The organism is Corallincola spongiicola, assembly GCF_004284785.1.
GTDB classification, from domain to species: domain Bacteria; phylum Pseudomonadota; class Gammaproteobacteria; order Enterobacterales; family Neiellaceae; genus Corallincola; species Corallincola holothuriorum.
The window spans coordinates 137,209-220,071 of sequence record NZ_SHLY01000006.1; the positions used below are offsets into that span (position 1 = coordinate 137,209).

The 82,863-nt window shown below is 49.1% G+C and carries 74 protein-coding genes, 2 tRNA genes and 1 pseudogene (1 of these 77 only partly in view); 61 read left to right on the plus strand and 16 right to left on the minus strand.

The features are described 5' to 3' along the window. The 4 genes in view from tgt to secF are tightly spaced (at most 58 nt apart) and all read left to right on the plus strand, a layout consistent with a single transcriptional unit that may run on beyond the window. On the plus strand, nucleotides 1-898 hold the 3' portion of the coding sequence (gene tgt, locus EXY25_RS15405; protein ID WP_114339047.1) for a tRNA guanosine(34) transglycosylase Tgt. 227 nt of this gene lie to the left of the window's left edge; only the last 898 of its 1,125 coding nucleotides appear in the window; its start codon lies beyond the left edge, outside the window; the stop codon is at nucleotides 896-898. Between the two features lie 58 nt (nucleotides 899-956). Next, nucleotides 957-1,286, plus strand: a complete 330-nt coding sequence (gene yajC / locus EXY25_RS15410; RefSeq protein ID WP_114338900.1) for a preprotein translocase subunit YajC — start codon at nucleotides 957-959, stop codon at nucleotides 1,284-1,286. Between the two features lie 23 nt (nucleotides 1,287-1,309). Then, nucleotides 1,310-3,157 (plus strand): protein translocase subunit SecD, encoded by a 1,848-nt coding sequence (secD, locus tag EXY25_RS15415; RefSeq protein WP_130567527.1) that lies wholly within the window; start codon nucleotides 1,310-1,312, stop codon nucleotides 3,155-3,157. Between the two features lie 11 nt (nucleotides 3,158-3,168). Next, on the plus strand, nucleotides 3,169-4,119 hold the full coding sequence (secF, locus tag EXY25_RS15420; protein WP_130567529.1) for a protein translocase subunit SecF: 951 nt from the start codon (nucleotides 3,169-3,171) through the stop codon (nucleotides 4,117-4,119). Between the two features lie 82 nt (nucleotides 4,120-4,201). On the opposite strand, the gene EXY25_RS15425 is transcribed toward secF, so the two are convergent. Both EXY25_RS15425 and suhB read right to left on the minus strand, forming a co-directional pair. Next, entirely contained in the window at nucleotides 4,202-4,612 is a 411-nt protein-coding gene (locus tag EXY25_RS15425) for a hypothetical protein (RefSeq protein ID WP_130567531.1), read from the minus strand. 462 nt (nucleotides 4,613-5,074) lie between these two features. Further along, the gene (gene suhB, locus EXY25_RS15430) at nucleotides 5,075-5,878 is read right to left on the minus strand and encodes an inositol-1-monophosphatase (RefSeq protein WP_114338904.1); all 804 of its coding nucleotides are present in this window, start codon (nucleotides 5,876-5,878) and stop codon (nucleotides 5,075-5,077) included. A gap of 142 nt (nucleotides 5,879-6,020) precedes the next feature. On the opposite strand from suhB, the gene trmJ reads away from it, so the two are divergent. The 31 genes and pseudogenes from trmJ to EXY25_RS15590 all read left to right on the plus strand — a co-directional run bounded on the left by trmJ (nucleotide 6,021) and on the right by EXY25_RS15590 (nucleotide 35,355). After that, a complete protein-coding gene (gene trmJ / locus EXY25_RS15435) occupies nucleotides 6,021-6,746 on the plus strand; it encodes a tRNA (cytosine(32)/uridine(32)-2'-O)-methyltransferase TrmJ (RefSeq protein WP_130567533.1) in 726 nt (241 codons plus the stop codon). Between the two features lie 56 nt (nucleotides 6,747-6,802). Next, nucleotides 6,803-7,627: pseudogene (gene cysE, locus EXY25_RS15440) on the plus strand (serine O-acetyltransferase); the annotation flags it as partial. 91 nt (nucleotides 7,628-7,718) lie between these two features. After that, nucleotides 7,719-8,204, plus strand: coding sequence for a Fe-S cluster assembly transcriptional regulator IscR (gene iscR, locus EXY25_RS15445; RefSeq protein WP_114338907.1), 486 nt, complete (start codon nucleotides 7,719-7,721; stop codon nucleotides 8,202-8,204). A gap of 43 nt (nucleotides 8,205-8,247) precedes the next feature. Continuing rightward, nucleotides 8,248-9,462, plus strand: coding sequence for an IscS subfamily cysteine desulfurase (locus EXY25_RS15450; protein ID WP_114338908.1), 1,215 nt, complete (start codon nucleotides 8,248-8,250; stop codon nucleotides 9,460-9,462). A gap of 34 nt (nucleotides 9,463-9,496) precedes the next feature. Next, nucleotides 9,497-9,880 (plus strand): Fe-S cluster assembly scaffold IscU, encoded by a 384-nt coding sequence (gene iscU / locus EXY25_RS15455; protein WP_114338909.1) that lies wholly within the window; start codon nucleotides 9,497-9,499, stop codon nucleotides 9,878-9,880. A gap of 22 nt (nucleotides 9,881-9,902) precedes the next feature. Next, nucleotides 9,903-10,226, plus strand: coding sequence for an iron-sulfur cluster assembly protein IscA (gene iscA, locus EXY25_RS15460; protein ID WP_114338910.1), 324 nt, complete (start codon nucleotides 9,903-9,905; stop codon nucleotides 10,224-10,226). A 5-nt stretch (nucleotides 10,227-10,231) separates the two neighbouring features. Continuing rightward, nucleotides 10,232-10,756: a co-chaperone HscB gene (hscB, locus tag EXY25_RS15465; protein WP_114338911.1), complete on the plus strand. Its 525-nt coding sequence runs from the start codon at nucleotides 10,232-10,234 to the stop codon at nucleotides 10,754-10,756. A gap of 23 nt (nucleotides 10,757-10,779) precedes the next feature. Beyond that, a complete protein-coding gene (gene hscA / locus EXY25_RS15470; RefSeq protein WP_130567535.1) occupies nucleotides 10,780-12,660 on the plus strand; it encodes a Fe-S protein assembly chaperone HscA in 1,881 nt (626 codons plus the stop codon). Between the two features lie 4 nt (nucleotides 12,661-12,664). Continuing rightward, complete coding sequence (fdx, locus tag EXY25_RS15475; protein WP_114338913.1) at nucleotides 12,665-13,003, plus strand: ISC system 2Fe-2S type ferredoxin; 339 nt, start codon at nucleotides 12,665-12,667, stop codon at nucleotides 13,001-13,003. Nucleotides 13,004-13,045: 42 nt separating this feature from the next. Beyond that, a complete protein-coding gene (gene iscX / locus EXY25_RS15480) occupies nucleotides 13,046-13,246 on the plus strand; it encodes a Fe-S cluster assembly protein IscX (RefSeq protein WP_114338914.1) in 201 nt (66 codons plus the stop codon). A 138-nt stretch (nucleotides 13,247-13,384) separates the two neighbouring features. Next, nucleotides 13,385-13,816 carry a nucleoside-diphosphate kinase gene (gene ndk / locus EXY25_RS15485; RefSeq protein WP_114338915.1) on the plus strand — a complete coding sequence of 144 codons (432 nt, stop codon included), beginning with the start codon at nucleotides 13,385-13,387 and terminating at the stop codon, nucleotides 13,814-13,816. Between the two features lie 189 nt (nucleotides 13,817-14,005). Continuing rightward, the gene (rlmN, locus tag EXY25_RS15490) at nucleotides 14,006-15,133 is read left to right on the plus strand and encodes a dual-specificity RNA methyltransferase RlmN (protein ID WP_130567537.1); all 1,128 of its coding nucleotides are present in this window, start codon (nucleotides 14,006-14,008) and stop codon (nucleotides 15,131-15,133) included. 31 nt (nucleotides 15,134-15,164) lie between these two features. Then, the gene (gene pilW / locus EXY25_RS15495; protein WP_114338917.1) at nucleotides 15,165-15,944 is read left to right on the plus strand and encodes a type IV pilus biogenesis/stability protein PilW; all 780 of its coding nucleotides are present in this window, start codon (nucleotides 15,165-15,167) and stop codon (nucleotides 15,942-15,944) included. Then, nucleotides 15,941-16,816, plus strand: a complete 876-nt coding sequence (locus tag EXY25_RS15500; protein ID WP_130567538.1) for a RodZ domain-containing protein — start codon at nucleotides 15,941-15,943, stop codon at nucleotides 16,814-16,816. Before pilW ends, EXY25_RS15500 begins: the two co-directional genes overlap by 4 nt. Before the next feature lie 5 nt (nucleotides 16,817-16,821). After that, nucleotides 16,822-17,940, plus strand: coding sequence for a flavodoxin-dependent (E)-4-hydroxy-3-methylbut-2-enyl-diphosphate synthase (gene ispG, locus EXY25_RS15505; RefSeq protein ID WP_114338919.1), 1,119 nt, complete (start codon nucleotides 16,822-16,824; stop codon nucleotides 17,938-17,940). A 116-nt stretch (nucleotides 17,941-18,056) separates the two neighbouring features. Beyond that, the gene (gene hisS, locus EXY25_RS15510; protein ID WP_130567540.1) at nucleotides 18,057-19,331 is read left to right on the plus strand and encodes a histidine--tRNA ligase; all 1,275 of its coding nucleotides are present in this window, start codon (nucleotides 18,057-18,059) and stop codon (nucleotides 19,329-19,331) included. A 20-nt stretch (nucleotides 19,332-19,351) separates the two neighbouring features. Next, complete coding sequence (locus EXY25_RS15515) at nucleotides 19,352-19,987, plus strand: YfgM family protein (RefSeq protein WP_246019579.1); 636 nt, start codon at nucleotides 19,352-19,354, stop codon at nucleotides 19,985-19,987. Nucleotides 19,988-19,995: 8 nt separating this feature from the next. Further along, a complete protein-coding gene (gene bamB, locus EXY25_RS15520; protein WP_114338922.1) occupies nucleotides 19,996-21,183 on the plus strand; it encodes an outer membrane protein assembly factor BamB in 1,188 nt (395 codons plus the stop codon). A 69-nt stretch (nucleotides 21,184-21,252) separates the two neighbouring features. After that, entirely contained in the window at nucleotides 21,253-22,713 is a 1,461-nt protein-coding gene (gene der / locus EXY25_RS15525; protein WP_130567543.1) for a ribosome biogenesis GTPase Der, read from the plus strand. 22 nt (nucleotides 22,714-22,735) lie between these two features. Further along, the gene (locus tag EXY25_RS15530) at nucleotides 22,736-23,029 is read left to right on the plus strand and encodes a zinc ribbon domain-containing protein (protein ID WP_325048498.1); all 294 of its coding nucleotides are present in this window, start codon (nucleotides 22,736-22,738) and stop codon (nucleotides 23,027-23,029) included. A 196-nt stretch (nucleotides 23,030-23,225) separates the two neighbouring features. Further along, complete coding sequence (locus tag EXY25_RS15535) at nucleotides 23,226-24,413, plus strand: acetylornithine transaminase (protein ID WP_130567545.1); 1,188 nt, start codon at nucleotides 23,226-23,228, stop codon at nucleotides 24,411-24,413. Between the two features lie 130 nt (nucleotides 24,414-24,543). Next, complete coding sequence (locus EXY25_RS15540) at nucleotides 24,544-24,690, plus strand: DUF3149 domain-containing protein (RefSeq protein ID WP_114338925.1); 147 nt, start codon at nucleotides 24,544-24,546, stop codon at nucleotides 24,688-24,690. Between the two features lie 212 nt (nucleotides 24,691-24,902). Beyond that, entirely contained in the window at nucleotides 24,903-25,328 is a 426-nt protein-coding gene (locus tag EXY25_RS15545) for a DUF1353 domain-containing protein (RefSeq protein WP_114338926.1), read from the plus strand. A 70-nt stretch (nucleotides 25,329-25,398) separates the two neighbouring features. After that, nucleotides 25,399-28,452: a tetratricopeptide repeat protein gene (locus tag EXY25_RS15550; protein WP_130567547.1), complete on the plus strand. Its 3,054-nt coding sequence runs from the start codon at nucleotides 25,399-25,401 to the stop codon at nucleotides 28,450-28,452. A gap of 397 nt (nucleotides 28,453-28,849) precedes the next feature. Beyond that, nucleotides 28,850-29,686 (plus strand): calcium-binding protein, encoded by an 837-nt coding sequence (locus tag EXY25_RS15555; protein WP_130567549.1) that lies wholly within the window; start codon nucleotides 28,850-28,852, stop codon nucleotides 29,684-29,686. Between the two features lie 302 nt (nucleotides 29,687-29,988). Then, the gene (locus EXY25_RS15560; RefSeq protein ID WP_114338929.1) at nucleotides 29,989-30,225 is read left to right on the plus strand and encodes a TIGR02647 family protein; all 237 of its coding nucleotides are present in this window, start codon (nucleotides 29,989-29,991) and stop codon (nucleotides 30,223-30,225) included. A 203-nt stretch (nucleotides 30,226-30,428) separates the two neighbouring features. Further along, a complete protein-coding gene (locus EXY25_RS15565) occupies nucleotides 30,429-32,024 on the plus strand; it encodes an ABC-F family ATPase (RefSeq protein ID WP_114338930.1) in 1,596 nt (531 codons plus the stop codon). A gap of 723 nt (nucleotides 32,025-32,747) precedes the next feature. Next, entirely contained in the window at nucleotides 32,748-33,053 is a 306-nt protein-coding gene (locus EXY25_RS15570) for a hypothetical protein (protein WP_130567551.1), read from the plus strand. Nucleotides 33,054-33,155: 102 nt separating this feature from the next. Then, the gene (locus tag EXY25_RS15575) at nucleotides 33,156-33,590 is read left to right on the plus strand and encodes a hypothetical protein (protein WP_130567552.1); all 435 of its coding nucleotides are present in this window, start codon (nucleotides 33,156-33,158) and stop codon (nucleotides 33,588-33,590) included. A 145-nt stretch (nucleotides 33,591-33,735) separates the two neighbouring features. Beyond that, nucleotides 33,736-34,041 carry a DUF6506 family protein gene (locus EXY25_RS15580; RefSeq protein WP_130567554.1) on the plus strand — a complete coding sequence of 102 codons (306 nt, stop codon included), beginning with the start codon at nucleotides 33,736-33,738 and terminating at the stop codon, nucleotides 34,039-34,041. Between the two features lie 801 nt (nucleotides 34,042-34,842). Next, nucleotides 34,843-35,355, plus strand: a complete 513-nt coding sequence (locus EXY25_RS15590) for a GNAT family N-acetyltransferase (protein ID WP_130567557.1) — start codon at nucleotides 34,843-34,845, stop codon at nucleotides 35,353-35,355. Nucleotides 35,356-35,434: 79 nt separating this feature from the next. On the opposite strand, the gene EXY25_RS15595 is transcribed toward EXY25_RS15590, so the two are convergent. From EXY25_RS15595 to mnmC, 4 genes are all read right to left on the minus strand, one after another. Further along, nucleotides 35,435-36,505, minus strand: coding sequence for a M14 family metallopeptidase (locus EXY25_RS15595; protein WP_165419385.1), 1,071 nt, complete (start codon nucleotides 36,503-36,505; stop codon nucleotides 35,435-35,437). Beyond that, entirely contained in the window at nucleotides 36,502-37,989 is a 1,488-nt protein-coding gene (locus EXY25_RS15600) for a glutamate-cysteine ligase family protein (RefSeq protein WP_130567561.1), read from the minus strand. Before EXY25_RS15600 ends, EXY25_RS15595 begins: the two co-directional genes overlap by 4 nt. A gap of 126 nt (nucleotides 37,990-38,115) precedes the next feature. Next, the gene (locus EXY25_RS15605) at nucleotides 38,116-40,533 is read right to left on the minus strand and encodes a diguanylate cyclase (RefSeq protein ID WP_130567563.1); all 2,418 of its coding nucleotides are present in this window, start codon (nucleotides 40,531-40,533) and stop codon (nucleotides 38,116-38,118) included. A gap of 147 nt (nucleotides 40,534-40,680) precedes the next feature. After that, nucleotides 40,681-42,744 (minus strand): bifunctional tRNA (5-methylaminomethyl-2-thiouridine)(34)-methyltransferase MnmC2/FAD-dependent 5-carboxymethylaminomethyl-2-thiouridine(34) oxidoreductase MnmC1, encoded by a 2,064-nt coding sequence (gene mnmC / locus EXY25_RS15610; RefSeq protein ID WP_130567565.1) that lies wholly within the window; start codon nucleotides 42,742-42,744, stop codon nucleotides 40,681-40,683. Nucleotides 42,745-42,891: 147 nt separating this feature from the next. On the opposite strand from mnmC, the gene fabB reads away from it, so the two are divergent. From fabB to purF, 9 genes are all read left to right on the plus strand, one after another. Continuing rightward, nucleotides 42,892-44,106 (plus strand): beta-ketoacyl-ACP synthase I, encoded by a 1,215-nt coding sequence (gene fabB, locus EXY25_RS15615; protein ID WP_114339951.1) that lies wholly within the window; start codon nucleotides 42,892-42,894, stop codon nucleotides 44,104-44,106. A gap of 196 nt (nucleotides 44,107-44,302) precedes the next feature. Continuing rightward, the gene (locus tag EXY25_RS15620; protein WP_130567567.1) at nucleotides 44,303-45,436 is read left to right on the plus strand and encodes a 4-phosphoerythronate dehydrogenase; all 1,134 of its coding nucleotides are present in this window, start codon (nucleotides 44,303-44,305) and stop codon (nucleotides 45,434-45,436) included. A 303-nt stretch (nucleotides 45,437-45,739) separates the two neighbouring features. After that, nucleotides 45,740-49,243 carry a FimV/HubP family polar landmark protein gene (locus EXY25_RS15625; RefSeq protein WP_130567569.1) on the plus strand — a complete coding sequence of 1,168 codons (3,504 nt, stop codon included), beginning with the start codon at nucleotides 45,740-45,742 and terminating at the stop codon, nucleotides 49,241-49,243. Between the two features lie 65 nt (nucleotides 49,244-49,308). Beyond that, a complete protein-coding gene (gene truA / locus EXY25_RS15630) occupies nucleotides 49,309-50,091 on the plus strand; it encodes a tRNA pseudouridine(38-40) synthase TruA (protein WP_114339922.1) in 783 nt (260 codons plus the stop codon). A gap of 173 nt (nucleotides 50,092-50,264) precedes the next feature. Beyond that, nucleotides 50,265-51,140, plus strand: coding sequence for an acetyl-CoA carboxylase, carboxyltransferase subunit beta (gene accD / locus EXY25_RS15635; protein ID WP_114339923.1), 876 nt, complete (start codon nucleotides 50,265-50,267; stop codon nucleotides 51,138-51,140). A gap of 13 nt (nucleotides 51,141-51,153) precedes the next feature. After that, complete coding sequence (gene folC / locus EXY25_RS15640; RefSeq protein WP_130567571.1) at nucleotides 51,154-52,398, plus strand: bifunctional tetrahydrofolate synthase/dihydrofolate synthase; 1,245 nt, start codon at nucleotides 51,154-51,156, stop codon at nucleotides 52,396-52,398. A gap of 14 nt (nucleotides 52,399-52,412) precedes the next feature. After that, entirely contained in the window at nucleotides 52,413-53,015 is a 603-nt protein-coding gene (locus EXY25_RS15645; RefSeq protein ID WP_158538150.1) for an SPOR domain-containing protein, read from the plus strand. Nucleotides 53,016-53,080: 65 nt separating this feature from the next. Beyond that, nucleotides 53,081-53,584 (plus strand): CvpA family protein, encoded by a 504-nt coding sequence (locus tag EXY25_RS15650; protein WP_114339926.1) that lies wholly within the window; start codon nucleotides 53,081-53,083, stop codon nucleotides 53,582-53,584. 18 nt (nucleotides 53,585-53,602) lie between these two features. After that, the gene (purF, locus tag EXY25_RS15655; RefSeq protein ID WP_114339927.1) at nucleotides 53,603-55,129 is read left to right on the plus strand and encodes an amidophosphoribosyltransferase; all 1,527 of its coding nucleotides are present in this window, start codon (nucleotides 53,603-53,605) and stop codon (nucleotides 55,127-55,129) included. Between the two features lie 88 nt (nucleotides 55,130-55,217). On the opposite strand, the gene EXY25_RS15660 is transcribed toward purF, so the two are convergent. Next, complete coding sequence (locus tag EXY25_RS15660) at nucleotides 55,218-55,814, minus strand: Yip1 family protein (protein WP_114339928.1); 597 nt, start codon at nucleotides 55,812-55,814, stop codon at nucleotides 55,218-55,220. A 329-nt stretch (nucleotides 55,815-56,143) separates the two neighbouring features. Between EXY25_RS15660 and miaE the strand changes: the two genes are divergently transcribed. Further along, a complete protein-coding gene (gene miaE / locus EXY25_RS15665) occupies nucleotides 56,144-56,920 on the plus strand; it encodes a tRNA isopentenyl-2-thiomethyl-A-37 hydroxylase MiaE (protein ID WP_130567573.1) in 777 nt (258 codons plus the stop codon). Here miaE and lpxH read toward each other — a convergent pair. Together lpxH and EXY25_RS15675 are read right to left on the minus strand one after the other, a co-directional pair. Continuing rightward, a complete protein-coding gene (gene lpxH / locus EXY25_RS15670; RefSeq protein WP_130567575.1) occupies nucleotides 56,917-57,666 on the minus strand; it encodes a UDP-2,3-diacylglucosamine diphosphatase in 750 nt (249 codons plus the stop codon). The two genes, miaE and lpxH, sit on opposite strands and share 4 nt — an antisense overlap. A gap of 6 nt (nucleotides 57,667-57,672) precedes the next feature. Beyond that, complete coding sequence (locus EXY25_RS15675; RefSeq protein ID WP_130567577.1) at nucleotides 57,673-58,164, minus strand: peptidylprolyl isomerase; 492 nt, start codon at nucleotides 58,162-58,164, stop codon at nucleotides 57,673-57,675. A 176-nt stretch (nucleotides 58,165-58,340) separates the two neighbouring features. On the opposite strand from EXY25_RS15675, the gene cysS reads away from it, so the two are divergent. Next, nucleotides 58,341-59,720, plus strand: a complete 1,380-nt coding sequence (cysS, locus tag EXY25_RS15680) for a cysteine--tRNA ligase (protein WP_114339932.1) — start codon at nucleotides 58,341-58,343, stop codon at nucleotides 59,718-59,720. Nucleotides 59,721-59,806: 86 nt separating this feature from the next. Here cysS and folD read toward each other — a convergent pair whose 3' ends face one another. Then, nucleotides 59,807-60,667 (minus strand): bifunctional methylenetetrahydrofolate dehydrogenase/methenyltetrahydrofolate cyclohydrolase FolD, encoded by an 861-nt coding sequence (gene folD / locus EXY25_RS15685; protein ID WP_130567579.1) that lies wholly within the window; start codon nucleotides 60,665-60,667, stop codon nucleotides 59,807-59,809. A 180-nt stretch (nucleotides 60,668-60,847) separates the two neighbouring features. Here folD and EXY25_RS15690 point away from each other — a divergent pair. The 8 genes from EXY25_RS15690 to EXY25_RS15725 all read left to right on the plus strand — a co-directional run bounded on the left by EXY25_RS15690 (nucleotide 60,848) and on the right by EXY25_RS15725 (nucleotide 69,587). Beyond that, nucleotides 60,848-60,924, plus strand: a tRNA-Arg gene (locus EXY25_RS15690). Nucleotides 60,925-61,134: 210 nt separating this feature from the next. Next, nucleotides 61,135-62,445: a trigger factor gene (gene tig / locus EXY25_RS15695; protein ID WP_114339934.1), complete on the plus strand. Its 1,311-nt coding sequence runs from the start codon at nucleotides 61,135-61,137 to the stop codon at nucleotides 62,443-62,445. Nucleotides 62,446-62,530: 85 nt separating this feature from the next. Continuing rightward, nucleotides 62,531-63,160, plus strand: a complete 630-nt coding sequence (clpP, locus tag EXY25_RS15700; RefSeq protein WP_114339935.1) for an ATP-dependent Clp endopeptidase proteolytic subunit ClpP — start codon at nucleotides 62,531-62,533, stop codon at nucleotides 63,158-63,160. Between the two features lie 89 nt (nucleotides 63,161-63,249). Beyond that, nucleotides 63,250-64,530: an ATP-dependent protease ATP-binding subunit ClpX gene (gene clpX, locus EXY25_RS15705; protein ID WP_114339936.1), complete on the plus strand. Its 1,281-nt coding sequence runs from the start codon at nucleotides 63,250-63,252 to the stop codon at nucleotides 64,528-64,530. 124 nt (nucleotides 64,531-64,654) lie between these two features. After that, on the plus strand, nucleotides 64,655-67,009 hold the full coding sequence (gene lon, locus EXY25_RS15710; protein ID WP_114339937.1) for an endopeptidase La: 2,355 nt from the start codon (nucleotides 64,655-64,657) through the stop codon (nucleotides 67,007-67,009). Nucleotides 67,010-67,192: 183 nt separating this feature from the next. Beyond that, entirely contained in the window at nucleotides 67,193-67,465 is a 273-nt protein-coding gene (locus EXY25_RS15715) for an HU family DNA-binding protein (RefSeq protein ID WP_114339938.1), read from the plus strand. Nucleotides 67,466-67,534: 69 nt separating this feature from the next. Continuing rightward, nucleotides 67,535-67,611: transfer RNA gene (locus EXY25_RS15720), tRNA-Asp, on the plus strand. 77 nt (nucleotides 67,612-67,688) lie between these two features. Further along, nucleotides 67,689-69,587 carry a SurA N-terminal domain-containing protein gene (locus tag EXY25_RS15725; RefSeq protein WP_130567581.1) on the plus strand — a complete coding sequence of 633 codons (1,899 nt, stop codon included), beginning with the start codon at nucleotides 67,689-67,691 and terminating at the stop codon, nucleotides 69,585-69,587. Nucleotides 69,588-69,649: 62 nt separating this feature from the next. On the opposite strand, the gene EXY25_RS15730 is transcribed toward EXY25_RS15725, so the two are convergent. The 6 genes from EXY25_RS15730 to pspF are packed head-to-tail and all read right to left on the minus strand — an operon-like array spanning nucleotide 69,650 to nucleotide 76,085. Further along, nucleotides 69,650-70,405, minus strand: a complete 756-nt coding sequence (locus EXY25_RS15730; protein ID WP_114339940.1) for an ATP-binding cassette domain-containing protein — start codon at nucleotides 70,403-70,405, stop codon at nucleotides 69,650-69,652. Next, nucleotides 70,402-71,418 (minus strand): oligopeptide/dipeptide ABC transporter ATP-binding protein, encoded by a 1,017-nt coding sequence (locus EXY25_RS15735; RefSeq protein WP_114339941.1) that lies wholly within the window; start codon nucleotides 71,416-71,418, stop codon nucleotides 70,402-70,404. Before EXY25_RS15735 ends, EXY25_RS15730 begins: the two co-directional genes overlap by 4 nt. After that, a complete protein-coding gene (locus EXY25_RS15740; RefSeq protein WP_114339942.1) occupies nucleotides 71,415-72,305 on the minus strand; it encodes an ABC transporter permease subunit in 891 nt (296 codons plus the stop codon). The genes EXY25_RS15735 and EXY25_RS15740 overlap by 4 nt, the downstream gene beginning before the upstream one ends. After that, complete coding sequence (locus EXY25_RS15745) at nucleotides 72,298-73,323, minus strand: ABC transporter permease (protein ID WP_114339943.1); 1,026 nt, start codon at nucleotides 73,321-73,323, stop codon at nucleotides 72,298-72,300. Before EXY25_RS15745 ends, EXY25_RS15740 begins: the two co-directional genes overlap by 8 nt. 2 nt (nucleotides 73,324-73,325) lie before the next feature. After that, a complete protein-coding gene (gene sapA / locus EXY25_RS15750; protein WP_207232183.1) occupies nucleotides 73,326-74,987 on the minus strand; it encodes an ABC transporter substrate-binding protein SapA in 1,662 nt (553 codons plus the stop codon). 6 nt (nucleotides 74,988-74,993) lie between these two features. Next, entirely contained in the window at nucleotides 74,994-76,085 is a 1,092-nt protein-coding gene (gene pspF / locus EXY25_RS15755; RefSeq protein ID WP_130567583.1) for a phage shock protein operon transcriptional activator, read from the minus strand. Nucleotides 76,086-76,261: 176 nt separating this feature from the next. Here pspF and pspA point away from each other — a divergent pair, with 176 nt between their 5' ends. The 7 genes from pspA to gmhB all read left to right on the plus strand — a co-directional run bounded on the left by pspA (nucleotide 76,262) and on the right by gmhB (nucleotide 82,459). After that, nucleotides 76,262-76,951, plus strand: a complete 690-nt coding sequence (gene pspA, locus EXY25_RS15760) for a phage shock protein PspA (RefSeq protein WP_130567585.1) — start codon at nucleotides 76,262-76,264, stop codon at nucleotides 76,949-76,951. 30 nt (nucleotides 76,952-76,981) lie between these two features. Further along, nucleotides 76,982-77,221: an envelope stress response membrane protein PspB gene (gene pspB, locus EXY25_RS15765; protein ID WP_114339946.1), complete on the plus strand. Its 240-nt coding sequence runs from the start codon at nucleotides 76,982-76,984 to the stop codon at nucleotides 77,219-77,221. Then, nucleotides 77,221-77,616, plus strand: a complete 396-nt coding sequence (gene pspC, locus EXY25_RS15770) for an envelope stress response membrane protein PspC (protein ID WP_114339947.1) — start codon at nucleotides 77,221-77,223, stop codon at nucleotides 77,614-77,616. The genes pspB and pspC overlap by 1 nt, the downstream gene beginning before the upstream one ends. Then, nucleotides 77,617-79,035 carry a YcjX family GTP-binding protein gene (locus tag EXY25_RS15775; RefSeq protein WP_130567587.1) on the plus strand — a complete coding sequence of 473 codons (1,419 nt, stop codon included), beginning with the start codon at nucleotides 77,617-77,619 and terminating at the stop codon, nucleotides 79,033-79,035. Further along, entirely contained in the window at nucleotides 79,032-80,063 is a 1,032-nt protein-coding gene (locus EXY25_RS15780) for a TIGR01620 family protein (RefSeq protein ID WP_130567588.1), read from the plus strand. The genes EXY25_RS15775 and EXY25_RS15780 overlap by 4 nt, the downstream gene beginning before the upstream one ends. A 203-nt stretch (nucleotides 80,064-80,266) precedes the next feature. Continuing rightward, entirely contained in the window at nucleotides 80,267-81,829 is a 1,563-nt protein-coding gene (gene tyrR, locus EXY25_RS15785; RefSeq protein ID WP_114339953.1) for a transcriptional regulator TyrR, read from the plus strand. A gap of 63 nt (nucleotides 81,830-81,892) precedes the next feature. Then, entirely contained in the window at nucleotides 81,893-82,459 is a 567-nt protein-coding gene (gene gmhB / locus EXY25_RS15790) for a D-glycero-beta-D-manno-heptose 1,7-bisphosphate 7-phosphatase (RefSeq protein WP_130567590.1), read from the plus strand. The last annotated feature ends 404 nt before the right edge of the window (nucleotides 82,460-82,863 follow it).

An 82,863-nucleotide genomic window follows, 5' to 3' on the forward strand; every position in this document is an offset into this window, starting at 1 on the left:
GCATGACTTTATGCAGTGGCAGGGCCCCATATTGACCGACTCTGGCGGTTTTCAGGTATTCAGTTTGGGTGATATTCGGAAGATCACTGAGGAAGGTGTGCATTTCCGTCATCCAATTAATGGTGACAAAATCTTTCTCGATCCTGAAACATCGATGGATGTGCAGTACTCCCTCGGTTCCGATATCGTCATGATCTTTGACGAATGTACACCATACCCTGCGACCCACGAGCAAGCTAAAACATCGATGGAGCTTTCTTTGCGTTGGGCGGCGCGCAGCCGTAATCGTTTCGATGAGGCGAATAATCCCAATGCCCTGTTTGGCATCATTCAGGGGGGGATTTACGAAGATCTTCGTGACCAGTCGTTGGAAGGCTTGATGGCAGTAGGGTTTGACGGTTATGCGGTCGGTGGCCTGGCCGTGGGTGAGCCGAAAGAAGAGATGCACAAAGTGCTGGAATATATCGTGCCTAAGATCCCAGAGGATAAACCCCGCTACCTGATGGGTGTCGGTAAGCCAGAAGATCTGGTGGAAGGGGTGCGTCGTGGTATCGATATGTTTGATTGTGTGATGCCGACCAGAAATGCGCGTAATGGACATCTGTTTGTTGACGATGGTGTGATAAAAATTCGCAACGCTGTGCATAAGACAGATACGGGCCCACTGGATCCGACTTGTGACTGTTACACCTGTAAGAATTATAGCCGTGCTTATCTGCATCACCTTGATCGCTGTAACGAGATCCTCGGTGCTCGTTTGAACACTATTCATAACTTGCGCTTTTATCAGCGGGTGATGGAAGGTTTACGCGGCGCAATTGAGCAGGGTAAATTAGACGACTTCGTCACAGAATTTTATGCCAAACGCTCAATGCCGGTTCCAGAGTTGAAAGACTGATAATTGGCCCCATATAAAAGAAAATTTTGCATTAGAAATAACCTAAGGAAAATCCACAATGTTTATCGCAAATGCTTACGCTGCTCCAGGCGCACAACCGCAAGCTGGTGGTTGGGATATGATCATCATGTTGGTGATCTTCGCTGCAATCTTCTATTTCATGATCTATCGTCCACAAGCCAAGCGCGTGAAAGAGCATAAGAACCTGATGTCTGCGTTGGGCAAAGGCGACGAAGTGCTGACCCAGGGTGGTATTGTTGGCAAAGTAGCCAAAGTCTCTGATGAGAAAGAGTTCATTGTCATCTCATTGGCTGACAATATGGATGTGACTGTTCAGAAGTCTGCTGTTTCCGCGATCTTGCCTAAAGGCACGCTGAAGTCCCTGTAATTTTCAACGCAAGGAATCGTTGCGTGTTAAATCGTTACCCATTGTGGAAATACCTGATGCTGATGTTTGTCCTCGGCATCGGGGCGCTCTACGCCGTGGCAAACCTGTATGGTGAAGATTTCGCTATTCAGGTATCTGCTCAGCGTGGTGCTGAAATAGATGAACAGGTACTGCTTGATGTTAAGCAAACCTTAGAGCAGAACGATATCGCTTACCGTGGCCTCTCGAATGAAGAGGGGCGTTTGTTGGTACGTTTGACCAAAGAAGAAGACCAACGAACGGCTCAGGACGCGGTTACTCAGGCGCTTGGCGCCAAATACGTAGTCGCGCTTAACCTGGCTTCAGCTCAACCTGAATGGTTGAAAGGCATTGGTGGGAACCCAATGAAGCTGGGTCTCGACCTGCGTGGCGGTGTTCACTTCCTGATGGAAGTGGATATGAAGTCGGTGGTGGCGAAAGCTGAAGAGAGTATGGTGGCAGACTTCCGTAGTTTGCTGCGAGAAGAGAAGGTGTATGGCGCTTCTGTTCGGCAAGTGGCTGGACAGGGTGTTGTTGTCCGTTTCCGTAAAGCCGAAGATGTGGAGCGTGGTGAAGATTTACTGTCTGCCAAGTTTCGCGATCTGACCTTCTTTGAAGGTGCGGATGGCATGTCGCTACGCACTACCATGAGCGAACAGATGCTGAAAGAGCAGCGCGAATATGCTGTGCAGCAAAACATCGTTATTTTGCGTAACCGGGTTAATGCCTTGGGTGTAGCTGAGCCACTGGTACAGCGCCAAGGCGCCGACCGTATCGTGGTTGAACTGCCGGGTGTGCAAGATACCGCGCAAGCGAAAGAGATCTTGGGTAAAACAGCCACCCTTGAATTCCGCAAAGTAGATGAAAAGCATGATGTCCGTGATGCGTTGGAAGGTCGTGTACCAGCCGGTACACAATTGCTGCAAGACCGCAGTGGTCGTCCCTACTTGTTAGAGAAGCGAATTATTCTTGATGGTGCCCATATCACTGATGCCGGTTCTGGCTCGGATGAATATGGTCGGCCTCAGGTAAATATCAGCCTTGACTCTAGCGGCGGCGGCAAGATGTCGAAGTTCAGTAAAGATAATGTCGGCAAGTTGATGGCGACCGTGTTTATTGAGTACCAGCCATCCGGCCGCGTCGATAAAGATGGTAAGCAGATCTTGGTGAAAACTGAAGAGGTAATCAATGCGGCGAACATCCAAACTCGTTTGGGCCGTAACTTCCGTATCACTGGTATCGATTCGCCCCAGGAAGCACATAACCTTGCACTGCTATTGCGCGCTGGCGCATTGATAGCACCGATCAGTATCGTTGAAGAGCGAACTATTGGCCCAAGCTTAGGTAAGCAGAACATTGATGCAGGTACACAGGCGATCCTGTGGGGTTTTGTTGCCGTTGTACTGTTTATGTTGGCCTATTATCGCAAGTTTGGCATTGTTGCCAACATGGCGCTTATCGCCAACTTGGTTTTGATTGTCGCTGTGATGTCTCTGTTAGGAGCCACCCTAACACTGCCGGGTATGGCGGGTATCGTCTTGACAGTAGGTATGGCGGTGGACGCTAATGTACTTATTTTCGAACGTATACGCGAAGAGCTTAAAGAGGGGCGCTCTCCGCAACAGGCTATCCATTACGGTTATGACAACGCGTTTTCTACTATTGCAGATGCGAACATCACCACGTTTATCACGGCGTTGATTCTGATGGCGATTGGTAGCGGCCCGATCCAAGGGTTTGCTGTCACGCTGGCGGTTGGTATCGCTACATCCATGTTTACTGCCATTGTTGGCACCCGCGCCATTGTTAATTTGGCCTGGGGCGGCAAGAAACTGGCTAAGCTGCCAATCTAGGAGTTGATGAGATGTTTCAGCTATTAAATTTTAAAGACACAGTCCAGTTTATGGCATTCCGCGGATTATTCCGTTGGGTGTCATTGGTACTGGTGGTCGGCTCTATCGCCATATTGTCTGTGAACCGTTTGAATTGGGGCCTGGATTTCACCGGTGGTACCTTGGTGGAGTTGGGTTTTGAGCAACCGGCAGATATCCCTGCGATCCGTACCGTATTGGAAGCCAATAATTTTGCTGATGCTGTGGTGCAACATTTTGGCTCTAGCCGTGATGTTGTTATTCGTATGACACCACGTGATGGCATCGATGCGGCTAAAGTCGCTGATGACTTAGTGGCGGGTTTGAGAGCCAGTGATGTCGGTACGTTTGAGTTGCATCGTATTGACTTTATCGGTCCGACGATCGGGGCTGAACTGCGTGAAACGGGTGGCTTGGCGACCTTGGTGGCACTGCTCTGTATTCTTGCTTATGTCACGATGCGCTTTGAATGGCGTTTAGCACTGGGGGCCGTTGCGGCATTGGCCCATGACGTGATAATTACGTTAGGCGTGTTCTCACTGTTTAAGCTGGAGTTTGATACCACGGTATTAGCGGCGATCTTGGCGGTGATTGGTTACTCACTTAACGATACTATCGTGGTGATGGACCGGATCCGTGAAAACTTCCGCAAGGTGCGTAAAGGCGAAGTGGAGGAGATTATCAATATCTCACTCACACAAACCATGTCACGTACCGTGATCACCTCGTTGACTACGCTATTAGTGTTGATCGCTTTGTTCTACCTCGGTGGTGCATCGATTCACGGCTTTGCGACAGCATTGTTGTGTGGTGTATTGGTGGGTACATACAGCTCCATTTACGTGGCCAGCACTATCGCTATGGGCCTAGGTATTAGTCGTGAAGATCTGATGCCAACTGAAGTCGAGAAAGAGGGTGCTGATCAGGATCCTATGATGATGTAGCTGTCAGCTACTTATCTGATGTTATCTCGATAAAAAAGGGGGCCGTTAGGCCCCCTTTTAATTTGCTTACTCACTTACTGGCTTACTCTACAGTTGGTGCTGGCCTGTGCAATGCAGTAAAGCGCTCAGGGTGCTGCTCCATGGCTTCTGCGATGGCATACGGCTGTAGACCAGGGTCATCTGACATATCACTCAGTGCATCACTGGATTGTACAAAAACATCTTGTGCCAATTGATCGTCCAGCTCTACTAAAGCAAGCTCGGTCTGCTGTTCAATAACCTCTGCAATTGCTCGCTTAGATTGTACGATCACATCTTTATCCAGTTGATAATCCATCTCCAAAAGAGTTTGCTCAGTCTGCACTCTGACCACATCTCTAACTTGCTCTTGGTGAAGGACAACTTCATATCTCTGCACTGCCGGCTCTGCGTTTGCCACCGATGCTGCAAAAACTGTGGCGAGAAGTACCAGCGGGATCCTTGTGTTTTTCATTATTTCATCTCCTAACGCCTGCTTAGTGATCAGGCGTATGTGAATACTGGCTCTAAAACGGTATTAAAGCTCCACACGGAATGTAAAAATCTATGAATCTATATTCGTTATTTCTTCTAACTTATGGTTATTCATTAGAAAAATTAATTGTTAATAAACATTTCACTTAGAAAAACTTATTAATCCATTGAGTTAAAAGGTTTTTTTACAATATGAAGCAAAACTAAGTGATTAGGCACTAAACCACAATATATCTATGGTTAATGTGCTGGTCTGATCTGTCAATTGGTTGCTACAGCCGTGGCAAATGAAATTGACGCGCAGTTTACCCTTCAGTTGACGGTTACTATAGTGGTGTGCTTTATGCAGGAGTGCAGAAACCCCATTGGTAATGGGGTGTGGGCGGATGAAACAAAAAAAGCCCGCTTGGTAGCGGGCTTTTGTCTAAATAAGGCTGAAAAATTACCGGCTAAGTGCGGGTGTCAAATGGGGGCGCATTCCCTGCAGCATATCTTTGACAACTTTTGGACTACCCGCAACCACGTTGCCACTTTCGACATGATTATGGCCACCAGTAAAGTCTAAGACCAGTCCGCCCGCTTCTTTCACTAGCAGTTCGCCTGCAGCGGTATCCCATGGCTTGAGGCCAATTTCCCAAAAACCGTCGTAGCGACCTGCGGCAACATAGGCGAGATCCAATGCGGCCGAGCCTGCGCGACGAATATCTGCAGCTTGGTTGAAGAAGGTGGTGAAAATATTCAGGTAATTTTCCAGATAATGCTTCTGTTTAAATGGAAAGCCTGTTGCTAATAGTGTGCCAGTTAACTCTTTGGCATTGCTGCAGCGCAGACGGTAACCATTCAGCTGGGCACCCGCACCACGGCTGGCGGTGAATAGTTCATTGCGCATAGGATCAAAGACCAGCGCTTGATCTAGGCTGCCTTTGACCTTGAGGGCGATAGAGACAGAAAAGTGTGGCACGCCGCGCAAAAAGTTGGTGGTGCCATCGAGAGGATCGATGATCCATTGGTAATCGGAGTCCGCACTTCCATGAATGCCGCTCTCTTCACCGATGATCTGATGATCTGGGTAGGCTTTGAGAATGGCATGGACGATCGCTGCTTCCGCTTCACGATCGACGTTTGTTACGAAGTCATTGCTGGATTTCTGCTCAGCTTCGACCAAGTCGAGCTGTTCATAAGCACGACAAATAATATTACCTGCACTGCGCGCAGCGCGCACAGCGATGTTCAGCATGGGATGCATAGCCGGTTACCACTTCTGTCAAAGAACAAGGAAAAGCGGGCGGATTATAGCAGAGCGGCCAGAACAGGCAATGATTCCTGCCATTTTACTCTCTCTATGGTACACTTTCGCTCCTTTTTTTCGCTAGTTTGAGAACACTAAGATGCTGGACAATATCCGCATCGTGCTGATAAGCACTTCGCATACAGGAAACATGGGATCCGCGGCGCGGGCAATGAAAACCATGGGCTTAAGCGAGCTCTATTTGGTGAATCCTGAATCTGAGCCTGATGGCAAAGCAACCGCGCTGGCTGCCGGCGCGAGCGACATCGTTCATTCTGCCAAAATCGTAAGCTCTTTAGATGAAGCGATTAACGATTGTGGTTTGGTGATTGGTGCCAGTGCCCGTTCACGCACCCACAGCTGGCCGATGCTTGAGCCGCGTGAATGTGGCGAGAAAGTTTTTGTCGAATCACAGAAACACCCTGTTGCTTTGGTATTTGGTCGTGAAAGCAGTGGTTTGACCAATGAAGAGCTGCAGCAGTGCAACTTTCACGTCCATATTCCTGCCAATCCTGACTACAGCGCACTGAACTTAGCGATGGCAGTGCAGGTGTTATGTTATGAAGTAAGGATGGCGATGCTGGCTTCGGCCCAGGCGCCGCAAAAGCAGGCGAGTGAGCTGGAGTATCCGTTAGCGAACGAGATGGAAGGCTTTTATCAACACCTTGAACAAGCACTGAAAGATACGGGATTTATTGTGCCCCAACATCCGGGTACCGTATTAACTAAGCTGCGTCGCTTGTTTAATCGTGCGCGACCAGAAGCGCAGGAGTTAAATATGCTTCGGGGCGTGTTGTCTTCCGTGCAGAAAGCGGCACGTAAGTAATTTGCGCCAGTGCCGGTCCTGAGATAAATCAAGAGTAACTTTGCGAGGACGCTAAGCAGATGTTTCAAAGGATTAAAGAAGACATCAATTGTGTGTTTGAACGGGATCCCGCGGCACGCAATGCCTTTGAAGTACTGACCAACTATCCTGGGCTGCATGCCATCTGGTTGCACCGTCTAGGGCATTGGTTTTGGAGCCGCCGTTTGTTTTGGCTAGGACGCACTGTCTCATCATTTAGCCGTTTCATTACTGGAATTGAGATCCACCCAGGGGCGACCATTGGTCGACGCTTTTTTATCGATCATGGCATGGGGATTGTGATCGGTGAAACCGCTGAGATTGGCAATGACTGTACCCTCTATCATGGTGTGACTCTTGGGGGAACCAGCTGGAATGCGGGTAAACGTCACCCAACCTTAGAAGATAATGTGGTGGTTGGTGCCGGCGCCAAAGTACTTGGTCCAATAACCGTGTGTACGGGCGCGCGAGTCGGCTCTAACGCCGTGGTTGTGAAAACGGTTAATCCGGAAGCGACCGTGGTCGGCATTCCTGGTCGCGAAGTGGTTCCAGCCAAGTGCAAAGAAGCGATGAAGGAGAAGCACGCTAAGCGTAGTGAGCTGGCGCAGCAGTATGGCTTTGACGCTTACGCTGTCTCTCCAGATAACCCCGATCCTGTCGCCAATGCGATCGGCCAAATGCTTGACCACATGCACTTGATGGATAAGCGTATGGGCGAATTGAGTAAGGCGCTGGTGGCAATGAATTGTGAGGTAAAGGTGAAAGATCTGCCTGAATTGGAGATCGAAGCGTTTGCCGAAGATGAGCAGAAAGCAGCGCTTGAGCGTAAGCAAGAAAGAGATGCATTCGACCCGAGTATTTAATACTTGAGTAAAATGGTCGGTTAAATACTTGACCTTAATAGTCGGGTATGTGATGATCTATATCAAATAGTAACACAATTGGTATGTGATCATGAGACTAACTTCGAAAGGACGCTATGCCGTAACCGCCATGTTGGATGTGGCGCTGCATACTCAGCAGGGGCCAGTGCCGCTGGCTGATATCTCCGAACGTCAGGGGATCTCTTTATCCTACCTCGAACAGCTGTTCTCGAAGTTACGTAAACATGGCTTAGTTAACAGTGTACGCGGTCCTGGAGGCGGTTATCTGCTTGGACAAGAAGCGGATGCGATTGCTGTTGGCATGGTTATCAGTGCTGTGGATGAATCAGTGGATGCCACTCGCTGCCAGGGTAAGGGCGATTGTCAGGAAGGAAATCAGTGCCTGACACACTCCCTTTGGTGTGAATTGAGTGACCGTATCAGTGGCTTCCTCAATGGCATCACATTGGGAGAGCTGGTTGCTCAAAATGAAATTAAAGATGTGGCACGTCGGCAGGAGAATGGCCTTTCTCCGACGCTGAAGGGTCGCAAGATTAGTGTTAATTGCCAAGTTTGAATTTTAGCTGCCTAGCATAGGGCGGTTGTCACTGGAGACAATAATGAAGCTTCCTATTTATCTGGATTATTCAGCCACTACGCCGGTGGATCCTCGTGTTGCAACAAAAATGGCTGAGTGTCTGACCTTGGATGGGTGTTTCGGGAACCCTGCCTCACGCTCACACCGTTTTGGTTGGCAGGCAGAAGAGTTGGTTGATATTGCTCGCAACCAGATAGCAGAGCTAGTGAATGCCGATCCCCGAGAAATTGTTTTTACCTCGGGTGCGACAGAGTCAAATAATCTTGGGATTAAAGGCGCTGCTCACTTCTATAGTAAGAAGGGTAAGCACATCATTACCCTGAAGACCGAGCATAAAGCTGTGCTTGATACTTGTCGCCAGTTAGAGCGAGAAGGTTTCGAAGTGACTTACCTTGATGTCGAAAGCAACGGTTTGGTTGACTTGAATAAGTTGGCATCCGCGATGCGCGATGACACGGTGCTGGTATCTGTGATGCACGTTAATAACGAAATTGGCGTGATCCAGGATATTGCGACTATCGGTGAGATGTGTCGCGAACGTAAGATTATTTTCCACGTTGATGCCGCCCAAAGCACAGGTAAAGTCAAGATTGATTTGCAAAACCTGAAAGTGGACTTGATGTCATTTTCTGCCCATAAAACATACGGTCCTAAAGGGATTGGCGCATTGTATGTGCGTCGTAAACCACGTATCCGTATCGAATCCCAGATCCATGGTGGCGGCCATGAGCGCGGTATGCGTTCAGGTACATTACCTGTGCATCAGATTGTTGGTATGGGCGAAGCGTTCCGTATTGCTAAAGAAGAGATGGTGGCGGAAAACGAACGCTTGATGGGTTTGCGTGAACGCTTATGGAATGGTGTTCAAGATATTGATGAGGTCTATCTTAACGGTGACTTGGAGCATCGCGTTGCCGGTAATTTGAATATTAGTTTTAATTTCGTCGAAGGCGAGTCACTGATCATGGCACTGAAAGATCTTGCCGTGTCTTCTGGATCAGCCTGTACCTCTGCCAGCCTCGAACCATCGTACGTACTCCGTGCGTTGGGGCTCAATGACGAATTAGCACATAGCTCAATCCGTTTCAGTCTTGGCCGCTTCTCTACCGAGGAAGAGGTTGACTACGCACTGAAGGTGATCCACGACGCCATCGGTCGTCTCCGTGAGATGTCTCCGCTTTGGGAGATGTTTAAAGACGGTGTCGATCTGGAAAAAGTTGAGTGGGCACACCACTAAAGGTTTATGTCCTTAGGGCAAAGGAGTTATTACAATGGCTTACAGTGATAAAGTAATCGATCATTATGAAAACCCGCGTAACGTCGGTTCATTCGATAAGAATGATCCAAATGTTGCTACCGGTATGGTTGGCGCCCCCGCTTGTGGCGACGTAATGAAGTTGCAACTTAAGATCTCTGAACAGGGCGTTATCGAAGATGCCAAGTTCAAGACTTATGGTTGTGGCAGCGCAATTGCGTCAAGTTCTCTGGTAACAGAGTGGGTGAAAGGTAAAACCCTTGATGAAGCCGGTGAGATTAAAAATACCACCATCGCTGAAGAGTTGGCCTTACCACCAGTGAAGATCCACTGTTCAATTTTGGCTGAAGATGCGATTAAAGCCGCGATTGATGATTACAAACAGAAGCACAGCGCCTAAGTAGCAAGAGGTATTTACCGCTATGGCAATAACCATGACCGATGCGGCCGCAGAGCGCGTCACCACGTTTTTAAAAAATCGTGGTAAAGGCCTGGGCTTGCGCTTGGGTGTGAAAACCACCGGATGCTCCGGTCTCGCTTATGTTCTGGAGTTCGTTGATGAACTTCAGGAAGGTGACGAGACCTTTGAGGAGCAGGGGGTGACCATCATCGTTGATAAAAAGAGTTTGCTGTATCTTGATGGTACCCAGCTAGATTTTGTCAAAGAGGGGCTGAACGAAGGGTTTGAATTTACCAACCCTAACGTGAAGGATGAGTGCGGTTGTGGTGAGAGCTTTACCGTTTAATCATCATGGATTATTTCGAGCTATTTGATCTGCCGCACCGCTTTGACGTCAAATCCGCGCAACTGTCGGAGACGTTTCGTAAGCTTCAGAGTGCCGTACATCCTGATCGTTTTGGCGCGGCCAGTGAGCAGGATAAGCGGATCGCTCTGCAGCGCTCAGCCCATATCAATGACGCCTATCAAACCCTGAAGCACCCGTTGTCTCGGGCTGTTTATATGCTCTCAACGGCTGGTCATGACCTAAAGTCAGAGCAAAAGAGCTTTTCTGATACTGCATTTTTAATGCAGCAGATGGAGTTTAGAGAGCAGCTTGACGATATCAAAGCGAACCAGGATATGGACAGTTTGCTGGCAATGCAGTCAGACGTCGATGCAGAGATAACGCGTTACCTTGCGCGTATCGGTGAGGCGCTTGATGCCCCAGCTAAAGGGGACTATGCCGATGTCGCTGATGAAGTCAGACGGCTAAAATTCTTCTACAAATTGAACGATGAACTCGCTGAGCTGGAAGACGCTCTGATTGATTTTTAACTCATCATAAGTAAATTGGATCCATGGCACTACTGCAGATAGCTGAACCAGGCTTAAGCCCTGAACCTCATCAGAAAAAGTTGGCCGTTGGTATCGATCTTGGTACCACAAACTCTTTGGTTGCGACAGTGCGCAGTGGTCTGGCAGAGCCTCTGCTAGATGAACTAGGCCAAGCCATGTTGCCTTCGGTTGTTCATTACATGGCCGATAGTATTAATGTCGGTGCAGATGCGTATAGGAACGCCAGTGCTGATCCGGAAAACACCATCGTTTCTGTAAAACGCTTTCTTGGGCGTACATTGGACGAAGTGCTTGCCCATTATCCGCATTCTCCCTACCAGTTCGGCAAGACCGAAAATGGCTTAGTCAGCATTGAAACGACACAAGGCATGGTGAACCCTGTTGAAGTGTCGGCTGAAATTCTCAAGCGTCTTAAGTTACGTGCAGTTGATGCGCTAGGCGGCGAGCTCGAAGGCGCAGTGATCACCGTGCCAGCCTATTTTGATGATGCGCAACGTCAGGGCACCAAAGATGCGGCCGAGTTGGCCGGGCTAAAAGTGCTTCGTTTACTCAATGAGCCAACCGCTGCCAGTATTGCTTATGGATTAGATGTGGGCCAAGAGGGCATTATTGCCGTATATGATCTTGGTGGCGGCACTTTCGATATTTCCATCCTTCGTCTAAGCCGAGGCGTTTTCGAGGTGCTCGCCACCGCCGGCGACTCGCAATTGGGAGGCGACGATCTCGATCATCTGTTAGCTGAGCATATTAGTCGGCTGGCTGGGATAACCGATGATCAAACTTCGGCGCGCTTAAAGCGCGAACTGATGCATGTGTGTCGCGACTGTAAAGAGCAGTTAAGTCATGCAGAGAACGCTTCTGTTACGCTGTCACTTGATGGCGATAAGCAGTGGCAAGGTGAGATCACCCGTACCGAGTTTGAGGCGCTAATCGCACCACTGGTAAAACGAACCATTCAGGTCAGCCGCCGGGCAATGCGCGATGCGCAAGTGACCACTGATGAGGTTATTGAAGTGGTGATGGTGGGCGGTTCCACCCGCGTGCCTCTGGTTCGTCAGCAGGTGGGTGATTTCTTTGGTCGCCAACCGCTCACTTCCATTGATCCAGATAAAGTAGTGGCGGTAGGTGCAGCGATACAAGCTGACATCCTTGCAGGCAACAAACCTGATTCTGATATGTTACTGCTGGACGTTACACCACTGTCTCTTGGACTCGAGACTATGGGCGGACTGGTGGAGAAAGTTATCCCCAGAAATACCACCATCCCTGTTGCTCGCGCGCAAGAGTTTACTACGTTTAAAGATGGCCAAACCGCCATGGCTATTCACGTGGTGCAGGGCGAACGTGAACTGGTGAGTGATTGCCGTTCATTAGCGCGCTTTGAATTACGTGACCTACCGCCGATGGCCGCTGGCGCCGCACATATTCGCATTACTTTCCAAGTGGATGCCGATGGCTTGTTATCCGTGACAGCGATGGAAAAGTCTACGGGCAAGAAAGCTTCCATTCAGATAAAACCCTCCTATGGGCTGAGTGATAATGAGATCGCCACGATGATTAAATCGTCTATGGAGCATGCAGAGGAAGATATGCAGGCGCGCATGCTGGCGGAGCAACGTGTAGAAGCCAAGCGTGTGGCTGAGTCTTTGCACGCTGCACTATTAGCTGACGGCGATGCGCTACTTGCTGATGGCGAAAAACAGTTGATCATTGAAGGGCTAAATGCACTGTCCCTTAGCGCTGAAGGGAGTTGTCCTGAAGCAATAAAACGGGCTATTGAGAAAATGGATAGTCTGAGTCAAGATTTTGCTTCCCGCAGAATGGACCAATCGATCCGTAAGGCGCTGACTGGTAAAGCAATTGATTCAGTAGATAAGGTTTAAAGAGATGCCGAAGATTATTTTTCTCCCCCATGAAGAGTTATGTCCGGAGGGGATGGAAGTGGAAGCAGAAGAGGGCGTAACCGTACTGGATGCTGCGTTACAGAATGGTATCGACATTGAGCACGCCTGCGAAAAATCTTGTGCCTGCACGACTTGCCACGTCATTGTGCGCGAGGGGTTTGACTCTCTCGAGCCAAGCGACGAGCTGGAAGATGACTTGTTAGACAAAGCGTGGGGGTTGGAGCCTGAGTCTCGTTTAAGCTGTCAGGTAGTGATGGAAGATGAAGACTTGGTGGTTGAAATACCCAAGTACACGGTAAATATGGTGTCTGAACGCCATTAATTTAGTCGTTTATATTTGCGCTAGTTAGCCAAGGTTGCGAAGATGGGATTAAAGTGGACTGACAGTCTGGATATCGCCATTGAGTTGGTTGAATTGCATCCAGATGTGGATCCAACGCAAGTCAGATTTACCGAGCTGAGAGAGTGGGTCATTGCGTTGGATGAATTTGATGATGAGCCTGGGCATTGCGGCGAGCGAGTGCTTGAAGCGATCCAGATGGCATGGATTGAAGAAGCGGACTAGTTAACTTGATTTCATGATGTGAAATAGCGCACCATGATCCGCTTTCGTTCCATTGTCGAGCAGTGCTCTCTCACATATAATCCGCGCGTCAAAAAAAGAGCCCACTGACTGGACCACTATAACTTTGGGAAAGCTAACATGGCATTACAGCGCACTTTTTCTATCGTCAAACCGAACGCAGTCGCAGATAACAATATCGGTGCTATCTATCATCGTTTTGAGACCGCGGGTTTAAAAATTATTGCATCAAAGATGCTTCACCTGAGCAAAGAGCAGGCCGAAGGCTTTTACGCTGAACATAAAGGGCGTCCTTTTTTCGCTCCATTGGTTGAGTTTATGACCTCTGGTCCGTTGATGGTGCAGGTACTTGAAGGTGAAGACGCGGTATCTCGTAACCGTGAGATCATGGGCGCAACTAATCCTGCGGATGCATTGGCCGGCACTCTGCGCGCGGACTATGCGACTGAGATGAGAGAGAATGCAGTTCACGGCTCGGATGCTCCAGAATCAGCGGCGAGAGAAATTGCCTATTTCTTCAGTGATGACGAAATCTGCCCACGCACTCGTTAATGGATAACGAGGGCTGGCAAAAGGGGGCTTAGGCCCCCTTTTCATTTGTTAGTAGTAAAAAGCGGCTAAAAAACGTACAATGCGCGGCCGCGTTAGATGTCATCAGTGCTGAGCACCGACGGCGATAAGTTTTTTGAGTTAATGCGTAGGGCGTGAGCTGTTCAACCTACGTATCTATTGAGGCAAAGCATGAGCAACCAAGCTAACAAGATAAACCTACTGGATCTGGACCGAGATGCACTGCGTGAGTTTTTCGCCGAATTGGGTGAGAAGCCGTTTCGTGCTGATCAGGTGATGAAGTGGATTTATCACTATGGCATGGAAGATTTTTCGCAAATGACCAACCTCAATAAGGTATTGCGCCAAAAACTGACTGAGTGCGCAGAAGTGCGGGCACCTGTCATCAGCCAAGAGCAACGCAGTAGTGATGGCACCATCAAATGGGCGATGACGGTCAGCGGTGGGCAGGAAGTGGAAGCGGTTTATATTCCTGAAGAAGATCGCGCAACCTTATGTGTCTCTTCACAAGTTGGTTGTGCCCTTGAATGTACGTTTTGTTCAACGGCTCAACAAGGTTTTAACCGTAACCTAAAAGTGTCGGAAATCATTGGCCAGGTGTGGCGCGCAACCCAGGTGATTGGTTTTATGGGCTCTGGTGGTAACCGTGCCATTACCAATGTCGTGATGATGGGCATGGGTGAGCCACTACTCAACGTTAACAACGTGGTACCCGCCATGAAGCTAATGATGGAAGATTTTGGTTTTGGTATCTCCAAGCGCCGTGTGACGTTAAGTACCTCGGGTGTGGTACCTGCATTGGATCAATTGGCTGAGAAGATTGACGTAGCACTGGCTATTTCACTGCATGCGCCAACGGATGAGTTGCGTAATGAGCTGGTACCGATTAACAAAAAATATAATATCGAGACCTTTTTGCAATCGGTACGTAACTACGTCAACAGTTGTAATGCTAACCGCGGCAAGGTGACGGTTGAGTATGTGATGCTGGACCATGTCAATGACAGTACCGATCAGGCGCATGAGTTGGCGGAGTGTCTTAAAGACACACCAAGTAAAATTAATCTGATCCCATGGAATCCGTTCCCAGGGGCTCCTTACGGACGTTCCAGCAACTCTAGGATTGATCGCTTTTCTAAGGTGTTGATGGAAAAGGGTTTTACCGTGATTGTGCGGAAAACTCGTGGTGATGATATTGATGCAGCTTGCGGGCAATTAGCGGGAGATGTGATCGACCGCACGAAGCGAACCCTTAAAAAGCGGATGCAAGGTGAATCAATTTCAGTAACAATGGCTTAGCCTCCTTCAGTCACCCTATATCGATACAATTATGCTATTTCGTGTTATCGCTTTGCTTATCAGTCTCGCAGCCCTAACGGGTTGCGTGACCGAAACTGTCTACCCAGATCGGGATAATCCTACCGAACCTTCTGATGTTAATAATGTATCCGCTTCTCAAGCACGCGTAGCGTTGGGTTTGCGATATATGAAAGATGGTGACTATTCCCAAGCTAAGTTTAATCTGGTCAAGGCATTGGAACACTCTCCTAATAATGTCGAGGCCAATTACGCAATGGCTTACTACTACCAGGTAGTTAAAGAGACTGACCGTGCTGAGGAGTATTACCAACGCTCTATTCGTATCGCGCCAGGTGACGGTGATGTAAGAAACACCTACGGTGTGTTTTTGTGTGATTTGAAGCGTTTCGATGAAGCTAACGAACAGTTCATGGAGGCGGTTGCCTCACCAAGCTATTTTAAAGTGGCTGACAGCTATGAAAATGCTGCTCTGTGCGCGCGTCAGAATAAGAATGATGCGCTAGCTGCGGAATATTTCGAGAAAGCCCTTACTCACAACCCTAACCGACCTAAATCGTTGCTCGGTCTGGCAGAGCTTCGTTATGCCGAGAATGATCTCAAATCGAGTGAGCTGCTGTTGGATAAGTATATTAACCGCTATAGCTACAGTGCCCGAAGTGCCTATTTGGGGGTGCTGTTGTCCCATGCTAAGGGTGATGTGGTTGCGGAGAAAAAATATGGCGGTATCCTAACCGCTAAATTTCCTGCTACTGAGCAAGCGAAAAAGTACGTGTTGAGAGAGTACCGATGACAGACGAGCTGGTCGATGACATTGAAGTAGTCAGCCCGGGACAATTGCTGCGCGAAGCCCGTGAAAAAATGGGGTGGACTACTCAGGAAGTCGCTAATCGCCTAAACCTGCGTGCCGCAGTGGTGACCGCATTAGAGGCCGATAGTTACGACGATAGCATTGGCACCACCTTTATTCGTGGTTACCTGCGTACCTATGCCAAGTTACTTGGCGTTTCAGATGAACTCATTATGGCTAGCTATGAGCATCTAGGTGCTGCACAGATCCAGTATGCGGAGATGCAAAGCTTTAGCCGTCGCACCAAGCGTGAAGCCAGTGATAACCGTTTGATGATGCTGACCTACGGTATTGGCGTTGCCTTATTGGTGTTAAGTGTGATCTGGTATGTGCAGGAGAATGAGACACAGACGGATCCCATTGCAACGGCACTGGAACAAACTGCGGATGACAGCGGCGAAATAGTTGCTGACGAGCCAGTAGTATCAGTGGAAGTTAGCGAACCCGTGCGTGAGCTCGCGCCGCCAGCAATTGATACTGCGCCAGTGGAAGCCTCTCCGGCGGTGGTTGACGAGCCAATGCCGGCTGATGAGCCTGTGGTTGAACCCGATTTAGAAGTGAGTGTCGTTGGCACCGCACTGACGTTGATCTTCAGAGATGATTGCTGGGTCAGTATCGAAGATGCTACTGGAGAGCGTTTAGCGTTTGGCATCAAACGTAAAGATTATGAAATGACCTTGGATGGCCGACCTCCTTATCAAGTTGTGTTGGGTGCGCCTGAGGTTGTAGATATCGACTTTGGTGGCCAACCATTCACCAAGCCAAAATTTAAGCCGGGGCAAAGAGCCCGCTTTACCATCCCTTCTCAAGAGTAAATTCTATGTTTAGCGAATCGCCTATTAGCCGCCGCCCGTCGAAGCGGATCATGGTAGGTAATGTGCCTATCGGTGATGGCGCGCCTATCGCTGTGCAGTCGATGACAAATACTGACACCTTGGATGTTGAGGCCACGGTGGCGCAGATCGAACGTTTGCAGAACGCAGGTGCCGATATTGTGCGCGTTTCTGTGCCGACGATGGATACTGCTGAAGCTTTTAAACTGATTCGCCAGCGGGTCAGTTTGCCTCTGGTTGCGGATATCCATTTTGATTATCGTATTGCCCTGAAAGTGGCCGAATATGGCGTCGATTGCCTACGGATTAACCCTGGGAATATCGGTAAGGAAGATCGTATTCGTGCTGTGGTTGATGCCGCAAGCTACAACAATATTCCCATTCGTATCGGCGTAAATGGTGGCTCTTTGGAGCGCGATATTCAGGAGAAGTACGGCGAGCCAACGCCTGAAGCCTTGCTTGAGTCAGCCATGCGCCACGTTGATATTCTCGATCGCTTAAATTTTGATCAGTTCAAAGTGAGCGTAAAGGCGTCCGATGTGTTTTTGGCTGTGGGCGCATACCGTCTGTTGGCAAAGCAGATTGAGCAGCCACTTCATCTTGGTATTACCGAAGCGGGTGGGGCACGTGCTGGTAGCGTTAAATCTGCGGTTGGCTTAGGCATGCTGTTAGCTGAGGGAATTGGCGATACGCTGCGGGTGTCGTTAGCGGCAGATCCGGTGGAAGAGATTAAAGTTGGTTTTGATATTCTCAAGTCGCTGCGTTTACGCTCTCGTGGTATTAATTTTATTGCCTGTCCTACCTGTTCACGGCAAGAGTTTGATGTGATTGGTACCGTCAATGCGCTGGAAGAGCGGTTGGAAGATATTGTGACACCGCTTGATGTGTCGATTATTGGTTGCGTGGTGAATGGTCCCGGAGAGGCCTTGGTGTCTGATATGGGAGTAACCGGCGCCAATCGTATGAGTGGTTTCTATGAGGATGGGGTGCGTCAGAAAGAGCGCTTTGACAACACCAATCTGATTGATCAATTGGAAGCCAAAATCAGGGCGAAAGTGGCAAAAGCTGACCCTGAAAATCAAATTGAAATCCGTTCTATCGACTGATTCCGCTGAATCGAGAGTAAACAACGGCCTGATCACCTCTCAGGCCGTTTTACGTTTCCTTGCAAACTCCCTATAATGCGCCCTCTTAATTGTATTCTGGAGTAGGGAACCCCTTCGTGGCTAAGCAGATCCAAGCGATTCGGGGCATGAACGACTGCCTCCCTGCAGATACCCCCGCCTGGCAACAGGTTGAAGCGAAAATCCGTCAGGTTGTCGCTAGTTTTGGGTACAGCGAAATTCGTTTTCCTATCGTTGAAAGCACCGACCTGTTTAAACGAGGTATAGGTGAAGTTACTGATATCGTTGAAAAAGAGATGTATACCTTTGACGATAGAAATGGCGATAGTTTAACCCTCCGCCCGGAAGGGACGGCCGTCTGTGTGCGTGCGGGTAATCAAGCCGGCCTGTTATATAACCAGGAGCAACGCCTCTGGTATATGGGGCCAATGTATCGTCATGAGCGGCCGCAAAAGGGTCGTTATCGTCAGTTTCATCAGTTTGGTATTGAAGCGTTCGGCATTTCAGACGCCGATATTGATGCCGAGGTGATCGCTTTATCGGCTGAACTTTGGCGTGTCTTTGGTATCGAAGACCAGGTTGAATTACAACTCAACTCTTTAGGTTCGAATGAAGCCCGGGCAGATTACCGTTCCGCGTTGACCGAGTTTCTCGTGGCCCATGAAACTGCGTTAGATGAAGATAGCCGTCGCCGGATGCACAGTAATCCGCTACGCGTACTCGATTCCAAAAATCCTGAGGTGCAAGCTGTTTTAGCCGATGCTCCACGATTACATGACTATCTCGATGCAGAATCGAAGCAGCATTTGAGTAAACTGTGTGAGCTACTCGACGCTATCGGGATCCGCTATCAACTCAATGATCGACTCGTACGTGGCTTAGATTACTATAACCGCACTGTTTTTGAGTGGGTCACCGATAGTCTGGGAGCGCAAGGTACTGTGCTTGCCGGTGGTCGGTACGATGGCCTCGTTGAACAACTGGGTGGTAAAGCAACACCGGCAGTTGGCTTCGCCATGGGTATCGAGCGTTTGGTGCTCATGTTGCAGTCGCTAGGCAAGCTCGAAGGTCTTCGTCCGGCGGTTGATGCCTACATGGTATTAGCCAACGATGACGCAGCAAAAGCGGGCGTCCAGGTTGCTCAACGTCTACGCCAGCAGTTACCGGATCTGCGTCTGATGATGCATTGCGGTGGCGGTAAGTTTCAAAAGCAGTTAAAGCGTGCTGATAAGGTTGGGGCTCAGGTGGCACTGATCTTGGGGCAAGATGAATTAGAAAACCAAACCATCACGGTAAAGTGGCTGCGTCAGGATGTGCCGCAGCAAACCGTGGCTCTGTCACAGGTGGTTAACCTGTTGAACGATTTGAATTAAGGAAGGGTATAGCAGTGGAAATGTACGACACCGAAGAGCAGCAGGTCGAGGCGATTAAAAGATGGTGGCAGGAAAATGGCAATTTTGTCATCGTGGGCATCGCTGTTGGCTTAGCAGTCGTGCTGGGTTGGCGCTTATATCAAGACAACGAGCTTTCTAACAAAGAAGCTGCGTCCAGCAGTTATCAAGCGCTCCAGACCAGTATTGATGCCAAAGGCTATGGCGCCGCTGCTGAGCTACAGGCTTATATCGACAGTAATAAGGGCAGCAACTACAGCTTCATGGCCGCATTGCAGCTTGCCAAGCTGGCAGTTGATGGCGATAAGTTTGCTGAGGCTGAGGCGCAACTGAGTTATGTGATCTCTGCTGCGGCTGCGAACAATCCATTACTCCCCGTTGCCGTTTTGCGTCTGGCTCGCCTACAAGTTACCCAAGCTAAGTACGACGAAGCTTTGGCTACTTTGACTGCGACCACTTTGGATGTTGCGTTCACTGCCACTGTTGAAGAGCTGAAAGGTGATATCTACGTTGCACAGAACGTTACAGAAAAGGCGCGCATTGCTTATCAGGCCGCCATCGATAATGGTGGTTTGGAAAATAACGCTGTTTTACAAACTAAGATTAACCAGCTGTCAGTGATTGAAGCTGCACAGTAGGGGGCTGGATGCGTCACTTGAGCAAAGCGCTGTTGTTTGCTGTCAGTTTGGTAGCCGTCTCTGGTTGCTCACTTTTTGGCGATGATGATGAAATTAAGATCGCAGAACTGCCAGATATTGAGATGCAGTTTGAAGCGGATGTCATCTGGGATTACCAAGTGGGCGATGGGGTCGGTGAATACTATTCACGACTGCGTCCTGCGGTTGCCTACGGTAAGCTATTTGCCGCTAGTCGCTTTGGTGACGTGGTAGCGATTGACTTAGAATCTGGTTATGAGGTTTGGCAGCAGGATGTTACCAAACGCAAGCCAGGGTGGCTGTTCGATGAACGCATCAATGCGATGATTTCAGGTGGCCTGACAGTTCGTTATAAACAGCTGTTTTTCGGTACTGAGAAAGGTCGAGTGATCTCCCTTGATGCGGAGACCGGTGAGGTGCTTTGGGACGTAGAGGTTGATGCTGAAGTATTGGCTCCGCCGACAGTCGATCAGAGTGTTGTGGTGGTTAATACCGGTAGTGGTAAGTTGTTTGGTCTGGATTCTGTCAGCGGCAAGCAGCTTTGGAGCTATCAGCAGGAGCTACCTTCACTTACCTTACGCGGTGTTAGCTCTGTTGCGGCTGCTCAGGGCGGTATTATTCTCGGTAAGGCCAACGGGAAAGTGGCTGCGTTATCGATCACCAACGGTATTGAGTATTGGGAGCAAGAGGCTGCGCCGCCGAAAAGTGGTAGCGATCTCGATCGTATTGTCGACGTTGATGCTGACCCTGTGATTTTAGCAGGGACGATTTATGCCGTTGCCTATAACGGCTACCTGCAAGCGTTGGATATACGCAGTGGCCGCGCCTTATGGCAACGAGAGTATTCTTCTTATCGTGGCTTTAGTATTGATGGCTTTAATCTTTATCTAAGTGACTTCCAAGGCCATATTTATGCGATTGATCGCCGTACGGGATTGGAGTTGTGGAGTAATCGCGATTTAGAGAACCGTGGAGTGACTGAGCCGGTTCCTTTTGGTGATTATGTGGTTGTCGGTGATTTTGAAAGTTATCTGCACTGGCTTGACCCAAAAAGCGGCGCGTTAGTGTCGCGCATTGAAGTTGGAGACGATGGGCTCTACTCCTCTGCGGTGGTCGATGGTGATACGCTTTATGTGCAGTCGCGAGACGGTACGGTGAGTGCGGTAAAAATGCCCTAAACTGGGTGTGTACTCGCGCTCCAGACCCCGGCGATGCCGGGGTTTTTTGCTATTTAAATGAGGTTTTAAATGACTCCTGTGTTGGCTTTGGTTGGCCGCCCAAATGTGGGTAAATCGACACTGTTTAATCGACTCACGCGCACCCGTGATGCCTTAGTTGCTGATTTCCCTGGTTTGACTCGCGATCGTAAATACGGTCAGGCGAGCTACCGCGAAATGGAGTATTTGGTGATTGATACCGGCGGTATTCATGGCGGAGAAGAGGGGATCGATGCTGAAATGGCTGGTCAGTCTTTGCAAGCGATTGAAGAAGCCGATGCCGTCCTGTTCTTGGTTGATGCTCGTGCTGGCGTGACTAGCGCCGACGAAGCCATTGCCGGTCACCTGCGCCGATTAGAAAAGCCAGTTTTTCTGGTGGCAAATAAGATCGACGGTGTTGATGCTGACGTCGTGACAGCCGATTTCTATAGCCTTGCCTTGGGTGATGTGCATGGTATCGCTGCAGCCCATGGCCGCGGTGTCAATCAACTGCTGGAAACCTCAATGGCTCCGTTCCTTGCTGAATTGATTGAAGAAGAGGAACCGGAAGAGGAGCCTTGGCCGGATGAGGATGACGAAGCGGAGGAAGAGCCGGATGCGGATCGTCAGCCGTTTGAAGATATGCCTATCAAACTGGCTATCATCGGCCGTCCTAATGTGGGTAAATCAACACTCACTAACCGTATTCTTGGTGAGGAGCGGGTGGTTGTTTACGATATGCCCGGTACCACTCGTGATTCTATCTATATCCCGATGCAACGCGAAGAGCAGGATTATGTCCTGATTGATACGGCTGGTGTTCGCCGCCGTGGCAAGGTATCTGAAACGGTTGAGAAGTTTTCAGTGATTAAAACCTTGCAGGCGATTGAAGATGCCAATGTGGTGCTATTGGTGTTGGATGCCCGCTCTGGCATATCAGATCAGGATCTGAGTTTACTTGGTTTTGCTTTGAATGCCGGACGCTCATTGGTTATTGCAGTCAATAAGTGGGATGGTTTGGATCAAGTGGTTAAGGATGATCTCAAGCGTGAGCTGGATCGTCGCTTAGGCTTTATCGATTTTGCCCGTTTACACTTTATCTCTGCGTTACACGGCACGGGTGTTGGCCACCTGTTTGAGTCAGTAGAAGAAGCCTATAGCTCAGCGACGAAGCGGATCAATACCTCGATGTTGACGCGCATTCTTAAAGGCGCGGTTGAGGATCACAACCCACCGATGATCCAGGGGCGTCGTATTAAGTTGCGCTACGCCCATGCCGGTGGTTATAACCCGCCGATTATCGTGATCCATGGTAATCAGTTGAGTGGTCTACCTGAGTCCTACCGCCGTTATTTGATGAATTACTATCGTCGTTCATTGAAGATCATGGGCACGCCGATCCGTATTGAGTATCGAGAAGGTGACAACCCATTTGCCGGCCGCCGTCAGGAGCTGAGTAAGTCTCAGCAACATAAGCGCCGCCGGATGATGAAGTTTCACAAGAAAAAATAGCGTTAAAACAAGAGCCACTGTTGTGGCTCTTGTTACACTTGGTTTAACTGATTGGATCTATGTTAGCCGAGGTAAACCCATGTCTTATACCCATCCCCATTGTCCCGAATGTCACGGTCTATTGCAGGCCGAAAACAAGCAACTGCATTGCCCTGCATGCCAGGCCGACTATGTCGAGAAGGTTTGTTGTGATGTGTGTGGTGAGCAGGTGGAAACATTAAAGGCGTGTGGTGCAGTTGATTACTTTTGTAATCACTGTAATAGCCTTAAGTCGAAGTCAAAAGTGGTTCGTTCTTATCACATGGTTAATCAATAAGTTTGCACCGATTAAACTCCTGTGTTAATAATTATGCATTATGACAGCATTAATAGTCACTATTTCTTCTGAGACCCGCCGACGTAGCAACGCCATTACCGCGTTGTTCGGCACTTAGTTCTACTTAGTTTTTTCGAACTGGACACCGCGGTTACATTTTTTGTACCGCGGTTTTTTTATGCCTGGAGTAAAGCTTATGTCGCTTGTGACACCTTTGATGAACCTAAACGAAAGACCGCCAGTTATGTTTGTTTCCGGCAAGGGAAGTTGGTTGCAAGACAGTGAAGGGCGACGTTATTTAGATTTTATCCAAGGGTGGGCGGTGAACTGCTTAGGCCATAGCCCTTCAGTGTTGGTGGAGGCTATTTCGTCGCAGGCGTCGCGTTTGATGACGCCGAGCCCGGCTTATCACAGCGAAACAACGTTGGCATTGGCGGATCGTTTACGCGCGAGCAGTGGTTTCGATCAGGTTAATTTGGTCAACTCCGGCGCTGAAGCAAATGAAGCTGCGATTAAGCTAACGCGTAAATGGGGGGCGCAGAATAAGGGCGGTGCATTTCGCATCATCACCTTTGAAAACGGCTTTCACGGCCGAACTCTGGCCACCATGTCAGCCTGTGGCAAACCCGCTTTTGATGCGCTTTACGAACCCAAAGTGCCAGGGTTTGATCGGGTGCCGTTTAATGATTTGGCAGCCGTAGAAGCCGCGATCAGCAAAGACACCGTGGCGATCATGTTAGAACCTATTCAGGGAGAAGGCGGGGTTGTTGCCGCCACTGAATGTTTTTTACAGGGCTTAAGAGCGTTGGCGGATGAGCATCAGCTACTGCTGGTATTCGATGAAGTACAAACCGGGATTGGCCGTACTGGTGAGTTGTTTGCTTATCAACTTTTTGGGGTGACGCCGGACGTGATCACCTTGGGGAAAGGGCTTGGTGGCGGCATCGCTATTGCTGCTATGTTGGCAAAAAATCATTGTTGCTGCTTCGAGCCGGGCGATCAAGGCAGTACGTTTGGTGGTAATCCGCTTTCAGCTGCTGCGGCGAATGCGGTTTTAGATATAGTCGCTAATCCTACGTTTCTCGCTCAGGCTCAAGCCAACGGTGCCGCGCTACGCCGTGTGCTGGAACAGGTGTCGCAGCGTTTTGGCTTAGGCGAAGTGCGGGGGCAAGGGTTATTGCTGGCGCTGAATACCCATGGCTCCTCCACTGTAGACGCGTTTCAATTAGAAGCCGCCTGTTTTGAATTAGGACTATTGGTGAATGGCTTGCGGCACAACCTATTACGAGTTATGCCCGCACTGAATTTTACTGTTGAGGAGTTACATCTGTTTGAACAGCGACTTATCCAAGGGATCGAGCAGCTACTAGCAGAGAAGGATTGATGGCATGAATTGTAGCTTGCTTCACACTTTAATCAGGCGGTGCAGCAGTCTCAATTTGGCTTGATTTGGGTCAGTTTTATGGCGAACGAAATCGCTACGATGGCAGCATCATTCGCAACCGAGAACGAACATGGAACTCTGGATGGATCTGCTGTTTGGTGATGCGATTGGCCTCATGTCAATGGCGGTAGTGTTATCTACTGTGGTTATTATGGGTTATTACGTTTGGCTGTTTATCAGCCGAGCGTTGAAAGACCCAAACGATAAGTCTTGCTAACAGACCCTCCCTGGATCTGGCAATAAGGGGTTAACGGCTTGTCGCAGTGCCGTTAACCCCGCTTCGTTACTCTGCTTATTAGCGGCCTACTGATGGTGCGTCTCCTCCCGTCTCTCCCAAAAATTGCTTTACCTTCTGCCGCTTGCCGCTACTAATTTGACTATGCTTACAGCATCTTCGTGGCTGAACCTCAGTCATGGTACAGGGGAGGGATGACTGTGCTGCCGATCAAATACAAAAAAGGCTACAAGTACCAACTGGTAGAAATCTTTGAAGTGAAGTTACCTTTGTCACCTGCAGAGGCGATTGACGATGGGCTTTTTCTAACGCTATCGACGTTTGGCGTGCTCAGTATTAAAGCTGGCTATGCTTGGGACGGTCCATCTGGTCCGACGTTGGATACGGCCAACTTCATGCGTGGCTCATTGGTGCATGATGCGTTATATCAGTTAATGAGAAATGGTCACTTGGATAGAGGTGAGTATCGCGATATCGCAGACCGACTGCTGCAGCGCCAATGTAAAGAGGATGGCATGTCATCGCCTCGGGCGTGGTGGGTGTATTGGGGGGTGCGTTTATTTGGTGGTAAAGCGAGTCATGAAGACGCCGTGAAAAATGTGTTGAGTGCCCCGCGATAATGCACTATCGCGCTTGTCATTGGAGTTGGTTGCAATAGACTGAGGCCGACTAATTTCTGTGGGATATGTCGTGGCAAAGCAACTCTTCTCCTCTTGTTATCTCTGTTTTAGCAAACCGGTTTGTTTTTACTGGTTACTGGCTGCCGTCTTATTACCGAGCAATGTCGGCGCTGTGGATCTGGTGGGGTTACACCAAGAGCCCAATTTTAGCCGTGCTATTCAACAGGTCGAAGATGCCCCCGCTGAGTCATTGTCGCAGTTAAGCCTTGCCATAGTGCGAGTCGATAGCACCGATAGAAAAGCGCGTATCAGCTACCTGATGGGACGGGCTAATATGGCGCTCGGTGCGCCCGATGCCGCCATCGTTAATTACCAAGATAGCCGCGAACTCGCGCTGGCGCTGGCTGATGATGAGTTGTTGCACCGTTCTGATTACGGTATCGCGTCTATCTACCTCTACCACGATAACCCTGTGCTGGCGTTGGATATTTTCAAGCGGTTACGGATCAATGATGAAAAGCGTGGCAACCTGAAGCGCCTGGGCTCAACACTTAATAATATCGGTGTCAGTTATCGACTGTTAGGCAAGTTAGACCTGGCGATGCAGTACTTTATTGAAGCTCTGGTCTATAAAGAGCAATACGAAAATCCGATATCCGTGGCACGAACTTTGACCAATATCGGTGAAATCGAACTGGACATGGGGCAGTTCGATGCTGCCAAGGCGCGTTTGCTACAGGCGGAGATGATATTTACGCAGGAAGAGCGTGGTAAAGACCTCATGCGCGTACTTAATCTGTTGGGTAATGTTGAAGCCAGCGCTGGTCAGTTTGATGCCGCAATGCGTCACTATCAAAAGGCGTTGGATTATTATCAGCGTCATGGGCCGGAAGCCGCATTGGCGCAATCCTATCAGAATATTGCCGATCTTTATGCGCGGCAAAATCAGCCTGATAAATCGATAGCCCTGTACGAAAAAGCGTTAGAACTATCAGATGATCTCAGTGATGGCGTGCTTAGTCCCGATATTGCTGTGCGGCTCGGCAACGCTTATTTGGATAAACAGCAGCCTGCCGTTGCCCTTGAGATCTATCAACAAGCGATGGCGCAAGTTGGAACTCGTACATTGGGCGCTTATGAAGGTCCGTTGTTGCTTGGTTTGTCCCGTGCCAGTGAAGCAATGGGCGATTATCAACAGGCACTCGCTTACCTGAAACAGTTTCAAAGCAGCACCCTGGGGTTACAGCATTCTGAAATGCGGATGCAGGCTCAGGAGTTGCACCAGAAATTTGGCGTGGCGGAGAAAGAGGCATCGATCCGTTTACTTGAGCAGGAAAATGCACTGCGTGAGTCGGAGCTTGCCGCGCAGGCGTATCAGCGAAACTTTTGGTTATCGGGCAGTTTGGTGTTGTTGTTGGGCTTCTCATTCCTCACCTACCGTCAACGCAGCCGACGTCTGCTGATGGCGGAAAAGGCCAGCGTAACAGAGACCATACTTGAGAAAAAACGTACCTTGTTTGCCAATATCAGCCATGAATTTCGTACGCCACTGACGCTGATCTTAGGCCCGCTGCATCAATTAAAGTCTGCCGACACGCCAGAGTTAAAAAGACAATCTCTATTGGCGCAGATCGAGCTGAATGCACAGCGTATGTTGCGCATGGTTGAACAGGTGTTGCAACTGGCCAAGCTGGAAGCGGGCGAAGAGCGGGACGCCAAGCGTGTATTGTTAGACCAGCTAGTGGCGCAGACCACTCTGGAGTTAAGGCCTCTTTTTGAGCAAAAACGGATCCAGCTAACTACCGCTATTGCGCCGGATTGTTGCTTGATAGGTGATCACGACCTGTTAGAAAAAGTGGTGGTTAATTTGCTGAGTAACGCCGTGAAATACACCCCGGAAGGCGGGCGGGTGGCGGCGTCATTAACAGCAGAGAACGAAAAACTGAAGTTGGTGGTCACTGACAGTGGCATCGGCATGACAGACGAAGCGATGAAACAGATATTTGAACGTTTCGTACGTGCTCATGTGGATGTTGAAGGCACTGCCGGTGTGGGGATTGGTCTGGCCTTGGTGAAAGAGGTAGTGGAGGCGCATAAAGGCGAAATAAGTGTCAGTAGCCGAGTCAATGAAGGGACGGTTTTTACCGTAGTGCTGCCCCGCTATATGACCTTAGAAGCGCTCGCAACAAGTTTGCCCGCTAGTGAATCGGGGCAGGTGTTAACTGCAGCGCCATTACCTGCGACTCAATCTGCCGCAGCCTCGCCGGTGGCGTCGAATAGTGACAGCGAGCAAGCCGCGGATCAACATGATGAGAGCGTGCGCCCTAAGGTGCTTATTATTGATGACCACCCGGAGATCGTCGCCATGGTGGCTGATGTTTTAGCCAATCAGTATCACTGCATTACAGAGACCGACAGCCCTACTGCGGTACAGATCGCGATAGAGCAGGTACCAGATCTGATTATCACCGACCTGATGATGCCGTCGCTTGATGGGTTCGAAGTGAGTCGTTTGATCCGCGATAACCCCGCAACTAGCCATATTCCTTTGATGTTGCTCACCGCCAAAGGCGATGATGAAAGTCGCTTGAAGGCATGGCAAAGCGATATTGATGCCTACCTGTCGAAGCCATTTAACCCGGATGAGCTGCAACTGCGTTGCGCTGGTCTGATTAAAGTGCGGCGCTTGATTGCGCAAAAGCTGCAGTTGCGTGATCCGCAGCCGGAGCAGAGTGCAGAATCGAGCGGAACGCAGCAACCCAATCAAGAGAGTGCGGCGGGGCTTAATCAACGGGATCGGCAGTTTGTTGAAAAGCTGGAAGGGGTATTGGCGCAGCATTATTCACAGAGCAGCTTGGATAAAGCACTGATCGCCAATGCCGTGGCAATGAGTGAGCGGCAATTGCAACGCAAAATGCAGGCCCTATTTGGCCAAACGCCCACGGATTACGTTCGCAGCTTCCGCTTAAAGTTAGCGGCTGATGCGTTGCAAGCGGGCGAAGCGGTAACACAAGTGGCCTCCGCTGTTGGTTTCTCTTCACCCGCTTACTTTAGCCAGTGCTTTAAGCAAAAATTTGGCATGAGTCCGAGCGACTTTGTGCGGCAACAAACTTCATCGGGCTAATTTCAGCGCGCGCCTCTTCAACATCTGCTTGTGGCTGGTAGTTTGGTATCAGCCACAAGCGCACTTTTGTAGCAATTATCGGCCAACCGTTCTCGATTATAGAAAATGGCCGGTTTTTCACTGTATCTCATATCCGACACCGCTATTGTTTCTGCGACAGAGCTATAAATAACGGCCATTTTGGTGTCCGTTTTTTAATGCCACAAGCTTTTTGTTGATTTTATTTTTGATTTTATCTTGTTGAAAATAAAGCCTTTTAATAGGTTGTCCGTTATTTGGTGTTATCTGTCCGCTGATTGAATGCGCTTATCGATAGCAACTTCTAATCTTTGCTCAACGTTTCGCACTACTGATATGCAAGTCGTCGCATCACAGGTGCTTTGGGTAGGGAAAGGCAATGAAGACACAATGGGTTTATCGCGGTGTATTGAACTGTTCAGCAGCCGTCGCATTTATTGGTTTACTGATGCTGTTTGGTGAAATAGATGATGTAACACGGGATTGTTCTGACAGCAGCCGGATTGTTGCAGCGAAAGAGATCGCTAAGAACAGCTTTTTTGGTGCCGCTGAAACCATTGACCCAAAGCAGATAACAGAGTGTCGCCAGAACGCTGAGGTTGTTGCTTTTCTATATGACCAACAACTGTGGGTTGATTGTAAAAGTAGCTGCTCATTATTGGTAACCAGCGACGGCTTGTCGGGTGACATGAGTGTTTTTCGCATCGACAGTCAGGATGACCGCTGGGACGAGTTTCATACTTGGCGCAGTGCGTCGCTTAATATGCACCGGATCAATTTGAGTGGTTCGCAGTATGACGACGTGATGGTGATAGATGACGACATGAGCCGTTGTATTGATGTGCGGATGGACGGGTTGCAGGGTAAAGACCTGCTGCAAGCGGGCTGTGGTAACGACCTCATATATGGCAGCGGCGGTAACGACATGATTATTGCGCAAACGGGTAATGATGAGATTTATGGTGGCACTGGTAACGACCGCATATGGGCGGGTCATGGTGCCGATGAGATCTTCGGCCAGGCGGGGCAAGACGTTATCCACGGTGCCGATGCACATGATTATGTCGAAGGAGTAGATGGTGAAAGCCTGTTTTTGGGCAAACCTAAAGGCCTTGATATCGCTGGTGTGTTGGAAAACCAAGCGGTACGCCTGAAACAGCAACAGATGCTTTCATCCGTCGCCCTGTCAGGCTCTGAAAGTCTGGACTTTGAATAAGCGAAGAGAAAGAGAGCTTCAGCAACAGAACGTAACAGGCGCCCTCGGGGGAGCCTAAGCAACCGAATAATAACGATAAGAGTGATTCCACGCGAATTGAAGGCGGCCAAGGATGGCTGCCTATTTTTTTGGCTGTTATTTAACCGTCCTTCATACATCCGCTGTTGCAACTGCGCACTCTGTCACAGAGTCTTAATGCTTGCCTGTATCGGCATGATCCAGATCTTTTTTAAATTCGTCTGACTGCACTATGCTCAATCGTAATTTCATTTCTTATAAGACCAACATTGATGGGATCGACTATGCCTTACACCGCCGACACAATCCAAGAGTTGAACATTTTGTGCCGCTTTAATCTCGATACAACGCTCGAAGGAATAAAAGTTCACCATGATGCAGCCCCTGAGGTGATTGAAGCCACTCAGCGATTACATGATAAAGGCTTAGTGACCATGCCCGATGGTGGCTATTTAACCGATTTAGGAAGAGAAACAGCAGAGCACGCGCAAGCGATGGCGTCGCTGTTGATGACCAGCTAGTCAGCTTTGTGTGTTAACCCCTTAACCGCAAAGAAAAGAGGTCGTTTACTGCAGATATAAGCCGCAGTGAACGACCGTTCCATCTGCATTTTCTCCCCTTAAAAAAACGCATTCTGGATTGCCCAATTGGCACTATCTGTGTAGTCTGCCACCCTCTTAACATCTAATACTTTTTCGTTCAATCCAGTCAATGGAGTTTTGTTGTGATCTCAACCGCCAATATCACCATGCAGTTCGGCGAAAAGCCGCTGTTCGAGAACATCTCAGTCAAATTTGGTGGTGGTAACCGCTACGGTCTCATTGGTGCCAATGGCTGTGGTAAATCCACCTTCATGAAGATCCTCAGTGGCGAGCTGGAAGCTACCTCCGGCAAAGTGATGTTGGATCCCAACGAGCGTTTAGCCAAACTGAGTCAGGATCAGTTTGCTTATGAAGAGTATTCCGTGATCGATACAGTGATTATGGGTCATGCGGAACTCTGGAAAGTAAAGGAAGAGCGTGACCGCATCTACTCCATGGCAGAGATGAGTGAAGAAGATGGTATGCGGGTGGCCGATCTGGAAACCGAGTTTGCCGAAATGGACGGCTATTCCGCCGAAGCCCGTGCGGGTGAATTGCTATTGGGTGTAGGCATTCCGGTCGAGCAGCATTTTGGCCCGATGAGCGAGATCGCGCCGGGTTGGAAACTCCGCGTATTGCTTTCTCAGGTGCTGTTTGCCGATCCTGATGTGATGTTGCTTGACGAACCGACCAACAACCTGGATATCAATACCATCCGTTGGCTGGAAGGGGTACTGAATCAACGTAACTGCACCATGATTATTATCTCTCACGATCGCCACTTCCTGAACAGTGTTTGTACGCATATGGCCGATCTGGATTACGGTGAACTGCGCTTGTTCCCTGGTCACTATGACGAGTACATGGCGGCAGCTACTGCAGCGCGCGCTACGATGATGGCCGACAACGCGAAGAAGAAAGCGCAGATCGCTGAGTTGCAGCAATTTGTTGCTCGTTTCTCTGCTAACGCTTCTAAGGCGAAACAGGCAACGTCACGGGCCAAACAGATAGACAAGATCCAACTGGCAGAAGTAAAAGCCTCTAGCCGCCAGAACCCGTTTATTCGCTTTACCCAGGAGAAGAAGCTTTACCGTAATGCTCTGGAAGTGAGCAAAATGGGACAAGGTTACGACGGTGAGCTGCTGTTTAAAGGCTTGGATCTGTTGGTGGAAGTGGGTGAACGTATTGCCGTGATCGGCCAAAACGGTGTTGGTAAGTCGACACTGTTAGACACCTTAGCCGGACGCAAAGTGCCGAAAGAGGGCACGATAAAATGGTCTGAGAACAGTCATATCGGCTACTACGCTCAGGATCACGCCAGTGAGTTTGAACAGGATATGAACCTCTACGACTGGATGGATCAGTGGGGTAAAGAGGCCGATGACGAGCAGGTGATCCGTGGTACTTTGGGTCGTTTGCTGTTTTCGCAGAACGATATCAAGAAATCAGTGAATGTGATCTCTGGTGGTGAGCAGGGGCGGATGTTGTTTGGTAAGTTGATGCTGCAAACGCCAAATATTCTGCTGATGGATGAACCGACCAACCACATGGATATGGAATCGATTGAATCCCTGAATATGGCGTTAGAGCAGTATGAAGGCACCCTGATCTTCGTCAGTCACGACCGTCAGTTTGTTTCCAGCTTGGCAACGCGGATCATCGAGTTAACCGAAGATGGCGTGACCGATTTCCACGGCACTTACGACGAATACCTGAAGTCGCAGGGTGTCGAAGAGTAAATCGCAATCACCTGCGGTTAACGCTCAAAAAAGGCGCTGAAATTAGCGCCTTTTTTGTTGCCGAAGTAATGCCAAAACCTTCTGCCTAAGGTCCGACAGGCTGTTTGTCTGGTGCCATAAAGTCTAACGGACTGGTGGTGCCAGCGCGCGGTGCTTCGCTATTATGCCGCTACGTTACTACCCGTTAGCTTGGTGCTGGAGGGTCACCTTATAAATCCTTCAGTCCGGCGGTGTGAACCAGTCTTACGAATTCACTGATAGTCGACCGTATTCGCAACTTTGAGATAACAAAGTCGGGTTCTCTCCGTACTTTCTTCCCTAAACGAACAACCAACTACATAGCCCGCTTTTTGATGGTTTTAGGCTGAAAGTGGCACTGCCATCCAGCCTGCTGGGCTACGGGCCCTAGCCACCATAAAGTGACTTCAGCGAGCATGGCGATTAACAGCAGTACATAGTAACGGCGAGGGTAACGCGAGCGACTTAGTCGCAACTATCAGGGAACTCAGGCTTTTTTTGTGAATTTGCGGACACTGTTGTGCAAGCATTTGGTGTAGGATTTGAGCTTCGGGCATCCCGACTGCCTCCGTGCAGGATGAGATAGGATTTGTTTTTGGCGAAATTAATTAGATTAAACCACGGGGTACGCGTCTACTTTTATGAACTTCCTAAGGATTATGAGGGGATTCGCTAGATTTAAGCGTTAAGACTAATGGAGAGAAAATGACTGAATTTTGGTTTAAAGTCGCCAATGTATTCAACCTGCTGGTTGCGAACATATTTGCCATCTTAGCATTGCCATTTGCGTTACTTTTTCTGTTTGTAGGTGTTAAAGGACTACTAACTTCTGCTATTGCAATAATTGATAAAGTAGAGGTTGAAGGGAGTTTTTCAGCCGGTGCTGTATATGGTGGTGTCGTTACCGGACCACTTATGGTTTTGCTTGCACTTTGGTTATTTAGACTATCGTTTCGGATTTTTAAAAGGAACTTCAAAAAGGGGCCATACAAGTCAATTGATTATGGCTAGTCTTAACAAAAAGTCTTTCCTCAGCCCCCTAAATACAACACTTCGCGGCAGGACCTTGGACTCGCAAGCTCACCGTAAAACGAAGGCGTTAGGCATAAGAACATGAATCTACCAAGTCTTTTAAATCTTTCATTAAAGTCAGACGAGTTAATCGAGTTATTTGAACTTTATGAAGTTGAAGTGGTTTACGCTTATGATCGATTGTATGAAGGGACAGAAGATAAATACTATGGTTCAATCTATGATTTAGGGCTTGAGTTTTCATTTGATCATGAGCAAATTCTTAAGACAATATTTGTTTTTATGAATACTACAGAAGAATATCAGGCTGCAAGTCTTTCAAAATTAGGCATTGATGAATTCTCAGACAAGCCGTCTCTGCTAGAGCATGTGAAATCAAACAACCTTGAATTCCAAGAGGGTGAGGCAGAATTCCTAGGCGAGTATAGAAAGTGGGTTAAAGTTATATTCGATGGTCATTCAATACACTATGAATATCTTAAGAGTGGTTTGTCTCAGGTTACTTTTCAAGCTTAAATGCCTAACTAGTTTAGGCAGCAATCGCTGTAGTTGCTCCGTTCTAGTAGACACCAAAGTCAAACAAGCCGGTTTTTGATCTGAGTTTCATATTATTCGGTGCGCTTTGCTAAGTCGCTTATTTTTAACACTAAAAGGAATTAACATGAAACTTAAAGCAGCATTCATTTTTGTCGCACCGGAAGCCGATCGTAAAACCCATCGTTCCAGTATTGACACGCCAGCGGTTGAACTCATTAGTGTTGGGGTGAAAGACTACGCAGACGCTGAGGTATTAGCAAAGGAGTTGGTTTTAGAAGGCGTTGCTGCGATTGAATTATGTGGTGGTTTTGGCAGTGATGGCGTCGCCCGAGTGAGTCAGGCGGTAGAGGGGAGGGCTGCTGTTGGTGTCGTTCGGTTTGATAATCACCCAGGCCTTGATTACCAAAGTGGTGATGCAATTTTTCAGTAGGATGTTTTAATTCTTTATAACGTAAACGGGATGATTTTCTCGCAAGCGCGCAGAGACACCTGCGGTGTGTTTTTGCGTACGCCTTAATTTCCAGTGTTGTCAGGTTTTAGTGATATGGTCGAGTACGTCAGAATTGCTTTTTTGGTTGTAGGTTCAATTCCTTTGCTTGTGTATCCCTTTGTCGCTATCGCCAGCCTGATGGGGTTGGGTAGCCAATCCACGATCGATATCCCCCTATTTAACAGAATAATGAACCTGTTTTTCTTATGGGGAACGCTGACATATCCGGTCGTTCTTTTGCTCTGTTTTTGGTTGAGTGGAAAAGTGCAAGCTCATGGTGTGTACGTTGCTTGTTTTCCCTTACTGTTTTTGTTTTTGCTCTGGGTGAGTTTTCATTTTATGGATGCGCCTTAGGTTCAAAAGATAACGTGGGTGATTTTAGGTGCTGGCGGCTATCTCTACCTTAATACGTTGTTCAGCAAGTGTTGGAATGCTGTAAGGCAGGGTTTGGTGCGATTACGTTGTCGGTCGATGTGCTTGAGCAGATGATCAGCCATCCTGGCAGTCAATCGGCATGTATGCAGTTTGATCAAGACTGGCATGGGGCATTTGGTAGCAAACTCTCGTTTCAAGCGTAATAACCCGCGTTTAAGCATCATCATGTGCTGGAAAACACATTGCATGCGTTAAGTAAGTTGAAAGCACTGCTTCGGGTTGGATTGCTCGGGCATTGTGCTTTACTCACTGTGGCGGGTTCGCTTCGCTGTTGATGTCATCTATTTAGGAGCACAAGAGGTTGTTATGGCGCAAATTTGGCTCCGAGACGTCTTGTCGTCTGATATGGATACGTTATTTGAACAACAGAATGAACCGAAAGCCTGCGAAGTGGCCCAGTTTGTTCCGCGAAGCCGTGAGGCGTTTTTATCTCATTGGCAAAGTAACGTGTTATCGAGTACGTGTGCCACAGTGAAAACCGTTATGGTACTAGATGCAACGGATGTGGCGAGGGGAGATAAGGGACGCGTGGCGGGCAGTGTCGTGTGTTGGTTGCAGCAGGAACAGTGGAAAATAGGCTATTGGTTGGGCTGTGATTTTTGGCAGCGAGGAATAGCGACACAGGCGCTGTCGCTGTTCCTAGATGTCGTGATTGAGAGACCCTTGTATGCCAATGTGACAAAAAGCAATATTGGTTCGTTACGGGTGTTGGCGAAGAATGGTTTTATAGTTGAACGGGAACAGCGCTTTTTCTGCCCCGGATTAAATCAGCAGATAGAAGAGCTGGTGTTATGTTTGCCTGCTGCCGGTTCCGCGTGAATAGTGTCCCCCGCGAGAGAGCGTCTTGCTCTGTGTGAGCCAATTCTAGCAATGACTATATCTTATAAAAGACCACAGCCTAATAAGGCGCGGCGACTAGATAGAACAGACAGTCACTTTGCGCTATGCGGATATTGGTGGTGATCATAAACAGCTTTAGTGGCTGTTTAGGCGTTAATTCACCTGCTCGGTTTTCAAAATAATCGTTGGTTAAGTCGATGCCCTGACCGTCGAGCACTTTGATGGCTCTGGTATCATTTCCTTGTAGCCAAGCTAAACATGTGCCGGGCAGTACACGACCAAAGTTGTGATGTTCGATATTGCCCGGAAGCGTAATATCCGCGCCACTGACCGCCTGTTCAGCGACAGCCAAGCTCATTTGTGGGGTGATGATGACACGGCATGGATGATGCAGCAGTTCCACATCCCAGTCTTGACGGCTGTACTCCCTCACATTGGCTGCGCAAATAAACTTCTCTAATCCTTCTAATGCCACTTGGCGAGACTCGGGATCGATGGCACCGCCACATTCAATGGTGACGACGGGCATCTGAGTGGAAGTCTTCTCCATTAACGCACCCAGCCTGACGTCGGTGACGATCATACGTTGGCAAAATAGAGAGGCGATGGCTTGGTGTATGGCGCAATCTTCGACCGACACGGCAAATGCCGGTCCTGAGCCCGAAGTGTTGTGTAGATCGACGACCGCTTCGGGTTGTAACTCTATAAGTGCCTGCCAGATCTCGCGTGCTAGCTGACCTGGAAAATCGTCCGTGGGCCCGTTAAAACAGCGATTAAGATCGCGGTGCTGAGGCAAATGGCGGTGGCTAAAGTAAGGGCGGGTTAGCGCCGTATTGACGACGGCGATAAACAGGTGACAGGTGACAGGAGGGGATAGGGCGCGCTGTAGTAACTGAAACAAAGCTTCGACGCCTGACGGTTCGTTGCCGTGCAGTAAGGTGACGACGGCGCGCGAGCGGGTGATGTCTTTGCCTTCTATGGTGAGCCATGTCGGGCCTCCGCATTGCTGGAGGAACTCGATGACGGAATGCCCTGTCGTGGCTTTATCTAAGCGTTGCCCATAGGGAATGATGTAGCGGGATAACAGCGGAGAGTATGTGTCGTTTGATGGGCGGATAGGCGCGCTCATAATTCGCTGCTCCATTGGGCTACGGGGGTGCCTATTTGTTGCTGTTCGTAATATCGCCATAGCATTTGATGTAGGGCATCGTGGCGGGAAAGGCTTTGTTCCAGCTGGCTTAGTATCTTGAGTTGCCAGATGGCACCGTTTTGTTGGTGGGTTAGTCGCATCCTGATGGGATCAAGGTAGAGTGCTATTTCAGCTGCGGTGATCCCGAGTGTGGCTAATCCGCGCTCTGCAACGGGGAGCATTTTTGTCGCTAACGTTGTTAGAGGGATCTCTTGCAACTGCCCATGTGGGCCAGACGGCCATACCAGCTGTGCGTCTAACCCGTGCTGAGCGGACCGGTAAAAATTGTAGCGCGCATGCTCAAAAGGTAAGGCAACCAAGTGGTCTTCGAGCTGATCCTGCAGGCCGACCGCCATGCCGATGCAAAATGCGGCGTTGGCCATCATATCTAAGGGGGTAGGGCCCGCGGGTAGAGCCCTTAGTTCGATCCTTAGGTGGCCTTCGGCAACGGGGTCGTAGACCGGACGGTTCCAATTCCAGACCGTGCCTTGGTGTAGCCGCAGGCTACTTAAAGCGGGCGTTTTACCTTGCTGGATGTCAGTCAACGGTGATTCATGGTAGTCAACCGGCATCATTACGGGGAATTGACGTGCGCTGGAGGAAAACAGTTCCAGTGGACTTTTGCGTGCCCAACCACAACCGAAACCCACACGGGCGGGTGGGCGCCAATGATTTGAATGTCTGTCTCGGTAGTCGATCGACTGTTTAAACAGCGTGATCCTGGTTTCGTGCCACAGCCGATGGCCGAGCAGAGTCGGTGAGTTGGCTGCTAAACCAAGCGCGATCGGCGTAACTAACTGTATGGCGTTGTAGTGATCGACAAACTCTTTAGGATTTACTCTCAGATGAACCTGAAATGATGTGTTTGCACCTTCCAGAGTTAAAAAGTCGGTGTGTAATTTGAGCGGCTCTGCGCCATCGATGTGGATATAAAATGGATCTTGTTTTAGCTCATCCAGTCTTTGGGATAGGGCGTGATAACGAGGTTCGTCGGTCATGTTGGCTAAGCCAAAATCGCTTTGCCTTAATGTGGGAAGAATGCCAATGGCGAGAATGCGTGTATCGGTTGGCGCAGCAATATGACGAAGTTCAGCCAGCTTTTCGTTCAGCTGACGGTGAATTGCGGTAAAAGGTGTGCCCGCAGCGGGTACCGGGGACAGATTGTATTCCAGGTTGAAGCGGTTAAGTTCTAGTGTGAGTAATGGATCGTTCGCCAGTTTTTGGAAGTGCTTGTTGAATGGTTGAGGGTGGCCGCAGTGATCGACCAAGTACAACTCAAGCTCTGCTCCCAGAGAGCAGGGGCCAACGCCAAAATCTGGTTTATCTAATAAGCATGCTAGTGCTTCAATGTCCTGTTCAAGGCATTGTGCAAAGCGCTCAAAATCAGCCGCACAGAAATGATGCTTATCAACGGCTTGTCCCATAGAGCCTGCGATAAAAAATCAAGGATAAACTCAGTGTATGTCAGCGGGCGGTGGTTGCCCGAAAGAGTGCGAAATATTTGACCCGCTTCATTTTTCGGCCTGCCGGATCGGCCTGACAAACCGTCATTAGGATGTTGAGTCCGATTTTTTTATCGGAGCAACGGTGTTTGTTTTTGCTGCGGGTGATGCATTACGCCTCGTGCGGGGGCTTTCTTTCCCTGTGTCCGCGTCTGTATCTGCTTCTATCTCGGCTTCGGTTGGTAGCGGATGGCTACTATGCAACTGCACTTCATTTCTATGCAGCGCGGCATAGAGCTCGTCTATGTCGGCATCCATCAACTCCCGAGACTGCCAGCTCTTGCTTGTGCCTAACCCCAACCAGGCATTGCGGTATTTGGCTTTGGCTTCATAAAGCAGACGATCGGAGAGCATGATTGCGGGCTCAATCATCGCTTCATCTGGTTCTTGCTCGGCGAGAGGGAACGGCGCAAAGCCAAGAGAGCAGGTGATGCTGATGGGCTGATTGTCAGCGACGATAAAGCTATGTCGGGCGACGACTCGGCGTATCTTTTCCGCCAGTTGTGCTGCGCCATACTCATCTATTTGCTGGGCAACCAGGAGAAACTCTTCTCCGCCCATTCGTACCAGCTGGTCACTGTCACGCAGCAGCTTAGTACAGAGGCGGCTGAACTGCACCAGTACCTCGTCTCCTGCGGAGTGGCCGTGCTTATCATTGACCTCCTTGAAAAAGTCGAGGTCAATCATAAAGAAGTAGATGTCAGCACTTGAGTAGATCGATGAACGGCGTTGAAACCAGCGGCGGCGCATGATCGGTATCTGGATCGAGAGCCAGTGCTGCAGAAAACGGCGATTACCAAGTTTGGTTAGGGGATCGTGCTCGCTCTGATCTTCATAGGCTTTGGCGAGCCGTCGGCTTTGGTAAACCAACGCACTGATCAGGCAGAGCAAAATGCATAACACAGCGATGGTCGCTTGCAGGCTTTTCTTTTGCCAATCTTGCTGAGCAAGGGCGAGCTCTGCTTGCAGTTTGCCTGATTTAAGTTGCGCTAGTTGTTCCGATTGTACTGACAGTTGGTGTTCTGCTCTGAGTAATTGCAGGTTTGTATTCTGATTTTGTTGTGCCAGTTGATTGGTGTAGTTATCCGCTGTCTTATGGGCAAAAAACGCGTCTTTGAATCTGTTTTGTTGCTGATAGATATCGGTCAGGAGCTGGTAGCTTTGACTGGCTTCCTCAAGCAGCTCGAGCTGTTCTGCCAGTGCCGCTGCTGATTGTGCAAAGGTTTGGGCGGAAGTTAAACGCCCTAACAGTAAGCGGCTTCTGGCTTTTAATAGATCGGTTTTTAACTGCAGTGTCGGCGGTGCATTTTTCAGAGTGTCGTTGTTGGCGCGTTTGAGAAAACTCTCCGCTTGTTTCGGTTGGTTGCGCAGCAGCCAGCTTTCGGCAATAGCAAGTAAGGATTCAAGCTGAGCGTTGCGTTGATCCTCGGCCTGATATAGCGACAGTGCCTGACGAAAGTGTTGCTGCGCCTTTTGGTACTGTTCATGGTCGAGCGCCAGTTCACCGCTCTCCATTAACACGTTAGCAATACCGTTACTATTATTCAGCTGTTGATAACCACTCTTGGCCGAATCTAGGTGGCTTTGAGCAAGATCTTTACGTTTCAGCAGGCGTTGCAGTTTTGCCAAATTTAGATGGCTACGTGCGACAGCATCTTTCTCCTGATGACGTTGCCAAATAGCGTGGGTCTTTAACGCTGTGTCCAAAGCTTCATGGTATTTGCCTTGTGTTTGATACACCTCGGAAATATAGCCAAGCGGATAAACGGCAGCCAATTCGTTGTTTGCTTTGGCAAAACTGGCTAGTGCATTATTAAAGCGGTTTAATGCGTTGTTGAACTGCGCGTTGTCTTTGTAAATTAACCCTAAGTTCACCTCGGTGACACCGGTGCGCCAGGGATCATTCAGTTGGTAGCTATAATTGAGCGCCTTGTATAGGTTGTCGAGCGCAAGCACTGGCTCGCCAAGACTACGGTAGACACTGCCCAAGTTTGAGTGGGCACTGACCTGCCTGTCCAGATACTTATGTTGGTCGGCGATCGCCAGTGTTTTGTGAAAATAGACTTCTGCTTGCTCAAAGCGTCCTTGGCGAAAGGCCAATGCCCCTTCGAGGTTAATTGCTTCGACACGTAATCGAGGCAGGTTGTGTTGTTCAGCGACCATTAACGCTTGTTCGGTTAACAGTGCACTTCTTGGATATTGCCCCTGCAGCATATATGCCCACGCAACAGCGACTTTGACATTGGCGGCGTCTACTGCGGACAGCGGAGTATCGAGTAGCAGGTTACCCTGTTGTATGGTCGCGGTGGGGTCGCGACGGGCTAACTCTTTTAGTTCGGTGAGGCTAATGGGCGTGCCTGTAGACATCCCCGTCACTGGCGAAGAAGACGGTTCATCCGCCAGACTGGGTTGACCCCAAAGCATAAACATCGTCAAAAGCAGTGCTAGCTTTGCCCGAGAATTCACCCTGTGCTCCCATTACGTTGGCTTGCTTCCATGCGGACGCCTCACTGTGAGTTGATCTTGTAATGTTAGCAAGATGTTGCGCTTTGTACAGGAGCTGCTTAAATACTTTCCGCAGCGGGTGAAGGGGTTACGGTGCAACCCCGCCGTTTACCTGCTCTTACCATGGTCGATGGCGTGCCTAGCGCTGTCAGATTGTTTTGCTTGGCGCTTGAGTTGTCGCCAGATAAAACGCTTGGCACTAAGGCTATCTGATTGGCTCAGGGGTAATGGCTCTGGTTCGCTCACAAGCTGGGCAACGAGTTGCTCGGCACATAGCCAGGCAGACGTTAGGCCGCGAGAGCCAAGCCCGGTCAGTGTCCACAGCATAGGTGCCCCAGGTAAAGACTGCGGGCCATCACTGAGGGTGACTTCTGCTAATGTCGTCTGAACCGGCACCGGACCAACCAGCGGCAGATGATCAGGTGAAGCGCAGCGAAAGCCCACTTTTCCCTGTTGGCTCATCGATAAGGTTTGTGTCCACGGCGCAGGCGCCAAACAGCGCTGTAGCTTGTCTAGGTTTTCTGCAGCTTCAGTTGGACTTAGTTCGGTGTCGAGGTTGCCCCGTTTAAAGCTAGAGCCAATACAGTGTTCACCTGCCACCGCAGGGGTCATGTAGCCTTCATAGCAAAGGACGCGCTTTAATGGTTGCGATGTTGTGGTGGCGGGCACGTGACTGACCTGACCACGGATCGGTGTTAAGGGTAGAGAGCCTAATGGGCCTAGCTGGCTTTGATGACCTGCACAGACAATCAATGGCGTATGGTTTAGTGCATAACTGCTGGTTTTTGCCGTGCTGTCGGCAGACACCAGGGTGAGCTGCCAGCCTTGTTCGCTTGCAGATATGTCTTCAACTCTGGCATGAACTGTTTCCAACAGGCCTGTTTGTTCCGCCCAACGGAATAGCGTCTGACAAAGTTCAGCAGGGGAGACCCAGCCTGCATTTGGATAAAACAGTGCGGCATGGGGCAGAGTTACCCCAGCTAATTCGGAGGCCTGGTTGGCGTCTACCGAGTGCATCAGTGCGGGAGGGTATAGCGCACTGGCCAGCAGCTTTTGTTGGCGTTGTTGACTGCGCTCATTGAAAGCAAGCTGCAAGACGCCGTTGAGCTGTAAATGCAGTTCAGCACCTTGCGCCTTCGCCTGTTCGGCGAGCTGTTGGGTTTGCTGGACGGCAAACAGCGACGCAGGGGTAAAAAATTGGCTGATAGCATCGAGTTCAACATGTAGCAGTGGATAGATAGCCCCTTGACGGTTGCCCGATGCCTGCGAGCCTGGTGTTTCGTCCTGGCTGATCACTTTGCAGTTGATACCGCGCTTGGTTAGGGAGTAAACCAGTGTCGCTGCCGCGATGCCATTACCTATGATGGTGACCGGTTGGCTGCTATTCGGTGCGGTTGAGGCCGTTATGCTGTCACCGTGAGACTGGTATTTGCCTGCCAGCATCTCCCGTTTACGGCCAAATCCTTTTACTTTCCACATCTCGAAACCGGCGGCGATCAGCGAGCGGCGTATCATGCCCGCGGCGGTAAATGTGGCGACGGTGGCATCGGGTGCCGACAGTCGAGCCATCTGCTGGAATAGTGTGGGTTGCCACATCTCCGGATTTTTTGACGGGGCAAAACCGTCCAGGTACCAGGCGTTGACGATATGAGGGTGAGAGTTGGCGCTGGCATTGATCTGCGGTAGCCAGTCGTTAACATCACCCAGCCATAAATCCAGAGTGACGCGCCCATGGTCGAAGGTCAGGCGGTGGCAGCCAGCAACGGCTGGCGGATACTGGGTTAAAAGTGGCGCGATATAGTGTTGCAGCTGTGGCCAAACGCTGAGTGCTTTGGCTAAGTCCTCAGGCTGTAATGGATACTTTTCAAATGAGATGAAGTGCAGGCGTTGGCTGTGTGGCTTATCGTTTGCGGCGTCACGGGAGCGTTCGAATTTGCTCCAGGTGAGCAAAAAATTCAGGCCGGTGCCAAACCCCGTTTCGGCGACGACAAACAACGGGTTGTCACTGTTTTGCCAGCGTTCTGGAAGACGATTTTGCGCCATAAACACATAGGCGCTCTCTTCCAGTCCTGAGGCTCTGGAGAAATAGACATCATCAAACTCAGTGGCCACAGGGGTGGTGGGATCAGACCAATCAAGTTGTGCATGACTGAGGTTGAACTTTTGTGCCATTGAAAAAAAGCTCCATTACGCGACAAGACGCGCTATTCTACTGCATTGTAAGTAGGAAGGTAGTGTTTGGTGCCGCTGAAAGCCGACCAGTTTGATGGTGCTTTGCGGCTATTATCCCCGGTTGGATTAAGAATCAAGGTTGTGGCAATGAAACGAGCGGTAATCACAGGTATCGGTATTGTTTCCAGTATCGGAAATAATGCAGAAGAGGTTTTGGCATCACTAAAGGCTGGACGCTCTGGTATCACTAAGGCCGAATCCTTTGCTGAAATGGGCATGCGTAGTCAGGTTTGGGGTGATGTGAAACTCGATCCCAGTGAACATATTGACCGTAAGGCGATGCGCTTTATGGGCAATGCAGCAGCGTACGCATATATTGCAATGGATCAGGCGATCGCAGATTCAGGCTTGGATGAAGCACAAGTTTCCAATCCTCGCACCGGCCTCGTGGCTGGTTCTGGCGGCGCAAGTTCCGAGAATCAGGTTGCTGCGGCTGATATTTTGCGCGAAAAAGGTGTTCGTCGTGTCGGGCCTTACATGGTGCCTCGTACCATGGGCAGTACAACTTCCGCTTGTTTGGCGACACCGTTCAAGATCAAAGGTGTTAACTACTCGATGAGTTCAGCTTGTGCTACCTCTGCACACTGTATCGGCCACGCTTTAGAGCTTATTCAGTTGGGTAAGCAAGATGTTGTATTCGCTGGTGGTGGTGAAGAAGTTCATTGGTCTCTGGCTGTGCAGTTCGATGGCATGGGCGCGTTATCTACCAAGTACAACGATACGCCAGAATTAGCATCACGTACGTATGATACCAGCCGCGATGGTTTTGTTATCTCCGGTGGCGGCGGCATGGTTGTGGTTGAAGAACTCGAACATGCTTTGGCCCGTGGCGCAAAAATTTATGGTGAAGTTGTAGGTTATGGCGCAACCTCTGACGGCTACGATATGGTGGCTCCGTCAGGCGAGGGTGCTGTACGTTGTATGCGTCAGGCGATGGATACTGTTGATGCCCCAATCGACTATTTGAATACCCATGGCACCAGCACGCCGGTTGGTGATGTGAAAGAGCTGGGCGCGATTAAAGAAGTGTTTGGTGACAATGCGCCAGCCTTGAGTGCCAGTAAGTCGATGACTGGGCATGCTCTGGGTGCGGCGGGCGTTCATGAGGCGGTCTATTCACTATTAATGATGGACAATGGCTTTATCGCGCCATCAATCAATATTGATGAGCTTGATCCAGAAGCCGCAGGTTTACCCGTGGTGACTGAAGCCCGTGATGCTGAGCTTAAGACTGTGATGTCAAACAGCTTTGGTTTTGGCGGTACAAACGCCACCTTGGTATTCAGCAAGTACGAAGCTTAACTGCAGATTAGCTATCGCAGTATTGAAAGGGCCTAAGGGCCCTTTTTTACGTTTAGGCGGTGTATTATTTAGTTGATTTGAATATTAAAAAGCCAATTAGACTAAGCTATTGTCTAATCCCTTGCTCGCTAACTGGACAGCCTTGAAAGTGCAGATTAGAGTGCCAGCTCTCAAAGCCTATTGATGTGAGTGTGAGATGCGAATTCTTGTTGATGAAAATATGCCCTATGCGCGCCAGCTATTCAGCGAATTTGGTCAGGTTGAAGCAATCTCTGGGCGTGACCTGACGCCATCAAAATTAAAAGATGTTGATGGTTTGATGATCCGCTCCGTCACCAAGGTCAATGAAGCATTGCTAACAGAAGCTAATAAACTCTCGTTTGTTGGCTCGGCCACCATAGGTACAGATCATGTCGATAAGTCATTGTTGATGAGTCGAGATATCAGTTTTGTCAACGCACCGGGCTGCAATGCGCACTCGGTGGCTGATTACCTAATCAGTGCCTTATTTGTTTTGGCGCAGCAACACCAGTTTAATCTGCGCGATAAAACGGTGGCGATTATTGGGGTTGGAAATATTGGGACTCGCGTGATCGATAAATGTGAGGCGCTTGGGATCAACTATCTGCTTTGTGATCCTTTTAAAGCCCCTGCAGATGCGTTTCGCCAATATGTATCGTTGGAAGAGGCGGCAAGAGCAGACATTATCACGTTTCATGTGCCATTGACCCGTGATGGCCAATATCCAACCTTCCATATGGTTGATGAAGCTTTCCTATCAGCACTTAACCCTGGCACTGTGTTGGTCAATGCTAGTCGTGGCGAAATCATTGACAATAAGGCGCTGTACCACGTGTTATCCCAAGGCAAACAACTGCCCACTGTACTCGATGTGTGGGAGAACGAACCCCATGTGATGGCAGAGCTATTGCCGTTAGTGGAGTTGGCCACAGCACATATCGCTGGTTACTCGCTGGAAGGGAAAGCGCGGGGTACAGAGATGATTTATCAAGCGTTTGCGGATCATTGTGGACGCAGAGTCAGTCAGCACCTGGAGGATTTTCTGCCACAACCAGAAATTGCCGGTTTTAATTTGGGGCAGCCACCCACACCAGAGATCGTACAACGTTTGGTTCATGCGGTTTATGATGTGCGCCGAGATGACAAGCTGTTCCGAGAGCATGCATTGGCGGGTAAGGGATTTGATTGGTTACGGCGTTTTTATCCTGAACGCCGTGAATTATCATCGGCGGTCATCACAGGTAATCCGTCGGTAACTTCACTGCAGCTAGCGCCGCTGTATCAGTTAGGTTTCTCCCGTCCAGACTAGGGAAATATTGCGATTTTTAATGGCTGAGTTTGTAGAAAACGCAGCTTCAGTTATGTAGCGCGCTTTGACTAGCAATGCGCGCAAAACGCTTCGCTTAGCTGTTTTTGCTGCCGGTCAACGTGATTGGTCAGCTAAATGCTTGACGCTCCCCACATTAATCGCCTTACTCATTGATAGATAATGGCCAAACACTATCTTATAGTCAGGCCATCTTAAGTTTTTGTTACTTTGGGATAACCTCAAGTTAACAACAAGATGTGCCGAAAGCCTTAGTATGGCCGATTACCAGATCAGGACTGTTGTATGAAATTTATGCCGCGCGTATTGCTGACTTCGCTAATGATTGGCTCAGCGTTTTCTTGTGTTTCGCTGGGATATGCCAACACACCGTCACCCGGTGCAAGCCATGACGTAGTGCAGTTGGGTGTGATTGAAGCGCCCTTGGCGACCGATAAAGACCTATATGCTCGTGTAGAGATCAAAGGTGAGGGTGGACAAAAAGCCCCTGACCAGGCGAATGCCTATGATGTTCGCTCATTCGGCCCGGTGGTACCTGATGACACCATGTGGTCCATCGCGGTCAAAATGCGCCCCGATAGCAGTGTCTCTATCTATCAGACCATGATGGCGATCTATGACGCTAACCCATCAGCTTTCGAAGATGGTGATCTGCACAGGCTAAGAAATGGCAGTGTGCTGATGGTGCCACCAATGGATCAGATCCAGCAGCTTAGCGCGGCAGACGCTCAAGCTCGCTTTAATGACTGGGCTCAACGGGGTCCGCAAGCACAATCTGAGCAGAAACAGAAAGCCAAAGAAGCGGAAAAACTTGCTGCGTTGGAAGCGGAAAAAGCCGCGGCTGCGGCGGAGAAAGAGCGCCTGAGACAAGAGAAACTTGTACTTGAGCAGCAAGTTGAAAAAATGGAAAAGGTCGAAGACCTACGCAGTGAAACCTTATCAACAGAGTTAGCGCAAGCTGGCGGGGCGGTTGAAACCCTGCGCGCTGAGAACGCGCGTTTACGCCTGCAACTCGAAAGTGCAAACAAAGAGTTGGCACTGCTAAAAGAGCAGGTGGGCAAAGAGGAAGTGTTGCAGCAGAAGTTAGCTGACTTGTTAGAGGCGCAAAGACAAGTGGGTGAGCTGACGCAAATTGAAGATCAAAAGTTGGCTGATCAAAGTTGGGATCAGTGGTTGATGGAGCGTCAGGGGTTACTCGCCTTGCTGACTACCATCCCAACCGTCTTATTCATCGGCTTGCTAGCGTTCTGGTTGCTGCGTAAAAACCGCAGTGATAGCCCAGCAGAAGAGAGCACTGTGGCGACAGAGCTGCCTGCAGATACGGTTGAAGCCGATACCATTGGTGCGCCAGAGGCCTTGCCTGAGGAAGAGGTTGCGGGCTTGGATGAACTGGACGCATTTGATCTTGAGGATGATGTTGAACAGTCGGTATTGGTTGACGACGATGATGACGATCTGTTGGCCGATCTTGGTGAGGCGGATGCAGAGCAACTGTTCGGCGATGAAGCGGCTCATGAGATCCTCGAAGACGAGCTGGGTGATGCGATTGAACTGTCTGATGACACTGAGATTGCGCCGGAGCCTGCAAGTGAGGAGATTGACGAGGCTGAATTAGGCCTAGATGACATTGATAGCTTGCTTGCTGATTTTGACGAGGATTCGTCGGGAAAAGATGACGCTTCGACTCAGCCTGCTTCTGCTGATTCGGAGCTTGATCTGTCTGATGGCGTTGATGAGCGCAGTGACGAAGCGGTTGATATGGTTGATACAGCCGTTGAGCAGGATGACTTAGACGCTCTGTTGGCCAGTGTCAGTGAAGAAGACGATAGCGAAGAGGCGGTTGCAGAAGAAGCTGCTGACGCGCCGGTGGATGTCGATGATATTGATGCCTTATTGGCAGAAACTGAGGCACAAGCCGGGGCAGAAGCCGGGGCAGAAGATGAGCCGGTTGAACAAGTTGCCGAGGAGTCTGAAGAGGCCAGTGCTGATGAGCTTGATATAGACGAGCTGTTGGCTGCAACGCAGGATGATAGTGCTGCCGCGGAACCGGTAGAGACAGAAGTTAGCGACGAACAAGCCGCTGTCGATACTGATGATATTGATGCTCTACTTGCCTCTGCTAGCGAAGATGAGGTGGCGGAAAGCACCGAAGAGGTTGAAGAAGTTGAGGAGCAGATTGTCGATGATTTAGATGTCGATGCTGACCTTGATGATATTGATGCATTGTTAGCCGCAGCTGATGTGGCTGAACCTGAGAGTGACGTTGTCGAGCCTGCAGCTGAAGAGACTGCAGAGCAAGAGATGGGGCTGGCAGATGATGGCGATGATCTAGATGCTTTGTTAGCTGCAGTTGATGAGGCTGAACCTGAGGCTGACGTTGTTGAGCTGGCAGCTGAAGAGGTTGAAGAGCAAGAGATCGATCTGGCAGATGATGGCGATGATCTGGATGCTTTGTTAGCCGCAGCTGATGATGCAGAACCTGAGGCTGACGTTGCTGAGCTGGCAGCTGAAGAGGTTGCAGAGCAAGAGATCGATCTTGCAGATGATGGCGATGATCTGGATGCATTGCTAGCCGCAGCAACGGAAGAGGAATCAGGCCAAGATCTCGAAGTAGAAGAGGCGCCTCTCGAAAGCGATACGCTTGCTGAGGTCGATGATTTAGATGCCTTACTGGCTGAAGCGGCCGAGCCCGTCAATGTCGATGCTGCGTTAGAAGCGCTTGTGGATAGTGAGGCACCTATTGATGACGCCGAGCTGGCGTTGGCTGATGAAGAACCTGCTACCGACACGCTGGCTGAAATTGATGACCTCGATGCGCTATTGAAGCAAGCGACCGAGGAAGAGAGTAGCGATGAGGCAATCGTTGCTGATGACACTGAAGACGCCGAAGATGCGCTGTCACTAGTTGACGCCGCGGATGAGGCAGATCTTAGCGTTGAAGATGTCGATCTCACGGTTGATGATGAGGAACTGTCAGCAAGTGACGCTGAGTTGGCGGATTTTAACCTTGATGAATTAGCACTGGCAGATGAACCTCTTCCTGAGGATGAGATAGATTTCAGCCTTGGTGGAGACGATGAAATCCTTGCCGAAGTATTGGACGAGTCTCCGGCCGGTGAAGATCTTGAACGTTTAGATGAGGTCTCTGCTGACGAACTGCTAAATGAGTTGTCACTTGCCGATGAAACCGAGCCAGCCGCTGAAACGACAGCGCCTGCGTTGGAAGAAGCGGATGATCTAGACGCTCTATTGGCAGAAGCGGACAATATTGATGATAGTGGCCTTTCATTGTCTCTTGATGATGCCGTGGCTGAGTTGCCAGAGGAAGAAGAGTCAGAAGCAGAGCAGGCGCCGTCTCTGGAAGAGGATCTTGGCCTTTCGTTAGCGTTGGATGATGAGCCATCACCGGCTAAAGTTGATGATAGCGAAAACCTATCTCTCGCTAGTGAAACGGAAGAGAGAACGGGTGAGCAGGCTGATGCTGAAGGGTATATCGATATCGACAGCATTATGGATACGCCAGAGCAGGAGAGCGGCAGTCCAACAGAACCTTATCATTCGGGCGGTGTAGCTAAGGCTCTGAAAGGTTTTGCTGACATAGCCCCTGATGCCCGGGAGATGGATGTTGATGACGACAATGGGTATAGCGCCAAGCTTGATTTAGCCCGTGCCTACATTGAGATCGATGATCCTGAAGGGGCAACGGTTATACTCAACGAAGTGATTGAAAAGGGCTCTGAAGATCAGAGAGTGGAAGCGCAGTTGTTACTTTCAAGATTGAATCAGTAGCGACTCGCGGAATTTGCAAAGGCCGGTATAATACCGGCCTTTTCGTTTTATCGAGACGGTGTTTTATGCGATTGGCCCTTGGCATCGAATACGATGGTGCTAAATATTCCGGCTGGCAACGCCAACGCCACGCGTTAGGTGTGCAACAGAAGTTGGAAGAAGCGATAGGTTCGATCGCCAATGAACCTATCGAGCTGGTGTGTGCTGGACGGACGGATGCTGGGGTTCATGCAACCGGTCAGGTTGTTCACTTTGATACCAGTGCTGAGCGCGATATGGGAGCGTGGACGCTCGGGGTGAACTCGAAGCTACCCGATGATATCGCCGTGACTTGGGGCAAACTGGTCAGTGATGATTTTCACGCACGCTTTACCGCGTTTGCCCGTCGTTACCGATACATCATTTTTAATGAACGTCTGCGTCCCGGTATTTTGCGCCGCGGCGTTAGTCACTACCATATGCCACTGGATGCGGCAGCCATGCACATTGCGGCGCAATGCTTGGTTGGTGAGCATGACTTCACCTCATTTCGCGCTGTACACTGCCAGTCGAACTCTCCTATGCGTAGCCTCAGCCATATTACTGTGCAACGCCGTGGCAGCTATATTATTGTTGATGTAAAAGCTAATGCCTTTCTTCATCATATGGTGCGCAATATTGTTGGAAGTTTGATTGTGGTAGGTGAAGGTGAAGCGCCGACTACTTGGATCGCCGATGTTTTAGCGGCAAAAGATCGTTGTCAGGCAGGTGCAACGGCAAAACCTAATGGCCTCTATTTAGTTGATGTCAGCTATCCTGATGAGTGGGATTTGCCAAAAACGCCGATGGGGCCGCTGTTTTTAGCCTAATAACGTGTTTTTTTGGGTGCGTGATGATGGGGTATGACCAGTTTTCTCTTATGTTTAGGGGGCTGGTTGTGATTAAATTGGACAGTTTTGCCGGAACCCGGTGTTTTGCAATGAATTTTGTTGAGCTAAAACTGTCATAGCAGCAGTAATAGCGGACGATACAGAGGGAAATAATGAGCTGGATTGAGAAGATTCTTCCCAAGAGCAAAAGCGGTTCGACTAAGCGTCGAAATATTCCTGAAGGGATCTGGACTAAATGTCCAGCCTGCGAACAGGTGCTTTATCGCGCGGAGTTAGAGCGCAATCAAGAGGTATGCCCCAAGTGTACCCATCATATGCGCATCCATGCTCGCCCTAGACTGGATAGTTTCCTGGATCCCGGTTCACGGGAAGAACTGGGTAGTGAACTTGAGCCGCGAGATATTCTGAGATTTAAAGACACCAAGCGATATAAAGAGCGTATTGCATCGGCGCAAAAGGCGTCGGGTGAAAAAGATGCATTAGTAGCGATGAAAGGTGAGCTGAAAGGGTTGCCAATTGTTGCAGCAGCATTCGAGTTCTCTTTCATGGGCGGCTCAATGGCGTCGGTCGTTGGTGCTCGCTTTGTAAAAGCCGTTGAGGTCTGCTTGGCTGAAAATCGTCCACTGATCTGCTTCTCAGCCAGTGGTGGCGCTCGGATGCAGGAAGCGTTGTTTTCGTTAATGCAGATGGCTAAAACCAGTGCTGCTTTGGCAAAAATGAGTGAAAAAGGCCTACCGTTTATCTCAGTCTTAACCGATCCAACGATGGGTGGTGTATCGGCGAGCTTAGCGATGTTAGGTGATTTAAATGTTGCTGAGCCGAAAGCACTGATTGGTTTTGCTGGACCACGGGTTATTGAGCAGACGGTGCGAGAGAAGTTGCCAGAGGGCTTCCAACGCAGTGAGTTTTTGGTCGAGCACGGTGCTGTCGATATGATCGTAGATCGTCGAGAGATGCGTGACACCTTGGCCCGTGTATTGGCAAAACTCAGTGATAAACCGAGCACCGAAGCGGCTGTAAGCGAGTAGTCGGATCCCATTGATGCAAAATGAACGTTTTGAAAGCCAGTCCCTTGAGGACTGGCTTTGTTATTTGGAAAAGCTGCACCCCGCTGAAATTGAGATGGGGCTGGAGCGTGTGTCCAAGCTGGCGGCGCGTTTATCGTTAATTAAGCCAGCACCAACAGTATTGTTGGTCGGTGGCACTAACGGTAAGGGGTCGACGGTTGCTCTGTTGGAAAACCTTTGTTTGGTACAGGGGCTGACGACGGGTATCTATTCATCACCTCACCTTAGACATTACAACGAACGTGTTCGTATCAATGGTAAGGAGTTAGAGGACAGCCAACACAGCCAAGCGTTTGCTGCTGTAGAGGCAGCTCGGGGTGATATTGCGCTGACCTATTTTGAGTTTGGTACCTTGGCTGCCTTATGGCTAATTGCTCAAGCCGATGTGGATGTCGCCCTGCTGGAAGTGGGTTTAGGTGGCCGACTGGATGCAACCAATATTGTTGATGCTGATGCCAGCGTGATCACCAGTGTCGACCTGGACCATCAGTCCTTTCTTGGTAACACCCGTGAATCTGTTGGTTTTGAGAAGGCCGGTATCTTCCGCGCCAACAAGCCTGCCATTATTGGCGAACCCGATGTGCCACCCACCATGCTCGAACAGAGTCGACTCAAGCAGGCTATCCCAGCTTTTGTGGGCGAGGATTTTCACTATAAGAAGCGCCAGGACAGTTGGTACTGGCAAACGGAAGGTAAGCTGTTGGAGCGACTGCCACTGCCGAATATTCCGTTGGCGAATGCTGCCACTGCGTTGATGACTTTGCATCAACTGAAGCTGATGCCCGACATTGAGCTGGTTAAGCAGGTATTGATTAATACCGTGCTTCCTGGTCGCTTTCAGGTTATTTCCCAACAGCCAACTGTGGTGCTTGATGTTGGCCATAATCCCCATGCTGCGAACTACTTAAACAAGCGGTTACAAGCATTGAAAGGTGACGGTAAGGTAATTGCTGTCGTGGCGATGTTGGCGGACAAAGATATTGCCGCGACGCTATCGGTAATGCTGCCGACGGTGGATCAATGGCTCGTTGCCAGTTTGGATGTTCCGCGCGGCGCGACGAGTGATCTATTAGAAGATAAGTTAGCCGAGCTTGGCTCGTCCAGCGACCGTTTTGAGCAAGTGAAAGATGCCTATGATCACGCCTTAGCACATGCTTCGGCGGGTGATGTGGTAATCGTTTTTGGCTCGTTTTACACTGTCGCCGAGATATCAGCCTAAGCAGGGGACGTTTTTTGGCCAATCAACTTACCAATCGATTAGTGGGTACAGTGGCATTACTCGCCGTAGGCATCATTGTATTGCCTGATTTGCTTGATGGCGAAAAACAGCGGCATAGTGATGAGTTTGCTGTGATCCCCTTGAAACCAGAGGTTGACCTAGCGATCCATCAAGATGACTTGGCGGCGGCTGAGGGGTTGGTTGAGCAGGAAGATACGGCCGCGGCGCTCTTAGCTGAGAACCAGCCGCCAGTTGTTGATATTGATGGCGACAATGTGGTGGTCAGCGAGCCAGATATTGACGCAGCAACGCCAGCGCCAGTAGTCGTAAAACCAGTCAAATCAGCGCCGAAATTGGAAGGCTTTAAGGATAATGCCTGGGCTATTCAGTTGGGTGGCTTTAAGAACGCTAAAAACGTCAATGGTCTGATCAACAAGTTGGAAAAGGGCGGTTATACAGTGTATACCCGACCGAAAACACCAAAAGATGGCATGATCACGCGAGTTTATATTGGTCCAAGTCTTGATAAACAAGCGCTTGAAAGCAAACTGGAAAGTTTGAAAAAACTGACTGGCCTGACTGGCCAACTGACCGCATATAACCCTTTGGAACAATAGGCGGGATAGGCAAACCGTGAATGCTTTGTTAGAATTCGCGCCGTCCTGAAATAGGTGCGTAGTACATGATTTGGATTGATTTCCTCATTCTCGGCGTCATAGCTTTATCATCGCTGATCAGCTTGATACGCGGTTTCGTTAAAGAAGCAATGTCGCTGGTCAGTTGGGTGGCGGCGTTTTTTATCTCCAGCACTTTCTATCGTGATCTCTCTGCTCTGCTGGCGGACAGTATCTCTGACGCTCTGATCCGGGACGGGGTATCTGCACTGGTACTCTTTATTTGCACCTTGATCCTTGGCGCACTCATCAACTACATCATCTCCCAATTAGTTCAGAAGACCGGATTGTCAGGCACAGATCGCGTGCTCGGCATATGCTTTGGTGGCCTGCGTGGGGTGCTGGTTGTTTGCGCCATGATTTTCTTAATGACTAAATTTTTCCAGTTCGCTGATAGACCTTGGTGGCAGGCTTCTGAATTGATCCCGCACTTTGAAATCATCATTGACTGGTTCTTTGAACACCTGGACGAGACACAAGAGTTGGTCGACCAGGCTGCTAGCGCAGTTTAAAAACGGGGTATATTCGCTATGTGTGGCATTGTTGGGATCGTGGCTCAGTCGCCAGTTAACCAATCTATTTATGACGCGCTCACTGTGCTTCAGCACCGCGGCCAAGACGCGGCAGGTATCGTTACTATTACCGAGGATGGTAATTTTAGATTGCGTAAGGCCAATGGTCTGGTGCGTGATGTATTTGATGTTAAGCATATGCACCGTTTACGGGGCAATGTTGGCATTGGTCATGTGCGTTACCCAACCGCTGGTAGCTCTAGCTCTGCCGAGGCGCAGCCGTTTTACGTTAATAGCCCTTTTGGTATTGCTCTCGCTCACAACGGTAATTTGACCAATGCCGATGAGCTAAAAGAGATGCTTTTTAATGAAGCTCGCCGTCATATCAATACCACGTCAGATTCCGAAGTACTGCTAAACGTACTTGCCCACGAGCTATGCTACGAGCCTAATCTTCAGCTCACCCCTGAGCATGTGTTTGGCGCTGTTTCCCGTGTTCATAAGCGCTGCCGGGGTGGTTATGCCGCTATCGCCATGATTATTGGTCAAGGTATGGTTGCCTTCAGAGATGCTTTTGGTATCCGACCTATTGTTCTTGGTAAACGAGCCAAGGCTGACGGCGGTTTTGACTATATGGTCGCGTCGGAAAGCGTTGCGTTAGATGCCGTCGGTTACCAGTTTGTTCGCGACTTAGCCCCAGGTGAAGCAGTGTATATTACGGATCAAGGCGAGCTGTTTTCTCAGCAATGTTCTGATGATCCTAAATGCTGCCCATGTATTTTCGAATATGTTTATTTCGCTCGTCCAGACAGCAAAATCGATGGCGTGTCGGTTTATGCCTCCCGTGTTCGTATGGGCCAGCGATTGGGTAAAAAGATAGCCAAGGAGTGGGCGGATCTGGATATCGATGTTGTTATCCCGATCCCTGAAACTTCCTGTGATATCGCTTTGGAAATCGCTAATAACCTTGATCTACCGTACCGTCAGGGTTTTGTGAAAAACCGTTACATTGGCCGTACTTTTATCATGCCTGGGCAAACTGAACGGGTTAAATCGGTACGCCGTAAGCTCAATGCGATCACTACCGAGTTTAAAGGCAAGAACGTGTTGCTGGTGGATGACTCAATTGTTCGTGGTACGACGTCAAATCAGATTATCGAGATGGCTAGGGAAGCGGGCGCAAAGAAAGTTTATTTTGCTTCGGCGGCTCCGGAAATTCGTTTCCCGAATGTTTACGGCATCGATATGCCATCGGCGAATGAACTGATTGGCCATGGTCGTGAACTGGATGAGATTTGTGACATCATTGGTGCCGATGGTTTGATCTTCCAGGATTTAGCGGATCTGGAGCTGGCGGTTCAGGATGGTAATCCTGATATTGACCAGTTTGAAACATCAGTATTTACCGGTCAGTACGTCACTGGCGATGTGACACAAGAGTATTTGGAGCATATTGACCAAGTGCGTAATGATGATGCCAAGGCTGATGAAGAGTTTTTCCAGAACAGCTCCAACATGGAACTGCATAACGAAGGCCATCCGTGAGTGGCTGGTTTAGATACTCTGATTGAGTGTTTTTGATAATAAAAAAGGCAGCGAAAGCTGCCTTTTTTTATCTAACAGAAAGGGCCACTTACATATATTCAGGGCCTAAACCCAAGTTCCAAAGGATCACTGACCCGGCCATCAGAGCAACCAGCAAAACCAAGCCGCAGGTAACCACAGAACTGGCGTAGATAAAGCCACGCTCTTCCGGGATATGCATCATGATAGGGACGCCGCTATAAAGCAGATAGACGCTATACGCGACGCCAGCGAGTCCGACCAGCATTACAAACCATAAGATTGGCAGTAGTGCGGCAAAGCCAACCATAAACAGGGGGGTGGAGGTATAAGCGGCGAGTTCCAGCGCATGGGTGAATGAGGTTTTTGTGCCGAAAGTGTGTGCCATCCACTGGGTCAGCCAAGCTAAGCCAAAGACGCCAGCAATTAAGCCAAAATACATGGCTATCGACATTTTGAGGGCACTGGCTTCGGTGAGCATGATGGGATCACCTGCGCCAATACTCCAGCCGATATGAGCAGCAGCATAGTAACTGCAGATCGCCGGTATCAGGGCCGTTAACATAATATGTGACAAACTGTAGGTTAAACCTTCATGTTTGAGGTCGATTGCTTGCCATTCTTCACGAGGGTGGGCATAGATGCCCCAGAGGTGGTTCAATATCATAGTTGTTGCCCTTTTGCTTCTTCCCCAAGAAATAGAACAGGCGCGCGTTATTATAATTGTCGCGTCACCCTATGAACATTTATTGACCAGTATCGCGATTTCTGCAAGTTGCGGAGGCAACTCGTGCTGCGGATCATGATCCAGCTCTCCACACTCTAATAGAACGTGATATGACACCAATGAGCTTGCTTACGCTGAACTCAGGCGTTTAGATCAGACACAGAAGCTGTGATAGAACAAGAACTGTGTGGATCTAAGCTGAAAGCTGAGCAGGTTGCAGGTAGCATAGGCGATTCATGTATCTATTCTGCAATTGAGCTATCGCTGTCATGGATCTGGAACATCAACAACTGCTGGCCCCCATCTATCAATTTCTTAAGTGTGAAACGCCTGAAGCCTGGATTGAAGAAGCAATCAAGCCTGAGCGCTTGTCCGCTTTGTTGGTGGATCATGCTAACTGTGAACTGAAAGCAGCACAGAGTGCCGCGCTGCTTATTCGCCGTTACGCTATCGACAAGGAGAGTGGTGCGACCCTGTTATCTTGGTTAAAGCCTTATGAAGACTTTGTTTATCGGCAGGAGGGAGACGGTATTTTTTCTGCTAAGAAGAATGCACTGATTGGCAGCCTAAAAACCAAAGATCTTAAGCCGGAAACGCAGGATCTGCTGGATAAGATGGTGCGTCTGATTAAAGAGGAACTGCATCATTTTGAGCAGGTGCTGGAGATCATGCAAGCCAGAGATATTCCTTATGAACAGCTGTCCGCGGCCAGATATGCCAAGGGGCTCATTAAACACGTGCGTACCTATGAACCCGCCGCTGCCGTTGATAAGTTGATTATCGGTGCCTTTATTGAAGCGCGGAGCTGTGAACGCTTTGCCAAGCTTGCACCCTATTTGGATGCGGAGCTGGAGAAGTTTTATATCTCCTTACTGCGGTCGGAGGCGCGACATTATCAGGACTATCTGAAGCTTGCTGCGACGATATCTGCTGACGGGCTAGAGCAACGCATCGCATTTTTTGCTGAGCAAGAAGCATTGCTGATGACCAGCGAGGATGATCAATTTCGTTTTCACAGCGGTGTGCCAACGTCAGTTGTAGCTTAAGCGCTATTTTTATCTTCCGGTGATAGGGGGGCGTGGTGCAGTTCAAAGCTATCGGCATCGAAGGTGAGATAGCTGGATTGGCTATACCAGTCACCGAGGACGATACGTTGTCCGGTTCGGCCATTGGCCAAGGTGACATCATGGACAAAGGGACGATGAGTATGGCCATGGATCATCAGCTCTACGCTGTTATCAGTCATGACCTGTGTCACTTCCGCTGACGTTACATCCATAATTTCGGCGCTTTTCATCGCCGTTGCAGCTTTGCTTTTTGCGCGATAATCATCGGCGATCTTTTTTCGCAGACGTAGCGGCAATGACAACATAAAGCCTTGCCACCACCAAGTTCGGCTCTTGCGGCGAAATTTTTGGTAGTCATGATCTTGGGTGCAAAGGGTGTCACCATGGAGTAACACCACCGGTTTGCCATACAGTTCGACGACACACTGTTCTGGCAGCAGTGTCACGCCAGACTGTTTTGCAAAGCGCTTTCCTAACAAAAAGTCCCGATTCCCATGAATAAAATAGACAGGTACACCACTTTGAGTCAGGGTCAAAAACGCCTGCTTCACCTGATTGATGCACTCATCTTCAAAATCGTCGCCAAACCAGGCGTCAAACAGATCACCTAGGACATAAAGCGCATCCGCCTGACTGGCCGTATCCGTCATAAACTCGACGAAGGCGGCCGTAATATCAGGCCGCTCGACGCTGAGGTGGAGATCTGAAATAAAGAGAGTGCTCACTAGGCGTTAGACCAGTTCAGCAGATTCGATCACTACATCTTCACGGGGCACATCTTGGTGTCCGGCGTAGTTACCTGTACTGACCGCTTTGATTTTGTCGATCACATCCATTCCCTCAACGACTTCTGCAAATACGCAGTAGCCCCAACCTGAAGGCGTTTCAGAGGTATGGTCAAGGAAGGTGTTGTCGGAAACATTGATGAAGAACTGGCACGTTGCTGAGTGAGGATCGTTGGTACGAGCCATTGCCAAGGTGCCTACTTTGTTGCTCAGGCCATTGTTAGCTTCGTTTTTGATCTTTTCGTTGGTTGCCTTTTGTTCCATGCCTGGCTCAAAGCCACCACCTTGGATCATGAAGCCATCAATAACACGATGAAAAATGGTGTTGTTATAGAAGCCTGATTTCACGTATTCGACAAAATTTGCCACGGTTGCTGGTGCCGCTTTTTCGTTCAGTTCTATTTTAATGTCGCCAAAATTAGTGTGCAGGATAACCATTTGAACTCTCTCCAGTGCATTGTTTGGCTGGATTCTAGCGGATGCGACGCAAGGCTGAAAGGTGTGAGGTGCCGTTTAAGTAGAAAGCTGAGATAAAAAGGGCGATGCGTGGCAGCGGACGCGATGGTAGAATCCCCCTCTATTTGGTGATTTAACCGCAAAGGACGATTGTTTCAATGTTGCAGATCTACAATACGCTCACCCGCGAAAAAAAGGCGTTTCAACCGCTTCAGCCCGGCAAAGTAGGGCTCTACCTGTGTGGGGTTACAGCGTACGATGATTGTCACATTGGCCATGCTCGTACCGCGGTGAGCTTCGATGTAGTGGTACGTTATCTGCGTTTTTCCGGCTATCAGGTGGAATTTGTACGTAACATCACCGATGTGGACGACAAGATCATTAAGCGTGCTTTAGAAAATGGCGAGAGCTGTGACCAGTTGACTGCCCGCACTGTGGCGCGGATGCATGAAGATTACGACAAATTAAATATTTTACGCCCTGATATCGAACCTCGCGTGACTACCCATATGGATGAGATCATCGCTTTGGTGGCGCGCCTGATAGAGAAAAAGCACGCTTACGTCGCGGAGACCGGTGATGTGATGTTCGAGGTCTCAAGTTTTGATGAGTATGGTCGGTTAGGTGGCCAAAACCTCGAAATGTTGCAGGCTGGCGCGAGGGTAGAAGTTGAACGGAGCAAGCGTAGCCCGCTCGACTTTGTGCTCTGGAAGATGGCAAAGCCGGGTGAGCCTAGCTGGAGCTCTCCGTGGGGTGAGGGCCGACCGGGCTGGCATATCGAATGTTCGGCGATGAACGCCAAACATCTCGGTGAGCATTTCGATATTCACTGCGGCGGCTCAGACCTCATCTTTCCACACCATGAGAATGAGATTGCACAGTCTTGCTGCGCCTTTGATACACCCTATGTCAACCTGTGGATGCATAGTGGCATGGTGCAGGTGGACAGTGAGAAGATGTCAAAGAGCTTGGGCAACTTTTTCCTTATTCGCGACGTGTTAACTGAGTATGACGCAGAAACCATACGTTTCTTCCTATTGTCTGGTCATTATCGTAGCCAGTTGAACTACTCTCGGGATAACTTGCAGCAGGCGAGGGCAGGCCTAGAACGTCTGTATACCGCGATGCGTGATATTGAGCCTGCGTCAGCAGCGGATTTTTCAACGGATGCCACGAGCAAGTTCCGCCAGGCGATGGATGATGACTTTAATGTGCCGGAAGCGATGTCGGTATTGTTTGAGTTGGCGAAAGAGATCAATCGGTGTCGCCAAGCAGAGCCTGAACGGGCGGCACAGTTAGTTGCCCAGTTAACAGCGCTGGGTGGCGTGCTGGGCATACTGCAACAATCGCCAGCGACTTTTTTGCAGGGCGATGAAAGTCAAGATGAAGTCGCTTTAATTGAATCTCTGATTGCGCAGCGTAATGCCGCTCGGGCAGCAAAAGACTGGGGCGCAGCAGACGAAGCGCGGGACAAATTGAATGAGATGAAAATTGTGTTGGAAGATGGCCCTGAAGGCACAACTTGGCGTCGAGGTTAACCGCGGTTCTACCGTAGCAAAGCCAAAGTAGAAATAAAAACGCCCACATGTGTGGGCGTTTTTTTTAGGGTAATAGGCAACTCATGTTAATCGTTGTCGTGGTATAGCTCGCAGGCTTCTAAGGTATTTTCAATCAAGCTGGCTACCGTCATTGGGCCAACTCCACCCGGTACAGGGGTGATGAATGCCGCTTTTTCTGCTGCCGGCGCAAACTCAACATCACCGACCAAGCGTCCGTCATCTACTCGGTTGATACCAACATCAATAACGTAAGCGCCCTCTTTAACCCAGCTACCAGGGATAAATTCAGGCTTACCTACGGCAACCACCAGGATATCGGCACGGCGTACTTCGGCTTCGAGATCTTCAGTAAAGCGATGGCAACACGTGGTGGTGCAGCCAGCAAGCAGCAGCTCTAGGATCATTGGTCGACCAACAATGTTGGAGGCACCAACGATCACCGCGTGTTTACCGTGAAATTTAACACCCGTTGAATCAAGCAGGGTGATCACCCCTTTTGGCGTACATGGGCGTAGCGCTGGAATGCGTTGAGCCAAGCGGCCGATGTTATACGGATGAAAGCCATCCACATCTTTATCTGGGCGGATCCGCTCCAGTACCACCTCTGAATTGATATGTTCAGGTAGCGGCAGCTGCACCAAAATACCGTCGATAGCAACCTGTTCATTGAGCTGATCGATTAACGCAAGCAATTCATCCTGCGTCGTTTTACCTGGCAGATCATGGGAAACCGATACGAATCCCACTTCGTCACAGGAGCGGCGTTTACTACCAACGTAAACGGCCGAGGCAGGGTCGTCGCCGACCATGACAACGGCGAGGCCGGGCGCACGTTTACCGGCATCAAGACGAACTTTAACCCGTGCGGCGACGGATTCTTTTACCTGCTTAGCAATTGCTTTGCCATCAATAAGCTGAGCTGCCATGTCTACCTTTGCTATTATTGGAACGAAATTATGGTTGCCGAGCATTGTCTCAGAATGTGGTTAAGCTTCCAACTATGCTTTTCGCTTGATTTGCACGATTGACCGCTGGATCCATACTCGCTATTATGCCGCCGCTTTTGCGACAAAGCGGTCTTCGATTTTGTCCGATGCAATCATAAAGCGCCCGTAGCTCAGTTGGATAGAGCATCCGCCTTCTAAGCGGATGGTCGCAGGTTCGAATCCTGCCGGGCGCGCCATCTCTTGATTACTCGACTCTCTCTATTAACCCCGCTATAATGCCGCGTCATTTTTCGCCGTCGCCGAAGTGTGGTTTAGTCAGTCAGCTGGCTTTTTCCGACCGCGAAAACAGAATTCATATTGGTGGCAGTGTTAACGGAATGTCGTTCGCTGTCCTAAATACCGTAAGAAAACAGAGAGTAAGCAGCTCTCGATATTGAGGTAGCAAGATGCAAGTGTCTGTTGAGACTACTAGTGGTCTGGAGCGTCGCCTGACCATTTCTGTTCCTGCTGAGCAGGTAGAAAAAGAAGTGGAGAATCGTCTCCGTCGCCTGTCTAAGACTCAGCGCATTGACGGCTTCCGTCCAGGCAAGGTGCCTGTGTCCGTTATCCGCAAGCGTTATAGTGATGCCGTTCGTTATGAAGTTGCTGGTGAGCTTGCTCAGCGCAACTATTTCGAAGCTATCATGGCTGAGAAGATCGCCCCTGCAGGTCGTCCTGAACTGGCTATCGTTAAAAACGAAGCGGGTGCGGATCTAGAATTCACAGCAACTATTGAAGTCTATCCAGACTTTGAAGTGGCTGGCCTGGAAACGGTTGAAGTTGAGAAGCCTAGCGCAGAAGTGACAGATGAAGATCTGGCTAACATGATCGAAACACTGCGTAAGCAGCATGCTACTTTTGCTGAAGTGACTCGTGCCGCTGCTGAAGGTGATAAGACTTTCATTGATTTCGTTGGCACCGTTGATGGCGAAGAGTTTGATGGCGGCAAAGCTGAAAACTTTGAATTGGTTATCGGCGCTGGCCGCATGATCCCTGGTTTCGAAGATGCTGTTGCTGGTAACAAAGCAGGTGACGAAGTCGTTGCTAACGTGACCTTCCCTGAAGACTATCACGCAGAAAACCTCAAAGGAAAAGCCGCTGAGTTCAAGATCAAGATCAACAAGATCGAAGGTCAGGAACTGCCAGAGGTGAACGAAGAGTTTGCAGCTAAGTTCGGTGTAGGTGATGGTACGGTTGAGTCTTTCAAGACTGAAGTAAGCAAAAACATGCAGCGTGAGCTGGGTCAAGCGCTGAAAAACGCGGTAAAAGAGCAGGTTATTAACGGCTTATTGGCCGCTAATGAAGTTGACCTGCCTAAAGCTTTGGTTGAGCAAGAGATTGATGCTTTGCGTCAGCAAGCGCTACAGCGCTTTGGTGGTGCCGAGCAGCAAAACTTGCCTGAACTACCTGCTGACCTGTTTACTGAGCAGGCCGAACGTCGTGTACGTACCGGCTTAGTATTGGGTGAGTTGATTAAAGGTAATGAGCTGGAAGCCGACGAAGAGCGTGTGATGGAGCAGATCAACACGCTGGCGACTGCTTATGAAGATCCATCAGAGGTCGTTAACTACTACAAAGGTAACGAAGAGTTGATGCAGCAAATGCGCAATTTGGCTCTGGAAGATCAGGCGATTGATTTAGTGCTGAGTAAGGCAAAAGTCACTGAAGTGACCAAAACCTTTGACGAAGTAATGAATCCAGCTCCTAATAACGCCTAAACAGCGTTGACTTGTGCGGCCTCGTGCCGCATATAATGGCTCGACTGAATTATTCACTCGAGCCATTTTTATATCTAGGAAACACATGTCAAATTTCGAACAGCCTTCCGCTTTTGATCCGCTAGCCTCATTGGTACCCATGGTTGTAGAGCAGACAGCCAAGGGAGAGCGCGCTTACGATATCTATTCTCGCTTACTCAAAGAGCGTGTGATCTTTATGGTTGGGCCGGTCGAAGACCATATGGCAAACCTGATTGTTGCACAGATGCTATTCCTTGAGTCAGAGAGCCCAGAAAAAGATATTTTTCTCTATATCAACTCTCCAGGTGGTTCAGTAACGGCCGGCATGGCGATCTACGACACGATGAAGTTTATCAAGCCGGATGTGAGTACCGTCTGTATCGGCCAAGCCGCCAGCATGGGGGCTTTCCTTTTGTCTGGCGGTGCGAAGGGCAAGCGCTACTGTTTGCCAAATAGCCGAGTAATGATCCACCAGCCGTTGGGCGGTTTCCAGGGCCAGGCATCGGATTTTGAAATTCATGCCAAAGAGATCCTGTCTATTAAAGAGAAGATGAACCGGTTAATGGCAGAACATACGGGGCAGCCTTATGAACAGGTTTCTCAAGATACAGATCGAGACAACTTTATGAGCGCTTATGACGCGAAAGAGTATGGCTTGGTAGATGATGTTCTGACACGTAGAACAGAAGTGTGATAACGTTTTACTAAGTTCGGCTTATACTGGTTGTATGCCTATGAAAGTTTTGAGCCTGGTAAGCGGAAGTTAAAAGTGAGGATTTGTGCATGACTGATCATCGAAAGGGCGGGGATAGCGACAATAAACTGCTGTACTGCTCTTTTTGCGGCAAGAGCCAGCATGAAGTGCGCAAACTGATAGCAGGGCCATCGGTTTTTATTTGTGATGAGTGCGTAGAGCTCTGTAACGATATTATTCGTGAAGAAATAAAAGATCTGCCTAATAAGCGTGATGGTTCCAGATTACCAACACCACATGAGATCCGGGATCACCTGGAAGGCTACGTGATTGGTCAGGAACACGCGAAGAAAGTGTTATCGGTTGCGGTTTATAACCACTACAAGCGCCTGAAGAATACCGACGTCAACGATGAAGTTGAGTTAGGTAAAAGTAATATTTTGCTCATCGGTCCAACAGGTAGTGGTAAAACATTACTGGCGGAAACGCTGGCCCGTTTTCTTGACGTGCCTTTCACCATGGCTGATGCCACAACACTGACCGAAGCAGGTTATGTGGGTGAAGATGTCGAGAATATTATCCAGAAATTGCTACAAAAGTGTGACTACGACACAGATAAAGCACAGCGCGGCATCGTGTATATCGATGAGATCGACAAGATCTCGCGTAAATCTGACAATCCAAGCATTACGCGAGATGTCAGTGGTGAAGGTGTACAGCAAGCGCTATTGAAGCTGATCGAAGGTACCGTGGCGTCTGTGCCTCCGCAAGGTGGCCGTAAGCATCCGCAGCAAGAGTTCTTGCAGGTTGATACCTCCAAGATATTGTTTATCTGTGGTGGTGCCTTTGCTGGGCTGGATAAAGTGGTTGAGCAGCGGGTTAATGTGGGTACTGGTATCGGTTTCGGTGCCAAGGTTAAAGATTCTGATGAGAAGGCGTCGCTTAGCGATATGTTCCGTCAGGTTGAGCCGGAAGATCTGGTTAAGTATGGCCTTATCCCTGAATTTATTGGCCGTCTTCCTGTTGTAGCAACATTGGAAGAGCTGGACGATGAAGCCTTGATCCAGATCCTGCAAGAGCCAAAGAACGCGTTAACGAAACAGTACAGTGCTTTGTTCCGCCTTGAAGAGGTTGAACTGGAGTTCCGTGATGACGCTCTGCGAGCAATAGCTCGTAAGGCGATGGATCGTAAGACTGGCGCCCGTGGTTTGCGCTCGATAGTTGAGCAAATATTGCTCGATACTATGTATGATCTGCCATCAATGGAAAATGTCGCAAAAGTGGTTGTTGATGAAACGGTGGTTACAGGTGAGTCAGATCCAATTCTGATTTACCGTGGAACCGAGCAACAAGTCGCTTCAGCAGACTAAAGTCGTACAGATAATGACCAACTAAGGGGCTTCGGCCCCTTTTTCCGTATTTGCCGATTGAATCGGCTTTCCATGCCCCCATATACTGTTGAAATAAGTCCTTATCCTCTGGTGGAGATCCTGCATGACAGAAGAGCGTTTGGAACGCATAGAGATCCCTGTACTGCCATTACGTGATGTAGTGGTATACCCGCACATGGTGATCCCACTGTTTGTTGGTCGCGAAAAGTCTATCCAATGTCTTGAAGCGGCGATGGAAAATGACAAACAGATATTCCTGGTGGCACAGAAAGATGCATCAGTTGAAGAGCCGGGTACCGAGGATGTGTATGACGTCGGTACGGTAGCCACCATATTGCAGCTGCTAAAACTGCCTGATGGTACGGTGAAGGTTTTAGTCGAAGGAAGCCAGCGTGCTCGTATTGAGCAATTTACCGCGTCGGAAGATTTCTTCGAAGCGGAAGTACAGTACTTAACCACGCAAGTGGAGATGGAAGAGCGCGAGCTCGATGTGCTTGTCCGCTCGGTGATCGCACAGTTTGAAGGTTACATCAAACTGAATAAAAAGATCCCGCCCGAAGTACTGACCTCCTTGCAGGGAATAGAAGAGCCGACTCGTCTGGCTGATACGATGGCGGCCCATATGCCGTTGAAGCTTGATGATAAACAGAAAGTGCTTGAGGTGGTCAGCGTTAACGAACGCCTCGAGTTCTTAATGGCGATGATGGAATCCGAAGTTGACCTGTTGCAGGTTGAAAAGCGGATCCGCGGTCGCGTTAAGAAACAGATGGAAAAGAGTCAGCGCGAGTACTATCTGAATGAGCAGATGAAAGCGATTCAGAAAGAGCTGGGTGAGCTGGAAGAAGGTCCTGACGAATTCGAAATGCTGAAGAAGCGTATCGAAGAAGCGAAGATGCCCGATGAAGCCAAGGAGAAGACAGAAGCGGAATTGCAGAAGTTGCGCATGATGTCACCTATGTCCGCTGAAGCGACGGTTGTTCGTGGTTATATCGATTGGATGGTCGGGTTACCGTGGCATAAGCGCAGTAAGGTGAAAAAGAACCTTGCTGGCGCGCAGACCATTCTCGACAAAGACCATTTTGGCCTCGAGAAAGTCAAAGAGCGTATTCTTGAGTACCTTGCCGTACAGAATCGGGTACGCAAGCTGAAAGGCCCTATTTTATGTTTGGTTGGGCCCCCTGGCGTGGGTAAAACTTCTCTCGGGCAGTCTATCGCGAAGGCGACAGGGCGAAAATATACTCGCATGGCATTAGGCGGCGTGCGTGATGAAGCTGAAATACGCGGTCATCGCCGAACTTATATCGGTTCTATGCCGGGTAAGCTGCTGCAGAAGATGAGTAAGGTTGGGGTGAAAAACCCGCTGTTCTTGCTTGATGAGATCGACAAAATGGGCAGTGACATGCGTGGTGATCCGGCATCTGCGCTGCTAGAAGTACTCGATCCTGAGCAAAACAACAGTTTCAATGACCACTATCTTGAAGTGGATTACGATCTGTCGGACGTGATGTTTGTTGCCACCTCCAACTCGATGAATATTCCGGCGCCTCTGTTAGACCGTATGGAAGTGATCCGCTTAGCGGGTTACACCGAAGATGAAAAGCTTAACATCGCCCGTGAACACCTATTGTCAAAACAGGTTGAACGTAATGGCCTCAAGGCCAATGAAGTTGAGATTGAGGATAGTGCCATTAATGGCATTATTCGTTATTACACTCGCGAAGCGGGTGTACGTAATTTGGAGCGAGAGATCTCCAAGCTATGTCGAAAAGCGGTCAAGCAGTTACTACTGAAAGAAAAAGCTGTGCCCATTCGGATCACGAATGAAAATCTGAAAGAGTACTTAGGCGTACAGCGTTACGATTTCGGTAAAGCGGAAGATAACAACCGCATCGGCCTAGTCAATGGCTTGGCTTGGACGGAAGTCGGTGGGGATCTACTGACTGTTGAAGCGATGTCGGTGCCCGGTAAAGGCAAGCTTTCGTTCACCGGTTCCCTTGGTGAGGTGATGCAGGAGTCCATTCAGGCTGCGATGACAGTGGTGCGTTCTCGTGCTGACAAGTGGCGTATTAGTCCTGATTTTCATGAGAAGCGTGATATTCACGTACACGTGCCAGAAGGGGCAACGCCCAAAGATGGTCCGAGTGCGGGTATCGCCATGAGTACAGCTTTAGTTTCTACGCTGACAGGCAATCCGGTGCGTGCAGATGTTGCGATGACCGGTGAGATCACGCTACGTGGCGAAGTACTGCCGATTGGTGGCTTGAAAGAGAAACTGTTGGCCGCACACCGCGGTGGTATTAAGCGGGTGATCATCCCCCATGAAAATGCCAGAGACCTTGAAGAGATCCCTGATAACGTGAAGCAAGACATGGAAATTCATCCGGTACGCTGGATCGAAGACGTGTTGGAGTTAGCGTTACAGGAGCCTGCGGAAGGTTTTGCAATTGCTAAGAATTAGATCTAGGTAACGAAAATAATGCGGGTTCGGTGATCGTGCCCGCGGATCTGGCTCAATCCCTCATAATTCAAGGCTTCGCGCCTTGCGTAGCGGATTTAAGCCTGATATAAAACGTCGCTAGTTGCGGTAAACAAATAATAAATTGCTGCAACCAATGAATAGAATAAGAAAGGGGATGACACCGTGAATAAGTCTCAACTTATTGATCAAATTGCTGATGGAGCAGATATTTCAAAGGCGTCTGCTGGCCGTGCGCTAGATAGCTTCGTCGATGCTATTACTGAAGCTCTTAAAGATGGCGACCAGGTTGCTCTGGTTGGTTTTGGTTCTTTTGTAGTTCGTGAGCGTGCTGCTCGCACTGGTCGTAACCCACAAACGGGTGCAACCATCGATATCGCTGCTGCTAAAGTTCCTGCGTTCAAAGCCGGTAAGGCTTTGAAAGACGCTGTAAACTAATTCACGGCCGCGTTAGCGGCTGGAATTTGGTTTACGCGTCATACACTGCAGATGTAAGTCTGCAGTTATGGAGTGGTAGTTCAGTTGGTTAGAATACCGGCCTGTCACGCCGGGGGTCGCGGGTTCGAGTCCCGTCCACTCCGCCAATTTATCGAAGGCGCATCCGACGACGATGCGCTTTTTTTATTTTAGTTTTGCGTAAGCGCTAACGAGAGACAACAACATGCTGGATAAGATCCGTGAGGGAGTTCACGGCCCCGCCGCCAAAATTGTATTGAGTTTAATCATTTTGTCATTTGCTTTTGCGGGCGTCAGTAGCTACATGGGCGGTAACAATGCACAGCCTGCTGCCGTAGTGAATGGTGAAGAGATCAGCCCTCGGGCATTTGAGGCTGCTTATCAGAACGAACGCGCGCGCATGGAGCAGCAGTTTGGGCAATTGTTCAATCAGTTGGCAAGTGATAGCGCTTATATGCAGCGCTTTCGCGCGAGTGTTTTGGAGCGCCTGATTGACGAAGTAGTCACAGACCAGGCTGCTGATGAATTAGGCCTAACTATCAGCGATGAACAGATTAAATCTGCCATTAAGGAAATGCCTCAGTTCCAAGTGAATGGGCAGTTTTCTAATGATGTGTATTTGAGTACTGTTCGCCGTCAGAACATGTCAACGTCGCAGTTCCGTGAATATCTGCGTCGCGAAATGACCCGGCGTCAATTGTTGCAGGCGCTGATTGCGACCGATTTCGTTACCGAGGCGGAATTGAAGCAACGCTATATGCTGGACAATCAGACGCGCGATATTCGTCTGGTGACCATTGATTCAGCAACCTTGCTTGGGCAGGTTGAGCCTTCAGATGAAGAGTTGCAGCAGGCCTATGAAATGCAGGCACAGCGCTTTGTTACGCCTGAGCAGATCGCACTTGAATATATTGAATTGAAGGTGTCGGATCTGGCTGCTACGCAGTCAGTAAGCGATGATGAGATCAATGCTTACTACAGTGACAACTCTGCTCTGTATATGCTGCCAGAACAGCGCAAGGTTGCGCATATATTGTTGCCAGCGGAAGATAGTGAAAAGGCCGCTACGTTAGTGTCTGAATTAGCAGCTGGTGCTGATTTTGCAGAACTGGCTAAAGCTAACTCTATCGATACTTTTAGTGGTGAAAACGGTGGTGAGCTGGACTGGTTTGAGCGTGGAACCTATGGCGAAGATTTTGATGATGCATCATTTGCTTTAGCTGTTGGTGATGTATCAGCACCAGTAGAAACAACTAATGGCATTCACCTGATCAAGTTGCTAGATGTTAAACCGTCGGTTCAGCAACCACTTGCGGAAGTGACCGATAGCATTGCGCTACAACTTAAGAAGCAGAAAGCTGAAAGCGATTTCATAGAGTTGCAAACGGCAATGACCAACGTAGCGTTTGAAGTTCCTGACACGCTGGAGGATGCTGCTAATGCGGCAGGCCTAGAAGTGCAAAAAACGGCTTTGTTCAGCAGAGAAAGTGCGCCAGCACCATTTAATAATGGTGAGTTGCTAAATGCAGCGTTTAGCGAAACTGTCTTGCTGGAAGGCCTGAATAGCGATGCGATTGAAGTTGGCGGTGAGCAAGTGATCATTGTGCGCTTGTTGGAGCATAAACCCTCTGCACAGCTAACGTTTGACGAAGTTAAGCCGCAATTGTTGACTGATGTGAAGCGACGTCTTGCTGGTGAGAAGGCTGACGCAATTGCAGCTGAACTCACAGAGAAGTTGTTAGCTGGTGAAGATGTCACGGCATTGCTGACTGAGAATAGCTTGGCATTTGAAGAGAAGTTGGCGTTGACACGCTATGGTAGTGATGTGGCTCCAGCGGTTCGCGATGCAGCATTTGCTTTAGCGCCGTCGACTGATGGCACTGCAAGCGCAGAACAAGCTTCGATCCCTGGCGGGAAGTATGCCGTGGTTGAACTGTTAAAGGTCAATACTGCAACCTCGCCAGAGCCAGCGCAATTGACCGCGTTGGAAGCGCAGGTTTCTCCGCAACTTATTGAGCAGGCTTATCAGCCGTTGATCGCGATGCTTCGTGACCGGGCAGAGATAAGCTATCCAGTGGTAGCGACAGAAACATTGCCCCAGTAAAGCGTCATATGAATAAAAAAGAGAGGCAATAGCCTCTCTTTTTTTTGCCTTAACAGCGATAACTATAAAGCTAGAAGTTGTCTAGAATAAGCTTCCTTTGGCTGGTTCAGTATCTGCTCAACCTGACCGTACTCGATCGTTCGCCCTGACTGCAACACCATGAGCTTATCGCACATATGTTCGATGATCTCACGATCATGGGTGATCATTATGTAGGAGAGATCCCGCTCTCGTTGCAATTTGAGCAGCAGATTAATGAGCTTGGCTCTGACCGATACATCGACCGACGACAACGATTCATCGGCGATAATCACTTTTGGGTTGGTGATCAGGGCTCGTGCTAAAGCCACACGGTGTTTTAGTCCACTTGACAGCTGATCCGGATAAAAATCGATATGTTCGTGCAGAAGCCCTACATCTTGTAAGGTGTCGAGCACGCGCTGCTTTCTGTCCGCTTCTGGCATTGAAATCGCTAGCTTTAAGGTGCTATCCAGTTGTCTGCCTATGGACAGGTTTGGGTTGAGCGATGCACTTGGGTCTTGAAACATCATACGGATTGAGCGGTGGTACTCATCGCTGCTGACCGCATCAACGCGCTCTCCCTCCATCACTAAGGTGCCTGTGGTGACGGTTTCAGCCCCAGCAAGAACCCTGGCCAATGTCGTTTTACCTGATCCTGCCGCACCAATAATAGCGAGTGTTTCACCTGCCCCTAGTTCAAAACAGATGCGGTCGATTGCTGGCTCGGGCTCAGGGTGCCATGGCATAGCCATTTTGGGTTTGTAGATCTTGGTGAGGTACCGTGCGGTGAGGATCATGACTTGTCCTTTTTGCGCAGAGCATCGAGATTTAAAGGATAGTGGCAACGGTAGCTTCTACCTTTAAATCGTTTCAACAGAGGTAGCTCTACACATTGTCGCTGAGCATAAGGGCAGCGTGGACCTAGGCGACAGCCAATTGGCATATGTTGTAGCGTTGGTACGCCACCTCTTAACTCTGGTAAAGGGGCTTTCTTAGTTACTTGCCCGGAAAAGCTTGGGGTACTGGCCACCATCGCCTCGGTATAAGGGTGCACAGGAAACTGGATCATTCGCTCAGTAAGGCCTGATTCAACAACGTGGCCTGAATACATCATGGTGATCCGGGTGCTTAATTGCGCAGCCGTGTACATATCATGACTGAGTAGCAAAATACTCATGTTGTGTAGCTGATTGAATTTTCTGAGTAGCCGAAATAGTTGCCCCTGTGCTCTGGGCTCCATGGTGGCTGTAGGCTCATCGGCAATCAATAGACGTGGCCTCAGGGCAATCGCCATGGCAATGACCACCTTTTGGCAGAGCCCCTCAGAGATCTCATGAGGGTAGGCTTTCAACAGACGCTCATGGTCCTTTACACCGACTTGATGGAGCAGTGTGATTGCTTGCTGACGTAGCTTTTTCCTTGCTCTAAAGAAGTTTAACGGGCCTTTTGTTATCGTTCGCGGCAAGGCTTCTAGCAGCTGCTCTTCGATGCGTACGATGGGATCAAGACTGTTCGCAGGGTCTTGAAAGATCATCGCGATCTCGTTGCCCATTAGCTCCCTGCGTTGTTGGAAATCCATCGCTTGCAGATCTTCGCCTTCATAAAACATGCGATCGGCAATAACGGTCCAATCATCTGACAGCAGGCCGATAATCGCTTTGGCTAATAGGCTTTTACCAGAGCCTGATTCGCCTGCCAGCGCGTGTATTTCGCCATCGGCGAGAGAAAGACTGACCTTATCGACAGCTGTCACCAATCCGTCTTGGGTATTAAGCGCTATGGTGAGGTTTTTGATATCCAGTAGACTCATGATTTAGCCTTACTGATTGAATTACGAAAACCTTCGCCGACAACGTTCACTGACAACACACATATGAGAATGGCGAAACCGGGAAAGGCGACTGTCCAGGGGGCGCGGTAAATCAGCTCTAGTCCACCGGACAGCATGGTTCCCCATTCAGGCGAGGGCGCTTGAGCGCCCAATTTTAGAAAACCTAATGCGGCAATATCTAAAATGGCTGTCGACAGGGAGATAGTGAACTGCACCATAATCGGTTCAATTAGGTTAGGTAGCAGGGTGAAGAGAAATAGCCTTGCGCCTTTTTCACCATCGAGAGTCGCCGCAGTGACATAGACCTTGCTCATCTCTTGCCGAATAGCGTTATTGACTGTTCGAATAAACTGCGGGATTTGCGCAAGTCCAATAGCAATTAGTACCTGTTCTAACCCTGAGCCTAAAATTGCTATAACGACGATGGCCAAGAGTAGCGAAGGGATAGAAAGGATAGTGTCTAGAATATGATGCAGCACGCTCGACTTTAAGCCGCGAGTCATGCCGGCAAAAACACCGATGATAATGCCGGCAAGTGCGCAAACCATCACGACCAAAAGACTACTGCCAAATGAGTATCGGGCCCCATAAATCAGGCGGCTGAGTACGTCGCGGCCTAGATCGTCGGTGCCAAAGAAAAACTCTACCTGCCCCTCTTTGTACCAAGAAGGGGGAACCAACAACTGGCCTAAATGTTGTTCATCGGCACTGTATGGTGCAATAAGTGGCGCAAACAGCGATAGCACGGCCATCAATAACAACCAGTAAAATGCGGCCATATAGATGGGGTGTTTACGGAATTCTGCCAATGCCCTCGACAGCGGTGAAGGCATACCTGCATCATCGTAGATATCGTGACTAAGCATTGTAGTCCTTACGCGCGATGGGATCGGCTGCGGTATGAAGAAGATCGTTAATCACTGTGGCCAGAATAATGAAGGTTGATACAGCTAATAAGCCGCCCTGTATTGCCGGATAATCTCGTTGATAAAGGCTGGCTACTAACCACTTACCTATTCCCGGCCAAGAGAATATATTTTCAGTGACCATGGCGCCGGTCATTAATGTGCTGATCTGCAGCCCAAGTTGCCGTGACACTGGCAATAGGCTGTTGGGGAGAGCGTGTTTGCGCAATACACGCCAGCGGCTAATGCCACGCGCTTGAGCTGCTTTGATAAAATTTTGCTTAAGCAAGCTGAGCATGGTCGCGCGGGTTGTTCTGATCACCTGTGTGGTTGGCACGGTAGCGAGCACCAGTGTTGGTATAATGATATGTGCTAAGGCATTTTTAAATGCTTCATTCTTATAGGATTGGTCTGAAATCAAGATATCTATGAGGATGAAGTTGGTCACCGGTTCAATATCATACAGTAAGCTAAGCCGCCCAGAGATAGGGAGTAATCCTAGCCCCAGGGCCAGTATCATGATCATCAATAGCCCCCACCAGAATACCGGGATGGAGATACCAAGCAGGCTCAGTGTCATGACGGTATGGTCTGTGATGCTCTCTTTTTTTAATGCTGCAAGAGAGCCAATCGGCACGCCGATAACCATGGCGAGTACGAGCGAGTAGAACACCAGCTCCAATGTCGCAGGGAATGTTTCTTTAACTTCATCCCAAACGTTTTCCCCAGATGTCAGTGACCGTCCCCAATTGCCATCGAAAATATTCCCAAGATAATGGAAATATTGAAGGATGTAAGGACGATCAAAGTAGAGTTCACTGCTGAGCTTTTGATATTGATCGGGGGTGAGGTTATCTAACCCAGTGGTGAGATAGACCGGATCGCCGGGTACGATATAGATCAGGCTGAATGATAGTAGTGATAACCCGATGAAGGTGAAGATGAATAAATTCATCTTTCTTAATGTATAAGTCAGCATCGTTAGTTACGCTCGGCGTCCGCAAATCGGATGCCTCCATAAGGATTGAGGTCCATACCTGTTATTCCTTTGCGATACGCTTGGAATCTTAATGCATGAGCAATAGGGAAGATAGGTAGCTGCTCTGAGATAATCTTTTGAGCATCACTGTAATACGCTTTGCGTTGGATGCGGGAAGGGGTTTCCAGCGCTGAGTTTAGCAAGCGATCAAATTCGAAATCGCACCACTGGGCACGGTTGGTGCCATAACTGAGTGCCTGACAGGTCAACAGAGGCCTAAAAAAGTTGTCAGGATCAGCGGTGTCAGCCATCCAACCTAAGAGCGTGGCGTCATGACGGCCAGCTTGCAGGTGTCTTCTAAAGGTTTGCCAATCATAAGAGACGATCTCAGCGGTGATACCAACTTTTTTCAGATCTGCTTTTATTAATTGCGCCATTTTTAGCGGGCTCGGGTTATAGACCCTGGGTACTGGGGGCGCCCAAAGCTCGAAACTGAAGCCCTGTTCGAGCCCCGCTTCTTGTAATAATTCGCGCGCTGTTTCAGGGGCATAATCAAGTACGGGTAAGGCATCGTTATAGGCCCAGGAAACGGGTGGCAGTACCGAATTAGCTAAAGTGGCGGTGCCAAAATAAACTGCCGCTAACAGGCGCTCGCGATCGATGGCATGAGCAATGGCGCGACGCACCCGAGCATCATCAAATGGCGGATGTTGGGTGTTGAATGCGAGGTACCCTACATTGAGTCCTGTTTGTAAGTTGAGCTTAATCTGTTCACTTTTACGCAGTAGTGTCATCTCACTGGCTGAGGGGAGAGCGATAACGTCGCATTCGCCAGTGATTAACTTGGCGAGGCGTGCAGAGGGTGCAGGAGTGATATCAAAAACCAATCTTTCCAACTTGGCAGGCGGCCCCCAGTACGCCGGATGACGGCGATACTTGATATAGGAATCTTTGCGGTAAGTGGCAAAGCTAAACGGTCCTGTGCCGATGGGACGACTATCTATATAGGACTGTTGTCGCCGTTTCTCCAACCATTCACCATATTCAGCTGACAAGATGACGGCAAAGTCGGTCGCCAACGTGGTTAGAAAGCTGGCATCCGGGCGGAGCAGATCAAACTGCACGGTGAACGGATCTGGCGTCGTCACCGACATAACCAAGTTGTCTAAGCCGACACTTTGAAAATAGGGATACTGGCCACCACCAACATGATGATATGGATGCTCTTTATCTAAAATGCGCGAAAATGAAAAAGCGACATCTTCAGAATTCAGGGTTCTGGTGGGGCGAAAGAAATCGGTATGGTGGAAATTAACACCTTGACGCAACTTGAAGCGATAGCTCTTTTGATCGCGGCTAATACTCCATTTAAATGCCAGTCCCGGGGTAATATTCCCCTGATTGTCGACATCGACTAAACGGTCATAGAGTTGATGGGTTGAAGCATCAATGGTCGTACTCGAGGTGCCTATTTGTGGGTTAAATGTCTCTGGACTACCTTCTGAACAATAGATTATGCCCTGGTGTGGGCGAGTGTTTTGTCCATAGTCGCGGAGTAACCATGTTAGCGTAATGATGGCTAATGCGATAAACCCTAGCATGACAAGGCGCAAGCGCACCCTGAAACTATGACGACGTACTTTTGGTAAACGGCCGTTTTCCATGTTCAGTTATCTAAACTCGTCCAGTAATGAATATTTCTTCAATATGCCGCGCAGTTGGTGGTAGGTAAGATCCAAGGCATCTGCTGCTTTTCGCTGATTGAATTGAGATTTTTGCATCGCGTAACGCAATAACTCTATCTCGTAATCTCGCAATGTGTCTTTGAGCTTAATCGGAAATTCTATCTCTTGCATGGCGGAAGAGGGTAGATTTTTATCACCTAGATCTTCTTTACTCGTGTTTTCACTTGCTGGAGGTGTTGTATTGTCGAGCGTTCTGCGATCATTGGTTCTGACTATGCTGCGGGGGCGGTAGGGCGAATCAAATGGATCCAGGGTTATCTGGTGAACCGGTAGGTGAGCATTGTTATGGCGGTAAACACTTCGCTCTACTGCATTTTTTAACTCACGTACATTTCCTGGCCAATCATAAGATTGTAAAATTTCCTGTGCCGAACGGGTAAAGCCGCTAAATAGCTCCATCTCTAATTGCCGAGCCATATTGATAGCAAAGTGCTCTGCGAGCAGCATAATATCTTCGGGACGTTCTCTTAACGGTGGCAGGGTGATCACATCAAATGCCAAGCGATCCAATAGATCGGCTCTAAATTCACCTTGCTCCGCTAGAGTGGGGAGATCTTCGTTCGTGGCGGCGATCAATCGTGTATCAATGGTGACTGACTTTGAGCCACCGACACGTTCAAATTCGCCATACTCAATTACTCGAAGAAGCTTTTCCTGCACCACGCCGGATGTATTGGCTAACTCGTCTAGAAATAGGGTGCCACCATCGGCGCGTTCAAAGCGCCCAGCGTGACGTTTACTCGCACCTGTAAATGCGCCACTCTCATGACCAAACAACTCACTCTCTAGCAGGCTTTCATTCAATGTTGCGCAATTAAGCGTGAGATAATTTTGATCCCAACGTTGAGACAGGTAGTGTAAACGCTCTGCAATCAGTTCTTTACCTGTGCCACGCTCACCGATAATGAGTACGGGTTTGTTCAGCGCAGCGACTTGACGAACATGCTCGATAACCTGCATAAAGCTGTTAGATTGCCCGATCAGGTTGTCTTTCTTTCTGCTTCGAGTCGATGACATGTGGTTATTTTCACCAAGAATTGGTTTTTTCCAATAATATGCCTCTTTGAGATTTACGCAAGCAAATAGCCTAACCTTTTGTTTTTTATTGTTAACTATCTATTTTTTGAGGTTGGCTTGTAAATTGCTTTTGTAATGGCATATAGATAATTCATTGTAAGTAATAGAGGTGTGTCATGGGTGTATTTTCTCGCTTCTCAGATATTGTTAACTCGAATATCAACTCTTTGTTGGATCGAGCAGAAGATCCGGAAAAAATGGTTAGGCTGATTATTCAAGAGATGGAAGATACCTTGGTTGAGGTGCGTTCTAACTCTGCACGGGTTATCGCAGAAAAGAAAGATCTCGTGCGCCGCATCGAACGCCTTAAAGGTGAAGCAGATGATTGGCAGGCTCGTGCCGAATTGGCCCTAAGTAAAGACCGGGAAGATCTGGCGAAAGGCGCGTTGCTCGAAAAGCAAAAAGTGACAGATGCTGTATCGGCAGTGGAAGCTGATTTGGCGCAGCATGAAGAACAGCTGACGAGATTGAAGGATGAAATTGGCCAATTACAGGACAAACTGAAAGATGCGAAAGCACGTCAACAAAGCATTTTATTGCGCCGTGAGACGATCTCTTCACGTTTGGAAGTAAAAAAGCAGTTGGATAGCGGTAAAGTCCAAGACGCCATGGTGCGTTTTGAGCAGTACGAACGTAAGATTGATAATCTCGAAGCGGAAGTTGAATCTTATGATTTAGGTACTCAGGCGGAAAGATCATTGGCGCAGCAGTTTGAAGATTTGGAAGCTGAAGATACGGTGACCAATGAGCTTGAGGCCTTGAAGAAGAAGTTAAAGGCCGACAAAAAATCAGCAAGTAAAGCTTAATCAGTTGAATCATCGCGAAGGAGAATAGGCGTGGATTACGAAGCATTAGCAGGCATTATCGCGGCACCGTTTATTGTTTTTATGGTGTTTGTGGCGCCAATCTGGTTGTTTCTCCATTATCGAAGTAAACGCCAGGTTAGTCAGGGATTGAGTGCAGATGAGATGGCGCTGTTGACCGAGTTGGCGAATCGTTCAGAAAAAATGGCCGACCGCTTGGATACCCTTGAACGAATTCTTAGTGAAGAGATGACGGCAAGAGGGCACGAATAATGGATGAACAAGTTAAGAAAAAGCAGCTTTATCGCAGTACTTCTCGGCAGAAACTCGCGGGTGTCTGTGCTGGGCTTGCGGACTACTTTGGCTTTGAAGTGTGGCTTGTGCGTGTCGTTGTTGCTTCAGCCATTATTCTAACCGGTGTTTTCGGTTTGCCATTACTAGCTTACGTCGTGTTATGGCTGGTGCTAGATAAAGCGCCAGAAGGTAACCAGTTTAGTCAACCTCCCCATACCGTAAAGTCTCACGTGTGGCAGGCGGGAGAGCCTCCTCGGCAGGCGTTTAAAGAAGTGGTGACACGCTTTGAAAAGCTGGAGCTACGTTTACGGCGACTTGAGCAAGTCGTGACATCAAGTGAGTTCTCCTTAAAGCGCGAGATTAATAAGTTATAGATGAAGAAGGATTCAGGAGTTGGTCGTTGGTTAGATAAAGTGAGTGGCGGTGCGCAGCAAGCATTTGCCCGCTCACTGGATCGTCATTTGGTGCTCGCTGTTACCGGCTTATCAGGCGCAGGTAAGTCCGCATTTATTACCAGTCTACTATTTCAGCTTATTAATTTTAGAGATGCCCGCTTACCTTTTTTTAAGCCTTGTGCCGAGCAGCGCCTATTGGCGGTCAGGCGTATACCCCAGCAGAGGCTGGACTGGGTCCGTTACCCTTATGAAGATTCGTTGACCGCACTCTCTTCTGAACCACCCTGTTGGCCAGAGCCAACCAAAGGGGTGAGCACGGTTAGCTTGGAATTGGCATATCGCCCCACTAAACAACCGTTAGCGACATTGACTAATCGTGCTTTGATGCAATTGGATATTGTTGACTACCCGGGTGAGTGGCTACTCGATCTACCATTACTGGAGCTAGATTATCGTCAATGGTGTGAGCTATTTGCCACCATGTTGCCTAATCGCCCTGAAGTACCAGCACTGACCGACTGGAAGTTGTCGATTGATACTATCGACTTGGATGCGCCGGCGGATGAGTTTCATATTGCAGAGGTTGCTCAACAATACGCTGAGTTGCTTCAAGCTTGGCGTTGTCAGGGTGCATATCTGTTGCAGCCCGGGCGTTTTGTGTTGCCTGGAGAATATGAAAATACCCCGTTATTGCATTTTTTCCCTTTGATGACCGTCTCCCAAGATACCGCTAAGTTTAATCGAGGCAGTGTGGGGGAGATGTTGGAGAAGCGTTTCGAACAGTACAAGTCCAAAGTGGTAAAGCGCTTTTACAAAGATTACTTTTCACGTTTCGATCGTCAGATAGTGCTCGTTGATCCATTAACCGCCTTAGGAGCTGGACACAATCAATTGTTGGAGATGCAACAGGCGCTATTACAGGTCCTAGGCAGTTTTCGATACGGTCGTAGCTCAATAATCCGGCGGCTATTTTCGCCCAAGATTGAAAAAGTGATGTTGGCAGCTACCAAGGCTGATCATGTGACGCCGGAACAGCATGAACCACTAAAAGGCCTCATTCGACAATTACTGCTGACAGAACAGAACCCGTGGGCTTTCTCTGATATAGCTTTCGATTGCATTACATTGGCGTCTATTCGTGCCAGTAATTCTGGAAAGAGCCAGCTGACAGGTGGTCTTAAGCCTATGCTGAAGGGCGTGAGGTTGAGTGATAGAGAGGAGATCATTACCTTTCCAGGGGAAGTACCGGCGAGCGTACCGTCGTCACAATTTTTTAATGACCATCAATTCAGCTTTGTACCTTTCGCACCTCCCGTGATAGGTAAGAGTGATAATCAGGTGCCACACATAGCCATGGATCGCGTATTGCAATTCTTGCTAGGGGATAAACTGCAATGAGTAAGGCTAGGAAAAAATCTAATTATCAACAGCAGCAGCTTTTTGAATCGGAGCAGCAGGATACGCCTTTGACGTTGGAAAAAGCTGTTGTGCTAGATGATCTAGATAACTGGCAGGAAGATGAGTCCTTTGGCGAAGACGCTTTGCAAGAAGAGCAACAAGCACAGAGTACCTTCGGTGCGCGAAAGCACCCTCTACTTTGGTTAACCTTATCGCTTGTCTCTGTAATTTCAGTGATTGAGGCAATACAGTTTTTTGATCAAAAATGGCATCAAACCCCTGCCATCGCGCTGTTATATGGTGGCGTATTCCTACTCGTTGGCAGCTGGGCGGTTGGGGCAGTTTTTAACGCGTGGCGCCGCAGTGCCCAGTTAAGTCGAGTCAATGAGCGCAGAGCGGTTGCAGAGGCGATTAAAGAGGGTGAAGTGAGCGATGATATTATGCTCTTTTGCCAGCGGATGTTGCCTGCAAAATTGGATGAATCAGTTAATGAGGCTGTTGAGCGATGGAAAGCTAATGTTGAGGCTCACCACTCAGATCAGGAAGCGCTAGCGCTTTTTGAACGGGATGTTGTCGCTGTCCTTGATGACCGAGCTAAACGAGTCGTTGCCAGATGGTCTAGTGAGGCGGCTATTTTGATTGCCATTAGCCCACTGGCAGCCATTGATATGCTATTAATTGCTTGGCGTAACGTTAGGATGATTGACGAGATTGCTGATGTTTATGGTATTGAACTTGGGGTGTTCAGTCGCTGGATGCTGGTAAAGGCCGTCATACTGAACGTTATTTATGCTGGGGTGAGTGAAACTCTGAGTGATGTTGGTTTACAAGCATTGGGCGCCGATATGACAGGAAAGCTTTCAGGACGTGTTGCTCAAGGCATGGGAGCGGGCTTGTTAACCGCGCGTCTTGGCGTTAAAACAGTGCAGTTGTGTCGACCCGTTATATTTACTGAAGTCCCCCCACTTCGCGTTCGCTCTGTTGCAGGAGAGATCTTTGCTGCGATTAAAAAACGCGCCATTGGTTAGTCAGCGCTGAACCAAAATTCGGTGGTTTCTCTCTTCTGTAGTGGCTTATTTACTGTCTATTCCCTTAGTATTCTATTGATAAAACTGTGATTTTTTGTTTGTTAAGCTAATTTTACATCTACAGGTAGCTTAGTTTTTCAAGCTGTATTATTATTTTTACACCCTGAATAATGACAATAACAGAATAGCTTTGGGTGGAAGATATGCGTTTAGAAGTTGTGTGCGAAGACCGCCTGGGAATCGCTCAGGAAGTCCTGGTCATATTGGTTGAGCATGGTATCAACCTGAAAAGTATCGAAACGGACCAAAAAAGAAACATCTTTCTTAATTTTCCTGGTTTAGCTTTTGAAGAGTTGCAGAAGTTAATGCCTGCACTTCGTTTGATCCATGGTGTTGAAGATGTCCGCACAGTCCCTTATACGCCCTCTGAGCGTGGTCATTATGAATCAGAAACATTGTTGAGAACGCTTCCTGATCCAGTTTTTTCCATCGATTTAAAGTGCCGTATTGTTGTCGTCAACGAAGCGGCAGCCATCGCTTTGCGTCTTAAAACCGAGAAGATCGTCGGTGGCGGTCTCAACCAATGGGTACATGGCTTTTCTTTTCAGCGCTGGATGGAAGCTGATGAGGTGATTGCTCAAGCCGCGAAGATTACGATGGCTGGTAAAACTTATCTTGCAGATGTGTTACCTATTCGAGTTCCTGATTTAGAAGGTCAGTCCATTTTGGCTGGCGCAGTGGTTGTATTGAAGTCAGTGGATCGTTTAGGTGAGCAAGTAACAGCGTTTCAACGCCAGAGCGATGATGGCTTCTCCCGCATCTTTGCCGAAAGTAGTCATATGAAGCGTGTATTAAGCCAAGCGAGAAAAATGGCTCAGTTAGATGCACCACTGCTTATTCATGGCGAAACGGGTACGGGCAAAGAGTTGTTAGCCCGTGCTTGTCACGAGTTCAGTTTTCGTGGTGATAGACCGTTTATTGCCCTGAACTGTGCCTCATTGCCTGATAACGTGGCAGAGCATGAGCTTTTTGGATTCTCGGCTAATGCTTTTGAAGGCGCGGGAGAGGGTAAGCGCGGAGTTTTTGAACAGGCTGATGGTGGTACTGTTTTTCTCGATGAAATTGGTGATATGTCTGAGGGGTTGCAGGTTAAGTTTCTTCGTTTTCTCCAAGATGGCACCTTCCGCCGTGTTGGTGCAGAGGAAGAGGTTAAAGTGAGCGTGCGGGTGATCTGCGCAACACAGAAAGACCTGCCCGCGATGGTTCAGCAAGCGGAATTTAGAGAAGACCTCTATTACCGATTGAACGTCTTAAATCTGCGAGTACCAGCTTTAAGAGAGCGTAAGGCTGATATTGTCCCGTTGGCTGAGTTGTTTGTTGCCCGATATAGTCGGCAGTTGGGGCGTCCTACACCTAATTTAACCAAACAGTGTCAGGATGTTGTTCAGCAGTACCCATGGCCAGGTAACGTGCGCCAGCTTGAGAACTCTGTTTATCAAGCCGTTTCGTTACTTGAGGGCCATGAGATTGATGCTGAAGATCTGCAGCTTCCCTCTTATAGCAGTGGCTTCGGTTACTATGATGATAATTTTGAGGGCTCTCTCGAAGAAGCCACCAAGCGATTTGAAAGCAATTTACTGCGGCGCTTGTATCCCGCTTATCCGAGTACTCGGCAGTTAGCGAGAAAGCTTGGTGTGTCTCACACGGCGATCGCTAATAAACTCCGTGAGTACGGGATTAACAAGAAAAGCATCAGTAACACATAGAGAAGAGAATAATGGGTCGCGGTGCGACCCATTTTCTTATTAAGCGCGAGAGAACAGCTTTTTATGAGTAAACCGACAGTTTTTCTTGATCGTGATGGCGTTATTAATGTCGACCATGGCTATGTGCACACTGTTAGCGAATTTGAATTCATCCCTGGCGTACTGGAAGCTGCGGCGAAATTGACGGCAGCGGGCTATCGATTGGTCGTGGTGACTAATCAATCGGGGATAGCGCGGGGATATTACACGGAAGGTCAGTTCCAGAGATTGACTGAGTGGATGGTTGAACAGTTCAAGCAAGCTGGCGCTTGTATAGAGCACGTCTATCACTGCCCACATCACCCCGAAGGTCAAGTGGCTAGTTTCGCCGTTAATTGCGATTGCCGTAAACCTGCACCGGGGATGTTTTATCAAGCTAAGAAAGATCTAAATATTGAGCTCTCAGAAGCAATGATGGTCGGAGACAAGGGCGATGATATGAGAGCAGCGCAAAATGCGGGGTTAAAGCTCTGCTTTTTAGTGAAAAGCGGAAAGCCTGTTTCAACTGAGTCAGTTGAGCTCGCTGACTATGTAGTAGAGAGCCTCGCTGAACTTCCTGCTTTATTGAATAAATTGTTTATATCTAAATAAACTAATAATATCAGTCGATTAGGTTTTTACCCCTTTGTTCTGGCACTTGCTTGTGAGCAAACTTTGTTCGGTTGAACTAAAATGTGTGTTTTTGGGGTTGCGTTCAGGATTAATCTCCCTATAATGCCGCCTCACTCGCTCAGGGCGAGGCAGCGGGAAGAAACGAACGGTTTAAGTTTTTATCTTTCTTCTGGTCACTTAGTAAAAAAGATGTTTTTACTGGGTTGACAGCGGGGCTAAGAAGCGTAGAATGCGCAGCCCTTGCCGCGGACAACGAATGAGTTGACCGGGCAGCCAAGCTAAGGTTTGGCGAGATGCAACAGCATCGTTCTTTAACAATTTGGTCAGACAATCTGTGTGGGCGCTCACGGGTGTTGAAGTAATCAAAGATTATTCAACGAAAC

Coding starts and splice junctions, on each gene's coding strand:
- yajC (WP_114338900.1), top strand. CDS start 957: ATGTTTATCGCAAATGCTTACGCTGCTCCAGGCGCACAACCGCAAGCT.
- secF (WP_130567529.1), top strand. CDS start 3,169: ATGTTTCAGCTATTAAATTTTAAAGACACAGTCCAGTTTATGGCATTC.
- EXY25_RS15425 (WP_130567531.1), bottom strand. CDS start 4,612: ATGAAAAACACAAGGATCCCGCTGGTACTTCTCGCCACAGTTTTTGCA.
- suhB (WP_114338904.1), bottom strand. CDS start 5,878: ATGCATCCCATGCTGAACATCGCTGTGCGCGCTGCGCGCAGTGCAGGT.
- trmJ (WP_130567533.1), top strand. CDS start 6,021: ATGCTGGACAATATCCGCATCGTGCTGATAAGCACTTCGCATACAGGA.
- iscR (WP_114338907.1), top strand. CDS start 7,719: ATGAGACTAACTTCGAAAGGACGCTATGCCGTAACCGCCATGTTGGAT.
- EXY25_RS15450 (WP_114338908.1), top strand. CDS start 8,248: ATGAAGCTTCCTATTTATCTGGATTATTCAGCCACTACGCCGGTGGAT.
- iscU (WP_114338909.1), top strand. CDS start 9,497: ATGGCTTACAGTGATAAAGTAATCGATCATTATGAAAACCCGCGTAAC.
- iscA (WP_114338910.1), top strand. CDS start 9,903: ATGGCAATAACCATGACCGATGCGGCCGCAGAGCGCGTCACCACGTTT.
- hscB (WP_114338911.1), top strand. CDS start 10,232: ATGGATTATTTCGAGCTATTTGATCTGCCGCACCGCTTTGACGTCAAA.
- hscA (WP_130567535.1), top strand. CDS start 10,780: ATGGCACTACTGCAGATAGCTGAACCAGGCTTAAGCCCTGAACCTCAT.
- fdx (WP_114338913.1), top strand. CDS start 12,665: ATGCCGAAGATTATTTTTCTCCCCCATGAAGAGTTATGTCCGGAGGGG.
- iscX (WP_114338914.1), top strand. CDS start 13,046: ATGGGATTAAAGTGGACTGACAGTCTGGATATCGCCATTGAGTTGGTT.
- ndk (WP_114338915.1), top strand. CDS start 13,385: ATGGCATTACAGCGCACTTTTTCTATCGTCAAACCGAACGCAGTCGCA.
- rlmN (WP_130567537.1), top strand. CDS start 14,006: ATGAGCAACCAAGCTAACAAGATAAACCTACTGGATCTGGACCGAGAT.
- pilW (WP_114338917.1), top strand. CDS start 15,165: ATGCTATTTCGTGTTATCGCTTTGCTTATCAGTCTCGCAGCCCTAACG.
- EXY25_RS15500 (WP_130567538.1), top strand. CDS start 15,941: ATGACAGACGAGCTGGTCGATGACATTGAAGTAGTCAGCCCGGGACAA.
- ispG (WP_114338919.1), top strand. CDS start 16,822: ATGTTTAGCGAATCGCCTATTAGCCGCCGCCCGTCGAAGCGGATCATG.
- EXY25_RS15515 (WP_246019579.1), top strand. CDS start 19,352: ATGTACGACACCGAAGAGCAGCAGGTCGAGGCGATTAAAAGATGGTGG.
- bamB (WP_114338922.1), top strand. CDS start 19,996: ATGCGTCACTTGAGCAAAGCGCTGTTGTTTGCTGTCAGTTTGGTAGCC.
- der (WP_130567543.1), top strand. CDS start 21,253: ATGACTCCTGTGTTGGCTTTGGTTGGCCGCCCAAATGTGGGTAAATCG.
- EXY25_RS15535 (WP_130567545.1), top strand. CDS start 23,226: ATGTCGCTTGTGACACCTTTGATGAACCTAAACGAAAGACCGCCAGTT.
- EXY25_RS15540 (WP_114338925.1), top strand. CDS start 24,544: ATGGAACTCTGGATGGATCTGCTGTTTGGTGATGCGATTGGCCTCATG.
- EXY25_RS15545 (WP_114338926.1), top strand. CDS start 24,903: ATGACTGTGCTGCCGATCAAATACAAAAAAGGCTACAAGTACCAACTG.
- EXY25_RS15555 (WP_130567549.1), top strand. CDS start 28,850: ATGAAGACACAATGGGTTTATCGCGGTGTATTGAACTGTTCAGCAGCC.
- EXY25_RS15560 (WP_114338929.1), top strand. CDS start 29,989: ATGCCTTACACCGCCGACACAATCCAAGAGTTGAACATTTTGTGCCGC.
- EXY25_RS15570 (WP_130567551.1), top strand. CDS start 32,748: ATGACTGAATTTTGGTTTAAAGTCGCCAATGTATTCAACCTGCTGGTT.
- EXY25_RS15575 (WP_130567552.1), top strand. CDS start 33,156: ATGAATCTACCAAGTCTTTTAAATCTTTCATTAAAGTCAGACGAGTTA.
- EXY25_RS15580 (WP_130567554.1), top strand. CDS start 33,736: ATGAAACTTAAAGCAGCATTCATTTTTGTCGCACCGGAAGCCGATCGT.
- EXY25_RS15590 (WP_130567557.1), top strand. CDS start 34,843: ATGGCGCAAATTTGGCTCCGAGACGTCTTGTCGTCTGATATGGATACG.
- EXY25_RS15595 (WP_165419385.1), bottom strand. CDS start 36,505: ATGAGCGCGCCTATCCGCCCATCAAACGACACATACTCTCCGCTGTTA.
- EXY25_RS15600 (WP_130567561.1), bottom strand. CDS start 37,989: ATGGGACAAGCCGTTGATAAGCATCATTTCTGTGCGGCTGATTTTGAG.
- mnmC (WP_130567565.1), bottom strand. CDS start 42,744: ATGGCACAAAAGTTCAACCTCAGTCATGCACAACTTGATTGGTCTGAT.
- fabB (WP_114339951.1), top strand. CDS start 42,892: ATGAAACGAGCGGTAATCACAGGTATCGGTATTGTTTCCAGTATCGGA.
- EXY25_RS15620 (WP_130567567.1), top strand. CDS start 44,303: ATGCGAATTCTTGTTGATGAAAATATGCCCTATGCGCGCCAGCTATTC.
- EXY25_RS15625 (WP_130567569.1), top strand. CDS start 45,740: ATGAAATTTATGCCGCGCGTATTGCTGACTTCGCTAATGATTGGCTCA.
- truA (WP_114339922.1), top strand. CDS start 49,309: ATGCGATTGGCCCTTGGCATCGAATACGATGGTGCTAAATATTCCGGC.
- accD (WP_114339923.1), top strand. CDS start 50,265: ATGAGCTGGATTGAGAAGATTCTTCCCAAGAGCAAAAGCGGTTCGACT.
- folC (WP_130567571.1), top strand. CDS start 51,154: ATGCAAAATGAACGTTTTGAAAGCCAGTCCCTTGAGGACTGGCTTTGT.
- EXY25_RS15650 (WP_114339926.1), top strand. CDS start 53,081: ATGATTTGGATTGATTTCCTCATTCTCGGCGTCATAGCTTTATCATCG.
- purF (WP_114339927.1), top strand. CDS start 53,603: ATGTGTGGCATTGTTGGGATCGTGGCTCAGTCGCCAGTTAACCAATCT.
- EXY25_RS15660 (WP_114339928.1), bottom strand. CDS start 55,814: ATGATATTGAACCACCTCTGGGGCATCTATGCCCACCCTCGTGAAGAA.
- miaE (WP_130567573.1), top strand. CDS start 56,144: ATGGATCTGGAACATCAACAACTGCTGGCCCCCATCTATCAATTTCTT.
- EXY25_RS15675 (WP_130567577.1), bottom strand. CDS start 58,164: ATGGTTATCCTGCACACTAATTTTGGCGACATTAAAATAGAACTGAAC.
- cysS (WP_114339932.1), top strand. CDS start 58,341: ATGTTGCAGATCTACAATACGCTCACCCGCGAAAAAAAGGCGTTTCAA.
- folD (WP_130567579.1), bottom strand. CDS start 60,667: ATGGCAGCTCAGCTTATTGATGGCAAAGCAATTGCTAAGCAGGTAAAA.
- tig (WP_114339934.1), top strand. CDS start 61,135: ATGCAAGTGTCTGTTGAGACTACTAGTGGTCTGGAGCGTCGCCTGACC.
- clpP (WP_114339935.1), top strand. CDS start 62,531: ATGTCAAATTTCGAACAGCCTTCCGCTTTTGATCCGCTAGCCTCATTG.
- clpX (WP_114339936.1), top strand. CDS start 63,250: ATGACTGATCATCGAAAGGGCGGGGATAGCGACAATAAACTGCTGTAC.
- lon (WP_114339937.1), top strand. CDS start 64,655: ATGACAGAAGAGCGTTTGGAACGCATAGAGATCCCTGTACTGCCATTA.
- EXY25_RS15725 (WP_130567581.1), top strand. CDS start 67,689: ATGCTGGATAAGATCCGTGAGGGAGTTCACGGCCCCGCCGCCAAAATT.
- EXY25_RS15730 (WP_114339940.1), bottom strand. CDS start 70,405: ATGATCCTCACCGCACGGTACCTCACCAAGATCTACAAACCCAAAATG.
- EXY25_RS15735 (WP_114339941.1), bottom strand. CDS start 71,418: ATGAGTCTACTGGATATCAAAAACCTCACCATAGCGCTTAATACCCAA.
- EXY25_RS15740 (WP_114339942.1), bottom strand. CDS start 72,305: ATGCTTAGTCACGATATCTACGATGATGCAGGTATGCCTTCACCGCTG.
- EXY25_RS15745 (WP_114339943.1), bottom strand. CDS start 73,323: ATGCTGACTTATACATTAAGAAAGATGAATTTATTCATCTTCACCTTC.
- sapA (WP_207232183.1), bottom strand. CDS start 74,987: ATGGAAAACGGCCGTTTACCAAAAGTACGTCGTCATAGTTTCAGGGTG.
- pspF (WP_130567583.1), bottom strand. CDS start 76,085: ATGTCATCGACTCGAAGCAGAAAGAAAGACAACCTGATCGGGCAATCT.
- pspA (WP_130567585.1), top strand. CDS start 76,262: ATGGGTGTATTTTCTCGCTTCTCAGATATTGTTAACTCGAATATCAAC.
- pspC (WP_114339947.1), top strand. CDS start 77,221: ATGGATGAACAAGTTAAGAAAAAGCAGCTTTATCGCAGTACTTCTCGG.
- EXY25_RS15775 (WP_130567587.1), top strand. CDS start 77,617: ATGAAGAAGGATTCAGGAGTTGGTCGTTGGTTAGATAAAGTGAGTGGC.
- EXY25_RS15780 (WP_130567588.1), top strand. CDS start 79,032: ATGAGTAAGGCTAGGAAAAAATCTAATTATCAACAGCAGCAGCTTTTT.
- tyrR (WP_114339953.1), top strand. CDS start 80,267: ATGCGTTTAGAAGTTGTGTGCGAAGACCGCCTGGGAATCGCTCAGGAA.
- gmhB (WP_130567590.1), top strand. CDS start 81,893: ATGAGTAAACCGACAGTTTTTCTTGATCGTGATGGCGTTATTAATGTC.